The 112,049-nt window shown below is 74.5% G+C and carries 113 protein-coding genes, 3 tRNA genes and 3 pseudogenes (2 of these 119 running past the window's edge); 48 read left to right on the forward strand and 71 right to left on the reverse strand.

The annotated features are described in order from the left end of the window. Window positions 1-591, forward strand: the 3' portion of a protein-coding gene (lipA, locus tag JOE68_RS08290; protein WP_204841745.1) for a lipoyl synthase. 411 nt of this gene lie to the left of the window's left edge; the window shows 591 of its 1,002 coding nt (coding positions 412-1,002); the start codon falls outside the window, past its left edge; it ends in the stop codon at window positions 589-591. A gap of 113 nt (window positions 592-704) precedes the next feature. Here lipA and JOE68_RS08295 read toward each other — a convergent pair whose 3' ends face one another. The 4 genes from JOE68_RS08295 to JOE68_RS08310 form a co-directional block, all read right to left on the reverse strand. After that, window positions 705-884, reverse strand: coding sequence for a hypothetical protein (locus JOE68_RS08295; protein ID WP_204841746.1), 180 nt, complete (start codon window positions 882-884; stop codon window positions 705-707). Window positions 885-1,055: 171 nt separating this feature from the next. Further along, window positions 1,056-1,130, reverse strand: a tRNA-Val gene (locus JOE68_RS08300). Window positions 1,131-1,166: 36 nt separating this feature from the next. Further along, complete coding sequence (locus JOE68_RS08305) at window positions 1,167-1,631, reverse strand: peroxiredoxin (RefSeq protein ID WP_204841747.1); 465 nt, start codon at window positions 1,629-1,631, stop codon at window positions 1,167-1,169. Between the two features lie 99 nt (window positions 1,632-1,730). Further along, complete coding sequence (locus JOE68_RS08310; RefSeq protein WP_204841748.1) at window positions 1,731-2,162, reverse strand: DUF3052 domain-containing protein; 432 nt, start codon at window positions 2,160-2,162, stop codon at window positions 1,731-1,733. A gap of 295 nt (window positions 2,163-2,457) precedes the next feature. On the opposite strand from JOE68_RS08310, the gene aceE reads away from it, so the two are divergent. The 3 genes from aceE (at window position 2,458) to JOE68_RS08325 (ending at window position 8,829) form a co-directional block, all read left to right on the forward strand. Continuing rightward, a complete protein-coding gene (gene aceE, locus JOE68_RS08315) occupies window positions 2,458-5,205 on the forward strand; it encodes a pyruvate dehydrogenase (acetyl-transferring), homodimeric type (RefSeq protein ID WP_204841749.1) in 2,748 nt (915 codons plus the stop codon). Window positions 5,206-5,588: 383 nt separating this feature from the next. Beyond that, on the forward strand, window positions 5,589-7,595 hold the full coding sequence (locus JOE68_RS08320) for a substrate-binding domain-containing protein (RefSeq protein WP_204841750.1): 2,007 nt from the start codon (window positions 5,589-5,591) through the stop codon (window positions 7,593-7,595). After that, on the forward strand, window positions 7,588-8,829 hold the full coding sequence (locus JOE68_RS08325) for an ABC transporter substrate-binding protein (RefSeq protein ID WP_204841751.1): 1,242 nt from the start codon (window positions 7,588-7,590) through the stop codon (window positions 8,827-8,829). Before JOE68_RS08320 ends, JOE68_RS08325 begins: the two co-directional genes overlap by 8 nt. On the opposite strand, the gene pnuC is transcribed toward JOE68_RS08325, so the two are convergent. Both pnuC and JOE68_RS08335 read right to left on the reverse strand, forming a co-directional pair. Then, window positions 8,816-9,445: a nicotinamide riboside transporter PnuC gene (pnuC, locus tag JOE68_RS08330; protein WP_204841752.1), complete on the reverse strand. Its 630-nt coding sequence runs from the start codon at window positions 9,443-9,445 to the stop codon at window positions 8,816-8,818. The two genes, JOE68_RS08325 and pnuC, sit on opposite strands and share 14 nt — an antisense overlap. Window positions 9,446-10,013: 568 nt before the next feature. Beyond that, window positions 10,014-11,528, reverse strand: coding sequence for an alpha/beta fold hydrolase (locus JOE68_RS08335; protein WP_204841753.1), 1,515 nt, complete (start codon window positions 11,526-11,528; stop codon window positions 10,014-10,016). Window positions 11,529-11,719: 191 nt separating this feature from the next. Here JOE68_RS08335 and JOE68_RS08340 point away from each other — a divergent pair, with 191 nt between their 5' ends. The 5 genes from JOE68_RS08340 to JOE68_RS08360 all read left to right on the forward strand — a co-directional run bounded on the left by JOE68_RS08340 (window position 11,720) and on the right by JOE68_RS08360 (window position 16,525). Then, a complete protein-coding gene (locus JOE68_RS08340; RefSeq protein WP_204841754.1) occupies window positions 11,720-12,907 on the forward strand; it encodes a PucR family transcriptional regulator in 1,188 nt (395 codons plus the stop codon). Between the two features lie 172 nt (window positions 12,908-13,079). Further along, window positions 13,080-14,018, forward strand: a complete 939-nt coding sequence (locus JOE68_RS08345) for an ACP S-malonyltransferase (protein ID WP_307819574.1) — start codon at window positions 13,080-13,082, stop codon at window positions 14,016-14,018. Further along, window positions 14,015-14,992, forward strand: coding sequence for a beta-ketoacyl-ACP synthase III (locus tag JOE68_RS08350; RefSeq protein ID WP_204841756.1), 978 nt, complete (start codon window positions 14,015-14,017; stop codon window positions 14,990-14,992). Before JOE68_RS08345 ends, JOE68_RS08350 begins: the two co-directional genes overlap by 4 nt. A gap of 61 nt (window positions 14,993-15,053) precedes the next feature. Continuing rightward, a complete protein-coding gene (locus JOE68_RS08355) occupies window positions 15,054-15,293 on the forward strand; it encodes an acyl carrier protein (protein ID WP_204841757.1) in 240 nt (79 codons plus the stop codon). Then, window positions 15,290-16,525 carry a beta-ketoacyl-[acyl-carrier-protein] synthase family protein gene (locus tag JOE68_RS08360; RefSeq protein ID WP_204841758.1) on the forward strand — a complete coding sequence of 412 codons (1,236 nt, stop codon included), beginning with the start codon at window positions 15,290-15,292 and terminating at the stop codon, window positions 16,523-16,525. Before JOE68_RS08355 ends, JOE68_RS08360 begins: the two co-directional genes overlap by 4 nt. Window positions 16,526-16,621: 96 nt before the next feature. On the opposite strand, the gene JOE68_RS08365 is transcribed toward JOE68_RS08360, so the two are convergent. Continuing rightward, a complete protein-coding gene (locus JOE68_RS08365; protein ID WP_204841759.1) occupies window positions 16,622-17,191 on the reverse strand; it encodes a hypothetical protein in 570 nt (189 codons plus the stop codon). 487 nt (window positions 17,192-17,678) lie between these two features. On the opposite strand from JOE68_RS08365, the gene lanKC reads away from it, so the two are divergent. The 4 genes from lanKC (at window position 17,679) to JOE68_RS08385 (ending at window position 23,928) form a co-directional block, all read left to right on the forward strand. Beyond that, window positions 17,679-20,210 (forward strand): class III lanthionine synthetase LanKC, encoded by a 2,532-nt coding sequence (lanKC, locus tag JOE68_RS08370; protein ID WP_204841760.1) that lies wholly within the window; start codon window positions 17,679-17,681, stop codon window positions 20,208-20,210. A gap of 30 nt (window positions 20,211-20,240) precedes the next feature. Next, the gene (locus tag JOE68_RS08375) at window positions 20,241-20,402 is read left to right on the forward strand and encodes a SapB/AmfS family lanthipeptide (RefSeq protein WP_204841761.1); all 162 of its coding nucleotides are present in this window, start codon (window positions 20,241-20,243) and stop codon (window positions 20,400-20,402) included. A 152-nt stretch (window positions 20,403-20,554) separates the two neighbouring features. Then, window positions 20,555-22,225, forward strand: coding sequence for an ABC transporter ATP-binding protein (locus tag JOE68_RS08380; RefSeq protein WP_204841762.1), 1,671 nt, complete (start codon window positions 20,555-20,557; stop codon window positions 22,223-22,225). Next, entirely contained in the window at window positions 22,225-23,928 is a 1,704-nt protein-coding gene (locus JOE68_RS08385; RefSeq protein ID WP_204841763.1) for an ATP-binding cassette domain-containing protein, read from the forward strand. The genes JOE68_RS08380 and JOE68_RS08385 overlap by 1 nt, the downstream gene beginning before the upstream one ends. A 596-nt stretch (window positions 23,929-24,524) precedes the next feature. Here JOE68_RS08385 and JOE68_RS08390 read toward each other — a convergent pair. Next, window positions 24,525-25,028, reverse strand: a complete 504-nt coding sequence (locus JOE68_RS08390) for a DUF3145 domain-containing protein (RefSeq protein ID WP_204841764.1) — start codon at window positions 25,026-25,028, stop codon at window positions 24,525-24,527. A 448-nt stretch (window positions 25,029-25,476) separates the two neighbouring features. On the opposite strand from JOE68_RS08390, the gene JOE68_RS08395 reads away from it, so the two are divergent. Further along, window positions 25,477-26,721 carry a hypothetical protein gene (locus JOE68_RS08395; protein ID WP_204841765.1) on the forward strand — a complete coding sequence of 415 codons (1,245 nt, stop codon included), beginning with the start codon at window positions 25,477-25,479 and terminating at the stop codon, window positions 26,719-26,721. A gap of 52 nt (window positions 26,722-26,773) precedes the next feature. Here JOE68_RS08395 and JOE68_RS08400 read toward each other — a convergent pair whose 3' ends face one another. From JOE68_RS08400 to JOE68_RS08415, 4 genes are all read right to left on the reverse strand, one after another. After that, on the reverse strand, window positions 26,774-27,145 hold the full coding sequence (locus tag JOE68_RS08400) for a hypothetical protein (protein WP_307819575.1): 372 nt from the start codon (window positions 27,143-27,145) through the stop codon (window positions 26,774-26,776). 172 nt (window positions 27,146-27,317) lie between these two features. After that, the gene (locus tag JOE68_RS08405; protein ID WP_307819576.1) at window positions 27,318-28,694 is read right to left on the reverse strand and encodes a dihydrolipoyl dehydrogenase family protein; all 1,377 of its coding nucleotides are present in this window, start codon (window positions 28,692-28,694) and stop codon (window positions 27,318-27,320) included. A 36-nt stretch (window positions 28,695-28,730) separates the two neighbouring features. After that, window positions 28,731-29,375, reverse strand: a complete 645-nt coding sequence (locus JOE68_RS08410) for a TetR/AcrR family transcriptional regulator (RefSeq protein ID WP_307819577.1) — start codon at window positions 29,373-29,375, stop codon at window positions 28,731-28,733. Between the two features lie 227 nt (window positions 29,376-29,602). Further along, entirely contained in the window at window positions 29,603-30,289 is a 687-nt protein-coding gene (locus JOE68_RS08415; RefSeq protein WP_204841767.1) for a hypothetical protein, read from the reverse strand. A 457-nt stretch (window positions 30,290-30,746) separates the two neighbouring features. On the opposite strand from JOE68_RS08415, the gene JOE68_RS08420 reads away from it, so the two are divergent. Continuing rightward, entirely contained in the window at window positions 30,747-32,999 is a 2,253-nt protein-coding gene (locus JOE68_RS08420) for a HelD family protein (RefSeq protein WP_204841768.1), read from the forward strand. Here the strand turns inward: JOE68_RS08420 and crcB are convergent. The 3 genes from crcB to JOE68_RS08435 are packed head-to-tail and all read right to left on the reverse strand — an operon-like array spanning window position 32,989 to window position 34,158. After that, window positions 32,989-33,333, reverse strand: a complete 345-nt coding sequence (crcB, locus tag JOE68_RS08425) for a fluoride efflux transporter CrcB (RefSeq protein WP_204841769.1) — start codon at window positions 33,331-33,333, stop codon at window positions 32,989-32,991. The two genes, JOE68_RS08420 and crcB, sit on opposite strands and share 11 nt — an antisense overlap. After that, entirely contained in the window at window positions 33,330-33,731 is a 402-nt protein-coding gene (locus JOE68_RS08430) for a fluoride efflux transporter FluC (protein WP_307819578.1), read from the reverse strand. The genes crcB and JOE68_RS08430 overlap by 4 nt, the downstream gene beginning before the upstream one ends. After that, window positions 33,721-34,158, reverse strand: coding sequence for a MarR family winged helix-turn-helix transcriptional regulator (locus JOE68_RS08435; protein WP_204841770.1), 438 nt, complete (start codon window positions 34,156-34,158; stop codon window positions 33,721-33,723). Before JOE68_RS08435 ends, JOE68_RS08430 begins: the two co-directional genes overlap by 11 nt. Window positions 34,159-34,342: 184 nt before the next feature. Between JOE68_RS08435 and JOE68_RS08440 the strand changes: the two genes are divergently transcribed. Together JOE68_RS08440 and JOE68_RS08445 are read left to right on the forward strand one after the other, a co-directional pair. Then, window positions 34,343-35,152, forward strand: coding sequence for an SAM-dependent methyltransferase (locus tag JOE68_RS08440; protein WP_204841771.1), 810 nt, complete (start codon window positions 34,343-34,345; stop codon window positions 35,150-35,152). Between the two features lie 6 nt (window positions 35,153-35,158). Continuing rightward, a complete protein-coding gene (locus JOE68_RS08445; protein WP_204841772.1) occupies window positions 35,159-37,195 on the forward strand; it encodes a bifunctional diguanylate cyclase/phosphodiesterase in 2,037 nt (678 codons plus the stop codon). Window positions 37,196-37,219: 24 nt separating this feature from the next. On the opposite strand, the gene JOE68_RS08450 is transcribed toward JOE68_RS08445, so the two are convergent. The 5 genes from JOE68_RS08450 to JOE68_RS08470 form a co-directional block, all read right to left on the reverse strand. Further along, the gene (locus JOE68_RS08450; protein WP_204841773.1) at window positions 37,220-38,578 is read right to left on the reverse strand and encodes an NAD(P)(+) transhydrogenase (Re/Si-specific) subunit beta; all 1,359 of its coding nucleotides are present in this window, start codon (window positions 38,576-38,578) and stop codon (window positions 37,220-37,222) included. Beyond that, window positions 38,575-38,850 (reverse strand): NAD(P) transhydrogenase subunit alpha part 2, encoded by a 276-nt coding sequence (locus JOE68_RS08455; protein ID WP_307819579.1) that lies wholly within the window; start codon window positions 38,848-38,850, stop codon window positions 38,575-38,577. The genes JOE68_RS08450 and JOE68_RS08455 overlap by 4 nt, the downstream gene beginning before the upstream one ends. After that, window positions 38,847-39,956, reverse strand: a complete 1,110-nt coding sequence (locus JOE68_RS08460) for an NAD(P) transhydrogenase subunit alpha (protein WP_204841774.1) — start codon at window positions 39,954-39,956, stop codon at window positions 38,847-38,849. Before JOE68_RS08460 ends, JOE68_RS08455 begins: the two co-directional genes overlap by 4 nt. Before the next feature lie 92 nt (window positions 39,957-40,048). Then, complete coding sequence (locus tag JOE68_RS08465; RefSeq protein ID WP_204841775.1) at window positions 40,049-41,197, reverse strand: nitric oxide synthase oxygenase; 1,149 nt, start codon at window positions 41,195-41,197, stop codon at window positions 40,049-40,051. A gap of 186 nt (window positions 41,198-41,383) precedes the next feature. Further along, the gene (locus tag JOE68_RS08470) at window positions 41,384-42,502 is read right to left on the reverse strand and encodes an FAD-dependent monooxygenase (protein ID WP_307819581.1); all 1,119 of its coding nucleotides are present in this window, start codon (window positions 42,500-42,502) and stop codon (window positions 41,384-41,386) included. A gap of 63 nt (window positions 42,503-42,565) precedes the next feature. Here JOE68_RS08470 and JOE68_RS08475 point away from each other — a divergent pair, with 63 nt between their 5' ends. Then, window positions 42,566-43,150 carry a TetR/AcrR family transcriptional regulator gene (locus JOE68_RS08475; protein WP_204841776.1) on the forward strand — a complete coding sequence of 195 codons (585 nt, stop codon included), beginning with the start codon at window positions 42,566-42,568 and terminating at the stop codon, window positions 43,148-43,150. A 136-nt stretch (window positions 43,151-43,286) separates the two neighbouring features. Continuing rightward, window positions 43,287-44,435: a macrolide family glycosyltransferase gene (locus tag JOE68_RS08480; RefSeq protein ID WP_204841777.1), complete on the forward strand. Its 1,149-nt coding sequence runs from the start codon at window positions 43,287-43,289 to the stop codon at window positions 44,433-44,435. 39 nt (window positions 44,436-44,474) lie between these two features. Here JOE68_RS08480 and JOE68_RS08485 read toward each other — a convergent pair whose 3' ends face one another. Genes JOE68_RS08485 through JOE68_RS08495 form a run of 3 tightly spaced genes read right to left on the reverse strand, consistent with a single transcriptional unit; the run spans window position 44,475 to window position 46,434 of the window. After that, entirely contained in the window at window positions 44,475-44,714 is a 240-nt protein-coding gene (locus JOE68_RS08485) for a helix-turn-helix transcriptional regulator (protein ID WP_204841778.1), read from the reverse strand. Next, the gene (locus JOE68_RS08490; RefSeq protein ID WP_204841779.1) at window positions 44,711-45,565 is read right to left on the reverse strand and encodes an ABC transporter permease; all 855 of its coding nucleotides are present in this window, start codon (window positions 45,563-45,565) and stop codon (window positions 44,711-44,713) included. The genes JOE68_RS08485 and JOE68_RS08490 overlap by 4 nt, the downstream gene beginning before the upstream one ends. Beyond that, the gene (locus JOE68_RS08495; protein WP_204845990.1) at window positions 45,562-46,434 is read right to left on the reverse strand and encodes an ABC transporter ATP-binding protein; all 873 of its coding nucleotides are present in this window, start codon (window positions 46,432-46,434) and stop codon (window positions 45,562-45,564) included. The genes JOE68_RS08490 and JOE68_RS08495 overlap by 4 nt, the downstream gene beginning before the upstream one ends. Before the next feature lie 185 nt (window positions 46,435-46,619). On the opposite strand from JOE68_RS08495, the gene JOE68_RS08500 reads away from it, so the two are divergent. Together JOE68_RS08500 and JOE68_RS08505 are read left to right on the forward strand one after the other, a co-directional pair. Then, window positions 46,620-47,819, forward strand: coding sequence for a cytochrome P450 (locus JOE68_RS08500; protein ID WP_204841780.1), 1,200 nt, complete (start codon window positions 46,620-46,622; stop codon window positions 47,817-47,819). Continuing rightward, entirely contained in the window at window positions 47,816-48,007 is a 192-nt protein-coding gene (locus JOE68_RS08505; RefSeq protein WP_204841781.1) for a ferredoxin, read from the forward strand. Before JOE68_RS08500 ends, JOE68_RS08505 begins: the two co-directional genes overlap by 4 nt. Before the next feature lie 647 nt (window positions 48,008-48,654). Here JOE68_RS08505 and JOE68_RS08510 read toward each other — a convergent pair. The 5 genes from JOE68_RS08510 to JOE68_RS08525 are packed head-to-tail and all read right to left on the reverse strand — an operon-like array spanning window position 48,655 to window position 51,597. Beyond that, the gene (locus tag JOE68_RS08510; RefSeq protein ID WP_204841782.1) at window positions 48,655-49,002 is read right to left on the reverse strand and encodes a type II toxin-antitoxin system PemK/MazF family toxin; all 348 of its coding nucleotides are present in this window, start codon (window positions 49,000-49,002) and stop codon (window positions 48,655-48,657) included. Then, window positions 48,989-49,219 (reverse strand): ribbon-helix-helix domain-containing protein, encoded by a 231-nt coding sequence (locus JOE68_RS08515; protein ID WP_204841783.1) that lies wholly within the window; start codon window positions 49,217-49,219, stop codon window positions 48,989-48,991. The genes JOE68_RS08510 and JOE68_RS08515 overlap by 14 nt, the downstream gene beginning before the upstream one ends. Window positions 49,220-49,241: 22 nt before the next feature. Then, complete coding sequence (locus tag JOE68_RS08520) at window positions 49,242-51,092, reverse strand: bifunctional polysaccharide deacetylase/glycosyltransferase family 2 protein (RefSeq protein WP_204841784.1); 1,851 nt, start codon at window positions 51,090-51,092, stop codon at window positions 49,242-49,244. Then, the gene (locus JOE68_RS31750) at window positions 51,089-51,223 is read right to left on the reverse strand and encodes a hypothetical protein (protein ID WP_275584710.1); all 135 of its coding nucleotides are present in this window, start codon (window positions 51,221-51,223) and stop codon (window positions 51,089-51,091) included. The genes JOE68_RS08520 and JOE68_RS31750 overlap by 4 nt, the downstream gene beginning before the upstream one ends. Then, window positions 51,175-51,597, reverse strand: a complete 423-nt coding sequence (locus tag JOE68_RS08525) for a DUF6542 domain-containing protein (protein ID WP_204841785.1) — start codon at window positions 51,595-51,597, stop codon at window positions 51,175-51,177. Before JOE68_RS08525 ends, JOE68_RS31750 begins: the two co-directional genes overlap by 49 nt. Window positions 51,598-51,624: 27 nt before the next feature. On the opposite strand from JOE68_RS08525, the gene JOE68_RS08530 reads away from it, so the two are divergent. From JOE68_RS08530 to JOE68_RS08545, 4 genes are all read left to right on the forward strand, one after another. Then, window positions 51,625-52,743, forward strand: coding sequence for an LCP family protein (locus tag JOE68_RS08530; RefSeq protein WP_307819582.1), 1,119 nt, complete (start codon window positions 51,625-51,627; stop codon window positions 52,741-52,743). A 377-nt stretch (window positions 52,744-53,120) separates the two neighbouring features. After that, a complete protein-coding gene (locus JOE68_RS08535; RefSeq protein ID WP_204841787.1) occupies window positions 53,121-53,762 on the forward strand; it encodes a Crp/Fnr family transcriptional regulator in 642 nt (213 codons plus the stop codon). A gap of 51 nt (window positions 53,763-53,813) precedes the next feature. After that, window positions 53,814-54,533, forward strand: a complete 720-nt coding sequence (locus tag JOE68_RS08540) for a hypothetical protein (protein ID WP_204841788.1) — start codon at window positions 53,814-53,816, stop codon at window positions 54,531-54,533. Window positions 54,534-55,362: 829 nt separating this feature from the next. Continuing rightward, the gene (locus tag JOE68_RS08545) at window positions 55,363-56,958 is read left to right on the forward strand and encodes a TIGR04141 family sporadically distributed protein (RefSeq protein ID WP_204841789.1); all 1,596 of its coding nucleotides are present in this window, start codon (window positions 55,363-55,365) and stop codon (window positions 56,956-56,958) included. A 40-nt stretch (window positions 56,959-56,998) separates the two neighbouring features. Here the strand turns inward: JOE68_RS08545 and JOE68_RS08550 are convergent, their stop codons facing one another. The 4 genes from JOE68_RS08550 to JOE68_RS08565 form a co-directional block, all read right to left on the reverse strand. Beyond that, entirely contained in the window at window positions 56,999-57,556 is a 558-nt protein-coding gene (locus JOE68_RS08550) for an NUDIX domain-containing protein (protein WP_204841790.1), read from the reverse strand. Window positions 57,557-57,781: 225 nt separating this feature from the next. Then, window positions 57,782-57,856: transfer RNA gene (locus JOE68_RS08555), tRNA-Ile, on the reverse strand. 86 nt (window positions 57,857-57,942) lie between these two features. Beyond that, complete coding sequence (locus tag JOE68_RS08560) at window positions 57,943-58,788, reverse strand: oxygenase MpaB family protein (protein WP_204841791.1); 846 nt, start codon at window positions 58,786-58,788, stop codon at window positions 57,943-57,945. Between the two features lie 197 nt (window positions 58,789-58,985). Then, window positions 58,986-59,057, reverse strand: a tRNA-Asn gene (locus JOE68_RS08565). Window positions 59,058-59,192: 135 nt separating this feature from the next. Here JOE68_RS08565 and JOE68_RS08570 point away from each other — a divergent pair. Further along, the gene (locus JOE68_RS08570) at window positions 59,193-59,447 is read left to right on the forward strand and encodes a hypothetical protein (protein ID WP_204841792.1); all 255 of its coding nucleotides are present in this window, start codon (window positions 59,193-59,195) and stop codon (window positions 59,445-59,447) included. Here the strand turns inward: JOE68_RS08570 and JOE68_RS08575 are convergent. From JOE68_RS08575 to dnaG, 3 genes are all read right to left on the reverse strand, one after another. Then, on the reverse strand, window positions 59,444-60,190 hold the full coding sequence (locus tag JOE68_RS08575; protein WP_204845991.1) for a trans-aconitate 2-methyltransferase: 747 nt from the start codon (window positions 60,188-60,190) through the stop codon (window positions 59,444-59,446). The two genes, JOE68_RS08570 and JOE68_RS08575, sit on opposite strands and share 4 nt — an antisense overlap. Before the next feature lie 66 nt (window positions 60,191-60,256). Continuing rightward, window positions 60,257-60,769 (reverse strand): hypothetical protein, encoded by a 513-nt coding sequence (locus tag JOE68_RS08580; RefSeq protein WP_204845992.1) that lies wholly within the window; start codon window positions 60,767-60,769, stop codon window positions 60,257-60,259. After that, the gene (dnaG, locus tag JOE68_RS08585; protein WP_204841793.1) at window positions 60,769-62,661 is read right to left on the reverse strand and encodes a DNA primase; all 1,893 of its coding nucleotides are present in this window, start codon (window positions 62,659-62,661) and stop codon (window positions 60,769-60,771) included. The genes JOE68_RS08580 and dnaG overlap by 1 nt, the downstream gene beginning before the upstream one ends. 34 nt (window positions 62,662-62,695) lie before the next feature. Here dnaG and sigJ point away from each other — a divergent pair, with 34 nt between their 5' ends. Together sigJ and JOE68_RS08595 are read left to right on the forward strand one after the other, a co-directional pair. Further along, the gene (gene sigJ, locus JOE68_RS08590; RefSeq protein ID WP_346038590.1) at window positions 62,696-63,586 is read left to right on the forward strand and encodes an RNA polymerase sigma factor SigJ; all 891 of its coding nucleotides are present in this window, start codon (window positions 62,696-62,698) and stop codon (window positions 63,584-63,586) included. A 126-nt stretch (window positions 63,587-63,712) separates the two neighbouring features. Continuing rightward, window positions 63,713-64,369 carry a dioxygenase family protein gene (locus JOE68_RS08595; RefSeq protein WP_204841794.1) on the forward strand — a complete coding sequence of 219 codons (657 nt, stop codon included), beginning with the start codon at window positions 63,713-63,715 and terminating at the stop codon, window positions 64,367-64,369. Between the two features lie 473 nt (window positions 64,370-64,842). On the opposite strand, the gene JOE68_RS08600 is transcribed toward JOE68_RS08595, so the two are convergent. The 3 genes from JOE68_RS08600 to JOE68_RS08610 all read right to left on the reverse strand — a co-directional run bounded on the left by JOE68_RS08600 (window position 64,843) and on the right by JOE68_RS08610 (window position 68,065). Next, complete coding sequence (locus JOE68_RS08600) at window positions 64,843-65,889, reverse strand: serpin family protein (protein WP_204841795.1); 1,047 nt, start codon at window positions 65,887-65,889, stop codon at window positions 64,843-64,845. A gap of 246 nt (window positions 65,890-66,135) precedes the next feature. Continuing rightward, window positions 66,136-67,392, reverse strand: coding sequence for a deoxyguanosinetriphosphate triphosphohydrolase (locus JOE68_RS08605; RefSeq protein WP_204841796.1), 1,257 nt, complete (start codon window positions 67,390-67,392; stop codon window positions 66,136-66,138). A gap of 34 nt (window positions 67,393-67,426) precedes the next feature. Next, window positions 67,427-68,065, reverse strand: a complete 639-nt coding sequence (locus JOE68_RS08610; protein ID WP_204841797.1) for a YdcF family protein — start codon at window positions 68,063-68,065, stop codon at window positions 67,427-67,429. A 47-nt stretch (window positions 68,066-68,112) separates the two neighbouring features. On the opposite strand from JOE68_RS08610, the gene JOE68_RS08615 reads away from it, so the two are divergent. Together JOE68_RS08615 and JOE68_RS08620 are read left to right on the forward strand one after the other, a co-directional pair. Beyond that, the gene (locus JOE68_RS08615; RefSeq protein ID WP_204841798.1) at window positions 68,113-68,838 is read left to right on the forward strand and encodes a Type 1 glutamine amidotransferase-like domain-containing protein; all 726 of its coding nucleotides are present in this window, start codon (window positions 68,113-68,115) and stop codon (window positions 68,836-68,838) included. Between the two features lie 16 nt (window positions 68,839-68,854). Continuing rightward, complete coding sequence (locus JOE68_RS08620; protein ID WP_204841799.1) at window positions 68,855-69,736, forward strand: serine hydrolase; 882 nt, start codon at window positions 68,855-68,857, stop codon at window positions 69,734-69,736. 80 nt (window positions 69,737-69,816) lie between these two features. Here the strand turns inward: JOE68_RS08620 and JOE68_RS08625 are convergent, their stop codons facing one another. From JOE68_RS08625 to JOE68_RS08650, 6 genes are all read right to left on the reverse strand, one after another. Beyond that, the gene (locus JOE68_RS08625) at window positions 69,817-71,286 is read right to left on the reverse strand and encodes a SulP family inorganic anion transporter (RefSeq protein ID WP_204845994.1); all 1,470 of its coding nucleotides are present in this window, start codon (window positions 71,284-71,286) and stop codon (window positions 69,817-69,819) included. 15 nt (window positions 71,287-71,301) lie between these two features. Further along, window positions 71,302-71,889, reverse strand: coding sequence for a carbonic anhydrase (locus tag JOE68_RS08630; RefSeq protein WP_204841800.1), 588 nt, complete (start codon window positions 71,887-71,889; stop codon window positions 71,302-71,304). Window positions 71,890-71,945: 56 nt separating this feature from the next. Next, the gene (locus JOE68_RS08635; RefSeq protein ID WP_204841801.1) at window positions 71,946-72,305 is read right to left on the reverse strand and encodes a hypothetical protein; all 360 of its coding nucleotides are present in this window, start codon (window positions 72,303-72,305) and stop codon (window positions 71,946-71,948) included. 170 nt (window positions 72,306-72,475) lie between these two features. Further along, on the reverse strand, window positions 72,476-72,910 hold the full coding sequence (locus JOE68_RS08640; RefSeq protein ID WP_204841802.1) for an anthrone oxygenase family protein: 435 nt from the start codon (window positions 72,908-72,910) through the stop codon (window positions 72,476-72,478). A gap of 162 nt (window positions 72,911-73,072) precedes the next feature. After that, window positions 73,073-74,458, reverse strand: a complete 1,386-nt coding sequence (locus JOE68_RS08645) for a glycine--tRNA ligase (RefSeq protein WP_204841803.1) — start codon at window positions 74,456-74,458, stop codon at window positions 73,073-73,075. A gap of 446 nt (window positions 74,459-74,904) precedes the next feature. Continuing rightward, a complete protein-coding gene (locus JOE68_RS08650; protein WP_204841804.1) occupies window positions 74,905-75,282 on the reverse strand; it encodes an antibiotic biosynthesis monooxygenase family protein in 378 nt (125 codons plus the stop codon). A gap of 17 nt (window positions 75,283-75,299) precedes the next feature. Here JOE68_RS08650 and JOE68_RS08655 point away from each other — a divergent pair, with 17 nt between their 5' ends. The 3 genes from JOE68_RS08655 to JOE68_RS08665 are packed head-to-tail and all read left to right on the forward strand — an operon-like array spanning window position 75,300 to window position 76,420. Continuing rightward, window positions 75,300-75,563 carry a hypothetical protein gene (locus JOE68_RS08655; RefSeq protein WP_204841805.1) on the forward strand — a complete coding sequence of 88 codons (264 nt, stop codon included), beginning with the start codon at window positions 75,300-75,302 and terminating at the stop codon, window positions 75,561-75,563. Between the two features lie 42 nt (window positions 75,564-75,605). Continuing rightward, on the forward strand, window positions 75,606-76,001 hold the full coding sequence (locus JOE68_RS08660; protein WP_204841806.1) for an ArsR/SmtB family transcription factor: 396 nt from the start codon (window positions 75,606-75,608) through the stop codon (window positions 75,999-76,001). Next, window positions 75,998-76,420: a Fur family transcriptional regulator gene (locus JOE68_RS08665; RefSeq protein WP_204841807.1), complete on the forward strand. Its 423-nt coding sequence runs from the start codon at window positions 75,998-76,000 to the stop codon at window positions 76,418-76,420. Before JOE68_RS08660 ends, JOE68_RS08665 begins: the two co-directional genes overlap by 4 nt. Before the next feature lie 6 nt (window positions 76,421-76,426). Here JOE68_RS08665 and JOE68_RS08670 read toward each other — a convergent pair whose 3' ends face one another. The 14 genes and pseudogenes from JOE68_RS08670 to JOE68_RS31000 form a co-directional block, all read right to left on the reverse strand. Then, the gene (locus tag JOE68_RS08670) at window positions 76,427-77,263 is read right to left on the reverse strand and encodes a TIGR03943 family putative permease subunit (RefSeq protein WP_204841808.1); all 837 of its coding nucleotides are present in this window, start codon (window positions 77,261-77,263) and stop codon (window positions 76,427-76,429) included. Continuing rightward, complete coding sequence (locus JOE68_RS08675) at window positions 77,260-78,279, reverse strand: permease (protein ID WP_204841809.1); 1,020 nt, start codon at window positions 78,277-78,279, stop codon at window positions 77,260-77,262. The genes JOE68_RS08670 and JOE68_RS08675 overlap by 4 nt, the downstream gene beginning before the upstream one ends. Window positions 78,280-78,312: 33 nt before the next feature. Next, window positions 78,313-78,585 carry a hypothetical protein gene (locus JOE68_RS08680; RefSeq protein ID WP_204841810.1) on the reverse strand — a complete coding sequence of 91 codons (273 nt, stop codon included), beginning with the start codon at window positions 78,583-78,585 and terminating at the stop codon, window positions 78,313-78,315. Continuing rightward, on the reverse strand, window positions 78,585-79,013 hold the full coding sequence (locus JOE68_RS08685; RefSeq protein ID WP_204841811.1) for a hypothetical protein: 429 nt from the start codon (window positions 79,011-79,013) through the stop codon (window positions 78,585-78,587). Before JOE68_RS08685 ends, JOE68_RS08680 begins: the two co-directional genes overlap by 1 nt. Continuing rightward, entirely contained in the window at window positions 79,010-79,879 is an 870-nt protein-coding gene (locus JOE68_RS08690; protein ID WP_239562178.1) for an isoprenyl transferase, read from the reverse strand. Before JOE68_RS08690 ends, JOE68_RS08685 begins: the two co-directional genes overlap by 4 nt. Before the next feature lie 88 nt (window positions 79,880-79,967). Continuing rightward, on the reverse strand, window positions 79,968-80,720 hold the full coding sequence (gene recO, locus JOE68_RS08695) for a DNA repair protein RecO (protein WP_204841812.1): 753 nt from the start codon (window positions 80,718-80,720) through the stop codon (window positions 79,968-79,970). A 129-nt stretch (window positions 80,721-80,849) separates the two neighbouring features. After that, complete coding sequence (gene era / locus JOE68_RS08700) at window positions 80,850-81,746, reverse strand: GTPase Era (RefSeq protein ID WP_204841813.1); 897 nt, start codon at window positions 81,744-81,746, stop codon at window positions 80,850-80,852. Between the two features lie 105 nt (window positions 81,747-81,851). Continuing rightward, the gene (locus JOE68_RS08705; RefSeq protein WP_204841814.1) at window positions 81,852-82,172 is read right to left on the reverse strand and encodes a (2Fe-2S) ferredoxin domain-containing protein; all 321 of its coding nucleotides are present in this window, start codon (window positions 82,170-82,172) and stop codon (window positions 81,852-81,854) included. Between the two features lie 2 nt (window positions 82,173-82,174). Next, window positions 82,175-82,516, reverse strand: a complete 342-nt coding sequence (locus tag JOE68_RS08710; RefSeq protein ID WP_204841815.1) for a cytidine deaminase-like protein — start codon at window positions 82,514-82,516, stop codon at window positions 82,175-82,177. Continuing rightward, window positions 82,509-83,810, reverse strand: a complete 1,302-nt coding sequence (locus JOE68_RS08715) for a hemolysin family protein (protein ID WP_204841816.1) — start codon at window positions 83,808-83,810, stop codon at window positions 82,509-82,511. The genes JOE68_RS08710 and JOE68_RS08715 overlap by 8 nt, the downstream gene beginning before the upstream one ends. Window positions 83,811-83,820: 10 nt before the next feature. Further along, entirely contained in the window at window positions 83,821-84,375 is a 555-nt protein-coding gene (ybeY, locus tag JOE68_RS08720; RefSeq protein ID WP_204841817.1) for an rRNA maturation RNase YbeY, read from the reverse strand. Window positions 84,376-84,380: 5 nt separating this feature from the next. After that, a pseudogene (locus JOE68_RS30990) lies at window positions 84,381-84,746 on the reverse strand (PhoH family protein); the annotation flags it as partial. A gap of 282 nt (window positions 84,747-85,028) precedes the next feature. Beyond that, window positions 85,029-85,838 (reverse strand): annotated as a pseudogene (locus JOE68_RS30995) (LAGLIDADG family homing endonuclease); the annotation flags it as partial. Beyond that, window positions 85,827-86,537: pseudogene (locus JOE68_RS31000) on the reverse strand (PhoH family protein); the annotation flags it as partial. The pseudogenes JOE68_RS31000 and JOE68_RS30995, both read right to left, overlap by 12 nt. Window positions 86,538-86,674: 137 nt before the next feature. Here JOE68_RS31000 and JOE68_RS08730 point away from each other — a divergent pair. Both JOE68_RS08730 and JOE68_RS08735 read left to right on the forward strand, forming a co-directional pair. Then, entirely contained in the window at window positions 86,675-87,463 is a 789-nt protein-coding gene (locus JOE68_RS08730; protein ID WP_307819586.1) for a GNAT family N-acetyltransferase, read from the forward strand. 63 nt (window positions 87,464-87,526) lie between these two features. After that, entirely contained in the window at window positions 87,527-88,930 is a 1,404-nt protein-coding gene (locus tag JOE68_RS08735; RefSeq protein WP_204841819.1) for an FAD-binding oxidoreductase, read from the forward strand. Window positions 88,931-88,993: 63 nt separating this feature from the next. Here JOE68_RS08735 and JOE68_RS08740 read toward each other — a convergent pair whose 3' ends face one another. The 5 genes from JOE68_RS08740 to hrcA form a co-directional block, all read right to left on the reverse strand. Then, entirely contained in the window at window positions 88,994-89,335 is a 342-nt protein-coding gene (locus JOE68_RS08740; protein ID WP_204841820.1) for a histidine triad nucleotide-binding protein, read from the reverse strand. A 10-nt stretch (window positions 89,336-89,345) separates the two neighbouring features. Continuing rightward, window positions 89,346-90,017, reverse strand: a complete 672-nt coding sequence (locus JOE68_RS08745) for an alpha/beta hydrolase family protein (protein WP_204841821.1) — start codon at window positions 90,015-90,017, stop codon at window positions 89,346-89,348. 216 nt (window positions 90,018-90,233) lie between these two features. Beyond that, window positions 90,234-90,968: a 16S rRNA (uracil(1498)-N(3))-methyltransferase gene (locus JOE68_RS08750; RefSeq protein WP_204841822.1), complete on the reverse strand. Its 735-nt coding sequence runs from the start codon at window positions 90,966-90,968 to the stop codon at window positions 90,234-90,236. After that, complete coding sequence (dnaJ, locus tag JOE68_RS08755; protein ID WP_204841823.1) at window positions 90,965-92,113, reverse strand: molecular chaperone DnaJ; 1,149 nt, start codon at window positions 92,111-92,113, stop codon at window positions 90,965-90,967. Before dnaJ ends, JOE68_RS08750 begins: the two co-directional genes overlap by 4 nt. A gap of 77 nt (window positions 92,114-92,190) precedes the next feature. Further along, on the reverse strand, window positions 92,191-93,213 hold the full coding sequence (gene hrcA / locus JOE68_RS08760; protein WP_204841824.1) for a heat-inducible transcriptional repressor HrcA: 1,023 nt from the start codon (window positions 93,211-93,213) through the stop codon (window positions 92,191-92,193). A 121-nt stretch (window positions 93,214-93,334) separates the two neighbouring features. On the opposite strand from hrcA, the gene JOE68_RS32185 reads away from it, so the two are divergent. After that, window positions 93,335-94,072 carry a GNAT family N-acetyltransferase gene (locus JOE68_RS32185; protein ID WP_204841825.1) on the forward strand — a complete coding sequence of 246 codons (738 nt, stop codon included), beginning with the start codon at window positions 93,335-93,337 and terminating at the stop codon, window positions 94,070-94,072. Between the two features lie 46 nt (window positions 94,073-94,118). On the opposite strand, the gene hemW is transcribed toward JOE68_RS32185, so the two are convergent. After that, a complete protein-coding gene (hemW, locus tag JOE68_RS08770; RefSeq protein ID WP_204841826.1) occupies window positions 94,119-95,333 on the reverse strand; it encodes a radical SAM family heme chaperone HemW in 1,215 nt (404 codons plus the stop codon). 293 nt (window positions 95,334-95,626) lie between these two features. Between hemW and JOE68_RS08775 the strand changes: the two genes are divergently transcribed. The 9 genes from JOE68_RS08775 to JOE68_RS08810 are packed head-to-tail and all read left to right on the forward strand — an operon-like array spanning window position 95,627 to window position 103,935. Beyond that, on the forward strand, window positions 95,627-97,315 hold the full coding sequence (locus JOE68_RS08775) for a nitrite/sulfite reductase (RefSeq protein ID WP_204841827.1): 1,689 nt from the start codon (window positions 95,627-95,629) through the stop codon (window positions 97,313-97,315). Continuing rightward, window positions 97,312-97,470 carry a hypothetical protein gene (locus JOE68_RS31010; RefSeq protein WP_033427569.1) on the forward strand — a complete coding sequence of 53 codons (159 nt, stop codon included), beginning with the start codon at window positions 97,312-97,314 and terminating at the stop codon, window positions 97,468-97,470. Before JOE68_RS08775 ends, JOE68_RS31010 begins: the two co-directional genes overlap by 4 nt. After that, window positions 97,467-98,168 (forward strand): phosphoadenylyl-sulfate reductase, encoded by a 702-nt coding sequence (locus JOE68_RS08780; RefSeq protein ID WP_204841828.1) that lies wholly within the window; start codon window positions 97,467-97,469, stop codon window positions 98,166-98,168. The genes JOE68_RS31010 and JOE68_RS08780 overlap by 4 nt, the downstream gene beginning before the upstream one ends. Then, complete coding sequence (gene cysD / locus JOE68_RS08785) at window positions 98,165-99,100, forward strand: sulfate adenylyltransferase subunit CysD (protein WP_239562179.1); 936 nt, start codon at window positions 98,165-98,167, stop codon at window positions 99,098-99,100. Before JOE68_RS08780 ends, cysD begins: the two co-directional genes overlap by 4 nt. Beyond that, window positions 99,101-100,441, forward strand: a complete 1,341-nt coding sequence (locus tag JOE68_RS08790; RefSeq protein WP_204841829.1) for a sulfate adenylyltransferase subunit 1 — start codon at window positions 99,101-99,103, stop codon at window positions 100,439-100,441. 25 nt (window positions 100,442-100,466) lie between these two features. Continuing rightward, entirely contained in the window at window positions 100,467-101,546 is a 1,080-nt protein-coding gene (locus JOE68_RS08795; RefSeq protein WP_204841830.1) for an ABC transporter substrate-binding protein, read from the forward strand. Between the two features lie 22 nt (window positions 101,547-101,568). Next, on the forward strand, window positions 101,569-102,354 hold the full coding sequence (locus tag JOE68_RS08800; protein WP_204841831.1) for an ABC transporter ATP-binding protein: 786 nt from the start codon (window positions 101,569-101,571) through the stop codon (window positions 102,352-102,354). Continuing rightward, window positions 102,335-103,210 (forward strand): ABC transporter permease, encoded by an 876-nt coding sequence (locus tag JOE68_RS08805; protein WP_204841832.1) that lies wholly within the window; start codon window positions 102,335-102,337, stop codon window positions 103,208-103,210. The genes JOE68_RS08800 and JOE68_RS08805 overlap by 20 nt, the downstream gene beginning before the upstream one ends. Then, entirely contained in the window at window positions 103,207-103,935 is a 729-nt protein-coding gene (locus JOE68_RS08810; protein ID WP_204841833.1) for a sirohydrochlorin chelatase, read from the forward strand. The genes JOE68_RS08805 and JOE68_RS08810 overlap by 4 nt, the downstream gene beginning before the upstream one ends. Before the next feature lie 44 nt (window positions 103,936-103,979). On the opposite strand, the gene JOE68_RS08815 is transcribed toward JOE68_RS08810, so the two are convergent. Together JOE68_RS08815 and JOE68_RS08820 are read right to left on the reverse strand one after the other, a co-directional pair. Continuing rightward, window positions 103,980-104,429 (reverse strand): MarR family winged helix-turn-helix transcriptional regulator, encoded by a 450-nt coding sequence (locus tag JOE68_RS08815; protein ID WP_307819587.1) that lies wholly within the window; start codon window positions 104,427-104,429, stop codon window positions 103,980-103,982. Then, on the reverse strand, window positions 104,426-105,049 hold the full coding sequence (locus JOE68_RS08820; RefSeq protein WP_204841834.1) for a DJ-1/PfpI family protein: 624 nt from the start codon (window positions 105,047-105,049) through the stop codon (window positions 104,426-104,428). The genes JOE68_RS08815 and JOE68_RS08820 overlap by 4 nt, the downstream gene beginning before the upstream one ends. A gap of 61 nt (window positions 105,050-105,110) precedes the next feature. On the opposite strand from JOE68_RS08820, the gene JOE68_RS08825 reads away from it, so the two are divergent. Next, window positions 105,111-105,887 (forward strand): enoyl-CoA hydratase-related protein, encoded by a 777-nt coding sequence (locus JOE68_RS08825; RefSeq protein WP_204841835.1) that lies wholly within the window; start codon window positions 105,111-105,113, stop codon window positions 105,885-105,887. Between the two features lie 12 nt (window positions 105,888-105,899). Here JOE68_RS08825 and JOE68_RS08830 read toward each other — a convergent pair whose 3' ends face one another. Genes JOE68_RS08830 through JOE68_RS08840 form a run of 3 tightly spaced genes read right to left on the reverse strand, consistent with a single transcriptional unit; the run spans window position 105,900 to window position 106,862 of the window. Then, a complete protein-coding gene (locus tag JOE68_RS08830; protein WP_346038588.1) occupies window positions 105,900-106,169 on the reverse strand; it encodes a barstar family protein in 270 nt (89 codons plus the stop codon). Then, the gene (locus JOE68_RS08835; protein ID WP_204841836.1) at window positions 106,166-106,624 is read right to left on the reverse strand and encodes a guanyl-specific ribonuclease; all 459 of its coding nucleotides are present in this window, start codon (window positions 106,622-106,624) and stop codon (window positions 106,166-106,168) included. Before JOE68_RS08835 ends, JOE68_RS08830 begins: the two co-directional genes overlap by 4 nt. A 10-nt stretch (window positions 106,625-106,634) precedes the next feature. After that, a complete protein-coding gene (locus JOE68_RS08840) occupies window positions 106,635-106,862 on the reverse strand; it encodes a hypothetical protein (RefSeq protein ID WP_204841837.1) in 228 nt (75 codons plus the stop codon). Between the two features lie 68 nt (window positions 106,863-106,930). Between JOE68_RS08840 and JOE68_RS08845 the strand changes: the two genes are divergently transcribed. Both JOE68_RS08845 and JOE68_RS08850 read left to right on the forward strand, forming a co-directional pair. Continuing rightward, on the forward strand, window positions 106,931-107,899 hold the full coding sequence (locus JOE68_RS08845) for a zinc-binding dehydrogenase (RefSeq protein ID WP_204841838.1): 969 nt from the start codon (window positions 106,931-106,933) through the stop codon (window positions 107,897-107,899). Between the two features lie 755 nt (window positions 107,900-108,654). Then, window positions 108,655-110,109, forward strand: coding sequence for an amino acid permease (locus JOE68_RS08850; protein ID WP_204841839.1), 1,455 nt, complete (start codon window positions 108,655-108,657; stop codon window positions 110,107-110,109). A gap of 60 nt (window positions 110,110-110,169) precedes the next feature. Here JOE68_RS08850 and JOE68_RS08855 read toward each other — a convergent pair whose 3' ends face one another. Both JOE68_RS08855 and JOE68_RS08860 read right to left on the reverse strand, forming a co-directional pair. Further along, entirely contained in the window at window positions 110,170-111,225 is a 1,056-nt protein-coding gene (locus JOE68_RS08855; protein WP_204841840.1) for an NAD(P)H-dependent flavin oxidoreductase, read from the reverse strand. A 92-nt stretch (window positions 111,226-111,317) separates the two neighbouring features. Continuing rightward, window positions 111,318-112,049, reverse strand: the final stretch of a protein-coding gene (locus JOE68_RS08860; RefSeq protein WP_204841841.1) for a chitinase. It continues 804 nt past the right edge of the window; only the last 732 of its 1,536 coding nucleotides appear in the window; the start codon falls outside the window, past its right edge; it ends in the stop codon at window positions 111,318-111,320.

Genomic DNA, 112,049 nt, shown 5'->3' on the forward strand with positions numbered 1-112,049 from the left:
GAGACCGTCCGCCGGATCCACGCGCTGAACCCCGGCACGGGCGTCGAGCTGCTGATCCCGGACTTCAACGCGGTGCCCGAGCAGCTCGCCGAGGTGTTCGCGGCGCGCCCGGAGGTGCTCGCGCACAACCTGGAGACCGTGCCGCGGATCTTCAAGCGCATCCGCCCGGCGTTCCGGTACGAGCGCTCGCTGGAGGTCATCACCCGCGCGCGGGAAGCCGGCCTGGTCACCAAGTCCAACCTCATCCTCGGCATGGGCGAGACCCCCGACGAGGTCACCGAGGCGCTGCGCGACCTGCACGCGGCGGGCTGCGAGATCATCACGATCACCCAGTACCTGCGGCCGTCCCCGCGCCACCACCCGGTGGAGCGCTGGGTGAAGCCCGAGGAGTTCCTGACCCACAAGGAGACCGCCGAGCGGATCGGCTTCTCCGGCGTGATGGCGGGGCCCCTGGTCCGCTCCTCGTACCGGGCCGGTCGGCTCTACGCGCAGGCCGTGGGCAAGCGCGGCGACGTGCTGCCGGACAACCTCCGCCACCTGCTGGAGGCCGGCGGCGCCGCCCAGGAGATCACCTCGCTGCTGTCCCGCTGACCCCTGGGGGGACGTCCGGCGCCGCCCGGCGCCGGGCGTCCGTGCCGCCCCGGCCCGGCGGCCGGGGCGCCCTCCCGACAGCCGCCGCGGCGGTCGCCGGGAGGCCCCGCCCGCTACTGCGGCGGCCCGTTCCCGACGACCGCGGCCGGGTCCGGCGGCGGGCCCACCAGGCGGGCGCTCACGTCCGGCACTCCCCACAGCTCCAGCAGGCTGGCGACGGCCTGTCGGATGCCCTCGTAGCTCTCGCCCGGCAGGTCGGGAGGGAGCTCGACGCGGAGCTCCGGGTTGTGCATGGCCCCAGCGTTCCCGTCAAGACAACCGTCGCGCAATGCCCCGATCGCGGCCCGCCGGATCACTCGACCGGGGGCCGTCGACAGCGGCCCAGGAGCCCACCTGCGGCGACCTCGCGGACCTTCCCCGCCGAGCGGTCGGAATTGTGAAAACGACCACACGACCGGCCGCGGTGGTGGGCGCGACAGGGTTCGAACCTGCGACCGCTCGGGTGTAAACCGAGTGCTCTTCCGCTGAGCTACACGCCCATGGGCGTCACCCGGGCGGGCGACGCCGAAACGCTATCAGGACTTCAGCGCGGCCACGGCCTTCTTCCACGCCTCCTGGTCGCGCGCCTCGCCGGGCGCGTTGACCTCCGCGTAGCGGACCACGCCCGCGGTGTCGATCAGGAACGTGCCGCGGTTGGCGAGGCCGGCCGCCTCGTTGAACACCCCGTACCGCGCCGCCACCTCGCCGTGCGGCCAGAAGTCCGACAGCAGCGGGAAGCGGTAGCCCTGCTGCTCGGCCCACGCCTTGAGGCTGAACGGCGTGTCCACCGACACCCCGATCACCTGGACGTTCCCGTCCTCGTAGCTCGCCAGCTCGTCGCGCACCTGGCACAGCTCACCGGTGCAGATGCCGCTGAACGCGAACGGGTAGAACACCAGCAGCACGTTGCGCTCGCCGCGGAACGACGACAGCGCCACCGGCTGCTTGTTGTAGTCGTTGAGCGTGAAGTCCGGGGCCTCCGAACCGACCTCGACCGCCATGCCGCACCCTTCCCCACCGCACCCGAGCACCCGACAGGACGGGCTCCACCCGTGCGGAGCCCGCCGTCGAGCCTAGCGGCAGCCGGGCGGCTGCCGGGTTCAGCGCTTCGTCTTCGCCGACTTCGGGGACACCAGCCGGGTGGCCGTCCAGTCGGCGCTCACGGTGATGTTGGAGGTCTGCGCGAGCCCCGCGGTGGACACGGACTCGGCGATGTCGCTGGGCTCGACGTGGCCCGCCCGCCCGGTCTTGGGCGTCAGGACCCAGATCACGCCGTCCTCGGCGAGCGCCGTCGTGGCGTTGATCAGGGCGTCGACCAGGTCGCCGTCGTCCTCGCGCCACCACAGCAGGACCACCTCCACGACCTCGTCGGCGTCCTCGTCGAGCAGATCGCTGCCGATGCGCTCTTCGACCGCTGCGCGCAGGTCGTCGTCGACGTCCTCCTCCCAGCCGATCTCCTGGACCACGCTGCCCGGTTCGATCCCGAGCCTGTCGGCGACACCGATCTTGCCGGCGTCTTCCGCGGCGACCACGGCTTCCACTCCTCCAAGTACACAAGAGCGGCAGCCGGGTTCGACTGCCGCGCGACGTCACTACCAGTCGCGGTTAGCGAACACTGTCGGGCCTGCTGAGCGCAACCGTAGCGACCGGGACACGCCGCATCGGGTACCCCCGGTCGCGCTCCCCCATCCGGATGAGGCACGCTCTACATACCTCCTATTCGCGCGCGCGAGGGACACGATCCCGAACTACTCACCGGTAGCGGTGACGGGATCGCGGCCCGGAGGCGACGATTGGGACCAGCGAACCCCGGAACGAGGAGATCCCTTGAGCCCCCAGAACACTCCCGAACGGGTGCACGTCATCCGTGACGGCCTGGCCGCCCACCTCCCGGACATCGACCCGGAGGAGACCGCGGAGTGGCTGGAGTCCTTCGACGCGGCCCTGGCGGGCGGCGGGCGGCAGCGGGCCCGCTACCTGATGCTGCGGCTCCTGGAGCGGGCGAGGGAGAACCACGTCGGCGTGCCTTCGCTGACCAGCACGGACTACGTCAACACCATCCCCACCGAGCGCGAGCCGTGGTTCCCCGGCGACGAGGAGGTGGAGCGCCGCTACCGGGCGTGGATCCGGTGGAACGCGGCGATGACGGTGCACCGCGCCCAGCGGCCGGGCGTGGGCGTCGGCGGCCACATCTCGACCTACGCCTCGTCGGCGAGCCTCTACGAGGTCGGCTTCAACCACTTCTTCCGGGGCAAGGACCACCCCGGCGGCGGTGACCACGTGTTCATCCAGGGCCACGCCTCGCCCGGCGTGTACGCGCGGGCGTTCCTGGAGGGCAGGCTCTCGGCCCGGCAGCTCGACGGGTTCCGCCAGGAGCTGTCGCACGCCGGTCCGGGCGGCGGCCTGCCGTCCTACCCGCACCCGCGGCTGATGCCGGACTTCTGGGAGTTCCCGACCGTCTCGATGGGCCTGGGCCCGATGAACGCGATCTACCAGGCGCGGTTCAACCGCTACCTGCGCGACCGGGGCATCAAGGACACCACCGACCAGCACGTGTGGGCCTTCCTCGGCGACGGCGAGATGGACGAGCCGGAGTCGCGCGGCCTGCTGCAGATCGCCGCGAACGAGCAGCTGGACAACCTGACCTTCGTGGTGAACTGCAACCTCCAGCGCCTCGACGGCCCCGTCCGGGGCAACGGCAAGATCATCCAGGAGCTGGAGGCGTTCTTCCGGGGCGCCGGCTGGAACGTCATCAAGGTCATCTGGGGCCGCGAGTGGGACGCCCTGCTGGGCGCCGACCGCGACGGCGCGCTGGTGAACCTGATGAACACCACGCCCGACGGCGACTACCAGACGTACAAGGCCAACGACGGCGCGTACGTCAAGGAGCACTTCTTCGGCCGCGACCCGCGCACCAAGGAGCTGGTCGCGCCGATGACCGACGACGAGGTGTGGAACCTCAAGCGCGGCGGCCACGACTACCGCAAGGTCTACGCGGCGTACAAGGCGGCGGTGGAGCACCACGGCCAGCCGACGGTCATCCTCGCCAAGACCATCAAGGGCTACGGCCTGGGCCCGCACTTCGCGGCGCGCAACGCCACGCACCAGATGAAGAAGATGACCCACGAAGACCTCAAGATGTTCCGGGACAGCCTGCGCATCCCGATCGCGGACGCGGACCTCGACCCGTACCTGCCGCCCTACTACCACCCCGGCGAGGACGCCCCGGAGATCCGGTACCTGCTGGAGCGCCGCAGGCAGCTCGGCGGTTTCGTGCCGGAGCGCCGGACCGGGTCCAAGGCGCTGGTGCTGCCCGGTGACAAGGTCTACGACGTGGTGCGCAAGGGTTCGGGCAAGCAGGAGGTCGCCACCACGATGGCGTTCGTCCGGCTGGTGCGCGACCTGGCCAAGGACCCGGAGATCGGCGGCCGGATCGTGCCGATCATCCCGGACGAGGCGCGCACGTTCGGCATGGACTCGATGTTCCCGGCGCAGAAGATCTACAACCCCAACGGGCAGCTCTACACCTCCGTGGACGCGCAGCTGATGCTGGCCTACAAGGAGTCCGAGCAGGGCCAGATCCTGCACGAGGGCATCAACGAGGCCGGTTCCACGGCGTCGTTCACCGCCGCGGGCACCTCCTACGCCACGCACGGCGAGCCGATGATCCCGATCTACATCTTCTACTCGATGTTCGGGTTCCAGCGGACCGGCGACGGCCTGTGGGCCGCGGCCGACCAGATGGCGCGCGGCTTCGTGCTGGGCGCGACGGCGGGCCGCACGACGCTGACCGGCGAGGGCCTCCAGCACGCCGACGGGCACTCGCTGCTGCTGGCGCACACCAACCCGGCCGTGGTCGCCTACGACCCGGCGTGGTCGTTCGAGGTGGCGCACATCGTCCGGGACGGCCTGCGGCGGATGTACGGCGAGAACGCCGAGAACGTCTTCTACTACCTGACCGTCTACAACGAGCCGTACCAGCAGCCGGCGGAGCCCGCGGACCTGGACGTGGAGGGCCTGCTCAAGGGCCTCTACCGCTACCGGGCCGCGACCGGCGCGGGTCCGCGCGCGCAGGTCCTCGCGTCCGGCGTGGCGATGCCGTGGGCGCTCAAGGCGCAGCAGCTGCTGGCCGAGGACTGGGGCGTGCAGGCGGACGTGTGGTCCGCGACGTCGTACTCCGAGCTGCGCCGCGACGCGGTGGAGGCCGACCGGCACAACCTGCTGCACCCCGACCGGGAGCCGCGCGTGCCGTACGTGACGCAGGCGCTGGCCGACGCGGCCGGCCCCGTGGTGGCGGTGTCGGACTGGATGACGGCCGTGCCGGACCTGATCCGGCCGTACGTGCCGACGGACATGACCACGCTGGGCACCGACGGGTTCGGCTTCTCCGACACCCGGCCGGCGGCGCGGCGGCACTTCCTGGTCGACGCGGAGTCGGTCGTGGTGGCCACGCTGGCGGCGCTGGCCAGGCGCGGCGAGGTGGAGCGGTCGCTGGTCGTGGAGGCGGCGCGCAAGTACCGCATCGACGACGTGGCCGCGGCCGGCCCGTCCACCACGGACGCCGGACTGGCCTGACCACCCGTACCCGCCACGTGGGGCTCCACCCGAAAGGGTGGGGCCCCACGCGCGGTTCTGCGGTCTCCCCGGGCGGGGCGGCCCCTACGATCTGCGGCACGCGCCCGGCCGGCGCGGTGCTCGCCGCCCGCGCCCCCGTGCGGCGGTGCAGCGGGCGCCGGGAGCCGTCACGGGCCGTTCGGGGTGTCGGGAGGTGGGTGGGGGCGCGCGCGGCCCCAGCGGCGATCTGAGCGGTGGTCCGCGGCCCGCCGGCGCGGGCGGACCGGGCCAGGCCGCCCGACTCGCCCCGTCCGGTGTGACCGACACCATAGAATCGGCGCGAGACTCCGATGAGGGGGGCAATGGGGACGCCGCGGCCAGCGGTCCACCGGACGATGTTGGCGGTGGACGTGTCCGGCTTCGGCGCGCGCGCCCTGAGCCAGCAGCAGGCCGTCCGGCACGGGCTGTACGAGGCGCTGCGCGCCGCGTTCGCCGAGTGCGGCGTCGAGTGGACCGACGACTGGGACGGCACCTACCACGAGGACCGGGGCGACGGGCTGTTCGTCCTGGTGCCGGCGGACGTGCCGAACAGCCGGGTGGTCAGCACCCTGCTGCACGAGCTGGTGGGCCAGCTCCGCCGGCACAACGCGGTGTCCGCGCCCGGGGCCCGGATCCGGCTGCGCGCCGCGATCACGGCGGGCGAGGTGCTCAACGACGGCAACGGCGTCATGGGCGAGGGGCTGGTGCTGGCCTTCCGGCTGCTGGAGTCGGCGCCGCTGCGCGCCGAGCTGGAGCAGCGGCCCGGGGTGCTGGCGCTGGTCGTGTCCGACCGGTTCTACCGGGACGTGGTGCGGCAGGACCCGGGGTGCGACCCGGACTCCTACCGGGCGGTCGCGGTGGAGGTCAAGGAGGTGCGCGGCACGGCGTGGATCTGCCGGCCCGACCACCCCGGTGAGGCGCGGCCGGCGCCGGCGCGCTGGCGACCGCCGCGCCTGCCCCGGCCGCGGTGGTCGGCGTCGGTGCTCGCGGTGCTGCTGGCCGTGCCGCTGGCCGGCGACGTGCTGCTCGCCGCGCCCGCGCCGGTCCCGCCGTGCCCGGACCCGGTGCAGCTCAACGTGCTGGTCTCGGCGGAGAAGGCGGAGGTGGTCGGCGGGCTGGCGGCCGACTTCGAGGCGGGCTCGCGCGCGTTCGGCGGCAGCGGCTGCAAGCAGGTCGACGTGCACGTCGCGGTCGGCGCGTCCGCGGCTGCGGCGGTGGCGGTGCTGGGCCGCGGCTGGCCCGACGGCGACCTGGTGGCGATGGGGCCCGAGCCGCACGTGTGGCTGCCCGACACCGGCTGGGAGGTCCAGGAGGTCCGCAGGGCCCTGGCCGACGGCGGGCGCACCGACGTGGAGCTGGACGAAGCGGGCCCGATCGCCTACTCGCCGCTGGTGCTCGGCGTCCCCGCCGCGCGGGCCGCCCGCGAGCCGGCCTTCCGGTGGCGCGACGTGGCGGCGTTCCGGCCGCTGGCGGTGATCGACGCGGACGCCACGGGCGCGGGGCTGGCGGCGGCCGTGGCGCTGGCGCGGGCGCAGCTGGGCGTGACCGACGTCGACCGGGCCGCGCTGCGCGGTCCGGGCGCGGCGCGGCGGCTGCGGGACGCGGCGCTGCTCACCGCCCCGTCCGGGGCCGAGGTGTGCCCGGCGGCCGACCGGGCCGTGCTGGCCTCGGAGAAGGCCGTCCGCGACCTGGGGTGCCTGGCGCCGCTGTACCCGGTGGACGGCACGCTGCACCTGGACCACCCCTTCGTCGCCGTGCACCGCGTGAACCTCCCGCGCAACGCGCGGCGGGACCGGGTGGTCGGGCTGTTCCTGGCGCACGTGCGCTCGCCGGAGTCCCAGGGCGCGCTCCGGCGCGCCGGTTTCCGGGACCGGGGCGGGGTGGCCGAGTCGCACGACGGCATCCGGCCGGCCCGCCGGCCCCGGCTGCCGGTCGAGGCCGACACCGACGCCGTGCGCGCGGCGTGGCGGGCGGCGAACCGCACCACCCGCGTGGTGCTCGCCGTCGACGGCTCCGAGCGCGCCACCCGGCTGGCGGACCGGCTCGCCGAGCGGGTCGCGCCGCGCGGCGAGGTGCTGCGGCTGGACTTCGCGCCCGCCGACCTGGCCGGCGTGGTGGAGCGCGCGGTCCGCGAGCACGGCGCGGACCAGCCGGTCGTGGTCCTCAGCGGCGACGTGCGGCCCGCCGGGCCGGGGGCGGGGCCGGCCGCGCCGGTGACCGTGCTCGGCGTCGGCCCCGCGGCCGGGGCCTGCGCGGAGGGCTCCCAGCTGGGCGCGTTCCGGGCCGCCTACCGGGGTGACTGCTACGAGGAGCCGGACGCGGACCGGGCGCTGGACCTGGTCGCCGGCGGGCTGTGGGGTCCGGATGGGTAGGGCGTCGGCGTGCCTGGCGCTGCTGTGCCTGGTGGCGGCCTGCGCGGTCCCGGTGGCGGACCCGGCGCGCGACGGCCGGGGCCGGATCACGTTCGTGGACAGCCTGGACCTGTCCGCCGGGCGGCAGATCGAGCAGCGCGTGGCCGAGTGGAACCGGCGGGCGAGCCGGCTGGAGCAGGTCAACTACGTGCCGATGCCGACGCCCACCGACGCCTACCGGGCGCAGCTGATGGCCCGCGCGCAGGACCTGGCGGGCGCTCGCGGCGACGTGCGGGCGCAGTGCTACGACGTGGTGACCCTGGACGTGGTGTCGACCGCGGAGTTCGCCCAGGCGGGGCACCTGGCGCCGCTGTCGCCCGCCGAGTTCGCCACGGACCGGTTCATCCCGGCGGCGGTGCAGTCCTCGACCTTCCGCGGGAAGCTGTGGGCGGTGCCGTGGCGCGCGGACGTCGGCGTCCTCTACTACCGCTCCGACCTGCTGCGCGAGGAGGGCCACGCCGTGCCGCGGACGTGGGAGGAGCTGGAGCGGACGGCGGAGGCGGTCGCGCCGGAGCACGGCGTGCACGGCTACATCGGCCAGCTGCGCCAGTACGAGGGCCTGACGGTCAACGCGCTGGAGGCGGTGTGGGCGCACGGCGGCGACGTGGACCGGCTCGACGGGCCCGGGGCGCGCGCGGGCATCGGGATGCTGGCGCGCGGGATCGAGCGGGGCTGGATACCGGAGGAGGCGCTGGACCACGACGAGTCGGCCGGCCTGGACGCGTTCCTGCGGGGCCGGGCGCTGTTCATGCGCAACTGGCCGTACGCGCGGGCGCAGCTGGACGCCTCGCCGCTGCGGGACCGGTACGGCGTGGCCGCGCTGCCCGGGTCGGGCGCGCTGGGCGGCTGGAACGCCGCCGTGTCGCGCTGCTCGGTGCACCAGGCCACCGCGCGGGAGTTCATCCGGTTCCTCACCGGCGACGCCGGCCAGCGCGCCCTGCTGGAGCAGGCGGGCTACCCGCCGACGCTGCGCGCCCTGTACCGGGACCCGGAGCTGGCCGGCCGCCTGCCGCACCTGGACGTGCTGCGCGACGCGGTGGAGCGGGCCCGCATCCGGCCGCAGTCCGCGCACTACGACGAGGTCAGCCGGGTGGTGCAGCGGGCGGTGCACAGCGCGCTGCGCAACCCGGAGTCGCTGGAGGCCGAGCTGAGACGGCTGCCCGCGGACGTGGCGACGGCGTTCAGCGGGCGGTAGCGGCGGGGGCGGCGGCCCGCTTCGCCGCGCGGTTCCAGCCGACCCAGCCCCGGACGACCAGGGCGGTGAACACCGCGTAGACCAGCGCGCTGAAGTACAGGCCGGAGTGCAGCTGCAGCGGCACGCCGATCGCGTCCACCGCCAGCCACACCAGCCAGAACTCCACCAGGCCCAGGCCCTGCAGCGCGAACGCCAGCACCGTGCCGACGAAGATCGCCGCGTCCGGCCACGGCGCCCAGGACGCGTCCAGCGCGTCCAGGACCGGGGCGAACGCCGACGTGCCCAGCACGAAGGCGACCACCACCGCCACGCGTTCGCGGGTGGTGCCCCGGCGCACGACGACGCCGAACACCGGGTCGCGGCGGCGCGTCCAGGACCACCAGCCGTAGGCGGTGATCAGCGCGATGACGACCTGGCGGGACGCGGTGCCGCCGAGGTGCGCGGAGAGGTAGACGACGAACAGCAGGGAGACCGAGACGAGCTGCACGGGCCAGGTCCACAACGACCGGCGCTGCGCCAGGTGGACCACCACCAGGGCGGAGACCTGGCCGGTGAACTCGGCGTAGGACACCTTCTGGCCGAAGACCGCGAAGCCCTGGTCCAGCAGGACGCGCATCGGGCCCTCCCCTCGTCCCTCGCGGGAACACCGGCCGCAGCCGGCGGATTCCCGGCGTAACGAGCCCCACACGGCGCGCGGGCGCCGCGGTTCCGGCGGGTGCGCACCGCCCCTTCGCCGCGCGGGGAACCCGCCCCGGTGCGGTCCCGCTGCCGGCCGCGCTGGGCTGAACGGGTCGGGCGCATCACCCGGCAACCTGAAGCAGCCGCACGAAAGAGTGACTGGCGTGGCGCGATTCCTGGAAGCGGTCCAGAGTGGAATCACCGGTGGGGACCGGGGAGAGGGAAACGCCCGATGCGCCTTGAGCGCGTCGGGCGTTTCCGGTTCCACGGGTCGGCCACGCGCGGGCGCGCCCACTCCCATGGAGCGGCCACACGCGAACGCGCCCACTCCCGCGGAGCGGCCACGCGCGAACGCGACGGCCCGCGCGCGGACGCGGCCACCCGCCGACGTCCGCCGCGCGGTGCGGCTGCGCGCGAACGCGACGGCCCGCGCGCGAACGCGGCCACCCGCCCCGGACCGGGCGGGGTCGCCGGGTCCGGGGCGGGTGGCCGCGGGTGGTCGCAGGTCAGGCGCCCTCGGTCCACGCCGCCAGGCCGCGGCCGGCCAGGAAGGACTCGACGTTGGCCGCCGAGGTCGGCGCGTCCGGGGCCGGGCGCGGGTCGCCGGCGCAGGCGGAGCTGCTGGGCGGCAGGATGCCGTCCACCAGGTAGCGGTTCACGATCCGGTTGACGCAGGCGTTGCCGCTGCCGTAGATGCCGTGCTTGCCCTCGTCCCGCACGGTGACCAGGCTGTGCCCCAGCCGGGACGCCATGGCCGGGCCGCTCTCGTACTGGGTCTGCGTGTCGCCCTCGGCCTGCACCACGACGCCGATCGGGTAGCCCTGGCGGCGCAGGACCACCGGCTTCTCCGGCGGGGTGAAGGAGCGGAACGTGCAGGTGGTCGGGGCGGCCCGCAGCACGCCGAAGCCGTACGGGTAGCGGTCGCGGAAGACCCGCATGTCCTCGTAGTAGGACTCCACGTCGGTCGGCCAGTCGGCCTCGCAGGTGACGGTGTCGAACACGCCCGAGCGCAGGTCCTTCTTCGCCGCCTTGGCCATGACCAGGCCCGACTCGGCCGGCGCGCCGTCCTTGAGCTGCCCGACCGTGGCCGCGACCTCCGCCCACAGCGGGCGGTAGCGGGCGCCCAGGCCCACCGCCGCGTCGAAGGTCGTCCGGGTCTGCTCGCCCATCGGGCTCACCGCGAGGCGGGCCGCGACCTTCTCCACCAGGGCCAGCACCTCGGCGGCCGTGGCGCCCAGCTTGAACCGGTCGTCGCGGCCGGCCGCCCACTCGGCCCAGGCTTCCACGTTGCGCCGGTAGGCGACGGCCTGCTCCAGGAACTGCTCGCGCCAGACCCACTCGGGGTGCACGGCCGAGTCGAGCACGCTGCGGTCCAGCCGGTCGGGGAACAGGCTGCCGTAGACCGCGCCCAGGTAGGTGCCGTACGAGTACCCGAGGTAGCTGATCTTCGGCTCGCCGAGCGCGGCCCGCACCACGTCGATGTCCCGCGCGGTGTTGGCGGTGCTGATGTGCGGGCGGATGGCGCCGCCGGCGCGCTGGCAGGCGTCCTCGGCGGCGCGCGCCTCGGCGGCCCACCGGGGGAAGTCGTCGTCGGCGGGCCGGGTGTCGACCTTGGCGAAGTCCGGCGACGTGCGGCAGGTCAGGGCGGTCGAGCCGCCGACGCCGCGGGGGTCGAACCCGATCAGGTCGTAGACGGCCGCCGCCGGCGACTGGGCCAGGAACTTGGGCATCGTGATGCCCGAGCCGCCCGGCCCGCCGGGGTTGAGCACCAGCACGCCCCGCCGGCGCGCCGGGTCGGTGGCCTTGCGGCGGCTGATGTGGAGGGATATCCGGTCCGCTGCGGGGCGGGCGTAGTCCAGGGGCAGGACGACGTCGGCGCACTCCAGGCCGTTCTGGCAGGCGCTCCAGGTGAGCTTCTGGCCGGTGAACGGCGCCAGCGGGTCGGTCGTGCCGAACGTCGGCGCGGTCGCCGTCGACAGCACCGCGGCTGCGACCAAGCCGACTGACACGTATCTGCGCATGGCGACCTCCCGGGGAAGTGGCGGATCGCCCCGAAGGTAGGGCCGTCGGCCCGCGTCGACCGGCTGAGTCACTCGTTGGTGTGGGCGGGGCCCACCGGCGGCGGACCGCCGCGCCGCGGGGTGGTGGTCACCCGGCCGGTGCGGCGGGGGCGTGTTGCACCGCCCGGCCGGCGGCGTGCGATCGTGGGGGTATGAGCAGCTCAGCCAAGGTGTCGCCGGTGCTGTCGCGGGAGACGTTGCGGACCTTGCAGCTGGCGTCCGGCGACCTGGCCGCGGCCGGCGTCGCGGAGATGGAGGAGCGGCTCCCGTGGTTCCGGCGGATGCCGGCCGACCAGCGGGCCGGCGTGCTGCTGCTGATCCAGAACGGCGTCGCCGGGTTCGTCTCCTGGCTGAGCGACCCCCAGCAGGCCATCCGGCTGACCGCCGAGGCGTTCCGGTCCGCGCCCAAGGACATCTCGCGGTGGGTCAGCCTGCGGCAGACGGTGGAGCTGGTGCGGATCGCGCTGCAGCTGTTCGAGCAGCGGCTGCCGGAGCTGGCCGCCGACGACGCCGAGCGCGCGCTGCTCACCGAGGGCGTGCTGCGGTACGGGCGGGAGATCGCGTTCTCCGCCGCCACCTCCTACGCCGCCGCCGCCGAGGCGCGGGGCGCGTGGGACGCCCGGCTGGAGGCGCTGGTGGTCGACGGGATCGTCCGCGGCGACGCCGAGGAGGCGCTGCTGTCGCGGGCCGCCGCGCTGGGCTGGGACCCGGCGGCGGAGGCGACGGTGCTGGTGGGCAACCCGCCCTCGGACGACCCGCCCGCCGTGGTGTTCGAGGTGCGCAGCCGGGCGGCGCGGATGTCGCGGCCGGTGCTGCTGAGCGTGCAGGGGTCGCGGCTGGTGGTGGTGCTGGGCGGCGAGACCGGGACCGGGGACGCGCTGGTCCGGCTCGCCGACGCCTTCGGGGCCGGGCCGGTGGTCGCCGGGCCGTCGGTCTCCAGCCTCGCCGAGGCGCACCGCAGCGCGGGCGACGCGCTGTCCGGGCTGCGGGCGGTCGTCGGGTGGCCGGCCGCGCCCCGGCCGGTGCGGTCGCTGGACCTGCTGCCCGAGCGCGCGCTGGCGGGCGACCCGGAGGCCGAGTGGCAGCTCGTGGACCGGGTGGCCCGGCCGCTGGAGGAGGCGGGCGGGTCGCTGCTGGCGACCGTCGACGCGTTCCTGGAGGTGGGCGGCGTGCTGGAGGCGTGCGCGCGCAAGCTGTTCGTGCACCCGAACACGGTCCGCTACCGGCTGCGCCGGGCGACCGAGCTGACCGGGCGGAACGCGAACGACCCCCGCGACGCCCTGGTGCTGCGCGTGGCGCTGTCCGTGGGGCGGCTGGCGCGGGCGCGCGGGCTGTGGTGACACCCGGTCGGGTGTGATGGAGGACGCACCGCCCAGTCGGGACGGGGGATGGGACGCCTCCGACAACACCCGACGTGGTTGAACGGTCATCCCTGCGTCACATTTGTAGGAACCCCACAACTGCGGTCCTCGGGTTTCGTCAGTGGCGGCATCCCCCGCGACCACCGGGAACGTGTTCAGTGAGCGGGTGATCGCGCTCCTCGCCCCCGGACAGGGGTCCCAGACACCCGGCATGCTCGCCCCCTGGCTCGAAGTCGAGGGGGCCGCGCAGCGCGTCGCCACGTGGTCGGAGCGGACGGGCCTGGACCTCGCGCGGCTGGGCACCACGGCCGAGGCCGAGGAGATCAAGGACACCGCCGTCACCCAGCCGCTGGTCGTGGCGCTCGCGCTGCTGGCCTTCGAGGAGCTGCGCCGCCGGGTCGAGCTGCCGGCCGACACCGTGGTCGGCGGGCACTCCGTCGGCGAGCTGGCCGCCGCCGCGGTCGCGGGCGTGCTCGACGCCGACGACGCCGTGGCGCTGGCCGCCGTGCGCGGCGCCGAGATGGCCGCCGCGTGCGCGCTGGAGCCGACCGGGATGGCCGCCGTGCTCGGCGGCGCCGAGGAGGCGGTGCTGGCCAGGCTCGACGAACTCGGGCTGGTCGGGGCGAACCGGAACGGCGCGGGGCAGATCGTCGCCGCCGGGCCGCTGGACGCGCTGGACAAGCTGGTCGACAACCCGCCGGAGGACGCGAAGATCCGCAAGCTCCAGGTCGCGGGCGCGTTCCACACCCGGTACATGGCGCCGGCCGAGGAGGCGCTGCGGTCCCGCGCCGCCGGCATCGCCGTGGCCGACCCCGTTCTCCCGCTGCTGTCCAACGCCGACGGCGCCGTGGTGTCCTCCGGCGACGAGGTGCTCAACCGGCTCATCTCCCAGGTGACCCGCCCGGTGCGGTGGGACTCCTGCCAGGCGGCGCTGCGCGCGCGCCCCGTGTCGGCGGTGGTGGAGCTGCCGCCCGCGGGCACGCTGACCGGCCTGGCCAAGCGCGAGCTGAAGGGCACCCCCGCGGTGGCCCTCAAGACCCCCGACCGCCTCGACCAGGTCGTCGCCCTGATCGAGGGGGCTTCCGCGTGACCTCCCTCGCGGCGCGCGCGGCCTCGCCGGGCTCGCGCATCGTCGGGCTGGGCAGCTACCAACCCGAGACGGTCGTCACCAACCACGACCTCGCGCAGACCATGGACACCAACGACCAGTGGATCCGGGAGCGCGTCGGCATCGTCAGCCGCCGGTTCGCCAAGCCGGACGAGTCGCTGGTCGACATGGCGGTCGAGGCGGGCGCGAAGGCCGTCGCCGACGCCGGGCTCGCGCCCACGGACGTCGACGCCGTGCTGGTCGCGACCTGCACCATGCCGTCGATGATCCCCAACGCCGCGGCCCAGGTCGCCGAGCGGATCGGCGTGACGGCCGCCGCCGCGTTCGACCTCAACGCCGCGTGCGCGGGCTTCTGCTACGCCCTGGCCACGGCCTCCGACCTGGTCCGCGCGGGCACCGCCCGGCACGTGCTGGTGATCGGCGCGGAGAAGCTCACCGACTGGGTGGACCCGACCGACCGGTCCACCGCGATCATCTTCGCCGACGGCGCGGGCGCGGCGGTCGTCGGCCCGGCCGACGAGCCGGGCATCGGCCCGGTGGCCTGGGGCAGCGCGGGCGAGCTGGCGGACATGATCCAGGTGGCCGACCGGCACTCCCACATCACCCAGGAGGGCCAGGCGGTCTTCCGCTGGGCGACCACGCAGATCGCGCCCATCGCGCTGCGGGCGGTGGAGCTGGCCGGGATCGCGGTGTCCGAAGTGGACGTCTTCGTGCCCCACCAGGCGAACCTGCGGATCGTGGAGGCGATCGCGAAGCGGTTGCGCGCCAAGGGAGCCCGCGAGGACCTCGTGGTCGCCCGTGACATCGTGGACTCCGGCAACACGTCCTCGGCCTCCGTCCCGCTCGCGCTGGACCACCTGCGCGCGGCGGGCGAGGTGCGCGGCGGGGACGTCGCGCTGCTCGTCGGCTTCGGGGCGGGGCTGTCCTACGCCGGGCAGGTCGTCCGACTGCCGTGACCAACACCAGACTCCGGTGGGACACCCCAGCCGGCGGGAAGCACGAAGGAAGGGATTTTCAGTGAGCAACGAGGACATCCAGAAGGGGCTCGCCGAGATCGTCGAGGAGGTCGCCGGCGTCGAGGCGGCCGACGTGTCGGCCGACAAGTCCTTTGTGGACGACCTGGACATCGACTCGCTGTCCATGGTGGAGATCGCCGTGCAGGCCGAGGACAAGTTCGGCGTGAAGATCCCGGACGACGAGCTGGCCAACCTCAAGACCGTGGGCGATGCGGTCAACTACATCGCCAGCCACGCATGACCGCTGACAACGACGTCGTCGTCACCGGGCTGGGTGCCACCACCCCGCTCGGTGGCGACGTCGCCACGACCTGGGATGCGCTGCTCTCCGGCCGCAGCGGCGTCACGCCGCTGGACACCGAGTGGGCCGCGAAGTTCGAGCTGCCGGTGCGCATCGCCGCGCGGCTCGCGGTCGAGCCCACCGAGATCCTGCCGCGCGTCGAGGCGCGCCGGCTGGACCGCTGCGAGCAGGTCGCGGTGGTCGCCGCCCGCCAGGCGTGGGCGGACTCCGGGCTCGGCGACGGCGGTGTCGACCCCGAGCGGCTGGGCGTGGTCGTGGGCACGGGCATCGGCGGCGCGATGACGCTGCTGGACCAGGACGACCTGATCGAGACCGTCGGGTTGCGCAAGGTGTCCCCGCTGACCGTCCCGATGCTCATGCCCAACGGCCCGGCCGCGCACGTCGGCCTGGACCTGAAGGCGCGGGCGGGCGTGCACGCGCCGGTGTCGGCCTGCGCGTCCGGCGCGGAGGCCCTGGCGTGGGCGTGGCGGATGCTGCGCGCCGGCGAGGCCGACGTGGTCGTGGCGGGCGGCGCGGAGGCGTGCATCACCACGATCACCATGGCGGGCTTCATCCAGGCCCGGACCATGAGCACCCGCAACGACGACCCGGAGCGGGCCTCCCGGCCGTTCGACGTGGCCCGGGACGGCTTCGTCCTCGGCGAGGGCGCCGGGATCATGGTGCTGGAGCGCGCGGAGTTCGCCCGCGCGCGCGGGGCGCGGGTCTACGGCAGGCTCGCGGGCATCGGCACCAGCTCCGACGGCCACCACATCACGGCGGCGGACCCGGAGGGCATCGGCCAGTCCCGGGCCATCGCGGCGGCGCTGCGCAGCGCGGGCGTCGACCGGGTCGACGTGGGCCACGTGAACTGCCACGCCACGTCCACCCAGGTGGGCGACGTGATCGAGCCGCAGGCGGTGCGCCGGGCGATCGGCGACCACCCGGTGCTGACCGCGCCGAAGGGCAACCACGGCCACCTGCTCGGCGCCTCGGGCGCCGTGGAGGCGATCACCACCCTGCTGTCGGTGCGCGACGGCGTCGTGCCGCCGACGCTGAACCTGGAGGACCAGGACCCGAAGGTGCAGCTGGAGGTCGTCACCGGCGAACCGCGCAAGGTCGACCTGACCGCGGCGGTGAACAACTCGTTCGGGTTCGGCGGGCACAACGTCTCGCTGGTCTTCACCAACGCCTGAGCGGGAGCGCCCGGCGTGCGCGGGAACGCCCCGCGGCAGGGGCGGTCCCCCGCCGGCAGGGCCGCTTTCCCCAGGGGGGCGGCCCTCCCGGCGTTGTCAGCAGGCGGCGGACTGGGAGCTGGAGCCCTCGGTGCCGAAGTCGACGCGCAGCGAGCCGCCCTCGGCCTGCAACGGGTAGACCACCCGCCACGCGATGCAGTCCACCGGGAGGTCGGCCGGCGCCTTGGCGACGTCCTGGGTGCTGACGAACGACATCAGCACGCGCAGGCGGGTCGGTGAGACGGTCTCCACGCGGTGCACCTGGATGGTGCCGTCGCGGGAGGACTCGTAGTCGGACTCCCAGCGGGCGCGCGGGGTGCGGTTGACGCGCTCCTCGGTCACGGTCCCGGCCCACCGGTCGTAGTCGTGGGCGTTGATCGCGTCGAAGTGGCTCTGGAGCACCTCGCGGACGCGCTCGCCGTCGGGGTGCAGGGCCGCGTCGATGCTCAGCTGCACGGCGGGGCTGCCGGGCTGGGCCTCGCGCGGCACGGGCGAGGCGGAGGGCACGGCGATCCGGTCGCCGACGGCCTGCGCGGGCCGGTGGTAGGCGTCCCGGGCCAGCACGCCCGCACCCGCGGTCAGCGCCGCCACCACCAGCACGGCGGGCAGCAGGAACCGGGACGACACGGCGACGAGCGTGCCACACGGCCGGCGACGGGCGCACATCACCCGGACGGGGTAGCCGCGAACCCCATCCGTGCGGTCCCCGGCGCTCGCGACCAGCAGCCATAAATGCCCGGACCCCATTTTCGCACCCTTCCGGACCACCGGTCGGCCTATTCGGACGCACTACGCGGGATAATCCCCCGACAGGAGCAGCGGCACCGGCCGGACCGCACAACGGCGGAGTTTCCGGCGGCTTTGCCGGAAAACCGCTGCGCAGCCCGTGAACGATCCCGTGCCGTGTGGTGACAACGCCCTCGAAGGACTACCCGGAGCAGCGTCAAACCTGGCGAACGGGTGAACCTGTTGATACTGATGACACCGAAAGTGCTGGTGACCGCAGTCCACGCCATCACGAATGGAGCACCCGACTCCCCGATCTGGTGGATGGCGCCCGCTCGCCGGCCATGCGGGAATATGCCGGTCGAGAACAGCCGAGGAGGCGATCAACGTGGATCTCCGCTATGAGGCTTACTGCTTCGCGGACCGCCTCTTCTACGATGTGCAAAGCACTTCCGAAACCGCCGACGACGATTTCTCGCGGGCCCTGCCCCCGCTGCCCGCGGACTGGTCGCAGACCGACCTCACGATCTGGCGCTACCTCCAGCCGGCCGGGGCGCGGCTGCCCGAGCAGGGCTGGAAGATCCACGTGTCGGCCACCGTGCGCAACGCCGGCGAGGTGCTGCTGACCGCCTACGACTACCTGGTCGAGCGCCGCATCCCGTTCAAGTACCTGCGCACCCGGGGGATCGTGCTGGCGCGCAACTCGAAGTACGCGCCCCGGGAGGCCAGCGGCAAGCTGATCACCGTCTACCCGGCCGACGAGGCCCAGCTGGCGACCGTCCTGCGCGAGCTGGACGCGCTGCTCGCGGGCAGCCCGGGCGCCTACATCCTCAGTGACCTGCGGTACGGCGCGGGCCCCCTGTTCGTGCGCTACGGCGGGTTCGTGGAGCAGTGGCTGGAGGTCGAGGGCAAGCGGGTGCTGGCCATCGCCGGCCCGGACGGCGCCCTGGTGCCCGACCGGCGCAAGCCCACCTTCCAGGTGCCGGACTGGGTCACCCTGCCCGCCTGCCTGGAGGAGCACCTGGCCGCGCGGCGGGCGGGCGACGCCGAGTCCTTCCCGTACCGGGTGACGCAGTCGCTGCACTTCTCCAACGGCGGCGGCGTGTACCGGGCGACCCGCCGGTCCGACGGCGCGCAGGTGGTGCTCAAGGAGGCCCGGCCGCACGCGGGCCTGGACCGGGAGAACGTCGACGCGGTGGCCCGGCTGCGCCGCGAGCACGACGTCCTGACCCGGCTGGCCGGCGTGCCCGGCGTGCCGGCGGTGCACGAGCGCTTCACCGCGTGGGAGCACGAGTTCGTGGCGATGCAGCCGGTGCCGGGCCGCCCGATCGGCCAGTGGCTCGGGCAGCACTACCCGCTGACCCACCACGAGGTCGGCGACGTCGCCGGCTACGCCGAGCGGGCGCTGCGGATCGTCGCGGCGGTCGAGCGGATCGTCGACGACGTGCACCGGCGCGGCGTGGTGTTCGGCGACCTGCACCCGCTCAACGTGCTGGTGGACGACGACGACTCGGTGTCGCTGATCGACTTCGAGCTGGCGTTCCCGGTCGAGGAGGACCGCAGGCCGACGCTGGGCTCGCCCGGGTTCCAGGCGCCGCCGGACCGGTCCGGGTTCGGGATCGACGAGTACGCGCTCGCCGCGCTGCGGCTGTACGTGTTCCTGCCGCTGAACGCCGTGGTCGAGCTGGCCCCGGTGAAGCTGCGCACCCACGTGGAGTTCATCCGCCGCCGCTTCGGCCTGCCCGACGAGTACTGCGACGGCATCCTGGCGGTGCTGACCCCGCGGGTGGACCCGCCCGCCGCGGTCGCCACCCCGCTGGACGAGCCGCGGCCGGACTGGGCGGTCGTCCGCAAGTCCGTCGCCGCCGCGATCCTGGCCAGCGCCACGCCGCACCGCACCGACCGGCTGTTCCCCGGCGACGTCGAGCAGTTCGAGGTCGGCGGCGCGTGCTTCGCCTACGGCGCGGCGGGCGTGCTGCACGCGCTGGACGCCGCCGGCGCGGGCCGCTACCCGGAGCACGAGCGGTGGCTGCTGGACTCGGTGCGCCGCGACCCGCCGAAGGAGGCCGGCTTCTTCACCGGCGCGCACGGCATCGCGCACGTGCTGGAGAACTTCGGCTACCACGACGAGGCCGACGAGCTGGTCCGCGCCTACGCCGAGCTGCTGCCCGCCACCGGGGACCACGGGCTCAACTCCGGGCTGTCCGGGGTGGCCCTGAACCTGCTGCACTTCGCCCGCGCCCGCGCCGACGAGACCTACGCCGCGCAGGCGGTGCGGCTGGGCGAGCGGCTGCTGGGGATGCTGGCGGACGCGCCGCCGCCCGGCGACAAGGCCCGCGCGGGCCTGCTGCACGGCTGGTCCGGCCCGGCGCTGCTGTTCACCCGGCTGCACGAGCGGAGCGGCGACCGGCGCTGGCTGACCGCCGCCGAACGCGCGCTGGAGCGCGACCTCGCCGAGTGCACGACCGCCCTGGACGGCTCGACGCAGGTCCGCGACGGCAACTTCCGCACCCTGCCCTACGTGGGCGTGGGCAGCGCGGGCATCGCGCTGGCGCTGGCCGAGTTCGCGCGGGTCGCGCCGGGCGCGGCGTGCTCGGCCCGGCTGCCCGAGCTGCTCGACGGCCTCACCGGCGAGTTCGTCATCCAGCCCGCCCTGGCGCTGGGGCGGGCGGGCCTGCTGGCCGCGCTCGCCCACGGGGGCGGGTCGCGCGCGGCGGTCGACCGGCACCTGGGCGCGCTGGCCTGGCACGCCGTGCCCTACCAGGAGGGCCTGGCGTTCCCCGGCATCCAGCTGCGCCGGCTGTCGATGGACCTCAACACCGGCGGGGCGGGCGTGCTCGTGGCGCTCGCGTCCGCCGTGGACGGCAGGCCCGTGCTGCCGTTCCTCTCGGCTCCGGCCCACCCGGGTCGGTCGCAGTAACCCGTTCCCCCGATGATCCAAGGAGTCGACATGGAGTTCATCCTCGACCTGCAGGACCTGGAGACGCCCGAGGTCCAGGCCAACGCGATGGCCAGCGGCGGCAGCAGCGGCGGCGGCGGCAGCACGACCGCCTCCAACGCGTCCCTGCTGCTCCCCTGCAGCCACTCCACCGTGAGCCTGATCCTCTGCTGACCAGCGCCGCGCTGAGCAGGGGGTGAGCGGCGCAGGCGAAGTGCGCCGCTCACCCGACCACACGAGGGTCCGGCGGCGGTCTCCCGGCTCCACCCGGGCGGCCGACGCCGGGCCCTCGCCCATGATGCGCCCCGCGAACCGCTGGAGCACCGATGCTGCTGAGAACGGTCGTCCTGCGCGACCCGCGCTGGCTGCTGCTGGCGGTCAACGCGCTGCTGGCCACCACCGCCGGCCTGCTGCTGCCGACCGCGCTGGCCGCCGCCGTGGACTCGGCGCTGGGCGGGCGGGCGGACCCCGGCGCGGTGCTGTGGCTGGTCGGGCTCGCGGGCGTGGAGGTGGTGGGCGACGCGGTCGGCGTCGTCCTGGCGGCGGCGATCACCGCGCGCGGCACGGCGTGGCTGCGCCGCCGGCTGACCTCCCGCCTGCTGGAGTCGGGCCACCCCGGCCGGTTCGAGGCCGGTGACGCGGTCAGCCGGCTGACCGGTGACGGCGCGATCGCGGGCGGGTTCGCCGTGCTGCTGGTCAACCTGGGCGTCACGGTGCTCACGGCGTGCGGCGCGGTGGTCGCGCTGGCGCTGCTGGACTGGCGGCTCGCGGCGGTGTTCCTGCTGAGCCTGCCGCCGGCGCTGCTGCTGGTGCGCTCGCACCTGAAGCTGACCACCGAGGACGTGACCACCTACCAGGAGGTCTCCGGCGAGCTGTCCGCGCGGCTGCTGGACGCCGTCGGCGGGCTGCGCACGATCGCCGCGTCCGGGCGGGCCGACCAGGAGGCGGCGCGGGTGCTGCGCCCGCTGCCCCGGCTGGCGGCGGCGGGCGTGGGGATGTGGCGCACCCAGGCGCGGATGATCTGGCGGGCCGGGCTGCTGCTGCCCGCCGTGGAGCTGGCCGTGCTGACCGCCGCCGGGTTCGGGGTGGTCGCGGGCCGGCTCAGCGTCGGCGACGTGCTGGCCGCGCTGGGCTACGCGGGGCTGGGCATGGCCGTGGTGGGCCAGGCGACCGTGCTGACGGCGCTCCAGCGGGCCCGCGCGTCGGCCGCGCGGGTCGACGAGGTGCTGACCGCGCCGGGAGTGGCGGACCCGGCCGGGCGGGAGCCGGCGGGACGGGAGCCGGTCGAGCGGGACCTGGTCGAGCAGGACCCGGCCGGGCGGGAGCCGGTCGAGCGGGAGCCGGTCGCGGTCGGAGCGGTCGAGCTGCGCGGTGTGTCGGTGGCCGGGGCCCTGCACGAGGTGGACCTGCTGGTGCCCGCCGGGGCGTTCCTGGCCGTGGTCGGGAGGTCCGGCGCGGGCAAGTCGGCGCTGGCGGCGGTGATCGGCGGGCTGACCGAGCCCGCCGCGGGCCGGGTGCTGCGCGGCGGGTCGGTCGGCTACGCGTTCGAGCGCCCGGCGCTGCTCGGCGCGACCGTCGCGGACGCCGTCGGCTACGGCACGTCCGCCGGGCGGGACGAGGTGCTGGCCGCGTGCCGCGCCGCGCAGGTCCACGACGTGGTGGTGCGGCTGCCCGCCGGCTACGACACGCCGATGGCCGACACGCCGCTGTCCGGTGGCGAGGCGCAGCGGCTCGGGCTGGCGCGGGCGGTCGTGCGCGACCCGGCGGTCCTGGTGCTCGACGACGCGACGGCCAGCCTGGACACCGTGACGGAGTCCACCGTGGAGCGCGCGGTCGAGACCGCGCTGCCCGGCCGCACCAGGGTCGTGGTGACGCACCGGGCCGCGACCGCCGGCCGGGCGGACGCCGTGGTGTGGCTGGCGGACGGCCGGGTGCGGGCGGTCGCGCCGCACTCGGCGCTGTGGGGCTTCGCGGAGTACCGGGAGGTGTTCGGCTGATGGGCCCCTACTTCCGGGCGTTGGCCGGGCGCCGCCGGGCGGTGCTCGCGCTGCTGGGCTGGTCGGTGCTGGAGGGCGTGCCGGCGCTGCTGTCGGGCCGGCTGGTGGGCCTGGCGGTGGACCGCGGCTTCGCCGTCGGGGACGTGCAGGCCGGGATCGGCTGGCTGGTGGCGTTCGCGCTGGTCGCGGTGCTCGGCGGGTTCGGGCTGCGGCAGGTGTTCACGCGGCTCGGCGACGTGGTGGAGCCGCTGCGCGACGCCCTGGTGACGGCGGTCGTGCGCGGCGTGCTGCACGACGGCCGGTCGCACCGGCGGCAGCCGGACGCGAGCGCCGTCGCGCGGATCACCCGGCACGTGGAGGTGGTGCGCGACGCGACCGCCGGGCTGCTGGTGCAGGCGCGGGCGCTGCTGGTGACCACGACCGCCGCGCTGGTGGGGCTGGCGACGGCGGTGTCCTCGCTGGCGTGGCTGGTCGTGCTGCCGGTGGTGGCGGCGCTGGTGCTGTTCGGCGCCCTGCTGCCGTCGCTGGCGCGGGGCCAGCGGGAGCTGGTGGTGGCCGACGAGGCGGCGGCCGAGGCCGCGGGCGCCGTGCTGCTGGGGATGCGGGACGTGGTGGCGTGCGGCGCGCGGGACCACGCGGCGGCGGACGTGCTGCGGCAGGTCGACCGGCAGGCGGCGGCCGCGGTGCGGATGGCGTGGGCGACGGCGCTGCGCGGGGTCGTGATCTCCGTCGGCGGCTTCCTGCCGATGGTGCTGCTGCTGGTGCTGGCGCCGGGCATGGTGGCGGCCGGCGCGCTGACCGCGGGCGAGGTGCTGGCGGCGGTGGTCTACCTGAGCACCAGCGTGCAGCCGGCGCTGCGGCGGCTGGCCGACACGACCAGCACCGTCGTGCTGCGGCTGGCGGTGGCGCTGCGGCGGCTGGCCGAGGCCGCGCCGGAGGTCGACGAGCCGACGGGCGACCTCGTGCCGGACGCCGGCGGCGTCGAGCTGCGCGGGGTGACGTTCGGGTGGGGCGAGCACGCCGAGCCGGTGGTGCGCGACCTGGACCTGATGCTGGCGGAGGGCTCGCACCTCGCGGTGGTGGGGCCCAGCGGGATCGGGAAGTCGACGCTGGCCGGGCTGGTCACCGGGCTGGTCGCGCCGCGGTCGGGCGCGGTGCTGCTCGGGGGCGTCCCGGTGCGGGAGGTCGCGCCGGCCGAGCGGCGCCGGCGGATCGCCCTGGTGCCGCAGGAGACCTACCTGTTCACCGGGACCGTGCGGGACAACCTGGCGCTGCTCGCGCCGGCGGCGTCGGACGCGGCGCTGCTCGCGTCGGTCGAGGCGGTGGGCGCGGCGGAGGTCGTCGCGCGGCTCGGCGGGCTGGGCGGCGCGGTGGGGCACGCGGGCGGGGGCCTGTCGGCGGGCGAGGCGCAGCTGCTGGCGGCGGCGCGGGTCCACGCGTGCGAGGCGGACCTCGTGGTGCTGGACGAGGCGACCTCCCACCTGGACCCGGCGGCGGAGGCGGTGGTCGAGCGGGCGTTCGCGGCGCGGGGCGGCACGCTGGTCGTGATCGCGCACCGGCTGTCCTCGGCGCTGCGGGCGGACCACGTGCTGGTGATGGACGGCGGCGCGCCCCTGCTGGGCACGCACGAGCGGCTGATGGCCGAGTCGGCCGCCTACGGCGAGCTGATGGCCGCGTGGAAACCCGCGGTGGCCGCCGGGTGATTTTACGGTGGACGAACAACGGTGGTCCGACGACCGGTGGAACAACGGTGACGGGCGTTGTGCGGCGGTGCGCCGGTTTGCGGGCCGCGGCCCCCGGTAACAATTTTACCGGTCGACGCCGACAAAGCCGGTTCCTCGGGTTTGGACGGGCCTCGTGAAGGGTAAGGAGAAGGGTTTGGAACCGCGCGGCGCGGGGCGCCGAGCGGGGCTCGGGCCGCGCGCCGGACGGCGTCGGGCGGAGTCCGGGCCGCCGTGCCGGCCGAGGCGCGCGCCGCGCGCCGGACAGCGCCGGGGCGGTGCCCGGGACGCCCGGCCGAGCGGCGCCGGACGGGCTCCGGGGCGCGTCCGGCAGCGCCCCGCGGCGCCGGGATGGGGTCCGGGGCGCGTCGCCGGCGAGGGCCCGCCCGCGCTCGGACCGGGTGCGTGACCCGCCTCGGGCACGGGCGCGGGAGACCCGTCGGCCGCCTGGCCCGCGGCGGGTCGCCCGCGCGGGAACGCCGCAGGTGGGGCCGCCGCGGAGGGCTCCGGCCAGGGCGCGCCCGGTCGGCGCGGGCCCCGTCGGCGCGGGTCCCGGCAGCGGCCGGTCGGGGCCGCGGTCAGCCGACGCGGTGGAGCCAGGTGACCGGCGCGCCGTCGCCCGCCCTGCGGAACGGTTCGAGGGCGTCGTCCCAGGCAGCGCCCAGGATCTCGTCCACGCCGTGCGCGAAGGACTCGCCGCCCCGGCTGCGGGCGGCCAGGGCGCGCAGCTGGTCCTCGGACACGACGATGTCGCCGTTCGCGCTGGTCCGGGCGTGCCACAGGCCCAGCACGGGCGCGAAGCAGTAGCGGACGCCGTCGACGCCGGGGCTCGGGTCCTCGGTGACCTCGAACCTCAGCATCGGCCACGCGCGCAGCGCGGCCACGAGCCGGGCGCCCGTCCCGGCCTCGCCGGTCCAGGCGCACTCGGCGCGCAACTGCCCCGGCGCGGCGGGCTGCGCCGCCCACTTCAGGTCCGCCCGCTCGCCGAGGGTGCCCGAGATCGCCCACTCGACGTGCGGACAGACCGCAGACGGCGACGAGTGGACGTAGACCACGCCACTGGTGCTGCCACGGGTGCTCACAGCTGACCTCCGCTACTCGACGAGGGACGTCTTCCCCTACGGCCTGTCGAGGCCCGGACGATCCGGTGAATTCCCGCCTTGGTCATTCTGCCCGCTGGCGGACCCGTCCGCCAGAAGAACCAGCACGTTCATCACCCGGGCGGGTCAGATACAGGACTTTCGACCCCAAAGTGCGACCTCCGCCCACGCGCTCCGGGCGGCGGGGTCACATTCCGAGATCGGTCGACCACGTTCCAGTGGTCGATGCCTCCTGGAAGTGGTAGCCGCCACGACCGGGCCCGCCGGCTCCCGCCTCCGCCCGGAACGACCGGACAGCGGGTGATCGGACCTCCCGGCGCGGCGCCGCCGTTGCGGTGGGGGCGGTTGCCGGAAGCGTCATCCACCCTCCGCACCGCCGGCGCGCACCCCGCGGCGCTACCGTGTCGACCGTGGGGAAGGGAGTGATCTCGTGCGGCTGATCCGCCTCGGCGGCGAGCCGTCCCGGGTCGGCGCGGACGTGCGGGCCGCGCTGAGCACGTGGGGCGCCGGCGGCTCCGTGCTCGGTGGCGTCGCCATGCTCGGCGTCACCCCACCGGACTGCCCGCGCGCGCTGGACGCGGTGGTCGTGCTGCCGCGCGGGGTGCTGGTCGTGGTCGGCGTCGACCTGCCGGACCCGGCCATGCGGCTGGAGGCCCCGCTGGCCGGCCAGTGGCGGATCGACGGCTGGCCGCTGACCCGCCCCGACGGCGCGACCAACCCGGCCGCCGAGGCGCTGGAGGCCGGCACCGCCGTGGCGCGGCGCATCCAGGACATGCGCGGCGAGCCGCTGCCGGTGTCCACCGTGGTGGCCGTCGGCCCGTACGTGGCGCAGGTGGTGCAGCCGACCACCGACCTCAACCGCGGCGTGCGGGTGCTGCACCCCAAGCCGACGACGCTGCTCGCGGCGGCGCGCGAGCTGGCCACCAGCGACCGGCCCTGCTCCGCCGAGCACGCCGCCAAGCTCGTCGCGGTGCTCGCGCCCACCGGCGTGCCGCCGGACCCGGCCCAGCTGCGCGCCGAGGGCTTCCCGGACGCGGCGGCGGACCTGGCCTCGGCGAGCACCGTGCTGCTGCCCAGGGTGCCGCCCGCCCGCCGGCGGCCCCGGTGGCTGCCGTACGCGGCGGTGGCGGTGGTCGCGGCGCTGGTGGTGGTCGCGCTGGTCGCCGCGCTGACCGCGGGCGGGTCGCCGGAGGCGTCGTCGTCGGGCGACCCCACCCCGCAGGCGACGACCGTGGTGGTGGACGGGCGGAACTTCGCGCCCAGGGGCGCGGACCGGGCGGAGGACTGCGCGGGGCGCGCCTACGGCGACGTGCGGGTGTGGCTGACCGACCACCTGTGCCTGCTGCTGCGCCGGGCCCAGTACGAGACGACCGTCGACGGCCGCCGGGCGGGCGTGGCGGTGGCCGAGCTGAGCCTGCCGGACGCGACCAGGGCCGGCGAGCTGCGCGCGGTGGCGTCGACCGCCGGCGCGGGCGGCGTCACGGCGCTGGTGAAGGAGGGCCGGGCGTGGCCGGGCGGCCCGTCGTCGTTCGACCGCTCGGCGATCCGGGTGACGCAGAAGAACGCCCAGGTGCGCATCGCGCAGGCGGTGTGGGCCGAGGGCGGGTCGGACCCGGCGGACCCGCGGCTCGCCGAGCTGGCCGAGCAGGCCCTGCGGCTGCCGGCGACCCAGTAGGGCCCGCCCGGCAGGACCCGTCCCGGCAGACCCGGCCCCGGCAGGGGCGGCCTCAGTAGCCGGTGCGCACCAGGCCCACCGCGATCAGCCCGAACGCCACGTGCAGCACGATCGCCAGGCCGGCCACGGCGCACAGCATCTCGGTGCCCGGCCGCCCGGTCAGCGCGCCGCAGGAGAACAGCCACCCCGCGACGGCGATCGCGAAACCGGAACCCAGGACGGCCTTCGGCACGTGCGCGAGGCACAGCAGCGCGTTCTTGCGCGCCCGGAACAGGGTGGCCAGCACCACCGGCACGACCAGGAAGCCGGGCAGGTGCACCGCGATCGGCGCGAACTCCGGCGCCTCGGGCAGGTAAGCGGTGCCGATGAGGAACGCGCACCAGAGGACCGCCGCGGTCGCGAGGGCAACGGTTCCTCTGATCACGTATCGCAGTGTAATGAGCCGAAGCCGCAAATTTGGGACTTGGGCCCCAACGGACCAGGAAAAGTGCGGCAACCGGCCCACGAACCGCGCCGGTGCGTGATCACCGCTCTACCGGACGTGGCCATTCAATTGTTTCCGCAACGAAAGCAATTCGTGCGCCGACAGCTCCCGCTCAGAGCCCGTAGGCTTCCAGCAGGCGCAGCCACACCTCGCTGATCGTCGGGTAGGCCGGGACGGCGTGCCACAGGCGGTCCATCGTCACCTCGCCGACCACCGCGATGGTGGCCGCGTGCAGCATCTCCGCCGTGTCCGGCCCGACGAAGGTCACGCCCACCAGCGTGCGGGTGCGCTCGTCGACGACCATCCGCGCCTTGCCGCGGTAGCCGTCGGCGTGCAGCGAGGAGCCCGCCACCGCGATGTCCACGTCCACGACCCGGACGTCCAGGCCCTCCTCCCGCGCCTGCGCCGCCGTCCGGCCCACCGACGCCACCTCGGGGTCGGTGAACACCACCTGCGGCACGGCGGCGTGGTCGGCGGTGGCCACCGGGGCGGTCCACGGCTGCGGCGACCGCGCGTCGGTGAGGATCGCGGTGCCCACCGCGCGGGCCGCGTACTTCCCCTGGTGGGTCAGCGGCGCGCGGCCCGTGACGTCGCCGGCCGCGTACAGCCAGTCGACACCGGTCACCCGGCCCGTGTCGTCCACCGGCAGCGGCTCGCCCGCCGCGAAGCCGAACCGCTCCACGCCCAGGTCGGAGGTCGCGGGCTGCCGGCCGGTGGCGAGCAGCAGGTGCGCGCCGGAGACCGAGGAGCCGTCGGACAGCGCCAGCGTCGCCGCGCCGGCCACGACGGAGGCGCCGGTGGCCCGCACGCCGGTGCGCACGGTGACGCCGTCCGCGCGCAGCCCGTCGGCCACCAGCTCGCCCGCGAACTCCTCGAACCTGGGCAGCGGGCGCTCGCCGGAGGCGACCAGCGTCACCGCCGAGCCCAGCCGCGCCCACGCCTGCGCCATCTCGACGCCGACCACGCCGCCGCCGAGCACGACCAGCGACGAGGGGACCTCCCGCGCCGAGGTCGCCTCCCGCGAGGTCCAGGCGGGCACGTCGGCGAGCCCCGGCAGCCGCGGGGTGCGCGGCACGCTGCCGGTGCACACGACGACCGCGCGGGACGCCGTGAGCACGCGGCCGTCGACGTCGACCCGGCGCTCGCCGACCAGCCGGCCGCGGCCCCGGACCACCTCCAGGCCGGCGTCGACCGCCCACCGGACCTGGCCCGAGTCGTCCCAGTCCGACGCGAAGGCGTCGCGGCGCGCCAGCACCGCCGCGGCGTCCAGCCGCTCCCCCACCGGCACCCCGGGCACCCGCCGGGCGGCGGCGAGCGCGTGGCCGGGGCGCAGCAGCGCCTTGCTGGGCATGCAGGCCCAGTACGAGCACTCGCCGCCGAACCGCTCGACCTCCACCAACGCGGTGCGGAGGCCGCCGGCGGCGGTCCGGGCGGCGGCGTTCTCGCCCACCGGTCCGCCGCCGATCACGATCACGTCGAAGTCGTCCACCGGTCCAGCCCACACCACGGTGACCGGGGCGGCAAGTCACGCGGGGTCGAACACACCTGCCAGCAGGCGCAGGATCAGGGCGTCGGCGGTGCGGAGGACCACCGGGCGCTCGGCGGGGGAGACGCGTTCGGCGAGCTTGTACATGGCGTCGGCGGTCTGGGTCGCCATCCGGAAGGACAGGTCGACCGGTGCGTCGCCACGCACCGCGAACCGGTCCACGAACAGCTCGCGCAGGCGTTCGGCCATCAGGTCGTACTGGTCGACGCTGGCGTCCAGGCGGTGGCCGTCGAACAGGTCGCTGAACCGCACCCGGCCGAAACCGGGCAGCTCGGTCGTCATGCGCAGGTACACCGCGACGACCTGCTGCACCGCTTCCCGCCAGTTCGCGGCCAGCCGCCCCTCGGTGAACAGCGCCTCGACCCGTGTCAGGTACTCCTCCATGCCGCGCAGCGCCAACGCGTGCACGACGGAACGCTTGTCCGGGAAGTATTGGTAGAACGATCCGATTGGCACTCCGGCCAGCTCGACGATCCGGGCTGTGGTGATGTCGTCGTAGTCGTACTGGTTCAGCAGCTGCGCACACGCATCGACAATGGCCGTCACCGTGGCGGCGCCCCGCTGCTGGACAGGCTGACGGCGCATCACCTTGGCTAAGCGGTTTTCGGCGGGATTTTCATGCACTCGCTCATCTTGATGGATACGGACCGGTAAGCCCAAACACAGGATTGGCGACAGCTTCATCACGGATCGCCTCGCGAACCTGCACGACTGCGGTCGGCCATGTGAGACGCACTCACTTTCCGGGGTGGTCCGGCCGAATGGACCGCGTCCCCGACGCGGTATCGACGAGGCAATTTACGGCAAAACCATTGCCTGCCGGACAATCGTCGGCGCCGCTCCGGGCGCGACTACCCCGCCGGCTGCCGCGGACCCGTCGGCCCCGCCGCCGGGAGCCCGCCCCGCGGGGTCGGCAAAGCCGGCCCGGAACTCGCCGGCCCGCGCCGCTCTTTCGGTTCAGAACGCGAGCGTGGCGGTCTCGTCACATACGGTTTCAGCAATCCCGCGATCACCAACCCCGGAGCGATCAACGGCACCACGGCGGACAACGCGAGCGCCGTGGCGGCGGCCCGCCCGACGTCCTTCGGGATGATCGCGATCCGGTCCACCACGAACGCGCGCCGGCCGGGAATCGACACCACCCCCAGGACCGCCGCGAACACCGCGAACGTCAGCAGCGCCCGGTGCACCGCGCCGTACCCGACCGACTCCGCCGCCAGCATCACGGCGAGCCAGCCGAGCAGCGCCGACAGCTGCTGCCGCGCGCGGGTCATCGCCCACAGCAGCCCGCCGACCACCGCCAGCCAGCCGGTGCGCCCCGCGCACCACGCGCCGACGTGCGCGAGCCACCCCGTCGGGACGCCCGCCCAGGTCAGGGCCCGGTCCACCACGTCCAGCGGGCCGGGCGCGCCGAACGGCTGGCCCACCACCCACGCCAGCGACCACACCGACACCAGCACCGCGAGCGCGAGCTGCCACGGCGGCCGGTCCACCGCCACCCGGCTCAGCCGGACCAGTTCCCGACGATGTTCCCTCACCCGTCCCAGGGTGCCCAACGGCGCGCCCGCGCGCGCCGGCTTTCACCCGGGCGCCCGGCCGCTGCCGCTCATCGGGCGCACCGCCCCTCACCCGCCGTGCCGAACCCCGTGCGGCGAACCGGCCGCCGGGCGCGCCGCCCACCCGCGGCGCGCGGCGCGACCCGGCGGCGGCTCCAGCGGGCGGGCCCACCCGCCGCAGCCCCCGCCCGGCGCACCCCGGACGCGTGCGGACACCCGAACCGGCACCGCCCACCGGCCGACGCCGGGGCGTGCGCGCGCTCCCACGTCACCGGGCGAGCGGGGGGTGCGAGGACGGCGCGGCGACCACCGCGCAGCGGCGGGACCTGGCGACGGAGGGCGCACCGAACGTGTAGATTGGTCGTTCTGCGCGCGCAGGGAGAAGACAGGCGAAAAGCGGCACAGCCTGATAAAACAAGCTATCCAGAAATGAGGCACGTTGTCAAGCCCCTCCGACGACCTCCGACTCGCGGACATCGAGTCGGAGCAGGAATACGTGTCGATGCTGTACGGCAGGCTGGACGACCTCCGCGAGCAGAGCTCCAAGCGGCTGGCGGGAGCGCTGCGGGAAACCGGCGGCACCCACCAGATGCGCTCCGAGCGGGACACCTCGGTGGCCATGTACTCCGACCAGCTCGCCCAGTACAGCGCGGTGGAGAACGGTTTGTGCTTCGGCCGGCTGGACTTCCACGCCGACGACCGCTGCTACATCGGCCGGATCGGCTTGTTCGACGAGGAAAAGGAGTACGAGCCGCTGCTGATGGACTGGCGCGCGCCCGCCGCGCGGCCGTTCTACCTGGCCACCGCCGCCGCGCCGGACGGCGTGCGCCGCCGCCGCCACCTGCGCACCAAGCAGCGCAAGGTGGTCGGCCTCGACGACGAGGTGCTCGACATCGGCTCGGTCGACCCGTCGCGCCCGTCGGAGGGGCTGACCGGCGAGGCGACCCTGCTGGCGGCGGTCAACGCCAGCCGCACCGGGCAGATGGGCGACATCGTCGCCACCATCCAGGCCGAGCAGGACCGGATCATCCGCACCGAGCTGAACGGCGTGGTCGTCGTGCAGGGCGGGCCGGGCACCGGCAAGACCGCGGTCGCGCTGCACCGCGCCGCGTACCTGCTCTACACGCACCGGCGGCAGCTGGCCAAGCGCGGCGTGCTGGTGGTGGGGCCGAACCCGACGTTCCTGCGCTACATCGGGCAGGTGCTGCCGTCGCTGGGCGAGACCGGCGTGCTGCTGTCGACGGTGGGCGAGCTGTTCCCCGGCCTGACGGCGGTGGGCCGCGAGCCCGCCGCGACCGCCGCGCTGAAGGGCCGCATCGCGATGGCCGAGGTCGTGGCGCACGCGGTCAAGGACCGGCAGGAGGCGCCGGCCCTGGTGGAGGTGCCGTTCGAGCAGGACGTGCTGCGGCTGGACCGCCGGACCATCACCGCCGCGCGGGGCCGCGCGCGGCGCACCCGGCGCCCGCACAACGAGGCGCGCCGGACCTTCCAGCGCGAGGTCATCGCCGCGCTCGCCGCCCAGGCCGTCGCCCGGCTCGGCCGCCACCTGCTCGACCAGGCCGACGTCGACGACATCCGCCGCGAGCTGCGCGAGGACCCGGGCGTGCAGGCGGCGGTGGCGCGGCTGTGGCCGACGCTGACCCCGCAGCAGCTGCTGGAGGACCTGTACGCGACGCCGAAGCTGCTGGCCAAGGCGACCCCGAAGCTCACCGCCGAGGAGCGCGCCCTGCTCGCCCGCCCGCGCGGCGCGGAGTGGACGCCCGCGGACGTGCCGCTGCTGGACGAGGCGGCGGAACTGCTCGGCGAGGACGACACCGAGGCCAAGGCCCGCGCGGAGCGGCAGCGGCGGCAGGCGATCGACTACGCGCAGGGCGTGCTGGACATCCTCGACCTGGAGGACGACGCCGACCCGGACATCCTCATGGCGACCGACCTGGTGGACGCCTACCGGCTGGCCGAGCGGCACGGCGCGCAGCGCTACGAGACCGCCGCCGAGCGCGCCGCGGCCGACCGGACGTGGACCTTCGGGCACGTCATCGTGGACGAGGCGCAGGAGCTGTCGGCGATGGCGTGGCGCACGCTGATGCGCCGCTGCCCCAGCAAGTCCATGACCGTGGTGGGCGACATCGCCCAGACCGGCGACGTCGCGGGCGCGTCCTCGTGGCACGAGGTGCTCTCGCCGTACGTGATGGACCGCTGGAAGCTGACCGAGCTGACGGTGAACTACCGGACGCCCTCGGAGATCATGGCGGTGGCCGCCGACGTGCTGGCGGCCGTCGACCCGCAGCTGGCGCCGCCGACCTCGGTGCGCGACAGCGGGAACCAGCCGTGGAGCCGCCGGGTGGGCGACGCGGCGGACGCGCTGCCGACGCTGGTGTCGGCCGAGGTCGCCGCCGTCGGGGACGGCAAGCTGGCGGTCATCGTGCCGGCCGCGCGGGTGGCGGCGCTGCGCGCGGTGGTGCCCGGCGCGTCGGACGACCTGGACGCGCAGGTGGTGGTGCTGGGCGTGGCGGACGCGAAGGGCCTGGAGTTCGACTCGGTGCTGGTGGTCGACCCGGCGGGCGTCCTGGCCGAGTCGCCGCGCGGGGCCAGCGACCTGTACGTGGCGCTGACCCGCGCCACGCAGCGGCTCGGCGTCGTGCACGAGGGCGACCTGCCGCCGGTGCTGGGGCGGCTGGCGGTCACCGGGTGAGCAGGTGGCCCGCGCCCGCCGCCGCGACGCCCACGACGAGGTTCAGGGCGGCGTTCGCCAGCGCCCGCCGGTACGCGCCCGCCTCCAGCAGGCGGACGGTCTCGTAGCTGAACGCGCTGTAGGTGGTGAGCCCGCCGCAGAAGCCGGTGCCGACCAGCGCCACCAGGGCCGGGTCGGCGCCGGCGACGCAGCCCAGGGCGAACGAGCCGACGACGTTCACGGTGAGCGTGCCCCACGGGAACCCCGGGCCGAACCGCGCCCGCGCGAACCGGTCGGTGAGGTGGCGGGCGACCGCGCCGACCGCCGCGCCGGCGAACACCAGCAGCGCCGTCACCGCAGCGCCCTGCGCGTGGCGGCCATGCCGGCGGCGGTCGAGGCCAGGGCGAGCAGCACGACCGCCAGGAGGTAGCCGGCGGCCCGCGCGCCGCCCAGCCGCACGGCGTCCAGCGCGTAGGCCGAGAACGTGGTGAACCCGCCCAGGAAGCCGACGCCGAGGAACGGCCGGGCCAGCGGGTGCAGGCGCGGCACGAGCACCATCAGCGCGCCGATCAGCGCCGAGCCCAGCACGTTGACGGCGACGGAGCCGGGCAGGCCGAGGCCGGCGAACGCGGAGCGGGCCAGCCCGCCCAGCCCGCCGCCGAGCGCGACGGCCGCCAGGACGGCTGCCCGCGCCGGGTCGGGGCCGACCGGTCCCGCCCCGGCGCCCGCGCGCCCGCCCGGCTCAGTTGGCACGCAGGTGGTCCACCAGGTGGTCGAGCGCGGACAGCGCCCGGACCACGTCGGCCCGCTCGCCCGGGTCCAGCCGGTCCAGCGCGGACCCGATGCGCTTCTCGTGCGCGGACTGCCAGGCGGCCAGCCGCTCGTGCCCCCGCGGGGTCACCGACAGCCGCGCCACGCGCCGGTCCGCCGGGTCGCCGCCGCGCACGACGAGCCCGCCCTCGATGAGCTGGCCCACCAGCCCGCTGACCGTGTTGGGCGCGAGCCGCAGCTCCGCCGCCAGGTCGCCCACCCGCATCGGCGCGCGCTCGGCCAGCGTCTGCAGCAGCTCCACCTGCGCCATCGGCAGCGCGTCCCACGGCCATTCCGACCGGATGCTGGTGCGCAGCGCGCGGCGCAGCCTGGTGACGACGTCGGTGAGCGTGCGTGCCTCGTCTGACATGCGCGAATGGTACTGGTTCCGGCGATCGCGGACGGGCTGTCCGCATCGCGGGACGCCGGTGGTGCGATACGCCGTTCGGATACAAGCGGCCCCGGGCACTGCCCAGCGCGGTCGGCGCTCAGTAACCTCTGCGCGCGGGCGCCGGGAACGGTCCTTGTCACCGGGAATTCGGATGGGGTGCGGTGTGGCGGAGCGCGCGGGGTGGGTGCCGGACGGCGTCGACATCGGACGGCCCAGCGCCGCCCGGCTGTACGACTACCTGCTCGGCGGCGGCCACAACTTCGCGGCCGACCGGGAGCTCGCGGAGCGCTTCCTGCGCGCGCAGCCCAACGCGCGCGCCATCGCCCGGCTCAACCGGGCGTTCCTGCGCCGCAGCGTGCTGCACCTGGTCGACCGCGGCATCCGCCAGTTCCTCGACCTGGGTTCGGGCATCCCCACGGTGGGCAACGTGCACGAGATCGCGCGCAAGGCCGCGCCGGGGTCGCGCGTGGTGTACGTCGACTTCGAGGACGTGGCCGTCGCCCACAGCCGGATGCTGTTACGGGGCGACGATTCGGCCACGATCCTCCAGGAGGACATGACCGACCCGGACGCGGTGCTCTCCGCAGCCCGCGCCACCGGGCTGTTCGACTTCGCCGAGCCGATCGGCCTGCTGGCCGTCGGCGTGTTCCACTTCGTGCCGCCGCGGGCCGACCCGGCCGGGGTCGTCGCCGCCTACCGCGACGCCGTGGCGCCGGGCAGCGGCCTGGCGCTGTCGCAGTTCACCGCCGACCTCCAGCCCGCCGAGATGGCCGGGATCGTCGAGGTGATGAGCAGGAGCGCGAACCCGATGTTCCCGCGCTCGCACGCGGAGATCACCGGGTTGTTCGCCGGCTTCGACGTCGTGGCGCCCGGCGTGGTGCCGCTGCCGCTGTGGCGGCCGGAGGAGGGCGCCGTGGAGGACGGCGACCCCGGCCGCGCGGGCATCCTGGCGGGAGTGGGCCACAAGAGGTGAGGGCACATGTCGCAGCCCGCTAGATCGCCCCGCCGGCGGGAGATCGCGCGGGAGTGGGTGCGGGCGGTGTACCCGACGACCTACGTCCCCCTGTCGCCGGCGGAGATCGAGCAGTTCCTGCTCGAACTGGTGGACGTGATCGCCGACGCGGTGCAGGCCGAGCCGTTCACCGCCGAACCGGTGGCCGCGGTCGGCGAGCGGCTGGTGCGCGCCCACTTCAGCGGTCGCTCGACGCTGCGGCGCACGGTCGACGTGCTGGGCCGCGCGCTGCTGTTCACGCCGGAGCTGCGGGACGTGCCCCGGTTGGCGGAGAAGGTCGTCGCGATCCTGGGCAGCGTCAGCGCGGGCTTCGCCGAGGCCGTGCGCCAGGACGTGTTCGAGCAGCAGGAGGAGGTCAAGTGCGCGCTGCTGTCGGCCAAGCAGCGGGCGGAGCGGGTGCTGCGGGTCAGCGAGGCGCGCTTCCGCGGCGTGTTCACCACGTCGGGGTTCGGCATCGCCATCACCGCGCTGGACGGCGTGTGCGTGGAGGCGAACGCGGCCCTGGGCGAGATGCTCGGCGTCCCGCACGACGAGCTGGCCGGGCGGCGGCTGATCGAGCTGTTCCACCCGGCGGACGCGGAGGCGCTGTCGGCCGAGTACCGGGCCACCGGCGCGGGCCGGGTCGACCGGTTCCGCGAGCAGCGCAGGCTGGTGCGCGCCGACGGCGAGCCTGTCTGGGTGCTGCTGGCGGTGTCGCTGGTGCGGGACGCGGACGGCGACCCGGCCTACCACGTGACGATGGTCGAGGACGTCACCGAGCTGCACCTGCTGCAGAAGAACCTGGACTTCCAGCTCCTGCACGACTCGCTGACCGGGCTGTCCAACCGGCAGCACTTCATCACCCGGCTGGAGGCCATGCACGGGGCCGCGCGGCACGGGATCACCCTCTACCACCTGGACCTGGACGCGTTCTCGGTGGTGAACAACGGCCTGGGCCACGCGATGGGCGACCAGCTGCTGCGCGCGGTCGCGCAGCGCCTGAAAGCCGTCGTGGCGCAGGAGGAAGCGCTCGTGGCGCGGATCGGCGGCGACGAGTTCGCGATCGTGGTGGAGCACTCGCCCTCGACGCCGCGGGTGCCGGAGATGGTGGAGCGGATCAACGCCGCGCTGGACCGGCCGCTGGAGTGCGGCGCCGCGCTGTCGGCGAGCATCGGCGTGGTGGACCGGCCGTCGGCGGACTGGGGCGTGGACGAGCTGCTGCGCGCGGCCAACGCCACCCTGCACCGGGCCAAGGCGAACGGCAAGCGGCAGTGGCTGCCCTACGACCGCCACGAGGACGCCCGGTCGCGGCTGCGGCTGGCCCGCGCGGCGCGGATGCCGGGCGCGCTGGCCGAGGGCGAGATCGAGGTCGAGTACCTGCCGGTGGTGGACGTGGCCTCCGGCGGCGCGAGCGGCCGGGTGGCGCGGCTGCGGTGGGACGAGGTGGGGCACGACGAGTGCGTGGACCTCGCCGAGGCCAACGGCCTGTCGCCGGCGCTGGGCCAGTGGGCGCTGCGGGAGGCGGCCGAGGCGGCGGCGGGGTGGTCGGCGGGGACGCTGCACGTGGAGCTGTCCCCCATGCAGTCCCGCGACGAGGACCTGGTCGGCACGGTGAAGCGCACGCTGGACGGGACCGGCTTGCCGGGTTCGGCCCTGCGCCTGTTCCTGGACACCCGGTCGATGCTCGCGGAGGGCGTCGACAACGCGCAGGTGCTGCGGGACAACGGGATCGCCGTCGGGCTGGCCCGCTTCAACGGCGGCCAGGCCGAGCTGTCCCTGCTGGGCGAGCTGTCGGTCGACGCGCTGCTGCTCGCGCCGTCGGTGGTGCGCCGGCTGGCCGAGCAGCGCGAATCGCTGCCGCACCGGGCGATCGGCCAGATGGTGCGGGCGATCCGGGAGTCCGGCGTGGCCGTCTACGTGCCGGACGTCCCCACGCCCGAGCTGGCCGACTGGTGGCGCGGCGTCGGGGTCGACGGCGCCTTCGGGCCGTTCGCGGGCCCCGCCTCGCCCGGCTACGAGCTGTGACCCGCCCGGTCCCCGCCGACGGGCTCAGACCTGCTTGACGGCGGCCAGCAGCCTGGTCAGGGAGTCCTTGGCGTCGCCGAACAGCAGGGTCGTCTTCGGGTGGTAGAGCAGGCTGTTGTCCACGCCCGCGAAACCGGGCCGCATCGAGCGCTTCATGAACACCACGGCCTTCGCCCGGTCCACGTCGAAGATCGGCATCCCGTAGATCGGGCTCGACGGCTCGTCGCGCGCGCCGGGGTTGACCACGTCGTTCGCCCCGACCACCAGGACCACGTCCACGCTGCCCATGCCGGGGTTGACGTCGTCCAGCTCCTTCAGGTGCTCGTACGGCACGTCCGCCTCGGCCAGCAGCACGTTCATGTGCCCCGGCATCCGGCCCGCGACCGGGTGGATGCCGTAGTCCACCGCGATGCCGCGCGACTCCAGCAGCTGCGCCAGCTCCCGCGCCGCGTGCTGCGCCTGCGCCACGGCCAGCCCGTAGCCCGGCACCACCAGCACGGAGTGCGCGTAGCCGAGCAGGATCGCCACGTCCTCGACCGTGCCCGAGCGGACGGTGCGCTGCTCGCCGGCCACCGCGCCCGGCTGCTCGGCCCGGAACGCGCCGAACAGGATGTTGGCCAGGGAGCGGCCCATCGCCTGGGCCATCAGCCGGGTCAGGATGGTGCCCGACGCGCCGACCAGGGTGCCCGCGACGATCAGCAGCGTGTTGCCCAGCACGTAGCCGGAGGCGGCCACCGCCAGGCCGGTGAAGGCGTTGAGCAGCGAGATCGCGATCGGCACGTCCGCGCCGCCCACCGGCAGCACGAACAGCACGCCCAGCACGAGCCCGGCCAGGGCCAGCAGCACCAGCAGCAGGGGGGAACCGGTGGTCAGCGCGGCCACCGCGAGCAGCGCGCTCGCCGCCGCGACCGCGATGCCGAGCACCCGGCCCGCCGGCAGCAGCACCGGGCGGGTGGTCATGACCTCCTGGAGCTTCAGGAACGTCACCGCGCTGCCGGCCGTGCTGACCGCCCCGATGAGGACGGTCAGCACGGCCGCGACGGCGAACAGCGGGCCGGTGTCGTGCCCCACCAGGAACTCCGCCAGCGCCACCAGCGCCGCCGCCGCGCCGCCCACGCCGTTGAACAGCGCGACCATCTGCGGGATGGCGGTCATCCTGACCTGCCGCGCCGCCGGGACGCCCACGACCGCGCCCGCCGCCACCGCGGTCAGGATCAGCAGCCCGTTGCGGTCGACGGTGGTGAACGCGGTGACCACGGCCAGCGCCATGCCCGCCGCGCCGACCAGGTTGCCCGCGCGGGCGTGGCGCGGCGTGCTCAGGCCCTTGAGCGCCAGGACGAAGCACAGCGCGGCGGCCAGGTAGGCGAGCTGGACCCAGGTCATCGCTTGTGCCCCTTGAACATCTCCAGCATCCGGTCGGTGACCACGAAGCCGCCCACCACGTTCACGGTGGCCAGGAACACCGCCGCCAGGCCCAGGGCGAGCACCGCGCCGCCGTCGGCCCGGCCGGTGATCAGGATCGCGCCGACCAGGATCACGCCGTGGATCGCGTTGGCGCCCGACATCAGCGGGGTGTGCAGGATCGTCGAGACCTTCGAGACCACCTCGAAGCCGACGAACACGGCCAGCACGAAGATCGTCAGCAGCTCGATCACAGCAGCTCCCTGGTGGGCGCGTGCCGGACCTCGCCGGCGTGGGTGAGGCAGGCCCCGGACAGCACCTCGTCGGTCAGGTCCGGCGCCACCCGCCCCTCGGCGGTCATCAGCCCGAGCAGGTTGGCGACGTTGCGGGCGTACAGCCGGCTGGCGTGCACCGGCAGGGCGCTGGGCAGGTTGCGCGCGCCGTGCACCAGGACCTCGCCGACCCGCACGTCCTCGCCGGGCGCGGACCCGACCACGTTGCCGCCCGACTCGGCGGCCAGGTCCACCACCACGGAACCGGGCGCCATGGCCTTGAGCATGTCGGTGGTGACCAGCACGGGCGCCCTGCGCCCGGGCACGGCGGCGGTGGTGATGACGACGTCGCTGGCGGCCACCCGCTCGGCGATCAGCTCGCGCTGGCGCTCCAAGCGGGCCTCCGGCAGCTCGGCCGCGTAGACGCCGTCCTGCGCCTCCAGGTCCAGCTCCAGGAACTTCGCGCCCAGGCTGCGCACCTCCTCGGCGGCGGCCCCGCGCACGTCGTGGGCCTCCACCACCGCGCCGAGCCGACGAGCGGTGGCGATGGCCTGCAGGCCCGCCACGCCCGCGCCGAGCACGAGCACCTTGGCGGGCGGCACGGTGCCGGCGGCCGTGGTGAACATCGGCAGGAAGCGCGGCAGGCGCTCCGCCGCGACGAGGACGGCCCGGTAGCCGGCGACCAGGGCCTGGGAGGACAGCGCGTCGGCGCCCTGCGCCCGCGTCACGCGGGGCAGCAGGTCGAGGCTGAACGCGGTGACGCCGCGCTCCACCAGGACCCGGACGAGGTCGAGCTCGCCCGCCGGTTGGAGGAAGCTGACCGTGATGTCGCCCTCCCGCAGCAGCCGGGCCCGGTCCGGGTCCAGCGGCTGCACGGAGGCCACGACCTCGGTCCGGCCGGCGGGGTGGTCGGGGACGACCTCGGCGCCCGCCGCGCGGTAGGCGGCGTCCGAGGCGTGGGCGTGGGCGCCCGCCCCGGCCTGCACGGCCACCCCGAGACCGGCGCCGACCAGGGACCCCACCGTCTCCGGGAGACCGGCCACGCGGCGTTCGGCGGGCCGCGACTCCGCGGGTATGCCCACTCTCACGGGGAGTCACGGTAGTGGATCAAAGGTGATCCACACCACAGCGCGGGCCCGATGTTGACCGTACGGACGTACTGCGCGGTGGCCGGTGACGCTCAGTTGATGACCGGGCAGACCCCCGTGGTGCCGCGGGGGAAGAAGTTGGGCACCAGCTCGCCCTTGTCGTAGTAGCGGTGGAACACCCCGGTGATCCCGCCGGACATCGGCGGCACGATCCAGGTCCAGTCCGCCGGGCACGACCGGCCCGCCGCCTCCTCCCGCGCCAGGTGCGCGAGGAACCGCTCGGACTCGGTGTGGTGGTCGGTGATCGTGACGCCGGCCCGCGCGAACGAGTGCAGCACCGCCCGGTTCAGCTCGACCAGCACGCGGTCGCGCCACAGCGTCCGCACGTCGGAGGTGTCCAGGCCCATCCGCCTGCCCAGGTAGGGCAGCAGGTCGTAGCGGTCGGTGTCGGCGAAGTTGCGGGCCCCGATCTCGGTGCCCATGTACCAGCCGTTGAACGGCGCAGCCGGGTAGTCCACGCCGCCGATGCGCAGCCGCATGTCGCTGATGGCGGGCACGGCGTGCCACTTCAGGCCCAGGCCGGCCAGCCACTGGTACTCGGGGTGGCTCATCGGCACCTCCAGCACGGCGTCGCCCGGCAGCTCCACCAGCGCGGGCTCCGCGTCCTCGCCCTCGACCAGCAGCGGCAGCACGTCGAACGGCCCGCGCGCGACCGGCGGGCGCCAGCCGTGCGCGATGACCCGCTCGGTCAGCTCGGCGTTGCGGCGGTCGCCGAGCACCCCGCCGTCCCGGCCGCGGTAGCCGGCGTAGCGGACCAGCTGCTCGTTGCGGATGCGCGGGCCGGGCCTGCCCGGCTCGTCGGGGGCGAAGACGGTGATCACCGGGCGGACCCGGCCGCCGTTGGTCGCCAGCCGGAGGTGCTCGACGCACTCGTCGGCGACCGCCTTCGGGTCGCGCAGGTCCCGCAGGTCGCGGACCTTGAGGCTGCGCCAGTACAGGCGGCCGATGCAGCGCGCGCTGTTGCGCCACGCGACCCGGGCGCCGAAGACCAGCTCGGCCGGCGTGTGGCGGTAGGTGCCGGTGGCGGCGACCTCGGCGTGCACCTCGGCCAGGCGGTGCTCGGCGGGACCTTCCTCGGGGTGCTCGAAGCGGTGCAGGCGGATGAACTCGGTGGCTTCGGCGAGGTCGAGCGAGGGGGTCAGGGGGATGGCCGCAGCCGGACACGAGGGGACGGGTGCCATGGCGGGACACCGTAGTTGGACTTCGGCGGGTGGTGCACCGCCACGCCGGCCCCCGGACGGCCGCCACGTCCGGCGACCGGTGGCGCACGGTGAGTGCTTGATCCGCCGATGGGTGAGCAGTCCTGCGGAAACGAGTGATGTTGTTTCGTTACCCGGTCGACCTCGGGCAGTGATCGGTGACGCACATCACAGCGGTTGGTCCCCTCGGGCGGGCGCCAGGACCGGCGGCTCCCACGCCGTGAACCTCGCCATGGCCCGCAGGCCCACCGCGGGCGGCACGGCGCGCATCGCCGCGTCCCGCAGCGCGACCGCGACCGGGTTGCGCAGCCGCTGGCCGACCCGCCCCGCGAGCCGCGAGGCGCGGGCGACCGACCGGGTGCGCGGCCGACGCGCGCGGTCGTAGTCGGCAAGCGCTTGCGGCACGGTGTCGTGCCGGGCGCACGCGGCGGCGAGCACCACCGCGTCCTCCAGCGCCATGCCCGCGCCCTGCCCCAGGTAGGGCGTCATGGCGTGGGCCGCGTCGCCGAGCAGCGCCACCCGGCCGCGCGCGCAGGGGGGCAGCGGGGCGACCAGCTCGTGGATGTCGTGCCGCAGCACGGTCCCGGGCGGGGTCGCGGCCAGCACGGCGGGCACGGGGTCGTGCCAGTCCCCCACCAGCTCGCGCACCAGGCCCACCTCGTCGGCGGAGCCGCCGCCCTCGGGCGCGGTCGTCGCGGCGTACCAGCAGACCCGGCCGTCGCCCAGCGGCAGCACGCCGAACTCCGTCCCCGGCCCGAGGGTCTGGGTGATCGCCAGGTCGCGGGGGAACCGCGCCTCGGTGACGCTGCGCCACGCCGTGGTCCCCGTGTACACCGGCCCGGGGTAACCGGGGAACAGTTCGGCCCGCAGCCGGCTGCGGATGCCGTCGGCCGCCACCACCAGGTCGGCGTCCACGTCCGCGGCCGAGCGGACCTCGGTCGAGGTGACCAGGCAGCGCTCGGGCAGCGCCGAGCGCAGCACGCGGTGCAGGTCGGCCCGGTGCACCGCCACGACGTGCTCCAGCCCCGCGGCGTCCACGCGCGCCAGCGCCCGCCCCCTCGGGTCCAGGACGCCGCCCGCGACGCGGGGCGTCCCGATCGCCCGGACCTCGTCCGCCAGCCCCAGCGCGCCCAGCGCCCGCAGCGCGTTGGGCAGCACGCCGATGCCCGCGCCGACCTCGCCGAACCCGGCCGCCCGCTCCAGCACGACGACCTCCCACCCCACCGCGCGCAGCGCCACCGCCGCCGCGAGCCCGCCCAGACCTCCACCGACCACCGCTGCGCGCACGAGCCCCACCCCTTCTACACCTGTAGAGGACTCGTACTCTACAGGTGTAGAAGGGAGTTGCCCGTGACCGACCGCGTGACCTCCATCGCCGACGCGGCCATCCACGTGGTCGCCACCCGCGGGATGCGCGGCCTGACCCACCGCGCCGTCGACGCCGAGGCCGGCCTGCCGCAGGGCTCCACGTCGGCCTACTTCCGCACCCGCAAGGCGCTGGTCGAGGGTCTGGTGCAGCGGCTGGCCGAGCTGGACCGGGCCGAGGCCGCCCGGGCCGACCTGCCCGGACCGCCGGACCCCGACGCGCTCGCCGAGGCCATCGCCGGCGTCCTGGACCTGTGGCTGACCACCGGCCGCGAGCGCACCCTGGCCCGCTACGCGTGCCTGCTGGAGGCCACCCGCCACCCGGAGCTGCGCGGGGTCCTCGCCCACGGCGCCGGGGCCCGCGCCCAGGCCCGCGGGCTGCTGGAGCGGGCGGGCGTGCCGGACGCGGAGCGGCGGGGCCGGGCGCTGGTCGCGTTCCTGGACGGCCTGCTGTTCGACCGCCTGGTCGGCGCGGGCGCCGTGCACGCGCCCGAGCCCGGCACCCCGGAGAGCCGGGCGGACCTGGCCGACGCCGTGCGGACCGCGCTGCGGGCCGCGCTCGGGAAATGAGTCGACGCCCGCGCTACCGTTGCCCCGTGTTCGCCTTCAAGGTCTTCTACCTCTGATTCCGGCTCAGCCGCCCGCCCCCGCGCGCACCGCGCGCGACGGGGCCCCTGAGCCGACCCAGGAATCACCGGAGAAACCCTTGTCGCACATCGCTTTCCTCAACATCCCCGGCCACGGCCACGTCAACCCGACCCTGCCCGTCGTGGCGGAGCTGGTCGCGCGCGGCCACCGGGTCACCTACGCCGTGCCGGAGGGCTTCACCGCCGCGGTGGAGCACGCCGGCGCGACCGCCCTCGGCCACCCGACCACGCTGCCCGCCGACGACCGGGAGTGGCCCACCGAGGCGGCGCCCGCCATGCGGCTGTTCCTGGCCGAGGCCGTCGCCGTGCTGCCGCTGCTGGCAGCCGCCTGCGCCGACGACCGCCCGGACGCGGTCGTCCACGACATCGGCGCGTGGACCGGGCGCGTCCTGGCCGCCCGCTGGGGTGTGCCGGCGATCCAGTTCTCCCCCACCTTCGTGGCCTACGAGGGCTGGGAGGAGGACATGGGCCCGATCAACGACACACCGGAGATGAAGGCCGTGCACGCCGACATCGGGGCGTGGCTGCGCGCGCAGGGCGTCACGATGCCGGTGCTGGAGTACGTCGGCCACCCGGACCGGGCGATCGTGAGCATCACGCGGTCGTTCCAGCGCGGCGACGTGGTGGCCGACAAGTACGCGTTCGTGGGCCCGTGCCTCGGCGACCGCTCGTTCCAGGGCTCCTGGCAGCCGCCCGCCGACGGGCGGCCGGTGCTGCTGGTGTCGCTGGGCTCGGCCTACACCGACGACCCGGCGTTCTACCGCGCGTGCCTGGCGGCGTTCGGCGGTTCGGAGTGGCACGTGGTGGTCAACATCGGCGCGCACGTCGACCCGGCGGAGCTGGGCGACGTCCCGGCCGGCGTGGAGCTGCACCGCCGGGTGCCCCAGCTGGAGATCCTGTCGCACGCCAAGGTGTTCGTCACGCACTGCGGCATGGGCGGCACCATGGAGGCCCTGTACCACGGCGTCCCGATGATCGGCGTGCCGACCATCGGCGAGCAGGTCGTGAACGCCGCGCGCGTGGCCGAACTCGGCTACGGCCGGCACCTGCCGCGCGAGCAGGTCACGCCCGAGGCCCTGCGCGCCGCCGCGCGGGAGCTGGCCGACGACCCGGAGGTCGCCGCCCGCCTCGCCGCGGCCCGCGCCGAGGTCCGCTCCGCCGGCGGCGCCGCCGCGGCGGCGGACGTGGTCGAACGCGCCCTGCGGTGACGCGGGAGGGGGCGGCGCCGCACGGGCGCCGCCCCCGCTTCAGGCGGACCGCTCGTCGCTGCCCAGCCGGGGGAACGGGTCGGTCGAGAACACGACCTCCACCGGCACCTCGAAGTACTGCGCGATGCGCAGCGCCAGGTACAGGCTCGGGCTGTACTCGCCGCGTTCCAGGTAGCCCACGGTCTGGTAGTGGATGCCCAGCGCCTCGGACAGCAGGCGGCGCGACACCCCCCGCTCCGCGCGCAGCATCGCGATCCGGTTGAAGACTGTCTCGCTCACCCGACGCCTCTCGTCAGCGCCGCCTGCCGGCGCTGCTCCATGTCGGAGCCCGACTCGCGCCGGGCCATCCGACGCAGGATGGTAGGCGCGACCAGGAAGCCGACCACCGCCCACACCCCCAGCACGCCGAACGTCTCCGGCACCCGCCACGTCCCGCCGATCTCGGCCGCCGCCGCGGAGTCGGGCAGCAGCGCGGCCCGCGCGCCCAGGCCCGTCCAGTACACCGGGAACACCTGCGCGACGCCCTGCAGCCAGCCCGGCAGGGCCGAGATCGGGTAGAAGATGCCGGAGATCGCCACGACGCCCATCATCGGCAGCATCGTCAGGCCCATCGCGCCCTGCGGGCTCCTGGCCACCGACCCCATCACCGCGCCCCACGGCAGGGTCGCGAGCAACCCGACCACCAGGACGGCGACCAGCAGCAGCACACCGCCCACCCCGGTCCGGAACAGCCCGTCGACGATCAGCAGGCCGGGGACCATGACGATCACCAGGCTGAACAGGACGTCCAGCGAGGTCTGCACGACCCGGCCGACCAGGTAGCCGGTCATGCCGTTGGGGACGGCCTTGGCCCGCAGCAGCGTGCCGTCCTCGCGGTTGGTCGAGAGCTGGCCGGCCGGGCCGACCAGCCCGCCGAACGCGACCGACATGCCCACCACGCTCGGCAGGGTCAGCGCGGCCAGCGTCAGGGTCGTCCCGTCCACCGCGGAATCGCGCTGGAACAGCAGCACGGTGAAGTAGGCGACGCCGATGAAGACGTTGTACCACTGGTCCGAGCTGCCCAGGCAGTGCCGGAACTCGCGCCAGCCGCGCTCCAGGCCCAGCCGCGCCCCGTACGCGGTCGCGTTCACAGCGCGGCCACCTCCTCCTCGTCCGCCCGGCCGCTCTCGTGGCGCTGCACCAGCGCCAGGTAGGTGTCCTCCAGCGTGCTGCGCCGCACCTCCAAGTCGGAGATGCCCGACCCGTGCTGGGCGAACAGCCCCCGCACGAAGCCGGTGGCGTCGTCGGTGGCGTGCACGTGCCGCCGGCCGCGCTCCGTCCAGCGCACCTCGGCCTGCCCGGCGACCTGCCTGCCGAGCTGGTCGGGGCTGCCGTCGGCGATGATCCGGCCGCCGGCGAGCACCAGGATGCGGTCGGCCAGCTTCTCCGCCTCGGCCAGGTCGTGCGTGGTGAGCAGGATGGTCATGCCCTCCAGGTCGGACAGCCGGTGCACCAGGTCGTGGAACTCGCGCCGGGCGTGCGGGTCGAAGCCCGCCGTCGGCTCGTCCAGGAACAGCAGCTCGGGCTTGCCGACGATGCCGATGGCCACGTCCAGCCGGCGGCGCTGGCCGCCGGAGAGCTTGCCGGTCTTCTTGTGCGCGTGCTCCTCCAGCCCGACGGTCCGGATCAGCTCGTCGGTGTCGAACGGCCGCACGCGGTCGGGCGTGCTGTAGGGCGTGTAGTAGCGGCCGAGGTGGTCCAGCAGTTCCCGCACCCTCCAGCGCGCGTGGTCGCGCCAGGACTGCAGCACCACGCCGAGCTTGGCCCGCCACACCTCGTCGCCCTTGGCCGGGTCGACGCCGAGCACCCGCACGTGGCCGCCGGACGGGACCCGGAAGCCCTCCAGGATCTCGATGGTGGTCGTCTTGCCCGCGCCGTTGGGGCCGAGCAGGGCGACCACCTCACCCCGCTCCGCCGTGAAGTCCACCCCGTGCAGCACGTCCGCGGCGCCGTAGCGCATGTGCAGATCGCGCACCTCGATGACCAGGACACCCACCTCCCCCTGTCGAAGTTGTCGGGCGTTTTGTAGCACACCTGCTACGAGTCGTACTACGGAGATTCCCTTACGGTTTATTTACTTCACGGGTTCGTGAAACTTCTGTAGCTTGCAAAGCAGGTCCCTTAACGCACTGGGAGGTGTGCGAGATGACCGGAACACTGCACCCCGAACTGCCCACGACCCGTGGCTCGGCGTTCGACCCGCCCTCGGAACTGGGGAGGCTCCGCGAGACCGAGCCGATCAGCAGGCTGCGGTTCCCCGACGGGCACCTGGGGTGGCTGATCACCAGCCACTCGCTGGCCCGCGCGATGCTCGCCGACAACCGCTTCAGCAACCGCGCGGAGCTCCAGCACTCGCCGGTGCGCGTCGGCGGCCAGGTGCCCCCGGCGCCGGAACCCGCCAAGCCGGGCATGTTCATCTCCATGGACGGCAAGGAGCACGCGAAGTACCGCAAGCTGCTCACCGGCCAGTTCACCGTGCGGCGGATGAACCTGCTGGTGCCGCGCATCGAGCAGATCGTCGCGGAGCACCTGGCCGCGGTCCGGGCGGCCGGCCCGGGCGTCGACCTGGTGGCGGAGTTCGCGCTGCCCGTGCCGTCGATGGTGATCTGCGAGCTGCTGGGCGTCCCCTACGGGGAGCGGGACTCGTTCCAGAGCGACACCAGGACGGCGTTCACGCTCTCGAACGACTTCAAGGTCATCATGGAGGCGTTCCAGCGGATCGAGGCGTTCGTCGCGGACCTCGTGCGGCGCAAGCACGAGGACCCGGGCGACGACATGCTGACCGGCCTGATCCAGACCGGTGAGCTGACCGACGAGGAGGTCGCCAACATGGGCCTCCTCCTGCTGATCGCCGGTCATGAGACGACGGCCAACATGCTCGGCATCGGCACGCTGGCGCTGCTGGAGCACCCGGAGCAGCTGGCGGCGCTGAAGGAGGACCCGTCGCTGATCGACAACGCCGTCGAGGAGCTGATGCGGTACCTGTCGATCATCCAGATCGGCCCGTCCCGGGTCGCGCTGGAGGACCTGGAGCTGGGCGGGGCGCAGATCAGGGCCGGCGAGATGGTCCTGATCTCCACCCCGGCCGCCAACCGCGACCCGGACCGGTACGAGCGGCCGGACGAGCTGGACGTCCGCCGGCCGGCGGGCGGGCACGTCGCCTTCGGCCACGGGGTGCACCAGTGCCTCGGCCAGCAGCTGGCGCGCATCGAGATGCGGATCGGGTTCAGCGCGCTGTTCCGGGAGTTCCCGGACCTCCGGCTCGCGGTGCCCGCGTCCGAGGTGCCGTTGCGCTCGGACGCGGGTATCTACGGGGTGCACAGCCTGCCAGTGGAGTTCTCATGAGGATCGAGGTCGACCCGGGCCGCTGCGTGGGGTCCGGCATGTGCGCCCTGACCGACCCCGCGGTGTTCGACCAGGACGAGGCGGACGGCACCGTGGTGCTGCTCGACCCGACCGCGGCCGGGCACGAGGAGCAGGCCCGGGAAGCGGCGCACCTGTGCCCTTCCGGGGCCATCCGGGTCGTGGAGTAGGGCTCGGCCCGAAGGCCGCCGGGACCGCGCCGGTCCCGGCGACCTCCGGGCCCGATGGCATCCGGGCCCCCAGGAGCCGCGCCCCACGCGGCGGCGCTTCAGCTCTCACCTCAAGCCGCGCTCCGCGCGGCGGCGCTTCAGCGCAGCCTCGTGCCTCGTGTTCTCCCCGTACGGCCTGGGCGCAGCCCAATCATCTTTGTCGGGGGGTGTCAAGCACGCTTCACCGCTTGACACCCCCCGACAAAGATGATTGCCTCCGGCAGGCCGTACGGGGAGAACACGACGCACTTCCCTCCTCCTTGGGGGCCTCCCGGCCGCTCTTCATACTTGGGTCCCGCACCGATCCGGGTGAGATTTGGTGCTGTACCGATCTAAGCTGAAGAGCTTAAAAGAGTCCTCGCCGGACAGGCAGGCCGCCAAGGAGAAGGAAGAGCAAGAGCGGTCGTGTTCCCCCCGCATGACCTGTCAAAGACGACCATGCTTTCTTGGGGGGTGCAAGCGAAAAGCGTGCTTGCACCCCCCAAGAAAGCATGGTAGCCCTCCGGGCAGGCCATACGGGGAGAACACGAGAGCACCGGACTGCACGGGGCGTGCCGAAAACCCTAAAGCTAAAAGCCACGGGCTGGAAGTGGTGTGAGGCCGGGGGCCTAGAGGGAGAGGTGCAGGCGGAGTGCCTCGTCCAGCTGCTTCAGCACGGCGGGCGGGAGGGCGCCGATCCGGGAGCGCAGGCGGGCTGCCGCCACCGTGCGCACCTGCTCCGCCTGGGCCTTGGAGTCCGAGCCCAGCCCGCAGTCCTTGGCGGGCAGCAGGACCTGGAACGGGTACACGCGGGTGGTGTTGGAGGTGATCGGGACGACGGTCACGACGCCTCGGCCGCCCCGTCCGGCGGCTCGGTTGGCCGCGTCGTTGCTCACGACCACGGCGGGTCGGGTCTTGTTGGCCTCCGCGCCCAGCGCGGGGTCCAGGTCCACCCAGTAGATGTCACCGCGGCGCATCGACGACACCGTCTGGCGTTGTCACGTCCCACATCTCGCCTGCGCCCTCGGCTTCCCACTCGTCCCACGCACCGGCGTAGGCGTTCTCCAGACCGGCTTCCCTCAGCAGGGTGATCGCCTGGTGGATCACCGACGACCGCGACGCGCTGTGGTGTTGCCGAAGGTAGTGATCGACGAACTCTACGTCTTCCTCGGGCAGGCTCACACTGATTTTCATACCGCCGATGCTACCGGCGGTCCTACCCGGTGGCTACCTCGGCGGAACCGGTGCGGGTGACCGTGTGCCAGCGCACCGGGGTGCCGTGCAGGGCGGTGACCAGCGACCTCAGCACCACCAGGTAGGTGAGCTGGCGGTAGGCCACCTGCTGGAGCGGGAACGTCCAGAGCGGCTTGAGCGACTCGCCGTCGAGCCTGAGGGCGTACCCGGCGCTCAACGTCTGCACCAGCAGGAACGCCCCCCAGACCGCCAACGCCCACGGCGCGTCCGCGATGAACGCCCCGTACAGCACGAACACGTCCAGCGCGGGCGCCAGCAGCGGCAGCGCGGTGTGGAACAGCAGCAGGTAGACCAGGCCCAGCCGCCCCATCCGGCCGCGGGCCGCGCGGTGCTTCCACATCGACTGGAACGTCCCGTAGGACCACCGGCAGCGCTGCTTGTACAGCCCCCGGACGCCGGTCGGCACCTCGGTCCACGCCCGTGCGCCCGGCTCGTAGACGACCCGCCACCCGGCACGGGTGATGGCCATGGTCACGTCGGTGTCCTCGGCGAGGGTGTCCGCGCTGATGCCGCCCACCTCGTCCAGCGCCGAGCGCCGGAACGCGCCGATCGCGCCGGGGATCGTCGGCAGGCAGCCCAGGGCGTTGAGGATCTGCCGGTCCAGGTTGGACCCGGCGCAGTACTCCAGGTGCTGCCACCGCCCGAACAGCCCGCGCCGGTTGGCCACCTTCACGTTGCCCGACACCGCGCCGACGCCGTCCTCGCCGAGCGGGCGCACCACGGCCGACACCGTGTCGGCGCCGAACACCGTGTCGCCGTCGACCAGCACCAGCACGTCGTGGCGCGCCAACGCGATCCCGGCGTTCAGGGCGGCGGGCTTGCCGGCGTTCCCCTGCCGGTGCACGCGCACGCCCGGCAGCCCCAGCGCCGCCACCAGGTCGCCGGTGCCGTCGGTGGAGCCGTCGTCCACGACGACCACCTCCACCTCCGCGGGGTGCTCCGACGCCGTGATCGACCGCACGGTGGCGACGATGTTCGCCGCCTCGTTGAACGCGGGCACCACCACCGACACCGCGGGCGCGTGGGCGGGCGGCGGCGGCGCCTCCCGGCGCAGTCGTCGGGACGTGTGCGCCAAGCCGAGTTGCAGCACCGTCCGGAGCAGGGCGAGCACCGCCACCACACCGCTGAGCACGCCCAGCAGCACCGCGATCGCCCCGCCGCGCCACTGCGCGAACGCCAGGGCGTGGCCGGTGATCCGCGGGCCGAACCCGGCCTCCCCGTGCGCGCCGGCCCGGCCGGTCGCCTCGGTCAGCGGCACGAACCGGTGGTCGGGCCACCGGTCCGCGAGCAGGCCCACCGCGCCGGGCGCGCTGCTGGTCACGTGCAGCCGCACCGCGCGGCGGACGTCGGCGGCGGCGGCGATCGCCGACGGGTCGGGCACCACCGCGTCCGGGGTGCCCGGGTCCGGCTCGGCCAGGGCGGTGCGCAGGCCGGTCGCCGCCGCCAGGGCCGCGCGGCTGAACGCCGGGTCCACCGCGCCGTCCGGCCCCGCGCGGAACGCGCCGACGCCGACCTCGTGGCCCTCGGCGACCATCCGGCGCACCAGCTCCGGGTGGGCGTTGACCGCCGCGCCGATCACGAAGAACGTCGCCCGCAGCCGCCGGGCCGCCAGCTCGTCCAGCAGCCGGGGCGTGTAGCGGGCGTCCGGGCCGCCGTGGAACACCAGCGCGACCACGCCCGGCGCCACCGGTTCGGCCGCCGCCGCGGGCGGGCGCGGCGACGCGGGCGGGATCGCGGTCGCGTGGGCGTGGAAGGCCAGCGCGCCCAGCAGCAGCACCAGGCCGACCAGCAGCGAGATCCAGTGCGCCCTCACAGGGCGTGCTCGAACACCGTGACGACGATCACGCCGGCGAAGCCGACCAGCCCCGCCGCCAGGGCGACGCCGAGCACGCGCATCAGCCCCCGGCGCCTGCCCGTCTCGTCGACGAAGACCTGCTTTGCCACCACGTTCCCCCCACGCGCACCGCCGCGACGACCGCACCGGCCCCGACCGCGACCGCCATCGACGGGAACCCGCGGACCACGAGCGGCGCGGCCGTGACGGCCAACTCCCGCAACGACCCCGCTCCGGCGGCGGCCACCACGACCACCGCCGACGCGCACAGCACCGGGGGCGCGGGCACGACCGTCCACAGCCCCACCGGCCGCACCGCCGCCGCGGCGGCGATCGCGCCCACCACGAGGAAGACCCCGAACACCGGACCCGGCCGCCCGCCCTCCACCCAGGCGCCCGCCGCGGTGAGCACCGCCGACACCCCGAGGGCGGCCAGGCTCGGCAGGTGTGAGATCCGGTCGACCACGCAACCCCCTGCGCCCATGACCGCCCTAGGCTACGCGACCGGGGGGTGTGCTCGTTGCGTCGATTCTCACTGGTGGTGGCCAGGACGGCCTGGGTCGCGCTGGCCGCGGCGGTGCTCGTCGCGTCCGGGGTGGCCTGGACCACCTACCGCGACCTGGACGAGGGGGTGCGGCGCTCGCACGCCATCCCGGAGGACGCGCCGCGGACCGGGGGCGGGTTCACCGTGCTGCTGATCGGGCTGACCACCCGGCGGGACCTGGACGGCGGCGCGCCGGCGGACGAGGTGCTGGAGCGGCTGCACGCCGGCGACGTGGACCGGGGCGGCTACAACGCGAACACGCTCATCCTGCTGCACGTGCCGGCCGACGGCTCGCCCGCGACGGCGCTGTCCGTGCCGAGGGACAACCACGCGGTGCTGCACGGGGTGCCCGGCGCGCCGCGGGAGAAGATCAAGGAAGCCTACGGCCGGGCCAAGCTGGCCGAGGAGGAGCGGCTGGTCGCCGAGGGCGGCCACGACGCGGCGGAGCTGGAGTGGCTCGGCCGCGAGGCCGGGCGGCGGGCGCAGGTGGCGACGGTGCGCGAGTTCACCGGCGTGCCGGTGGACGCGCTGGCGGAGCTGAGCCTGACCGGCTTCTACCACCTGGCCGACGCGCTGGGCGGCGTCGAGGTGTGCCTGCGGCGGGCGACCGCGGACCGGGAGTTCTCCGGCGCCGACTTCCCCGCCGGGCCGCAGCGGCTCGACGCCGCCCAGGCGCTCGCGTTCGTGCGGCAGCGGCACGGCCTGGCGCACGGCGACCTGGACCGGACGCGCCGGCAGCAGGCGTTCCTCCGGGCGGTGCTGCACCGCGCGCGGGAGCGGGGCGTGGCCGCGCTCGGCCCGGTGGTGGACGTGGCCAAGCGGAACGTCGTGCTGTCGCGGGGCTGGGACGTGCTCGACCTCGGCGGCCGGGTGACCGACGTGCGGTTCCACACCCTGCCGATCACCGGCGGGCCCGACCGGGACGGGGCGGGGGCCATGCGGGCGGCCGTGGCGGAGGCGCTGGGCCGGGCCGCCCCGCCGGCGCAGGCCGCGCCCCGCACCGCACCCGACCCCGTGCCCGATCCCACGCCGGGGCCCGCCACCACCGCCCCGCCGACCGCCGACGGCCTGCCCTGCGTCGACTGACCGCGGTGTCGACCACGGCCTTCGCGAACGGCTCGGGAGCGAAAGCGGTGCCGACGCGGCCGTCGACCTGATCGACGGCAAGGGAGGAGTGCCGATCCCGCGGGCGGCGATCCGCGGCAGGCGCTCCGGCGAACCGCAGCGGGAGCCGACCGGGGATCGGGGAAGGCGCTCACCCGGCAATCGCGGGGTCGAGGACCGGCGAACCGCGTGGAGCGCTCGCCGGGCGTGTCGTTCGGCGAGGCGCTGGAACCGCTGGGCGCGCAGGGCTCCCGCGACCGTTCCCGGATCGGGCCCGACGTGCGAATCTCTTCCCCGGAAGCGTGAACGCGGCAGGATCCGACCCCGTGGGCGGATGACGACCGGCACGATGGAGCGCCATGCCCGACCACCCTCCCGACCGGGGCCGAGCGGAGATCCGCGCCGCCGGGCGGTCCGCGCCGTTCCGCAAGGGCGAGCGGCTCATCACCGCCGGCACCCCCAGCGACGAGGTGCTGCTCGTGGAGAGCGGCCTGCTCAAGGCCCTGCTGCCCGGCCTCGGCGTGGAGCCGCTGGTCAGCCTGCTCGGGCCGGGTGACGTGGTCGGCGAGCTGGGCGTGATCAACGGCCGGCCGCGCAGCGCGCACGTGGTCGCGCTGTCCGCCGGCCGCGCCGTGCACCTGGCCGCGAGCGCGTTCCTGCGGCTGCGCGCGCAGAGCGAGGACGTGAACGCCCTGGTCGACCAGACGGGGCTCAAGCGGCAGCGCGACGCCGACGAGCGGCAGCTCGCGCAGACCCGCGACGTGCCCGCGCGGGTGGCGTCGGTGCTGCTGAAGTGGGCGACCGAGCTGGGCCGCCCGACCGACGCCGGGCTGCGGCTGGACGGGTTGAGCCAGCGCGACCTGGCCGACGCCGTCGCGGCGTCGGAGAAGAGCGTGGAGACCGCGCTCGGCGCGCTGCGGGCGCGGGGCCTGCTGCGCACCTCGCGGCGGTGCTTCGTGCTCACCGACCCGTCGGCGCTGGCCCGCTCCCTGGACCGCTGAACCCGCGATTTCCGGGGAACGGCCGCCGGGACCGGGCGGAAAATCACCCGCATGGAGGTTCCGGAACACCGAACGCTGCTGGGCGTCGACGTGGTGGGGTCGGCGCGCAACGAGGGCTACCACCTCAACGCCGTGCGGGAGGCGCTGGACGGGATGGTCCGCGACGCGCTCGTCACCGCCGGCCTGGGCCGGGCCGACGTGGTGGAGTGGGAGCCCACGGGCGACGGCGCGCTGCTGACCCTGCCGAGCGGCGGGCTGGGCGCGGTGGTCGACGCGGTGCACCACCTGGAGGCCCTGGCCGCCGACCACAACCGGCACCGCAAGCCCGACGTCCGCCTGCGGGCGGCCGTCGAGGTCGGGCCGGTCGGGCCGCAACCGGGCCTGTACGCGCCGAAGATCGCCCTGGGCCGGCTGCTGGACGCGTCGGCGTTCAAGGAGCTGGTGGCCCGGTGCGACGGGGCGAACACGGCGCTGATCGTGTCCGACGGCGCGATGCGGGCGGTCTTCGGCGGCGACTACACCCGGCACGTGCGCCGCACCGACTTCAGCCCGCTCCCGGTGCGGGACAAGGAGTTCGCGCACACCGCGTGGGTCCGCGTCCCCGGCTTCACCCCGCACCCGCGGCCGAGCGCGCCGAGCGCGCCACCCGCGCCGACCGCGCCGCCGGAGGGCCGGGTGGTGAACGTGGTGAACGGCTCGTTCCACGGCGTCCAGGCGGGCGAGGTGCGGGGCGGCATCCACCTGGGCGCCCCGCCGCCCTCCTTCCGCTGACCCCGCTCCCGGCGCCGGGGCGGCCCGGCTCCTCCGCGCAGCGCGCCGCCCCGTCCCGCCACAGTCCCTTCCCTGCGCGGCGGCGCCTCGACGAGCGGCGCCGCGGGGTCGTTCACAGCACCGCGCCCACCTCCACCCGAGGTGGAATTTCGCATTTACCTGGAATAGCGGTCACAGCTTTCCGCCGCATTGTCACACTTTCGAGTGAACTTTATCGCGCCGTTCCCCCGCCGGACTGATCGGTAGGAAATCCCAGGGTGTCGAGCGGCCACCAGGACTGCGCACGCTCACACGATCAGTTGGACCGAATAGGGTGGGCCGCTCGGCGCGCACCGCAGCCCCTTCGGCGCATGACTGATCAAATGCTCGACTTCGCCACGCCGATTCGGCCATTCTCGTGGGGGTCGCGGCACACCCCGGAAACACGAACGCGGCCTCCTGTTGGAGCAGGAGACCGCGTGTGCCGTGTCCCACCCGCCGTCTCCCTGGTCACGCAACCCGAAGACCTGTCGGAGGAACAATTGTTGAGTGTAAGGCCGTCCGCGCACCCACCGCCAGGCTTCGCGCCGCCACGGCCGGGTGAGCCCGGCCGCCGGCGCCCGGCGCGCCACCGGTCGGGGCCGCGCCACCGGTCCGGGCGCACCGCGCGCCGCGGAGCGCCGCCTCCCCGCCCCGGCGCGTGCGGGTGAGCCCGCGTCCGCAGCGGTCCCCCGGCAGCACCCCTCAACAGCACCGCGCCGCGCGGCCCGGAGCGCTCCGGGCCGCGCCGGTCGCGGCCGTCACGAGAAGGACCACCGCCTTGCCCCGTCAACCCCTCCCCTCCGGCCCCGTGGCGCTCTACTGCCTGCTGGACGACCTGCCGCCGGAGGATCGCGTGAAGCGCGCGGACGGCGTCACCACCGCCTACGACGGCCCCGTCACGATCAACGGCGTCCAGGCGCACCTGGTCGCCGGTGTCCGCGCCGCCGACGGCCCGGCGCGGGCCGAGCGCACCACCGGCCGGGAGCCGGACCCGCGCGGCGCCACGCCGTTCGCCGTCGTCCTGGTGCCGGTCGGCGGCCGGGTGCTGGCCGCCGCCTTCGGCAGCGGGCGCCACCTGCTCGACGGCGCCCCGGCGGACGAGCGCCCCGGGCCGCTGTTCGCGATCCGCCGCCTCGACCCGGCCCGGCTGCGCGCCATCAGCCGCACGCCGCCCGCCCCGACCGCGCGCACCGGCCACGCGCCCTCCCCCGCGGGCGGCACGCCGGCCGGCTCCCGCCCCGGACCGGCCGGGGAGGCGGACGTGGCGGACCCGGCCCACCACGGGGCCACCGGCGGCAAGCGGTGCCGCGTCCGGGCGGACGACCCGCCGACGACCAGCGCCGGGCGCCCGCCCGGCGCGTTCCTCGCCGGCCTGGCGGCCGTCTGCCGCGCCGTCGAGGAGGACGACGAGAACTCGCCGCTGCGCTTCCTCTCCCGGGTGCGCCCCCTCGGCGACCACGACCCGGTCGTCCCGCGCCTGGAGGGCCGGCTCGCCGTCGCGCTCGGCGGCGGCGACGAGTTCGGCCCGCTGGGCCTGTGCCCGCCCGCCGCGGCGGCGCGGGCCGCGGACGTGGCGAACTCCTTCTACACCAACAGCGTCGGGGGCCTCGGCCCGGTCGGGCTGGGCGCCGACCTCGACGTCGCGGCGATCACCGGGCGGTTCGCCGCGGTCCCGGTGTCGGCGCGGGTCAGCGAGTTGAAGGTCAGCCGCCTGATGCCGTGCGCCGACGAGCACCGCGAGCAGCTGCTGACCCGGCCGATCCCGATGGACCGGTGGGTGGCGTTCGAGACCGAGGTCGACGGCCGCGCCTACTGCCTGCACCAGGGGCGCTGGTACGGGGTCGGGCGGGACGCCGTCGAACGGGTCCGCGCCCGGGCCGCCGAGCTGGTGGCGAACCGCAGCGACCTGGAGTTCCCGCCCTGGACGCCCGCGGGCGGGCCCGGCGACGAGCACCGGTACTGCCGGCGGGTGGCCCGCCGGGACGGCTACCTGTGCCCGGACCGGGACTTCGCCCGCACGCCGATGCACCCCCGGCTCCGGCTGGCGGACGTGATCGGCCCCGGCGACGAGGTGGTGCACGTCGGGTGGCTGGGCCGCGCCACGGCGGCCGGCCGCCTGTTCGCGCGGGCGCGGGTGTCGGCGTGGGCGCAGCGCCTGGAGCCCGAGGCGCTCGCCCAGCTCGACGCCGAGGTGCGCCGGCTGGACGGCCGGCGCCGCGTCACCGAGCGCCCGCGCGTGGTCGTGCTCGCCGCCGCCGGGCGGCGGTGGGACGCGGACCGGCTGTTCACCTTCTCCCTGGTCGACCTGCTGCGCCTGGCCGAGGACCTGCGGCACCACGGGATCAGCCTGCAGTTCGCCGACATCCCGTCCGCGCCGCAGGAGGGGGGCGGCCGGGCGGCGTGACCGGGCGCGGAGCGGTCCCCGGCCGGGCGCCGGGGACCGCCTACACCTCGTGGCCGAACTCCGCGTAGACGGTCCGGCCGGTCGCGGCGGCCTCGACGGCGAGGCGGAGCCTGCGGTGCAGCGACGGGTAGACGCGCGGCCGGGCCTCGTCGAGCGACAGGAACACCAGGCCCTCCAGCTCGTCGTCGTGGGTCCGCAGGGCCGCGGCCTGCTCGGCGGTGAGCACCCCGCCGTCGAACACGAACTGGTGGCTGTCGCGCCACACCCCCTTGCGGGGCAACCAGTCCACCACCAGCAGCGCGCCGACCCGCAGCCCCGGCCCCAGCTCCTCGCGCAGCTCGCGGCGGCACGCGGCCTTCGGCGACTCGTTGGGGTCCACCATGCCGCCGGGGATCTCCAGGACCGGCTTGTACCGCGGCGTGACGAACAGGATGCGGCCGTCCTCGTCGCGCACCAGCGCGCCGCCGGCCGAGGGCTTCGCCGGGACGCGGCCCGCGATGCCCGGGTCGAACTCGACCTCCGGCGGTCCCTCCAGCACCAGGCCGGCGGCGAGCACCTCCGCGTCGACGCAGGTGCTCGGGTTCGGATCGGTCTGCATACCCGCCTCGCTTCACATGGATGGTCGCGTGCCCGACCGGGACCACCACGCCCGCGCGCGGCGCCGGTGGCCTCGATCGACGTTGCCGGGGCCTCGGTCCGCCCGGACCGGGGCCCGTTTCTTCCCGCGCCCGCACCGCGGGCGGCCGGGGGGGTGGAGCGGGGACGGGGCTCGGCGACGACCGGGACCGCTCGGATCGCCGCCGCCTGCGACCTGCCGCGACAGTGGGGCCGGTGGGGCTCGAACCCACGACCTGACGGATTATGAGTCCGCTGCTCTGACCAGCTGAGCTACAGCCCCCTGAATGTGCGGTTCAGGAGAGTACAGATCGGCGGCCCCCGCGTCTTGGCAACCCGGCAGCACGTGACCAACCCGTTCACAACCCGCTACGGAGCCCCGAGGTCCGACGGCCGGTAGCCGGTCGGGTAGCCGGGGTACGTGCGGTTGCGCGGGTCGTTGGTCAGGCGGGGCGTCCTGCGCGGTGGCAGCAGGCGCACGACCCGGGCGCGCAGGCGCAGGGCCGCCCGGACCGCCGCGCCCAGCCGGGGCGGCGGGGCGGGGAAGCCGAAGGCCCGCAGCATCCGGTCGTCCAGGAGCGAGTGGACGGCCCGCGAGGTGAGCGCCCGCGGCAGCGGGTACCACGAGCAGAAGAGGTCGACCGTGCACCGGCCGATGCGGTGGTTGGTGTCGCTGTGGACGAAGTGCTCCTCCTCGTACGCCTGCTTGAACGCCCGGAACGCCTCGAAGTCCGCCGGCACGTCCCGGATCGCCATCCGGGCGCCCACCGCGCGGTAGAAGTGGAACGCCGCCAGCCGCTCCTGCTCGGTCAGCGGGCGCCAGCCGTAGCGCCCCAGCCACTCGATCGGCTCGTAGACGAACGTCGACAGCACGTACTTCATGTCGTCGTTGGCGATGTCGTACCGCCCGTGCAGGCGGTTCACCACGCGCAGCGCCTCCTTGCCGCGCGGCGAGTCGTACCCGTGGTCCACCAGCTCGGCCATGAGCAGCGCGGTGTCGTCGTACCGCTGCTGCGCCCGCCGCTCGAACTCGCCGGTCCTGGCCAGCAGCCCCGAGATGGAGGGCACGCAGTAGGTCTTGAACAGGGCCAGCTCCAGCGCCCGCACGTAGTCCCAGGGGAACTCGTAGCCCGAGGACAGGCGCAGGATGCGCTGGTGGTCGCGTTCGGGGTCCAGCGAGGCGATGAGGCGGCGGGTGGCGAAGCGGTCGGGCATGGTGCCGGCGTGCCGCAAACAACACACCCGGAAGTGTGACGTTCGGGTGGTGCTGGGTACCCCTGCTCCATGAGATGGCGCAACCCGGGCCCGCGGGCCCGGGACCACCACCGGCCCGAGGCGGGTCGACGAGGCCGGAACAGGACGGGAACGGGTCAGGCCCCGTCCGCTGCGGACGGGGCCTGACCCGGTGAGAGCTCCCCCTACTGGATTCGAACCAGTAACCCTTCGATTAACAGTCGAATGCTCTGCCATTGAGCTAAGGGGGAATGTTCGGTTGTCCTGCCGGGCCTCGTCGGCCTGACAGGTGACAACTCTAGCGCATCCGGAACAGTGCTCGCGAACACCCCCCGCCTGTTGCGCCGGGATGAGGTGTGACCAGGCACGATGGGAGAGGAGACCCCATGAAGGCCATTCTGCTGGGCGCGGCCGTCGGCTACGTCCTCGGCGCCCGCGCGGGCCGTCAGCGGTACGAGCAGATCGCGCGCGGGGCCCGCGCGCTGGCCGACCACCCGGCCGTCCAGGGCGCCGCCGGGATCGTGCGGGCCAAGGTCGGGGAGAAGACGGGGTTCGGCCGGCGCACCGCCGCCCGGCGCGACGAGAACCGGCACAACGGGCACCGGCCCGACCCGGTGGTCCCGCCCGCCAACGCCTACTAGCGCACCCGGGCCACGGCGAAGACGCGGCGGAACGGGAACCACGTGGTCCCGTCCGCCCGCTCCGGGTAGGCCGCGCGCAGCAGGGGCGCCAGCTCGGCCCGGAACGCGGTCCACGACGGCTCGTCCAGGGCCGCGCGGACCGGGCGCAGCGCGGTGCCGGTGATCCACTCCAGCACGGCGTCGCGCCCCGTCAGCCGCTGGAGGTAGGTCGTCTCCCAGGCGTCCACCTCGGCGGCGGCCAGGACTTCCGCGTACCCCGCCGGGTCGAGCACCGGCGACTCCGGCAGCAGGCCCGCCAGGGACGGCCACGAGGCCGCCGCGACCCGGCGGGCGAGCGCGTGCGACGGCTCGTCGAAGTTCCCCGGCACCTGCACCGCCAGCCACGCGCCCGCGGGCAGCTCCGCGACCCACCCGCGCAGCAGGTCGGCGTGGCCGGGCACCCACTGCAGCACCGCGCTCGCCACCGCGACGCCGGTGTCCGGGGCGGGCCGCCACGCCGCCACGTCCCCCACGCGCGCGTCGAGCCCGCGCCCCCGGGCCGCGGCCACCATCTCCGGCGAGGAGTCCAGCGCCTCCACCGCGGCCCCCGGCCAGCGCCGCGCCAGCAGCGCCGTCAGGTTGCCCGGACCGCAGCCCAGGTCGACCACCCGCCGGGGCGACTCGGCGCCCACCCGGGCCAGCAGGTCGTGGAAGGGCCGCGAGCGGAGGTCGGAGAAGGACAGGTACCGCGCCGGGTCCCACACGTGCGCCTCCCCGGAAAACGGCACGACTGGGAGCAGTACGACCGTACTGCCTGCCGTGCCCCGCGGCTAGTCGGCCGCGCGCCGCAACCGGTCGATCTTCGCGGCGACCTCGGCGGCCACCGCGCGCACCCGCTCCACGTCCGCGCCCGCGTCCGGCCGCACCTGCAGCACCACGCCGTCGCGGCCGGGCACCTTGCGCTGCACGAACCACGCGCCCAGGTCCTCGTTGCGCTCCCGCGACCTGATCGACCCGGTCACCCGTGCGTGCACGACCTCGGGCACCTTGCCGGGCGACGCCAGGGCGAACCGCTGCGGCGGCAGGTCGCGCAGCAGCACGGCCCCGCCGGCGTCACCGACCTCCTCCGCCTCGACCACGGTCAGCACCGCGCCGCTCCACGTGGCCTTCGACAGCAGGTGCCACCCCGCGCGCCGCGGCCCCGGCAGCCACAGCCCCAGGCTCGACGCGACCAGGAAGCCCCCGTCCACCCCGGCCGAGGCCAGCACCCGCTCGTCGGACTCCAGCGCGCCGGTGAACCCGGCGGGCGCGCCCGAGCCGAACAGCCTGCGCCACAGCCCCATCACAGCCCGCCCAACGCTTGTTCGCCCAGTTCCTTGTGGTAAGCCTCCAGCGCGATCAGGTCGCCGAACAGCGCCCGGTACTCGTCGGCCTCCTCGACCGGCGACACGCGCCGCAGCCGCGACTTGATCTCCACGATTTGCCCGGCCACCAGGATCTGCTGCAGCCGGGTCAGCACGCTCTGCACGTAGCGGTACTCGTCCTCCGCCCGCACCTGCAGCGGCTCGACCGACAGCTCGGTCAGCACCGACCGCACGGCCTGCTGGTCGCACTGCCTGCTCACCGCGTCGACGAAGGCGGGCCCGGACAGGCCCCCCGAAGCGCCGCCCGCCTCCCGGATCGCCCGGTGCAGCGACCGGTACACGGGGTGCGTGAACGCCTCGTCCGGCAGCGCGTCGTAGTACGGCCCGGCCATCTCCGGCAGCTGCAGCGCCGCCTTGAGCGCCTCCCGCTGGTGCCACAGCCGCATGTCGCGCGGGTCCGGCCGGGCCGGGCCCTCCGCCTCCACCGGCAGCGCGCCCTGGTTCGGGTCGACCGGGCGCGGGCGGCCCTTCGCGGGCGCACGGCCGTTCGCCGTCTCGCGCACCCTCCGCACGACGGCCGACTCGTCGTCCCAGCCGACCCACCAGGCGAGCTTGGTCGCGTACCCGTCCCGCTTGGCCCGGTCCTTGATCCGGGCGACGAACGGGACCATCTTCTTCAGCGCCTCGACCCGGCCGTCCACCGAGTCCAGGTCGTAGCCCTGCAGCTGGGTGCGGATGGCGAACTCGAACAGCGGGGTGCGCCGCGCCACCAGGTCGCGCACCGCCACGTCGCCCTTGGCCTGGCGCAGCTCGCACGGGTCCATGCCGTCGGGCGCGACGGCGATGTAGGTCTGCGCGGAGAACTGCTGCTCGCCCTCGAACGCCTTGAGCGCCGCCTTCTGCCCGGCCGCGTCGCCGTCGAAGGTGAAGATCACCTCGCCGTTGAGGTCGTCGTCGATCAGCAGGCGGCGCAGCACGTTCATGTGGTCGCCGCCGAACGCCGTGCCGCAGGACGCGACCGCCGTGGGCACGCCGGCCAGGTGCATGGCCATCACGTCGGTGTAGCCCTCGACCACGACGGCCTGCCGCCGCTTGGCGATCTCCCGCTTGGCCAGGTCGAGCCCGAACAGCACGTGGGACTTCTTGTAGATGGGGCTCTCGCCGGTGTTGAGGTACTTGGCCTGGATCGGGTCGTCGTCGAAGATCCGGCGCGCGCCGAAGCCGACCACGTCGCCGCCCATGTCCCGGATCGGCCACAGCAGCCGGCGGTGGAACCGGTCGATCGGCCCCTGGCGGCCCTCCTTGGCCAGCTGGGCCTTGATCAGCTCGGTCAGCTCGAAGCCGCGCCCCAGCAGGTGCTTGGTCAGCCGGTCCCAGCCCGCCGGCGCGAAGCCGCAGCCGAACACCCGGGCGGCGGACTCGTCGAAGCCGCGCTGCGCCAGGAACTCGCGGGCGGGCAGCGCCTCGGGCGAGGCCAGCTGCTCGGCGTAGAACTCGGCGGCGGCCCGGTGCGCCTCCAGCAGCCTGCTGCGGGTGCCGCGGTCGCGCTGGACCGTCGCGCCGCCGCCCTCGTAGGTCAGCTGGATCCCGGCGCGGTCGGCGAGCCGCTCGACGGCCTCCACGAAGCCCAGGTGCTCGACCTTCATCACGAAGGCGATCACGTCGCCGCCCTCGCCGCAGCCGAAGCAGTGGTACGTGCCGTGCGTGGGGCGGACGTTGAAGCTGGGCGACTTCTCGTCGTGGAACGGGCACAGGCCCTTCAGCGCGCCGCCGCCGGCCCGCCGCAGCGAGACGTGGTCGCCGACGACCTCGTCGATCCGGCTGCGGTCCCGCACCAACGCGATATCGCTGTCCCGGATTCGTCCTGCCACGGTCGGCGAGTCTAGTGCCGGCAGACTGGGCGGCGTGACCGCAGCCGACCAGACCCTGGCAGCCACCTTCACCGAGCACCGGTCGCACCTGATCGGCGTGGCCTACCGGTTGACCGGCAGCGTGGCCGACGCGGAGGACGCGGTCCAGGAGGCGTGGCTGCGGCTGACCCGGCTGCCGGACCGGGCGCGGGCGGAGATCAGGGAGCTGCGCGGCTGGCTGACCACCGTGGTGGGGCGGATCTGCCTGGACCGGCTGCGCTCGGCCGCCGCGCGGCGGGAGCGGTACGTGGGCCAGTGGCTGCCCGAGCCGCTGGTGACCTCGTTCGAGGACGACCCGCTGGAGGCGGTGGTCCGCGACGACGGGGTGCGGATGGCGGCGGTGGTGCTGCTGGACCGGCTGACCCCGGAGCAGCGGCTGGCGTTCGTGCTGCACGACGCGTTCGGGGTGCCGTTCGAGCCGATCGCCGAGGCGCTGGGCTGCACGGTCGCCGCGGCCCGCCAGCACGCCTCGCGGGGCCGCCGCGCGGCCTCGGCCGCTCCCCCTCCGCCGCGCGTCGCGCTGGACGAGCAGCGCGAGGTGCTGGAGCGGTTCCTGGCGGCGCTGGCGGCGGGCGACGTGGCGGCGGTGGCCGGCCTGCTGCACCCGGACGTCGTGGTGGTGGGCGACGGCGGCGGCAAGGCCCGCACGGCGATCAACGTGATCACCGGCCCGCAGAAGGTCGCGCGCTTCGCCCTGGGCCTGCTCAACCGGTACGGGGGGCTGCCCGAGGGGCGGCCGGTGCTGGTCAACGGCGACCTGGGGCTCAAGATCCCCGAGCAGGGCGCGCTGACCGCGCGGGTGAGCGCGTTCGCGCTGCGGGACGGCCGGATCAGCGCCATCTACGACATCTCGAACCCGGACAAGCTGACCCACGTCGCCTTCTGACCGCCACTGCGGCCACGCGGAGCAACCGGACCTCCACAGGGAGTGAACTGAACGGCAGATCCGTGTTGGTCTAGACCAAGCTAGCGTTGACGGCGCCGCCTTTCCACCCAGGAAGGAACGCCTCACATGAGCGAAGGAACCACTGAAGACGGCACCTCCCGCCGGTCGTTCATCGCGACCGGCTCGGCGGCCGTGGCGCTGAGCGCCGTCGGCGTCGGCCTGGTCGGGAACCCCGCGGCGGAGGGCGGGACCCTGCCCCTCACGCCGCAGTGCACCGACGGCGACGACACCCCTCCCGTCATCGAGGGCCCGTACTTCCGGCGCAACTCCCCCCTGCGGACCAACCTGCGCACGACGGGGGTCTCGGGCGTGCTGCTGAGCCTGACCGGGTTCGTCTACGACACCCGGTGCCGGCCGCTGGCCAACGTCCTGCTCGACTTCTGGCAGGCCGACCAGCGCGGCCAGTACGACAACAGCACGCCCGCCTACCGGGGCCGCGGCCACCAGTTCACCGACGCCAAGGGCGCCTTCACGCTGGAGACCATCGTCCCGAAGGACTACCCGGGGCGGACGCCGCACCTCCACGTGAAGGCGCAGGCCCCGCGCGGGCCCGTGCTGACCACCCAGCTGTACTTCCCGGACGACACCAGGGCGTACGGCATGAACGTGGCGGCGCTCAACCGCCGTGACGCGTACTACATCCGCGACACGGTGATCAAGCTCGGGCCGCTCACCGCCAACCGGTACCAGGGCACGTTCGACTTCGTGGTCCGGACCGCCTAGCGCCGGGCGGATGGCCGTCCGGGAGACACGGCCATCCACCCCGGCAGGGCGGTCCGGCGGCAGGGCGGCCCAGGGCAGGGGCACGCGTCACCGACGGTGAAGCCCGGTCGGTGATCCCGAGCGCCGAGGCGAACCGCCCGCGCCGGTTCCCCGGCGCGACCGGGCGGGTCGGCTCCACCAGCCCGCGGCGGCCCGGCAGGGTGACCGGTTCGGTCACCTGCCCGTCGGTCATCGCGCCGGTGCGCGCCAGTGCCAATTCCTCCGGATCCGCGCACTCGTCCGGGGATTGGTACACGCGGACCTCGCGCAGCCGGTCGAGGTCGAGCCCTCTCGTGCCCGACCGGGACCGCGGGGACCCCGGGCACGTCACGCCTCCCCGTCTTCGCCCGCGCACCGGGGACGGCGGCGCCCCGCGGGACGGGACACCGCGCCGGGGTGGCGCGGGGGCGCGGCGGCCCCGCGCCGCGGGCGGGTCAGGGCGCGGCGACCTGGGCCAGGAAGTAGATCGCGCCGGTGCCGGCGTGCCGCACCAGCAGCAGGTAGGGGCGGTCCACCCGGACCGTGCGCGGGGGCGGGTGCTCCACCACCGACGTCAGGCGCATCGTCACGGCGGTCGCGGCGGCGCCCTCGAACCCCTCCTCGTCCAGCCGCAGCACCGCCTCGTGCACCACCTCGTCCACCCGCAGCCGGGGGTCGGGGCTCAGGCCGGTCAGGTCCGCGCCGTCGGTGAACACCTCCCGCACGCCGACCGCGCGCAGCGCCTCCCCCAGCTCCGCCGGCACGCCGAGGTCCAGCTTCGGCAGGAACAGCTCGACCCGGTCGCGGTCCAGCGCCGCCAGGGCGTCGGGCACGCCCCCGGTGCCGCCCAGCCCGTCCTCCGGCAGCAGCACGACCGCCTCGACGCCGCCGCGCGCCGGGACGGCCACCGCCTCCCAGCCGGCGGCCCGGCCGTAGCGCAGGTCGGCCTCCAGCCGCATCGTCGGCACCTCGCCCGCGCCCCGGAACGGCCGCGGCGCGGTGTCGTGCTCCGGGAACCGCTCCACCCACGCGCACTTCAGGTACAGGGCGTTGACCAGCGAGGCCACCGTCTCAGTCGTCACCGCGCCGGGCCGCAGCAGCTCGGGGACCAGGTCGCGGGTCGTGTCGGCGACGTCGGCGTTGATCAGCTTGCGCGCGCCCTCCGGGTCGGCGCGGAACGGCGCGGAGCGCACCGCCGCGCCCGGCCAGTCGGCCAGGGCGTCGAGGAAGCCCTCCTCGATCGGCAGCGCGTCCCACGCCCACAGCGTGTTGGCCACGGCGGACTCGGCGTCGTCGCCGACGCCGGAGGCTTGCAGCAGCTCGGCGCTGCCCGGTCCCAGCACCGCGTCCAGCTCGCGCCGGGACCGCCCCCGCGCGCCCCGGGCCAGCATCCCCAGGGCGCTGGCCACCGAGTACGGCGACCAGCACGCGTTGCGCCCGCGGTCGGGCGCGATGGCGTCGTGCAGGGTCAGGGCGAACGTCAGGTGCGCTCGGTCAGGCACGGGCTCTCCTCCAGCACTGCCGGTCCGTCCGGGATCGGACGCTCACCGGCGCCGCCGGACGGTCCGAGCGGCTTGGGTCGTCGGGGTTCGCGCACGCCGGCGGACCCGTCGTCGGGGTCTTCGGTCCACCCGTCGTCGTAGGGGAACTCCCCGGCGCGCACCGGTTCCCGGCTCGGTCTGCGCCACGGCCACGGACGGCCCGGCGGTCGTGTCGACTCCTCGGCCACACCCCGAGTGTGCCACCGCTCACAGGGGTGGTGGCGAGCCGTTCACCGGGAACCGCGCGACGGCTTGCGCGTCGGTGAGCGAGGCGACCTGGTCGACGACCACGCGCAGCCGCGCCGCGTCGTCCCCGGCGGCCTGCCAGGCGGGCCGGAAAGCGGGGTCCAGCGCCGCCGGCGCGCCCGCGAGCAGCCGGTGCCCCAACCCGGCGATCAGCTCCCGCTGCCGCGCCTGCGCCGCCAGCCGCTGCGGGTCGCTCATGACGTACCGGACGGCGACGGCCTTGAGCAGCGCCACCTCCGCCGCGACCTGCGGCGGCACGACGAGGTCCGCGCCGTAGCGCGCCAGCGGCCCGTCCCCGTGCGCCTCCCGGGTCGCCCCGACCGCCGCCGAGGCGAACCGCCCCACCAGCTCGCTGGTGAGGCCCTTGAGCGCGACCTGCGCGCGCAGCGACCCGTCGTAGTCGGCCAGCTCGGCGATCACCGGCAACCGCAGCAGCTCCTCGGCCGTGGCTTCGAGCGCGGACGCCGGCTGGTCGGAGAAGTGCCGGGCCGCCAGCTCGGCGATCGCGGCGCGCTCCTGCGCGTCGCCCAGCCACGCGAGGCGGATCCGGTGCGCGAGCACCCCGTCCTCGACGTCGTGCACCGAGTAGGCGACGTCGTCGGCCCAGTCCATGACCTGGGCCTCCAGGCAGCGGCGGCCCTCCGGCGCGCCGGCGCGCAGCCACTCGAAGACCTCCAGGTCGTCCTGGTAGACCCCGAACTTCGCCGTCCCGGGCCGCCGCGGCCACGGGTACTTCACCGCGGCGTCCAGGCAGGCCCGCGTCAGGTTGAGCCCGCGCTCGGTCTTGGGCTCCAGGCGGGTGAGGATCCGCAGGGTCTGGGCGTTGCCCTCGAACCCGCCGCACGCGGCGGCGAACTCGTCGAGCGCGCGCTCCCCGTTGTGCCCGAAGGGCGGGTGGCCGATGTCGTGCGCCAGCCCCGCGGTGTCCACCACGTCGGGGTCGCACCCCAGCTCCTCCCCGATGCCGCGCCCGATCTGGGCGACCTCCAGGGAGTGCGTGAGCCGCGTCCGGGGCACACCGGTCACCTCGGCCCCCTCGCCGGGGCCGACGACCTGCGTCTTGCCGGCCAGCCGCCGCAGCGCGGCGGAGTGCAGCACCCTGGCCCGGTCCCGGGCGAACGGCGTCCGCCGCTCGGGCCGGGCGCCGGGCAGCACGGCGACCTTGGCCCGCTCCGCCACCAGCCGGGCCGACTCGTGCCCGGTGTAAGCACCGCTCATCCGCACAGCCTAGGGAACCCGGCGCCGGCGGCGGTCAGAGCAGGATGCCGTCGAAGGCGTCCACCGGGGCCTTCATCAGGTGGTAGTAGAGCAGGGCGCCGGTCTCGCGCCTGATGTAGAACAGCTGCGTCTGCCGGGTCTGCACGTTGGGGCCGCTGCGCGTCGGCGACGTCCACGCCTCCAGGCCCTCGTCCTCCGCCATCGTGCGCGCGCGCAGCGAGTGCCAGGGGTCCGACACGATCACCGCCGTCTTCAGCGACTTCGCGCGGGCCTGCGCGGCCAGCGCGCGGATGCTGCCCAGGGTGTCCGCGCCCTCGCCGATCTCCAGGATGCGGTTGGCCGGGACGCCCTGCGCCTCCAGCCACATCCGGCCCGCCTGGCCCTCGGTGTAGTTGTCGCCGGGCTGGCGCCCGCCGGTGGTGGCGATGTAGCTCACCACGCCCTGCCGGAACAGCCGGCGCGCGTGCTCCAGGCGCGCTTCGAGCACCTCCGAGGGCACGCCGTTGTACTGGGCCGCGCCGAGCACCACCGCCATGTCGGCGTGGGTCCGGTCGTCCTCCCGGGCCACCTGCCACACCCGGAACGCCGTGCCGCCCACCACCAGGAAACCCAGGACCAGGGCGCCGATCACGGCGCGTTGGACCAGACGGCGGAGGCGGGCCAGGAAGGTCACAGCCGGAATGATCCCACACCGGGTCCGGCAGCTGCGAGGATCGCCGGGTGCCCGCAGAGCAGCCCACGATCCTGGCCACGTCCGGCGGTTTCAAGGCCGGTTCCCGCACCAACCTGGAGTTCCACCGGCTGGTCCACCTCGCGGTGGAGCTGTCCGGCGCCACCAGGCCCCGGCTGTGCCACCTCGGCACCGCCAACGGGGACCAGCGGTGGTTCAACGCCGACCTCGACGAGGCCGGCCGGCTGGCGGGCTGGGAGGTCGGCCACCTCAACCTGTTCACGATGCCGCCCACCGACGACCTGGCGGGCTTCCTGCTGGAGCACGACGTGGTGTGGGTCGGCGGCGGCAGCGTGGCGAACCTGCTGGCCGTGTGGCAGGTGCACGACCTCGGCCCGGCGATGCGCCGCGCGTGGGAGGCGGGCGTGGTGCTGGGCGGGGTGTCGGCGGGGTCGATCTGCTGGCACGTCGGGGGCGCCACGGACTCGTTCGGGCCCGAGCTGCGCGTCGTCACCAACGGCCTCGGGCTGCTGCCCTACGGCAACGGCGTGCACTACGACAGCGAGGAGCAGCGGCGGCCGGCGATCCACGCGGCCGTCGCGAGCGGGCAGCTGCCGCTGACCTACTGCACCGACGACGGCGCGGGCCTGCTGTACCGGGGCACCGAGCTGGTGGAGGCCGTCTCGGAGCGCCGCAACGGCGGGGCCTACGTCGTGCGACGCGAGGAGTCTTCAGGAACCGCACAGGAGGAACCGCTGGACATCCGGCGGTTGTGAAAACAATTCTGGAAATGTGGGACGACGGACGTGGGTGGCGGGACTGGCGGTGGCCGTCGCGGTGGTGACCGCGTCGTGCTCCGCCGGGACCACCGCCACCGGTCCGGCCCCCCCGCCGGGCGCCTCCGGGCCGGCCTCCGGACCGCCCGCCACCGGCGCACCCTGGCCCGCCTCGCCCCGCGCCCCCGAGGCCACCGCCCCGGACCTGTCGGCGGCGGTGGCGAAGGCGGCGGGCCTGGCCGGGGACGCCGACCTGGCCGTGGCCGTGCTGGACCTGGAGACCGGGGCGCGGGCGGGCCACCGGGCCGACCTGCCGTTCCGCACGGCGTCGCTGAGCAAGCTGGTCGTGGCCGTCGACATGCTGGCCGACGGCCACGTGGACGACGAGGACCGCGACCGGCTGCGGCGCGCGTTGGGCGCCAGCGACGACGAGGCGATGAACGCCCTGTGGACCGCGCACGACGGCTACGGCGCGGTGGGCCGCGTCGCGGACCTGGTCGGCCTGACGGCGACGCGCGCGCCCGCGGACGCCTCCCAGTGGGGCGACGTCGAGATGTCGGCCGACGACGTGGTGCGCCTCTACCGGCACGTCCTGACCGGGCTCCCGGAAGCCGAGCGGAACTTCGTGGTCGAGTCCCTCTCCGCCGCGCCGGGAACCGCCGCCGACGGCTTCGACCAGGCGTTCGGCCTGCTCGCGCCGGGGCTGGACGCGTACGCCAAGCAGGGCTGGATGTGGTACCTGCCCGCCGACCTGCACCTGCACAGCGCCGGCGTGGTGGCCGACCGCTACGCCGTCGCGCTGCTGTCGGTGCAGGGCGCGGCGAGCACCGGGCACGCGCGCGACCTGCTGACCGACGTCGCGCGCGGCCTGGTGCCCGCGCTGGCGCCGCGGAGCTGAGCCCCCGGAAGGACCGCGCTGTCCTCCGGGGGCCCGTGCCGTCCGGACCGGTCAGCCGGGACCGGTGAGCCCGGGGCCGGTCAGCCCGGGACCGGTCGACCCGAGGTCGGCCTGATCAGGTCCACCGTCCGGCCGGCCGTCCGGTGCGTCTCGGCCCAGTGCTCGATCGCCTGCCGGCACGCCTCGTCCAGGTGGCGCAGACCGCTGAGGTCCACCCGCACGTGCTTGGTCACCGGCAGGGCCTCCAGGGCCTCCAGCAGCCGCGGCAGGCGCAGGAACGTGGCGTTGCCGCGCAGGGTCACGTGCTCGTGCTCCTGCCCGTCGGGGGTGACGGTGACCGACAGCCGCGACACGTCCCACGCCGTCTTCACCACGGCGGCCAGCAGGCCGACCAGCGTGCCGGTGAGCAGGTCGGTGGTCACGATGAGCACGGCCGTGAGCAGGAGCACGAAGCTCTCCGCCCGGTCGGTGCGCACCAGCGCGATCACCTGGCGCGGTTGCAGCAGCTTCCACCCGGCCTGGATCAGGATCGCCGCCAGCGCCGCCAGCGGCACGAACGACAGCACGCCCGGCAGCGCCACGACGAACAGCAGCAGCCAGATGCCGTGCAGCACGCGGGACGCCTTGGTGCGCGCGCCCGCCGCCACGTTCGCCGAGCTGCGCACGATGACCGCCGTCAGCGGCAGCGCGCCGAGCACGCCGCACAGCGTGTTGCCGACGCCCTGGGCGACCAGCTCCTGGTCGTACCGGGTGCGCGGACCGCTGTGCATCCGGTCGACGGCGGCGGCGCTGAACAGGCTCTCCGCCGACGCGACCAGCGCGAAGGTCACCACCGCGCCGATCAGGCCGACGTCGGCCAGGCTCAGGTCGACCACCGACACGACGTCGGCGAGCGGCCCCACCTCGATGCGCCGCAGCGGCAGCAGCAGCCCGACGGCGCTGGCGACCACCACGGCCACCAGCACGCCCGGCACGACCCGCAGCCGCGACCGGTTCCACACGGCCGTGATCGCGAGCGTCAGCAGGCCGATGCCGACGCCCGCCGGGCTGGTGACCGCGTCGGCCACCAGGCCGGGCAGGCCGGCGAACTTCTCGGCGGTGCCGGCGGGCGCCTCCCGGCCGGCGAACGGGTAGAGCTGGCTGATCACCAGCACGAGGCCGATGCCGGCCAGCATCCCCTGCACGACGGCGGGCGAGATGGCGCGGAACCAGCGGCCGAGGCGGAGCAGCCCCATCAGGACCTGGAGCAGCCCCGAGCCGAGGACGATGACGCCCAGCGCGGCGAGCCCGTGCGCGGCCACCGTGTCGGCGACCAGGACGGTCAGGCCGGCGGCGGGGCCGCTGACCTGGAGCGAGCTGCCGGGCAGCAGGCCGACGACGATGCCGCCGACGATGCCGGTGACGATGCCCAGTTCGGCGGGGACGCCGGAGGCCACGGCGACGCCGACGCACAGCGGCAGCGCCACCAGGAACACCACCAGCGACGCCCCGACGTCGGGCCAGTAGGAGGCCCCGCCGGGTGAGCGGGACACGGGGTCTTTGATCTGCATGGTCACGCCAAGCTCCTAGAGCGGCTGGAAGCGGTCGGCGGCGAACGCCGAGACCTCGCCGGACTCGATGTCGTAGAACCAGCCGTGCGTGCGGAGGTCGCCGGCGGCGACGCGGTCGCGCACGAACGGGTAGTCGTCCAGGGTGCGCAGCTGCGTGAGCACGTGCTCCTGCCCTTCCGCCCGCAGGCCCGGCTCACCGGGCGCGGAGGAGCGGAACGGCGCGTGCGTGCCGAGCCAGCGCAGCATGGTCGGCAGGTGGCCCAGGGTCCGCCGGTCGGTGTGCAGGGCGTTCACCGCGCCGCAGTGCGAGTGGCCGCACACGATGATTTCGGAGACGCCGAGCTGGACCACCGCGAATTCGATCGTGGCCATCTCGCTGGAGGCCGAGTCGGGGGTGAAGGCGGGGATCACGTTGCCCGCCGTGCGCAGCTCGAACAGGCTCCCCGGCTCCGCCCCCGTGATGGCGGCGGGCACGATGCGGGAATCCGCGCACGTGATGAACAGGGCGGTCGGTGACTGGCCGGCCGCGAGCCTGCGCCCCGTTTCCGGGGAGCGCCGCTGCGAGTGCGTCCGGGCATGCTGAACTAGGTGACGGAATTCCATTGGATTCCCCACAGGTCAGTAGTGGCGAGGATGCGGTTGTGGCACAGCGGTGGGGATCAGTTGCGGAACACCTGCAGCGTGGACGGTGTGAGCCGGGTGTGCAGGTGGTCGGTGGCCGCGTCGAGGCGCGCGGGCTCGGGCAGGCGCGGCGCGGCGCGGCGGAGCGCCGCGCGCTCGGCCAGGCCCATCCGGTGGTGCCGGCCGGCGGCCCGGGCGACGGCGGAGAACGCGCGCAGTTCCGGGCCCTTGCGGCTCTCGCGGCCGGGCTCCTCCTCGGACAGGCCCTCGCCGGGCAGGGGCGCCGGCGCCCGCTGGGCGGGCGCGGCGAGCGCCCCGACGTGCCCGGGGCCGGACTGCGCCGGGGTGAGGACGGCGACGAGTGCCAACAGCACCGCTGTGACGACCGCACGCGCCATGACACCCCCCGAGGATCCGCGCTTGTGGTTCCAGTTTCACAGCGCGGGGTGACATCGGGGTTAATCGTGAGGGCAGTTCATTGCTTCGTACCGCTTATTCACTCTTTTGCACGTGATCCACGCCATCACAAATCGCGAAAATTACTCAGAGTGACGACACTGCGGGGAGGTCAGAGTTGCGTGGCCGCGATCGTGAACGCCGAAGCCGCGCCCAGGCACGCGAACGCGCGCACGTGGTTCCCCGGCACCCATTCCCGCAAGTACCGCTCCCAGTGCGCAGGTGTGCCCTCCCGATCCAAGGCGTTGTTGCGCGGAATGTGGTAAGAGGCGGTCAACGCGATCCCGCCGAGCACGTACAGGGCCGCTCCGACCCAGCCCGCGACCGTCCCGCCGAACGCGGCGACCACCGAGACCACCGCCGTGCCCAGGAACAGGCCGATGAACGCCGGGTTGACCACGGCGGCGTTGATCGCCCGCATGGCGGCCACGCCCTCCTCCGGGCCCACCCGGCGCAGGCCCGGCATCACCATCGCCGAGAACGCGAAGAACACACCCGCCATCAGCCCGCAGCCCAGGGCGGCCACGACGGTCAACGTGAGGAACATGGGCACAGTCAAGCCGCCGACCCGGAGCACCGCGGCCGGGCCCCCCGCACCACCGCACGAGCGGCCCACCGGTCACCCGCTCGACGTCCGGCTCCACCGGCACGACGGCAGCGGGCCCGCGACCGACTCCGCAGCGCGGGTCGGCTCCCCGGCCCGGGGCCGTCAGGCGCCGACCAGCCGGGCGGCCAGGTAGCCCTCCAGCCGGTCCATCGCCACGCGCTCCTGGGACATGGTGTCGCGCTCCCGCACGGTCACCGCGTGGTCGGTCAGGGTGTCGAAGTCGACCGTCACGCAGAACGGCGTGCCGATCTCGTCCTGGCGGCGGTAGCGGCGGCCGATCGCGCCGGCGTCGTCGAACTCGACGTTCCAGTTCCGGCGCAGGGCGGCGGCCAGGTCCTTCGCCTTGGGCGACAGCTCCGCGTTGCGCGACAGCGGCAGCACCGCCGCCTTCACCGGGGCCAGCCTGCGGTCCAGGCGCAGCACCACCCGCTTGTCCACGCCGCCCTTGGCGTTGGGCGCCTCGTCCTCGGTGTAGGCGTCCAGCAGGAACGCCATCATCGGCCGCCCGACACCGGCCGCCGGCTCGATCACGAACGGCCGGTAGCGCGAGTTCGTCGCCTGGTCGAAGTACGACAGGTCGACGCCCGAGTGGTTGGAGTGCGTGGTGAGGTCGAAGTCGGTGCGGTTGGCGATGCCCTCCAGCTCGCCCCACTCCTGACCGCCGAACCCGAAGCGGTACTCGATGTCGACGGTCCGCTTCGCGTAGTGCGACAGCTTTTCCTTCGGGTGCTCGTGGTGCCGCAGGTTCTCCGCGGAGATGCCCAGCCCGGTGTACCAGCGGGTGCGCTCGTCGATCCAGTACTGGTGCCACTCCTCGTCGGTGCCGGGCTCGACGAAGAACTCCATCTCCATCTGCTCGAACTCGCGGGTCCGGAAGATGAAGTTGCCGGGGGTGATCTCGTTGCGGAAGCTCTTGCCGATCTGGCCGATGCCGAACGGCGGCTTGCGGCGCGCGGTGGTCTGCACGTTCAGGAAGTTGGTGAAGATGCCCTGCGCGGTCTCCGGGCGCAGGTAGTGCAGGCCCTCCTCGGTCTCCACCGGGCCGAGGTGGGTCTTGAGCAGGCCGTTGAACATCTTCGGCTCGGTGTACCGCCCCCGCGTGCCGCAGTTCGGGCACGGCACGTCGGACACGTCGCCCTCGGCCACGTCCTTGCCGGTGCGCTCGGCGTACTCCTCGGCCAGCGTGTCCTGCCGGAACCTCTTGTGGCAGGAGTTGCACTCGACCAGCGGGTCGACGAACGCCTCCACGTGCCCGGACGCGACCCACACCTCGCGCGGCAGGATCACCGACGAGTCCAGCCCGACGACGTCCTCCCGGCCGCGGACCACGGAGTTCCACCACTGCCGCTTGATGTTGTCCTTCAGCTCGACCCCCAGCGGACCGTAGTCCCAGGCCGACCTGGTGCCGCCGTAGATCTCACCGCACGGGTACACGAACCCGCGGCGCTTGCACAGGCTGACGACGGTCTCGATGCGATCGGCTGCCACGGACACTCCATCGGAGGACGAACAATCGGGCCTGCCAGCGTAGTCCTCGGCGGCCGACCACCGTCGGGCGACCGCCCCCACCGAGGCCCACTCCCCACCCCGCGCTTTCACCCTCGGCGGGCTCACACTTTTCGCCCTCGGCGGACTCGCGCTTTCACCCTCGGCGCGGCCCGCGCTTTACGCCCTCGGCGCGGCCCGCGCAATCCGGCGCCCTCGTGTTCTCCCCGCATGGCCTGCCCGGAGGGCTACCATGCTTTTCTGGGGGGTGCAAGCACGCTTTTCGCTTGCACCCCCCAGAAAAGCATGGTCGTCTTTAGACAGGCCATGCGGGGAGAACACGACCGCTCTTCCTCCTCCTTGGCGGCCTGCCCGTCCGGCGAGGACTCTTTCATCTCTTCCACCAAGCCCCGCACCGCACCGAACAGGTACACGCGCCGTCCCCGCACCTAGCGCGGCGTCGAGGGCCCCGCCGCCTCGCCCAGCCGCACGGTCCCCGCGTCCCGCGCCACCAGGCTGGTCAACCGCTCCACCCCGCCCCCGCCGGCGACCAGCAGCGGCTCGTACGTCGACGGCTCCGGCACGGCCTCCGACAGCAGCGGGACGACGTGCTCGCGGACCTCGAACGGCGACATGGCGCGGCGATAGGCCACCACCGAGTCGAACTCCGCGGTCAGCACGAACAGCGCGGACTCGTCCGCGGCGCGGCCGAGCGCCCCGCGGCGGCACCCCGGCTGGGCGGTGAGCAGCTCCAGCGCCCTGGCGGCACGCGCCGTGAACGACTCGACGTCGGGATCGGGGACGGTGAACCGGCACACGAGCAGCACGGTGCAAGGATGCCACGGTGGCGGATTCGAAGCGGACGCTGATCCCCGGCTCCGGGCCGCTGGCCCGGGTGCCCGCTCCGGTGGTGTTCCTGCTGGTGCTCGCCGTGTTCGGGGCCGGCGTGCTGGTGCGGGGCGCGGTGGGCGCGCTGCTGCTCGGCGCGCTGACCCTGGGGGTGGCCGCGCTGCTGGCCGCCACCTGGCGGCTGCTCGCGCCCGGTGCCCGTGTCCTGCGGGTTCTGGTGCTCGCGGTGCTCGCGCTGGTCACCCTTTCGGTGCTCTGACCGTAGTATCGGTGGTGAAAATCCCTACCACCTGGAGGCGCCGTGACGGTCGAAGTGCGGAGCGAGCACGTGCACTCCCCCCTGCGCGACGCGGCGCAGCCGGTCCCGCCCCGGCCCGCGCACACCCTGTCCGCCGCCGGGGAGCTGCTGCGCGCCCTCGCCGCACCCGTCCGGATCGCGATCGTGCTCCAGCTGCGCGAGGCCGAGCGGTGCGTGCACGAGCTGGTGGAGGCCCTGGGCGTCGCCCAGCCGCTGATCAGCCAGCACCTGCGCGTGCTCAAGGCGGCCGGTGTCGTGCACGGCGAGCGGCACGGCCGCGAGGTCGTCTACCGGCTGGTCGACGAGCACCTGGCGCACATCGTGGTGGACGCGGTGGCGCACGTCGACGAAGGTCCGCGTGGTATCAACTCCGGAGGACTTGGGACGGAGGACCTGTGACAACGAGCGAGCGCCCCAACACCGCTGTGCCCGGCCTGCGGTCCACCAAGCAGCGCACCGCCGTGTCGAAACTGCTCGACTCCCTGGACGAGTTCCGCTCGGCGCAGGACCTGCACGAGGAGCTGCGCAAGCGCGGCGAGGGCATCGGCCTGACCACCGTCTACCGCACGCTCCAGTCGCTGGCCGACGCCGGCGAGGTGGACGTGCTGCGCACCGACTCGGGCGAGGCCATCTACCGGCGCTGCTCGGCCCACCACCATCACCACCTGGTGTGCCGCACGTGCGGGCGCACGGTCGAGGTGGAGGGCCCGGCGGTGGAGAAGTGGGCCGACCGCGTGGCGGCCGAGAACGGCTTCTCCGAGGTCAGCCACACCGTCGAGATCTTCGGCACGTGCGCGGGGTGCGCGAAGGCCCCCTGACGGGCCTCAGCCCTCGTAGGTGTCCTCCGGTGGGATCACGGGCGTGATCCCGCTGACGGTGAACGTGGGCACGTAGGCCGTGTCCTTGGTCGCCGAGCCCGGCACCACCCGGCCGGTCGCCTCCACCCACTGGTCGTCCGGCAGCGCGCTGAAGTCCTGGCCCACCATGAGCGCCTTCACCGGCGCGGCGTCGGCCGCGCAGCAGGAGATGGCCAGCCGGGCCAGGTAGACGTTCTGCTCCTTGCGCACGACGAAGCCGGTCAGCCGGACCGTCCGGTCGTCGAGCGAGCCCGAGTCGTCCCACGCGGTGCGGGTGACGAACTCGGTGATGGTCAGCGGTACCACCTCGTCGGGCGGCAGCGGCGCGAACCCGCTGCCCGCCCGGGACTCCTGGGCGGCGTTGCGGTCCGAGCGGTTGACCGTGTCCGCGCCCAGCGCGGGCGGGCTGATCAGGAACACCGCCAGGACCGGCAGCAGCAGCATCCACGGGCTGCGGGAGCCGTGCTCGTGGTGGTGGGCGCCTTCAGGGTGGGAACTCTCGGGATGACCGCCTTCGGGGTGGCCGCCTTCGGGATGACCGCCTTCGGTGTGGCCGCCTTCGGGACTGTCGCCGCCGGGAGGACCGCCCGCGACCCCCTCCGCAACGCCCTCCCCCTGCTCCCGACCGCCGCGCAGGTCACGCGCGATGCCGACCACGGCGAGCAGGATCATCACCGCGCCGGTGCCCACCAGCCACGGCTGGAGCGACTCCTTGACGTAGCGCAGGTAGGTGCCGGTCAGCGCGAGCTTGAGCAGTGCGCCGCCCAGCAGCACCAGCAGGACGTTCTGCGTTTCACGCCTCACAGGAACACCGCCCCCGCCGCCACCGCGCACCCGATCGCCACCACGAACGTCACCGGCGCGAACCGCGCCGCGAACGACCTGCCGAACGCACCCGCCTGGAGCGCGACGAGCTTGACGTCGACCGCCGGGCCGACCACCAGGAACACCAGCCTGGGCAGCAGCGGCAGCGCGGTCATCGACATCGCGACGAACGCGTCCGCCTCGCTGCACAGCGCCAGCACGACCGCCACCAGCGCCATCACCAGCACCGCCAGCACCACCTGCGCGCCCAGCGTCTCCAGCCACGCCGCCGGCACCAGCACATTGAACGCCGCCGCGAACACCCCGCCGAGCACCAGGAACCCGCCCGCCTCCACGAGGTCGTGCCGGGCGGTCTCGGCGAACACCGACCACCGGGAGGCGCCGGCGCGGTCGGGCAGCCGGCGCAGGGCGCGCTCGGCGATCCACCCGGCCTTGCCGAACCGCGTCCACAGCCAGCCCATCACCACGGCGGTGAGCAGCGAGCCGACGAACCGCGCCGGGACCATCATCGGGGCGTCGCGGAACGCCACGGCGGTCGACACCAGCACGATCGGGTTCACCGCCGGCGCGGCCAGCAGGAACGACAGCGCCACCGCGGGCGCGACGCCCTGCTGCATGAGCCGCCGCGCGACCGGCACCGACGCGCACTCGCAGCCGGGCAGCGCCACCCCGGCCACCCCGGCCACCGGCACCGCCAGCGCGGTGTTGCGGGGCAGCAGCCGGCGCAGCGCCCCCGCGGGCACGAACGCCGCGATCGCGCCGCTGATGAGCACCCCGAACACCAGGAACGGCAGCGCCTGCACGCAGATCGCGACGAACACGGTCGAGGCGGTGCGCAGCACCGGCACGTCCAGCGCGGCCACCAGCCGGTCCTGGAACACCAGGGCGGCGACCAGCAGCACGCAGAGCACCTCCAGCGAGGTGATCCGCAGGCGGGGTGGCGTGCGGCGCGGGCGTGACCCCCGGATTTCGCCAGTGATTGTCACTTCCGACATGATGCCAGGGGCCGCGCCCGCCGCCGAACCGACCTACGTCGGGTCTTCGACCCCTTCGCGCAGCTCGTCGAGCATGGCCAGCACGTCCGGCGCGTCGCGCACCGGCAGCAGCGGCTCCACGACCGCCGTCACGCCGCGGCCCTCCCCGACCACCGACTCGGCCAGCGCCACCGCCTCGTCGCGCTCGTAGGGCCCGCACACGAACGAGGCCCACTCCTCGCCCGCCGACGCCTCGAACGTGACGGCCCACGGCAGGCCCTCGACCTCGGACTCGTCGTCCGGCTCGTACACGACCACGCCGCCCATCAGGCCCCGCCCTCCACGCCGGCCAGCAGTTCGGCGCGCAGCTGCGACGCCGTCGAGACCACCAGCATGAGCAGGGTGCTCAGCGGCTCCGTGCGCATCCCCTCCGCCGGGAACGCGTACCGCAGGGTCACGTCCATGCCCCGCTCGGTGTGCACCACGCCCAGCGTGCCGAACAGGCCCTGACCGGCGCGCTCGGCCGCCGACACGGCCAGCTTCGGGTCCTCCGGCAGGTCCCACGCCACGACGCAGGTCAGGCTCAGCACGGTCAGGCCCTCGGCGAGCCGCATGGCCTGCACCGCGCACGGCACGTCGCCGTGCCGGAAGCTCAGCGCGCCGTCGTCGTCCACGTGCACCTCGTGGAACAGCTCCAGCGCCTCGCGGGCGGCGGTGAGCAGGTGCGCCGTCACCGCGGCGTCGTCGTCGGTCACCGGGTCTCCTCGGGGTCGTCGGCGGCGGAGCCGCCCGGCGGCAGGTCGTAGGGCAGGGGGTCGTCGGGCTTGTCCACGGCGCCGCCGAAGCGGCGGTCGCGCCGGGCGTAAGCCTCGCACGCCCGCCACAGGTCCAGCCGGTCGAAGTCGGGCCACAGGATGTCCTGGAACACCAGCTCCGCGTACGCCGACTGCCACAGCAGGAAGTTCGACGTGCGCTGTTCGCCCGACGGGCGGATGAACAGGTCCACGTCCGGCATGTCCGGCTGGTACAGGTACCGGCCGACGGTCCGCTCGTCGACCTTCTCCGGGTTGATCCGCCCGGCGGCGGCGAGCCGGGCGATCTCGCGGGCCGCGTCGCCGACCTCGGCCCGGCCGCCGTAGTTGATGCACATGGCCAGGTTCAGCACGGTGTTGTCGCGGGTGCGCTCCTCGGCGACCTCCAGCTCCTTGATGACGCTGCGCCACAGCCTCGGCCGCCGGCCCGCCCAGCGCACCCGGACGCCCAGCTCGTCCAGCTCGTCGGTGCGGTGGTGGATGACGTCGCGGCTGAACCCCATCAGGAAGCGGACCTCTTCGGGGCTGCGCCGCCAGTTCTCGGTGGAGAAGGCGTACAGCGACAGCCACTTCACCCCCAGCTCGATCGCGCCCTTGGCCGCCTCCACGACGACGGCCTCGCCGCGCTTGTGCCCCTCGATGCGGGACAGGCCGCGCTGGTTGGCCCACCGCCCGTTGCCGTCCATGACGATCGCGATGTGCCCGGGCACCAGGTCGGCCGGGATGGCGGGCGGCGTGGCGCCGGAGGGGTGCGGTTCCGGGGGTCGGGCGACGCGCTGGACGCGGTCGGCCCGCCGTCGGCGGAGCATGGCGGTCCTCTCGGAGGTCTGTGCGGGTGGTCGTCCCCGGTGCGGGCGGGGCGCTCGGAGCACGTGTCGGTGCGTGCGGCAGGCGACTCTATCCGTCCGCCAGGGGCGCCTTGCGCTCGACCAGCGGCAGCGACCTGAGCTGCCGCTCCAGGTGCCACTGGAGGTGGGCGGCGACCAGCCCGCTGGCCTCGCGGCGCTGCGCGCCCGGGACGGCGTCCACGACGTCCCACTCGCCGTGCAGCAGCGCGCCGAGCAACCGCAGCGTCTCCTGGTTGGGCGCGGCGCTGCCCGGCGGGCGGCAGTTCGGGCACACCAGGCCGCCCGCGTGGACGTTGAACGCCCGGTGCGGGCCCGGGTCGCCGCAGCGGGCGCACTCGTCGACCGCCGGCGCCCAGCCCGCGAACGCCATGGCGCGCATCAGGAACGCGTCCAGGATCAGCGAGGGGTCGCGCTCCTTGGCGGCCAGCGCGCGCAGCGCGCCCGTGACCAGCAGGTACAGCCGCAGGACCGGCTCGCCCTCCTCGGCGGTGAGCCGGTCGGCGGTCTCCAGGACGGCGCAGGCGGCCGTGTAGCGCTGGTAGTCGCCCACCAGCGCCACGCCGAACGCGTCCAGCGTCTGCACCTGCGTGACCACGTCGAGCGAGCGGCCGGGGTAGAACTGCACGTCCACGTGCCCGAACGGCTCCAGCCGCGCGCCGAACCGGGAGGAGGTGCGCCGCACGCCCTTGGCGACGGCGCGCACCTTGCCGTGCTTCTGCGTCAGCAGCGTGATGATGCGGTCGGCCTCGCCGAGCTTCTGGACGCGCAGGACGACCCCGGTGTCCCGGTACAGGTTGGCCATGGTTACGTCGCAGCCCCAGTCGCTCCGGCTCCGCACCCGCGGGCCCCTGGCCCGAGCAGGTCCGCCCTGCCCCGGCCCGCCTCGATCCGGCCCGTCGCGGGACCGGCGCCCGGTCGGGAGCCCACCGGCCTAGAACCCCAGTCTACGGAGCTGCTTGGGGTCGCGCTGCCAGTCCTTGGCGATCTTGATGTGCAGGTCGAGGTACACGCGGGTGCCCAGCAGCTTCTCGATGTGCCGGCGCGCGGTGATGCCGACCTGCTTGAGCCGCTCCCCGCGGTGCCCCAGGATGATCGCCTTCTGGCTGGGCCGCTCGACGAACACGTTCGCGTGCACGTCGACCAGGTCGTCGCGGCCCTCGCGGGGCAGCATCTCCTCCACCACGACGGCGATCGAGTGCGGCAGCTCGTCGCGCACGCCCTCCAGGGCCGCCTCCCGGATCAGCTCCGCGACCAGGACCTGCTCGGGCTCGTCGGTCAGCTCGCCGTCCGGGTAGAGCGGCGGGCCCTCGGGCAGCTTGCCGACCAGCAGGCCGGCCAGCGCGTCGACCTGGTAGCCGCTCTGCGCGGACACCGGGATGAACTCGGCGAAGTCCATCACCTGCTGGAGCGCGAGCAGCTGCTCGGCCACCTGCTGCTGGCCCACGAGGTCGGTCTTGGTGACGATGCCGACCACCGGCGTGCGCTTGGCCACCTTCGCCAGCTCGGCGGCGATGAACCGGTCGCCGGGGCCGACCTTCTGGTCGGCGGGCACGCAGAAGCCGACGACGTCGACCTCCGACCAGGTCTCCCGGACCAGGTCGTTGAGCCGCTGGCCGAGCAGCGTGCGCGGCCGGTGCAGGCCCGGCGTGTCGACCAGCACGAGCTGCGCGTCGGCCCGGTGCACGATGCCGCGGATGGTGTGCCGGGTGGTCTGGGGCTTGCTGGAGGTGATCGCGACCTTGGTGCCGACCAGCGCGTTGGTCAACGTCGACTTGCCGGCGTTGGGGCGGCCGACGAAGCACGCGAACCCGGAGCGGTAACCATCCATCCGCCCATTGTCCCCGGCCCCGCCGACCACGCCCCTTCCGCCCCTGGACTCGGCGCTTGGACTACCCCGCGCCCGGGGGCCGCGGCGCGCCGCGGTCCCCGGCGCTCAGCCCGGTCGCGGCGGGGCGACCCGGTGCAGCTCCAGCACCGCCGGCAGGGGCCCGCCGGTGGCCAGCCACCGCTCCAGGTCGTCCATCACCGCCTCGTGCAGCACGAAGCCCAACCACACCGGCTTCGCGCCCGGCGGCTTCACCACCACGACGTTCGAGCTCGCGCACGCGTCCAGGCAGTCCGCCGTCCGCACGCGCACCCGGCCGCCGGAGCGCGCGGCGAGCGCCTCCAGGCGTTCGAGCTGCGCCTCGTGGTCGTGATCGGGGTGCTTGCGCGTGGTGCCGCAGCAGCAGCCGCGGCACACCGTCACCCGCACCGCTACACGGTTTCCCGCAGGTCCCCGGCGGCGTCGACGCGGAACACCGGGGCGCCGGCCGTCAGGTCCCGCACCGCGGCGACGGACTCGGCGTCCACCGCGTCGGCCGCCGTCACCACGGCGGCGGCCTCCAAGCCCTCCGCGCCGCTGGACACCGCCGCGGCCACGGCCGCCTGCAGCGCCGTCAGGCGCAGCGACGGCAGGTCCACCGTCGTGGCCGAGTAGGTGCGCCCGTCGGTGTCGCGCACCGCCGCGCCCTCCGCCGCACCCGTGCGGGCGCGGGACGACCGCGCCAGCGTGATGATCTTCGCGTCCTCGGGGCCGAGCGTGTCCTGGTCAGTCACCGGGGGTTCCTTCCGCGCTGTGGTCACCGTTCAGCGGGCGCACCAGCACCGTCGTGATGCGCATCCGCCCGCGTTCGTCCTTGCCGCCCTCGGCCCGCATCCGCAGGCCCGCGATCTCCGCCTCCGTGCCCGGCAGGGGCACCCGGCCCAGGCGCTGCGCCAGCAGGCCGCCCACCGTCTCCACCTCGTGGTCGTCCAGCTCCGTGCCGAACAGGGCGTCCAGGTCGTCCACCGGCAGCCGGGCGCTGACCCGCACCGAACCGTCGGTCAGGTGCTCGACGGGCGGCCGGTCGTCGGTGTCGGACTCGTCGGTGATCTCGCCGACGATCTCCTCCAGGATGTCCTCGATCGTCAGCAGGCCCGCCGTGCCGCCGTACTCGTCCACCACGATCGCCAGGTGGTTGCGCGAGAGCTGCATCTCGCGCAGCAGGTCCGCGATGGGCTTGGAGTCCGGGATGAACGACGCGGGCTTCATGACCTCCGCCACGACCGTCCCGTTCGGCTCCTCGGCCAGCGTCCGCCGCACCAGGTCCTTGAGGTTCACCACGCCGACGATGTCGTCCACGCTGCCGCCGATCACCGGCACCCGCGTGTAGCCGGTGCGCAGGGACAGCGCCAGCGCCTGCCGCACCGACTTGGCCTGCTCGATCCACACGATCTCGGTGCGCGGCACCATCACCTCGCGCGCGATGGTGTCGCCCAGCTCGAACACCGAGTGGATCATCTCGCGCTCGCCCTCGTCCACCACGCCGCGCTCCTGGGCCATGTCGACCAGCTCGCGCAGCTCCACCTCGGAGGAGAACGGGCCCTCGCGGAAGCCCCGGCCCGGGGTGATCGCGTTGCCGACCAGGATCAGCAGCCGCGACAGCGGCCCCAGCACCCGGCCCAGCACGCGGATCGGGCCGGCCGCCACCAGGCTCACCGCGTACGGGTGCTGGCGGCCGATCGTGCGCGGCCCGACGCCGACCAGCACGTAGGACACGACCAGCATGCTCAGGCCCGCGACCAGCACGGCCACCCAGCCCGTCGAGATCAGCCGCAGGCACACCACGGTCACCAGCACCGTCGCCGACAGCTCGCAGCCCAGGCGCAGCAGCAGCAGCAGGTTGACGTGCCGGGGCCGGTCGGCCAGCACCTGGATGAGCCGGCGCGCGCCCGCCCGGCCCTGCCGCTGCAGCGCCTCGACGCGCGCCCTCGACACCGTGCCCAGCGCCGCGTCCGCGCCCGCGAACGCGCCCGCCGCCAGCACGAGCGCGACCGCCAGCACGAGCAGGCTGGTGGAGTCCCCCGTCACCGCGGCCGCCTCAGGCGGTCGGGTCGGGCCTGTCGGAATCCTCCAGGCCCACCGCCCCGAGCAGCTTCGAGTCGGCCTCGCGCTGCGCGGCGGTGCGCTCGGCCTCGGCGGCGGCGGTGCGGAAGTCGCCCAGGATCCGGTTCTGGAGGGTGAACATCTCGCGCTCCTCGGCGGGCTCGGCGTGGTCGTAGCCCAGCAGGTGCAGCACGCCGTGCACGGTCAGCAGGTGCAACTCGTCGAGCAGGCCGTGCCCGGCCTTCTTCGCCTGGTCCTTGGCGAACGCCGGGCACAGCACGATGTCGCCCAGCAGCGCCGGGCCCAGGCCCGCCGCGTCCGGCCGGCGCGCCGAGTCCAGCTCGTCCATGGGGAACGCCATGACGTCGGTCGGTCCGGGCAGGTCCATCCAGCGCTGGTGCAGGTCGGCCATCACGTCCAGCTCCACCAGCAGGACGGACAGCTCGGCCAGCGGGCTCACGCCCATGCGGTCCAGCGCGAAGCGGGCGGCGGCGACGATGGACGGCTCGTCCACGGTCACGCCCGACTCGTTCGCGATCTCGATGCTCACGGCGCCTATCGTCCCCGGCGGTGCCCGTGCGACCGCGCGCCGGGTCCGGCGGCCTGCCGCCGGTCGTCGCCGAGGTCGCGCTCGTCCTGGTCGACCTGCCACTTCTCGTAGGCGTCCACGATGTCCGCCACCAACCGGTGGCGCACCACGTCGCTGCTGGTCAGGACGGAGAAGTGGACGTCGTCCACGCCTTCGAGGATGTCCCTGACCACCTTGAGCCCGGACCGCTGCCCGCCGGGCAGGTCGACCTGGGTGACGTCGCCGGTCACCACGATCTTGGAGCCGAAGCCCAGCCGGGTCAGGAACATCTTCATCTGCTCGGGCGTGGTGTTCTGCGCCTCGTCGAGGATGATGAAGGCGTCGTTGAGCGTGTTGTGCGTCAGCAGGTAGTCCTCGGTGACGTAGAGCGAGTCGGCCGCCGCCACCTGGATGCACACCGCCTCGGACCGCCCGGCCGGCTCGATGGCGTCGATGAACCGCATCGGCCGGCCACCGCCGCCCGACGCCCGGTACTTGCGCCGCTTGCGGGTCAGGCGGAACGGCTCGACGCCCTCCGGGAGCCTGATGTCCAGGACGTAGGTGTCGTGGCGGTGGTGCACGGGGCGTCCACCGGCCAGGCCCGGCGTCCTGCCGCGGGCCGGGCGGCAGCGGACGTAGGCGACCCCGCCGAGGGACCGGACCAGGGCCAGCACGCCCTCGCGCAGCGCGGGCGAGGTGGTCGAGTACTGGACCCGGCACGTCCGGCCGAGCTGGGCCACCGGGCCGCCGTCGGCGTCCAGCAGCCCCTGGAGCAGGGCCAGCCGGACCTCCGCGGAGTTGTCCAGGTAGGCGTCGGGGACGAACTTCGTGTGCGAGCGCGTGCCGATCAGGCGCAACGCCCGCAGGGCGGCGGTGACCGGGTTCTCGATCGTGACGACGTCACCGGCGGCCCGGACCCGGTTGAGCGCGTAATCGGGGCCGCCCCGCCACCGCGCCGCGACACCGGGCAGCGCCGCCTCCAGCGCGAGGACCAGCTCCGGGTCCTCGGTGGCGAACGAGGGGGTGGTCGTGCCGGTCAGGCAGCCGTCGCCGAGCAGCAGCCCCAGCGCGTAGGGGTCGACGGGGACCTCGCGCTCCGGCCGGCACACCGGCGCGGTGAGCAGCGGAAGTTCGTACCGCCGGGCGTGCGCCGCGCGCAGGTTGCCGATCATCTCCTTGGTCTCGAGCACCCGCCACGGCTTGCCGCGGCGGCGGTCGGCGGCCGTCCGGACCGTCCAGAGGTGATCGCCGCAGCACAGGGTGGACGCCCCGTCCTGCGCGGTGACGCGGTAGATGTCCTTCTCGCCCTGCGGGTACACACCCAGCACCGGGGTCGGCTCGCCGTTCGAGCCGACGACCAGGTCGCCGACCCGCAGCTCGCCGATCGGCCGGAAGCCGTCGGGCGTGAGCACGTTCGCGTCGACCGGTTGCGCCCGCCCGCGCATGTAAGCCAGCGGGGCGACCTCGATCGTGCCGGCCTGGGTCAGGCGGGGGATCGACTCCGGGTCGACCATGTCGTGCAGCGCGTCGTACAGGGGGCGCAGGTACGGGTCGATCTTCTCGTAGAGCGTGCCGGGCAGGTAGCCCAGCCGCTCGCCCGCCTCCACGGCGGGGCGGGTGAGGATGATCCGGTTGACCTGCTTGGCCTGGAGCGCCTGCACGGCCTTCGCCATCGCCAGGTACGTCTTGCCGGTGCCCGCGGGCCCGATGCCGAACACCACGGTGTTCTGGTCGATGGCGTCGACGTAGTGCTTCTGGTTCAGCGTCTTGGGCCGGATGGTCCGGCCGCGGCGCGAGATGATGTCCAGGCTGAGCACCTCGGCCGGCGACTCGCCGGTGCCCGCGGACAGCATCGCGACGGTGCGGCGGACCGTGTCCGGGCCGATCTCCTGGCCGCGGCCGGCCAGGGTGATCAGCTCGGAGAACACGCGCTCGGCGAACGCCACGTCGGCCGGGCGGCCGGACAGGGTGATCTCGTTGCCGCGCACGTGCACGTCCGCGTCGAGCAGGTCCTCCGCGAGGCGGAGGTTCTCGTCGCGCGAGCCGAGCAGGGCGAGCACCGCGCCGTCGGGCACGGCGAACTTGGACTGGGCGTCGGCCGCGGCGTGGCCGGCCTGCGGCGTGGTGTCTGCGGTGTCGGCCACGTGGCCTCGGGCCTGCTTCCTGCGCGTTCGCGCCGAACTGGGGTGTGCTTGTCGTGCTCCCACCGATGCTAGCCGCCCCCGCCAGCACCGCGCACCGGAGTAAGAAACCGGTGGACGCGGCGGGTGTACTCGAAGCCGTGGAGACCCTGCGCGCCCTGACCCCCGCCGACGTGCCCGCCTGCCTGGCGCTGGGCGCCGACCGGGGCTGGTCCCCGGAGGAGGCGAAGTGGCGGTTCCTGCTGCGGGTGGGCGCCGGGTTCGGGGTGTTCGCCGGGCCGGACCTGGTCGCCACGGCGGTGATCACCCGGTTCGGTGACGCGCACGCGGCGCTGAGCATGGTGCTGGTGGCGCGCGACCACGCCGGGCGCGGGCTGGGCAGGCGGGTCGTCGAGCACGCCGTCGCGTTCGCGGGCACGCCGGTGGTCTCGCTGTACGCCACTTCGTTCGGCAAGCCGCTGTACGAGAAGCTCGGCTTCCGCTCGGTGGGCCGGACGACCGGGCACCTGGGCGTGCTGACCGCGCCGCCATCCGGGGTGAGCCGGCCGGTCGGGGCGGCGGACCGGCCGCTGGTCGTGGCCGAGGACGCGGCGGTGTTCGGGGCCGACCGGTCGGCGCTGTGGGCGGAGTTCTTCGACTTCGCCCGCGAGGTCCGGGTCTGCCCCGGCGGGTTCGCCGGCTCCTGGTGGAACACCGACCGGCTGGTGGTCGGCCCGGTGGTGGCGGACTCGGTGGGCACGGCGCGGGCGCTGATCGCGGACGTGGCGGGCGGCGGTCCGGCGCGGGTGGACGTCGGCGACCCGCGGCTGGCGGCGTGGCTGACCGCGCACGGGATGCCCGCGTCGTTCGAGGTGGACCGGATGGTGCGCGGTGAGCTGAGCGGGGCGCGCGAGCGGCTCCGCGTGCCGGTGATGCAGGCGCTCGGATGACCCGAACAGCCGGATGTGCCGGCCGTCACCCCGGGTCCACCATGGGGGTGAGGGGGTGGGGCCGTGGAGTTCGACCGCAGGAGGTTCCTCGGGGTCGCCGGCCTGGCCGTGCTGGGCGGCCGGGCCGGGCCGGGCGACGGGCCGGGCCGCGAGCGGGACTGGGAGCGGTTGCGGCGGGGTCTGGCCGGGAGGCTGGTGCTGCCCGGTGACGCCGACTACGACCGCGCGCGCAGCCCGCAGAACACCGTGTACGCCCACCGCCGCCCGGCGGCGGTGGCGCTGTGCGCCGACGAGTCCGACGTGGCCCGCTGCCTGGAGTTCGCCTCCGCGGAGCGCCTGCCGGTCGCCGCGCGCAGCGGCCGGCACAGCTACGCGGGCTACTCCGCGCCGCAGGACGGCCTGGTGGTGGACGTGGCCGCGCTCGACGGGGTGCGGCCCGGCGCGGAGTCGACCGTCGGCGCGGGCGCCGCGCTGATCGACGTCTACGAGGCGCTGGGCGCGGCGGGCCGGGCGCTGCCCGCCGGGACGTGCCGTAGCGTCGGCATCAGCGGGCTGGCGCTCGGCGGCGGCATCGGGGTCGTGGCCCGCAAGTACGGCCTGACCTGCGACCGGCTGCTCGGGGCGCGGGTGGTGACGCCGGACGGGTCGGTGCGCGTGGTGGACGCCGAGCACGAGCCGGACCTGTTCTGGGCGCTGCGCGGGGGCGGCGGGGGCAACTTCGGCGTCGTCACGTCGCTGCGGTTCGCCACCGGCCCGGCGCCGGACCTGGTGCCGTTCGAGCTGCGCACGCCGCCGGGCGCGGCGGTGGACGTGCTCGGCGCGTGGCAGGAGTGGGTGGCCGACCTGCCCGACGAGCTGTGGTCGGTGTGCCGGCTGGCCTCCGGCCGGCCGCCGCAGGCCGTCGTGTCGGGCTGCCACGTCGGCCCGCCCGAGGCCCTGACCCCGCTGCTGGACCGGTTCGCGGCGAAGGTCCGGGTGCTGCGGCGCGACCTGCGGCCGATGGGCTACCTGGCCGCGATGCGGCACTACGCGGGCTGCCGGGGCGGTGGCTGCCCGCCGCCGGTCGGGACGCCGTTCGCGGCCTCGTCGCGGATGCTGCGGGCGCCGCTGGACCCGGCGCGGGCGGTGGCCCTGCTGGACGGCGCGCGGGCGACCGCGCTCCAGTTCGACTCGTTCGGCGGGGCGATCTCCCGGGTCGGCCCGGCCGACACGGCGTTCCCGCACCGGGACGCGCTCGCCAGCGCCCAGGTCTACGTCAACGCCGCCGGGGTGGACGAGGCGCGCGCCCGGCGGGAGGTGGCCGTCGTGCGCGACGGGTTGGGGCTCGACACCGGGTACGTGAACTACATCGACCCGGAGATGCCGGACTGGCGGCGCGCCTACTACGGCGACAACCACCCGCGGTTGCAGCTGGTGGCCCGCCGCTACGACCCGGACCGCGTCCTGGCGTTCCCGCAGGGGATCTGAGCGCGCGGGCCGGCCCGTCCGGCGGCGGCGCACCGGGCCGCCGCCGGACGGGCCTGCCCGCGGCTACGCCAGCGCGCCCAGCTGCCGCCCGCCCAGCAGGTGCAGGTGGGCGTGGAACACCGTCTGCCCGGCGTCCGCCCCGGTGTTGAACAGCAGGCGGTAGCCGCTGTCGGCGAGACCTTCGGCCCGCGCCACCTCCCCGGCCGCGCGGAACAGGTCGTCCAGGACGCCGGGAGCGGCGGCGGCCAGGGCCACGGCGTCCGGCGAGTGCAGCTTCGGCACCAGCACCACGTGCGTCGGCGCCTGCGGCGAGATGTCGCGGAACGCCGTGGTGGTCTCGGTCTCGTGCACGATCGAGGCCGGGACCTCGCCCGCGACGATGCGGCAGAACAGGCAGTCGGACATGGCCCGCAGGCTATCCGGCCAGCCGCAGCGCGGCGTCCCGGCAGGTCTCCCAGGCGGGGGCGCCGGGGGTGATCAGGTCCAGGTGGCCGACGCCGGGCAGGGTGATCAGCTCCGCCCCGGAGGCCGCGGCGAACGCGGTGCTCTGCTCGACCGGCACGTCCTCGTCGGCCTCGCCGTGCACCAGCACCAGCGGCGGGCCGATCGGCAGCAGCTCCGCCGGCGACGCCTCCGCGTACCGCTCGGGCACCTCCTCGGGCGTGCCGCCGAGCAGTTCGGCCGCGCGCCGGGTGATCCGCGGGTGCTGCCGGAAGTCCAGGACGCCCGCCTGGGCCACGGCCCCGACGACCCGCGGGTGCCGGGCCGCCGCCCAGACCGCCAGGTGGCCGCCCGCCGAGTGCCCCAGGGTCACCACGTCGGCGTCCAGGGCGTCGATGGCGGCCAGGACGTCGTCCCCGGTCGCCGGCCAGCCACCGCCGCCGGCCACCCGCCGGTACTCGACGTTGAAGGCCCGCACGCCGTGCGCGACCAGGTCGGCCGCCAGGGGGCGGCCCAGCTCCAGCCCGTACCGCTGGTGCCAGAAGCCGCCGTGGATGACCACGACGACGGTCGACGGGCTCGGGCCCCGGGGTGTGGACAGCTCGCCGAACTGGCTCGGGTGGCTGCCGTAGCGAATGGGCGTCACCCGTCCAGCATCGCCCACGGGAGGGGGAGCGCGCAGGGCCGCGTCGCGGTGAGACCTGGGGGTCGCCCCACCGCGACGCGGCGACGCCGGACCGAGGGGGGAGGTGTCCGGCGAGTCCTGTGGTCTGAAGGGCTGAACGCGACTAGACCAATGCAACCCCTCAGGTCTTGAGCGTAACCCCTCTTCGGGCGCTCCGCCAGAAGGCGCGGGCACCCATTACCGCCAGCGATCGGTCAGCACACCCAGCGCTCCCAGGGCGACCGCGGCGGCGGTCGACGCGCGCAGGACGGTGGGGCCCAGCCGCACCGCGTGCGCGCCTGCCTCGGTCAACGCCGCCAGCTCGGCCTCGGTGATGCCGCCCTCCGGCCCCACCACCAGCAGCACGTCGCCCTCCTCGGGCAGCGGCGCGGCGGCGATGCCGGTCGACGCCGACTCGTGCAGGACCAATGCGATCGCGGCCGATTCCACCAGACGGGCCAGCGCGGGCGTGCCCACCGGTTCGGCGACCGACGGCACGCGGGCGCGCCGGGCCTGCTTCGCGGCCTCCCGCGCGGTGCTGCGCCAGCGCTCCAGCGCCTTCGCCCCGCGCGGGCCGTCCTCCCACCTGGTGACGCAGCGCGCGGCCCGCCACGGCACCACGCCGTCGACGCCCGCCTCGGTGGCCAGCTCCACGGCCAGCTCACCCCGGTCGCCCTTCACCAGCGCCTGCGCCAGCACCACCCGCACCGCGGGCTCGGGCGCCACCCACCGCTGGAGCACGCGCAACCGCAGCGCGTCCTTGAGCGCCTCCTGCACCACGCACCGGACCTGGGCTCCGGAGCCGTCGGAGAGCACCAGCTCCTCGCCCGGCCGCAGCCGCCGCACGGTGGCCGCGTGCCGGCCCTCAGGACCGTCGAGCACGGCCTCCGGGCCGGTCGGCAGCGCCGGGACGAGGAAGACCGGCAGCGTCACCGGTGGCCGCGGCCGGCGCGCAGCCGCGAGAACAGCCCGCCGCCGCCCTTGCCGTTGTGCGCGAGCGTCGGGTCCTCCTCGCCGCGCAGCACGGCCAGCTCCCGCAGCAGCTCGGCCTGCCGGCCGTCGAGCTTGGTCGGCACCACGACCTCCAGGTGCACGTGCAGGTCGCCCCGCCCGTCGATGCGGCCCGAGGAGCGCAGCCGCGGCATCCCCCGGCCGGTGAGCACCAGCTCGGTGTTCGGCTGGGTGCCCGGCTCGATCTCCAGCTGCTCCTCGCCGTCCAGGGTCTGCAGCGGCAGCACCGCGCCCAGCGCCGCCGTCGTCATCGGGACGCGCACCGAGCAGTGCAGGTTCGAGCCGTCCCGCTCGAAGACCTCGTGCGGCACCTCCTCGACCTCCACGTACAGGTCGCCCGCCGGACCGCCGCCGGAGCCGACCTCGCCCTGGCCCGCGAGTCGCACCCGCATCCCCTCGGCCACGCCGGCCGGGATCTGCACCGAGATGGTGCGCCGCGACCGGACCCGGCCCTCGCCACCGCACTGCAGGCACGGGTCGGGGATGACCTCGCCCAGGCCCCGGCACACCGGGCACGGCCGCGCCGTGACCACCTGGCCGAGGAAGGAGCGCTGCACCGACTGCACCTCGCCGCGCCCGCCGCACGTGTCGCAGCGCACCGGGGACGAGCCCTCGGCGCAGCCGCTGCCCGTGCACCGGTCGCACAGGATCGCCGTGTCGACGGTCAGCTCCCGCGACGCGCCGGCCGCGCACTCCTCCAGCGTCATGGACAGCCGGATCAGCGCGTCCGAACCGGGCTGCACCCGGCTGCGCGGACCGCGCCCGCCGCCGCCCGTCGCGCCGAAGAACGCGTCCATGATGTCGCCGAGCCCGAAGCCCGAGAACGGGTCGTGCATCCCGCCGCCACCGCCGCCGGGCTGGAGCGGGTCGCCGCCCCGGTCGACGATCTCGCGCTTCTTCGGGTCCGACAACACCTCGTAGGCGGCGGTCACCTCTTTGAAGCGCGCCTCCTCGTTGGGGTTGACGTCCGGGTGCAGCTGGCGCGCGAGCTTGCGGTAGGCGCGCTTGATCTCCTCGGGTGTCGCGTTCTTGGAGACCCCGAGCGTGCCGTAGTAGTCCCTCGCCACCGTGTGTCCTCCTGCGGGCGCGCCGAGCGCGCGCTCGCTCGCTTGCGAAACGTCCTGTGGGCCTTCGGTGTTCCCGCCTACCTCGCCGTCAGGATCTCCCCGACGTAGCTGGCGACCGCGAGCACGGCGGCCATCGTGCCGGGGTAGTCCATCCGCGTGGGCCCCACCACGCCCATGCCCCCGAGCAGGTTGTCCCGGCTCCCGTACCCGATGGACACGATCGAGGTGCTGCGCATCTCGGCCGCCTCGTTCTCCTCGCCGATGTGCACCAGGACGGTACCGGGGTCGCGGGCCGCGGCCAGCAGCTTCAGCACCACGACCTGTTCCTCCAGCGCTTCCAGCACCTGGCGCAGCGAACCGGGGAAGTCTGCCACGTTGCGGGTGAGGTTCGCGGTGCCACCCAGCACCAGCCGCTCCTCCGGGTGCTCCACCAGCGATTCGATCAGCACCGTGCCGACCCGCAGCACCGCGTCGCGCAGCTCGGCGGGCGCGCGGTCGGGCAGCTCGGCCACCTCGGCGGAGGCGTCGGACAGCCGCTTGCCGACCATCGCGGTGTTGAGCATGGTCCGCATCCGGCCGACGTTGTCCTCCGTGATCACGTCGCCGAGGTCCACCGAGCGCTGGTCGACGCGGCCGGTGTCGGTGATCAGCACCAGCATCAGGCGGGCCGGTGTGATGGCCAGCACCTCCAGGTGCCGCACGGTGGAGCGGCTCAGCGTCGGGTACTGCACGACCGCGACCTGCCGGGTCAGCTGCGCCAGCAGGCGGACGCTGCGGCGCAGCACGTCGTCCAGGTCGTAGGCGCCCTCCAGGAAGCTGCGGATGGCCCGGCGCTCGGCCGAGGACAGCGGCTTGACCTCGCTGAGCCGGTCGACGAACAGCCGGTAGCCCTTGTCGGTGGGCACGCGGCCCGCGCTGGTGTGCGGCTGGGTGATGTAGCCGTCCTCCTCCAGCGAGGCCATGTCGTTGCGGACCGTCGCGCTGGACACCCCCAGGTTGTGCCGTTCGACCAGCGCTTTCGACCCGACGGGCTCCTGGTTGGAGACGTAGTCGGCGACGATCGCGCGCAGCACCTCGAACCTGCGCTCATCGGCGTTCACCGCGCGTCACCTCCACCACGACGACCTGACTCGACCTGACTCCACCAAGAGTTTACGGAGGTGGGGCGGCCGGCCGGGAAACTCGCCGGCCGGGGTCCGGCGCGGCCGGGTAGCGTGGCGCGTGCTTGCCGACATCCAGACCTCGCTGCGCGAGTCCATCCGGCCCGACGCCGAGCAGGTCGGGCCCTTCCTGGTCCGCTTCGACGGCCACAGCGACAACGCCTTCATGAACTACGCGGTGCCCGACCCCGGCGCCGAGCCGACCGCCGCCCAGGTGGCCGACCTCGTGGCGGCCTTCCGCGCCCGCTCCCGCACGCCCCGGCTGGAGTACCTGCGACCGCTGCCCGCGGTGGACGCGGCGCTGGCCGGGGCCGGGTTCACCGTGGACCAGCTGCTGCCGGTGATGGCGGTGGACCGCGCCGACCTGCGCGTCCCGCCGCCGCCCGCCGGGGTGGAGCTGGTCGAGGCGGTCTCCGACGACGAGCTGGCGGCGGCGGCGCGGGTGCAGCACGAAGCCTTCGGCGTGGCGGCGCTGCCGCGCGAGGCCGCGATCGAGCAGCAGCGCGCGCTGGTGGCCGACGGCGGGCTGCTGCTCGCCCTGGTGGACGGCGTGCCGGTGGGCGCGGGCGCGTACACCGGGCCGCGCGGCGGGCTGTCGCAGGTGGCGGGGATCGCGGTGCTGCCGGGGTTCCGCCGCCGGGGCATCGCGGGCGCGGTGTGCGGCCGGCTGACGCGGTGGGTGTTCGACGCCGGGTGCGCGCCGTTCCTGGAGACCGAGGCGGACGGCAAGGCCGAGCGGCTCTACGGGCCGATCGGGTACCGCACCATCGGGGAGTCGGTCTCGGTCTCGCTGCGCTGAGGGCGGCGGCGCGCCACCGCCCTCGGCCGGGGCCGTGCCGGGGCTCTCAGGTGAGCCGGCGCACCACGGCGTCGGCGAGCAGCCGGCCGCGGTCGGTCAGGACGCAGCGGCCCGCGTCCAGCGCCGCGGGGTCCAGCAGGCCGTCCGCCGCCGCCGCCTTCGCCTCGGCCCGCCCGTCCTCGTCGAGCGCGTCGGCGGGCAGGCCCTCGGCCAGGCGCAGCTCCAGCAGGACGCGCTCCACCCGGCGGTCCTCGGCGGTGAGGACCTCGCGGCCGGCCGCCGGCGAGCGACCCCCGGCCAGCAGCCCGCTGTACTTCGCCGGGTGCTTGACGTTCCACCAGCGCACGCCGCCGACGTGGCTGTGCGCGCCGGGGCCCGCGCCCCACCAGTCCGCGCCCTGCCAGTACAGGACGTTGTGGCGGCACCGCGCCGCCGGGCCCGCCGCCCAGTTCGACACCTCGTACCAGCGCAGGCCCTGCGCGGTCAGCTCGGCGTCGATCAGCTCGTACCGGTCGGCCAGCACGTCGTCGTCGGGCGCGGGCAGCTCGCCGCGCCGCACCCGGCGGGCCAGGGCCGTGCCCTCCTCGACGATGAGCGCGTAGGCCGACACGTGGTCGACCCCGGCCTCCCGCACCGCGCCCAGGGAGGCGCGCAGGTCGTCGGCGGTCTCGCCGGGCGTGCCGTAGATGAGGTCCAGGTTCACGTGGTCGAAGCCCGCCGCGCGGGCCTCCCGCGCCGCCGCGACCGGGCGGCCCGGCGTGTGCGCCCGGTCCAGGACGGCGAGCACGTTGCGCGCCGCCGACTGCATCCCCAGCGAGACCCTGGTGTAACCCGCGTCACGGATGGCCGCGAAGAACGCCCGCGAGGTCGATTCCGGGTTCGACTCCGTAGTGACCTCGGCGTGCTCCGCAAGGCCGAACGACGACCGGACGGCGGCCAGCACGTCGGCCAGGCCGGCCGCGCCCAGCAGTGACGGAGTGCCACCGCCGACGAACACCGTGTCCGCGGCGGGCGCGTCGCCGAGCACCGCCGCGGCCAGGTCCAGCTCGCGCCGCAACCCCTCCAGCCACGACGCCGGCGACGCCGAAGTTCCCAGCTCACCGGCGGTGTAGGTGTTGAAGTCGCAGTAGCCGCACCGGGTCGCGCAGAACGGCACGTGGACGTAGACGCCGAAGGGGCGCGTGCCCAGGCCGGCCAGCGCGGTCACGGGCAGTGAGCCGTCGGCGGGCGCGGGATCGCCGGTCGGCAGAGCGGGGGACATGCCTCCCATTGTCCCATCTACCAGCGCGGGGAGGCCCGTCCCAGAATGCGGATGGCGGTGGACCACGGGATGGACGCGTGGCACGCTGACTGCCATGACGTCGAACGGAATCCGCCTGGTGGTCCGCCGCCACGTCGACTTCCGCCGCGTCTCCAGCGCGATGTGCCGTCGTTCGGCATAACCCGCGCCCGACTTGTAGTTCCCGTCGGCGCCGGGTGCGCTGACGAGACCCCCACCACGGCACCGCCGGGACTCGCACGCGCACCAGCGCCCCGAAACCCCGGAGGACGAGGATGGTCCCCCCGACGACTACGCCTCAGCGCGCCAAGCAGCGTCGAGGTGAGGGGCAGTGGGCGCTGGGCTACCGCGAGCCGCTGAACCCCAACGAGCGGAGCAAGAGGGACGACAACCCGCTCAACGTCCGCGCCCGGATCGAGAACATCTACGCCCACGGCGGGTTCGACTCCATCGACCCCGCCGACCTGCGCGGCAGGTTCCGCTGGTACGGCCTGTACACCCAGCGCAAGCCGGGCATCGACGGTGGCCGGACGGCCACCCTGGAGCCCGAGGAGCTCGACGACGAGTACTTCATGCTCCGCGTCCGCGTGGACGGCGGCCGGCTCACCACGGCCCAGCTGGCGCTGATCGGCGAGCTGTCGCAGACCTACGCGCGCGACACCGCCGACATCACCGACCGGCAGAACATCCAGTACCACTGGATCCGCATCGAGGACGTCCCGACCATCTGGCGCAAGCTGGAGGACGCGGGCCTGACCACGATGGAGGCTTGCGGCGACAGCCCGCGCGTCATCCTCGGCTCGCCGGTCGCGGGCATCGCCGAGGACGAGGTCGTCGACGGCTCGCCCGCCATCGAGGAGATCCTGCGCCGCTACATCGGCGACCCGCGGTTCGCCAACCTGCCGCGCAAGTTCAAGACCGCGATCTCGGGCCTGCCCGACGTGGCGCACGAGATCCACGACGTCGCGTTCGTCGGCGTGGAGCACCCCGAGCACGGCCCCGGCTTCGACCTGTGGGTCGGCGGCGGCCTGTCCACCAACCCGATGATCGGCAAGCGGCTGGGCGCGTGGGTGCACCCGGACGAGGTGCCCGCGGTGTGGGAGGGCGTGATCAGCGTCTTCCGCGACTACGGCTACCGCCGGCTGCGGCACCGCGCCCGCATCAAGTTCCTGGTCGCCGACTGGGGCCCGGAGAAGTTCCGGCAGGTGCTGGAGGACGAGTACCTGGGGCGCAAGCTCCCCGACGGCCCCGCGCCCGCCGTGCCGGAGGTCCCGCGCGACCACATCGGCGTGCACCGGCAGAAGGACGGCCTGTACTACGTCGGCGCCGCGCCGATCGCCGGGCGCGTGTCCGGCTCCACCCTGGTGGAGGTCGCGAAGGTCGTCGAGCGGGCGGGGTCGGGCCGCGTGCGCCTGACGCCGCAGCAGAAGCTGGTCGTGCTCGACGTGCCCGAGGCGGAGGTCAAGGGGCTGCAGGCGGACCTGGCCAAGCTGGGGCTGCAGACCCGGCCGTCGCCGTGGCGGCGGGGCGTGATGGCGTGCACCGGCATCGAGTTCTGCAAGCTCGCGATCGTCGAGACCAAGGCCCGCGCGGTCGAGCTGGTCGCGGCGCTGGAGTCGCGGCTGGCCGACATCACCGCGGGCGACCCGGACCTGGCCCCGATCGCCGTGCACATCAACGGCTGCCCGAACTCCTGCGCCCGCATCCAGACCGCCGACATCGGGCTCAAGGGTCAGATCGTCACCGACTCGGACGGCAACCAGGTGGAGGGTTTTCAGGTCCACCTGGGTGGCGGGCTTGGCCTGGACGCCGGTTTCGGCCGTAAGCTGCGAGGTCACAAGGTGACCGCCGCCGAACTGTCGGACTACGTGGAGCGCGTGGTGCGCAAGTTCGTGGCGCAGCGGGAACAGGGCGAGCGGTTCGCGCAGTGGGTCGGCCGGGCCGACGAGGGCGACCTGCGGTGAGCGAACGCGCCACGCCCTTCTACTGCCCCTATTGCGGGGACGAAGACCTCCGCCCCCAGGAGGAGCCGTCGCACTCCTGGCTGTGCGCTTCCTGCCGCCGCGTGTTCACCGTCAAGTTCGTGGGCCTCAACCTTCCACAGGAGGTGCAGCGATGACCGCCCCCACCAGGGCCGAGGAACTGAAGGTCATCGCGGAGGCCGCTTCGGTCGAGCTGGCTGACGCCACCGCCGAAGAGGCCCTCGCGTGGACCGCCCGGACGTTCGGGCGCAACTGGATCGTCGCGTCGAACATGCAGGACGCCGTCCTGATCGACCTGGCGACCAAGGTGAAGCCGGACGTGGACGTGCTGTTCCTGGAGACCGGCTACCACTTCGCCGAGACCCTCGGCACCCGGGACGCGGTGGACCTGGTCTACCCGGAGGTGCGCATCGTCAACGCCGCCGCCGAGCAGTCGGTCGCCGACCAGGAGCGCGAGTTCGGCCTGCTGAACCGGACCGACCCGAACCGGTGCTGCCACCTGCGCAAGGTGGTGCCCCTGCAGCGCACGCTGAACAGGTACGACGCCTGGGTGACCGGCGTTCGCCGGGTGGACGCGCCCACGCGCGCGAACACGCCGATCGTGCAGTGGGACGACCGCAACGGGCTGGTGAAGGTCAACCCCATCGCACCGTGGTCCGACGACGAGTTCAACGCCTACATCAGCGAGCACGGGATCCTGGAGAACCCGTTGGTGCAGGCCGGATATCCCTCCATCGGCTGCGCGCCGTGCACCGCGAAGCCCCTGCCGGGGGCGGACCCGCGCAGCGGCCGGTGGGCGGGTCGCGCCAAGACAGAATGCGGGTTGCACGGATGACTGCCGAAGGTCTGCTTGCAGGGCCGAACACGCGAACAGCGGCCCTGGACACGTTGGGGCGCCTGGAGTCCGAGGCGATCCACATCTTCCGCGAGGTGGCCGGCGAGTTCGACCGGCCGGTGATCCTGTTCTCCGGCGGCAAGGACTCCACGCTGCTGCTGCACCTGGCGGTGAAGGCGTTCTGGCCCGCGCCGGTGCCCTTCCCGCTGCTGCACGTGGACACCGGCCACAACTTCGAGGAGGTCATCGACTTCCGCGACCGGGTGGTGGCGCGGCACGGCCTGCGGCTGGAGGTCGCGCGGGTCCAGGACTACATCGACGACGGCCGGCTCGCCGAACGCCCCGACGGCACGCGGAACCCGCTGCAGACCGTCCCGCTGCTGGACGCGATCACCTCGCACAAGTTCGACGCGGTGTTCGGCGGCGGGCGCCGTGACGAGGAGCGCGCCCGCGCCAAGGAGCGCATCTTCAGCCTCCGGAACTCCTTCGGGCAGTGGGAGCCCCGGCGGCAGCGTCCCGAATTGTGGAACCTCTACAACGGACGGCACCGGCCAGGGGAACATGTGCGGGTATTCCCGCTGTCCAACTGGACCGAACTGGACGTCTGGCACTACATCGCGCGAGAGGGGATCGAGTTGCCTTCGATCTACTACGCGCACGAGCGCGACGTCTACCTGCGTGACGGCATGTGGCTGGCCGAGGGCCCCTGGGGCGGCCCGCGGGAAGGGGAGGCGCTGGTGACCAAGACCGTGCGCTACCGGACCGTGGGCGACGGCTCCTGCACGGGCGCGGTGGAGTCCGACGCCGCCGACATCGAGACCGTGATCGCGGAGGTCGCCGCGTCCCGGCTCACCGAGCGCGGCGCGACGCGCGCCGACGACCGGTTGTCGGAGGCCGCCATGGAGGACCGCAAGCGGGAGGGCTACTTCTAAATGAGCGACCTGTTGAGGCTGGCGACGGCGGGCAGCGTGGACGACGGCAAGTCCACCCTGGTCGGACGGTTGCTCTACGACACCAAGTCGGTCCTCGCCGACACCCTGGACGCCGTGCACCGCGCCAGCGCCGACCGCGGCCTGGCCACACCGGACCTGTCGCTGCTGGTGGACGGCCTGCGCTCGGAGCGCGAGCAGGGCATCACCATCGACGTGGCCTACCGGTACTTCGCGACGCCCAAGCGCTCGTTCGTGCTGGCCGACACCCCGGGCCACGTGCAGTACACCCGCAACACGGTCACCGGCGCGTCCACCGCCCAGCTGGGCGTGCTCCTGGTCGACGCGCGCAAGGGCGTGGTCGAGCAGACCCGCCGCCACGCGGCGGTGCTGGCGCTGCTGGGCGTGCCGAGGCTGGTGCTGGCGGTCAACAAGATCGACCTGGTGGACTACGACGAGGTCACCTTCGCCCGCATCGCCAAGGAGTTCACCGCGCACGCGACCGCCCTCGGGTTCGTCGAGGACACCGTCGTGGAGATCCCGGTGTCCGCGCTGGCGGGCGACAACGTGGTCGAGCGCTCGACCAACACGCCCTGGTACTCCGGGCCGACGCTGCTGGAGCACCTGGAGACGGTGCCCGTCGACGCCGACCCGCACGACGCGCCGTTCCGGTTCCCGGTGCAGCACGTGATCCGGCCGCGCACCGCGGAGCACCCGGACTACCGCGGCTACGCGGGCCAGGTCGCCGCCGGCACGGTGCGCGTCGGCGACGCGGTCGCCGTGCTGCCGACGGGCCTGAGCAGCACCGTGGCGGGCATCGACACCGCCGACGGCCCGCTGGACGAGGCCGCCGCCGGCCAGTCGGTGACCCTGCTGCTGGAGCACGACCTCGACATCTCGCGCGGCGACCTCGTCGCGGGCGGGGAGCCGCCCCGGGTCACCGACGAGTTCGAGGCCACCGTGTGCTGGCTGGCGGAGAAGGCGCTCACCCCCGGCGCGCGCGTGCTGGTCAAGCACGGCACCCGCACCGTGCAGGCGATCGTCACCGAGCTGCGCAACCGGTTCGACGAGCAGCGGCTCAGCAGCACCGACAGCCCGGACTCCCTGGTGCTCAACGAGATCGGGCAGGTCGTGGTGCGCACGGCCGAGCCCGTGCCGGTGGACGACTACACCCACAACCGCCGCACCGGCGCCTTCCTGGTCATCGACGCCGCGGACGGCAGCACGCTGGCCGCGGGGCTGGTCGGCGCGCCGCTGCCGGTGCTCGACGGCGTCGACGCCGACGCCGGAGGCGGCAGCAGCGCCCAGACCGACAGCCACGCCCTCGTCTCCCCCGGTCCCTGACCCCGTAGAAAGGCCACCCGCCGTCGTGAGCAGCAAGCGCAGCACCCTGACCAGATCGTTGGCCTTACTGACCGCGCTCGTGGCGCTCGCCGCGTGCTCACGGGCCGGCGGTGACGCCGGCGACCAGCCCGCCCGGGACAAGGGGCCGGCCGCCGAGGTCCGCCTCGGCTACTTCCCCAACGTCACCCACGCCACCGCGCTCGTCGGGGTGGACAAGGGCCTGTACGCCAAGGAGCTGGGCGGCACCAAGCTCACGACGCAGACCTTCAACGCCGGTCCCGAGGCGGTCAACGCGCTGCTCGGCGAGTCGCTGGACGTGACGTTCATCGGCTCGGGGCCGGCCATCAACGCCTACGCCAAGTCCAAGGGCCAGGCGGTGCGACTGGTGGCCGGCGCGACCTCGGGCGGCGCGCAGCTGGTGGTCAAGCCGGAGATCGGCTCGCCGGCGGACCTCAAGGGCAAGGTCGTCACGACGCCGCAGCTGGGCAACACGCAGGACGTGGCGCTGAAGAAGTGGCTGTCGGACCAGCAGTTGGCCATCGGGGCGGCGCCCGACCAGGTCAACGTGACCAACACGGAGAACGCGCAGTCGCTCGACCTGTTCCGCCGGGGCGACGTGCAGGGCGCGTGGGCGCCCGAGCCGTGGTCGTCGCGGCTGGTGCTGGACGCGGGCGCCAAGGTGCTGCTGGACGAGGAGTCCCTGTGGGAGGGCGGCCGGTTCCCGACCACGGTGCTGCTGGTGCGCACGCAGTTCCTGCGCGAGCACCCGCAGACCGTCGAGGCGCTGCTGCGCGGCCACCTGGCGGCGACGGACTTCGCGGTGGGCGACAAGGCGGAGGCCAAGCGGATCGTCAACGGCGCGCTGAAGGCGCTGACCGGCAAGGCGCTCGGCGACCAGGTGCTGGACCGGGCCTTCGACAACATCGAACTCACGCTCGACCCGCAGGCCGGGGCCTTCCCGCGGTTGGCGCAGGACGCGGTCGCCGCGGGCGTCGTCAAGGAAGCCGCGGACGTCACCGGCATCGCGGACTTCACGCTGCTCAACAAGGTGCTCTCGGCCGCGGGCAAACAGCCCGTGGACACCGCCGGACTGGACAAGAAGTAACTCAGGGGAAGGCAGGCACACCATGACCGCCACGCTTGAGAACACGCCGAGGTCCACAGTGGACGCCGCCGTGACCTTGTCCGGCGTGCGGAAGTCCTTCGGGCACGGAGCCCACACGGTGACCGCGCTCGACGGCGTCGACCTGCGGGTCGCGCCCGGGGAGTTCGTGTGCCTGCTGGGCGCGTCCGGCTGCGGCAAGTCGACCTTGCTGAACCTGGTCGCCGGGCTGGACGCGCCCACCTCCGGCTCCATCGAGGTGACCACCTCCCGGCCCGCCGTGATGTTCCAGGAGGCCGCGCTGATGCCGTGGCTGACCGCGGCCCGCAACGTGGAGCTGCCGCTGCGGCTCGCGGGCCTCAAGCGCGGCGAGCGCCGGGAGAAGGCGGGCGAGCTGCTCTCGCTGGTGCGGCTGGACGGCGCGGGCAAGAAGCGCCCGCACGAGCTGTCCGGCGGCATGCGCCAGCGCGTGGCGCTGGCCCGCGCCCTGGCGTCGACCCTGGGCAGCGCCGAGGAGGGCACGCCCGGCCTGCTGCTGATGGACGAGCCGTTCGCGGCGCTGGACGCCATCACCCGCGACGTGCTCCAGGCCGAGCTGGTGCGGGTGTGGCAGGAGACGTCGACGGCGATCGTGTTCGTCACGCACGACGTGCGCGAGGCCGTGCGGCTGGCGCAGCGGGTCGTCCTGCTGTCCTCCCGCCCCGGCCGCGTGGTCCGCGAGTGGTCCACCGCCTCCGGGGACGAGACCGCCCTGATCACCGACATCACCAGCCGCCTGCGAGAGGTGATCAGTGGCCACGCCGCGGCTTGACAACGACCTGGCGGCGGTCGGCGCGGGTCTGGACGCGCTGGACGCGCCGACCCAGGAGCAGCGGCCCTCGCCGGCCAAGCGGTTCGTCCGCACCGGCCTGCCACCGCTGATCGCGTTCGCCCTGCTGCTGGGCGTGTGGCAGGCGCTGTGGGCGGCGGCGTTCTGGCCGGAGTACCAGCTGCCCTCCCCCGCCTCGGTGTGGGCGTCGGTGTCGGAGGCGATCGAGACCGGCCGGGCGTTCGACGTGCTGTGGACGTCGGTGCACCGGGCCGTGCTCGGCTTCCTCACGGCGGTGGTCATCGCCACGCCGCTGGGCCTGCTGATCGCCAAGGTGCGCGTGGTCCGCGCGGCCATCGGCTCGCTGCTGACCGGCCTGCAGTCGCTGCCGTCGGTGGCGTGGGTGCCGGCGGGCATCCTGTGGTTCGGCGCGACCCCGTCGACGATCTACTTCGTGGTGCTGATGGGCTCGGTGCCGTCCATCGCCAACGGCCTCGTGGCGGGCGTCGACCAGATCCCCCCGCTGCTGCCGCGCGTCGGCCAGGCGCTGGGCGCGGGCAGGCTGGCGGCGGCCCGGCACATCCTGCTGCCGGCGGCGCTGCCCGGTTACCTGGCGGGCCTGAAGCAGGGCTGGGCGTTCTCGTGGCGCTCGCTGATGGCAGCGGAGATCATCGCGACCTCCCCGCAGCTGGGCGAGGGCCTGGGGCAGTACCTGCACAACGGGTCCTCGCTCAACGACATCTCCATGGTCATCGCGGCGATCTTCCTGATCCTGCTGGTGGGCGTGGGCATCGAGCTGCTGGTGTTCCGGCCGCTGGAGCGGGTCGTGCTGCGGGCCCGCGGGCTGGGTCCGCTGTGACGGCGCTGGTGGCCGTGGCGCACGGCAGCCGCGACCCGCGCTCGGCGGCGACCGTGCACGCCCTGCTGGACGTGGTGCGGGCGCTGCGGCCCTCGCTGGACGTGCGCGGGTCGTTCCTGGACCTGTCCGCGCCCCGGCTCGGCGACGTGCTGCGGGCCGCGCACGGCGACGGCCACCGGTCGGCGGTGGTCGTCCCCCTGCTGCTGGGCAAAGCCTTCCACGCCCGCGTGGACGTGCCGGGCGCGGTGGCGGAGGCGCGGCTGCCCTCGCTGGAGGTGACGATCTCCGACGTCCTGGGCCCCGACCCGCGGCTGGAGTCGGCGGCCCTGCGCCGCCTGGCCTCCGCCGGCGTCGGACCGGACCGCGAGTGGGGCGTCGTGCTGGCGGGCGCGGGCTCCTCGCACGCCCCGGCCAACGCCCTGGTGACCTCCATCGCCGAGCGCTGGGCGCGGGAGTCGCGCTGGGCGGGCGCGCAGGCGGCCTTCGCCTCCACCGCGGCGCCCGACGTGCCCACGGCCGTGGCCCGCCTGCGGGCCCTCGGCGCGCGCCGCGTCGCGGTGGCCTCGTGGTTCCTGGCGCCGGGCCTGCTCCCCGACCGCGTGGCGGCGCTGGCGGGCGAGGACGCGGTCGTCGCGGCGCCGCTGGGCCCCGACCCGGAGGTGGCGGAACTGGTCCTGCACCGCTTCGACCAGGCCGCGGCGGCCGGCCTCGCCCGCTCGGCCTAGGCGGGCACGTCCCGGGGCGCCCGTTCGCGGCGGCCCGGGACGCGTCAGTCCGCGTCCAGGGCCGCGATGAGGCGGTCCATCACGGCCAGCGCGGTGCGCAGCTCGTCCAGGTCCACCTGCGCCGAGATCCGGTCGGCCCACGCGTGCTGCGCCTCGCGCAGGCGGGCCACGGCCGCGCGACCCGCCGGCGTCGGCCGGAAGAGCTTGGCCCGGCGGTGGGCGGGGTTGGGCAGGTACTCGGCCAGCCCCCGGTCCACCAGCACGTCCGCGATGCGCTGGACGCTCTGCCGGGCCAGGCCCATCTCCCGGGCGATGCCGGCGACCGGCAGGGGTTCGCGCAGGACCGCGCCGAGGACCTGCCACCACGCCGCCGTGAGCCCCACCGGCCTCGTCATCACCTCGGCGGCGCTCAGGAAGCCGCCGTAGAGGCGGAAGGTGCGCATGACCACGTGGGTCAGCACGTCCCCCGCCTCCGTGCGCGGCTCGACCCTCACGCCAGGGTCGCCCGGAGCCGGTCGACCCACACCGGGTCGCCGGTGCGGAACAGGCCGTACCAGGCTTCGAGCACCGCCGGTTCGTACAGGTCCAGCTCGGCGAAGACCTCGCGGGCGAACTCCAGGGCGCCCGCGCCCCCGGCGGTGATCAGGCCGCCGGCGCGGACCACCCGCTCGTCGCTGAAGTGCGCGGACCCGGCGTACCCGGGCGCCGTCTCCAGCTCCTGCACGGCGTTGCCGGTGTGCGGGCGGTCGTCGAGCAGGCCCTCGGCGGCCAGGCCGAGGGTCGCGCCGCAGATGGCCGCCACCGGCACGCCCGCCGCCAGCCACCGCCGCGCCGCCGCGCCGAACTCCGCGTTGCCCCCGTCGGTCCAGCTGTCCGCGCCGGGCAGCAGCAGCATCGCGCTGTCGGCCGGGTCGACGTCGGCCAGGCGCAGGTCGGGCAGCAGCCGCACGCCGCCCATGGTGGTGACCGGGTCGAGCGTCGCGGCGACGGTCCGGACCCGGTACCGGCCGGGCACCTTCTGGAACGCCGGGCTGTTGATGCGGGCCACGGCGAAGCCGTGCTCCCAGTCGGCGAGCGTGTGGTACAGGGCGAGGTGGACCGTGCGCGGATTCATGACAGCACCCTGTCATGTTGACAGCTCGCTGTCAAAGGTCCGGCCTCGTAGAGTGCGGGCCATGGCAGACGAGCTGGTCCACTACGAGGTGCGGCGTGGCATCGCGACGATCACGCTGGACTCCCCCCACAACCGCAACGCCCTGTCCGCGCGGCTGCGCGCCGAGCTGACCGGGCGCCTGGGCGCCGCCCTCGGCGACGACGGCGTGCGCGTCGTCGTGCTCAGCCACACCGGCCCGGTGTTCTGCTCGGGCATGGACCTGAAGGAGGCCGGCGGCGCGAGCGCCGACCAGCAGGGGGTCAACGAGTTCCCCGCCATCCTCGAACAGCTGTGGACCAGCCCCAAGCCGGTCGTCGCCCGGATCGCCGGCCCGGCCCGCGCGGGCGGGGTGGGGCTGGTGGCCGCGTGCGACATCGCGGTGGCCGCCGACACGGCGACGTTCGCGTTCAGCGAGGTCCGCATCGGCGTCGTGCCCGCCGTCATCTCGGTGACCGTGCTGCCCCGCCTGCTGCCGCGCGCCGCGCACGAGCTGTTCCTCACCGGCGAAGCGTTCGACGCCCGGCGGGCGCGGGAGATCGGGCTGGTCAACGCCGCCGTCGCCGCCGAGGAGCTGGACGCCGAGGTCGCCCGCTACACCGACATGCTGGCGCTGGGCGCGCCGAACGCCCTGGCCGCCACCAAGCGGATGCTCCAGGAGCCCCGGCGCGCCAACCTCGGCGAGGTGTTCGCCGACATGCTGGAGCTGTCCGCGCGGCACTTCGGCGGGCCGGAGGGCCAGGAGGGCATCGCCGCGTTCGTGGGCAAGCGCAAGCCGTCCTGGGTGCCGGACGCGGACTGAGAGCGGGGCCCGTCAGCCGGGGCGGCGCACGGTCAGCGTCCGCCGCCCCGACGACATGGCCTCCTCGGCGTCGGCGAGCACCGCCGCCACGTCCTCGTCGCCGCCCTCCCACACGAGCACGTGCTCGCCGGGCGGCAGCCACGACAGGTCGGTCAGGCAGTCGTACAGCGCGTCCAGGTTCTGCCCGTAGTAGTCCGGGAAGCCCATCGCCTCCCCGATCGCCGCCAGCGCGGCCGACTTCGACCGCGCACCGGGCCGCACCACGTGCCGGTAGGCGCTCACCGGGTCACGTCCACGACGACGAACGACGCGTAGTGGTCGCCGGTGTAGTACACCTCGTCGCTCGACCCGGTGACCAACCGCCGCGCGCCCCGGTCGGGGCTGCCCGGCGTGGGCACCGTGTACTCGCGGTAGTAGTCGCCGTCCTTCGCGGGCAGCCGCTTCTCCCGGTTGCGGAACGTCACCCCGTCGTTGCGCGGGTGCGGGAACGGCCCGCCGCTCCGGATCAGCCCCCACGTCGTCGCCGCCTCGGCGGGCAGGCCGGACAGCCCCTCCACCGGCAGGCCGGAGGCCGCGCCGGGCACCTCGCGGGCCGACGGCCCGGACGAGGGCGCGCGCGTGGACGTGGTGGTGGGCGCCGGTTCGGAGAACCCCCCGAGGTCCTTGGCGAAGTAGCCGACCACGACCAGCGCGATCAGGCCCAGGAGAGCGGCGGTGAGGCGCCGGGCGGGAGTCACGCCCGCCAGCCTACGAAGGCAGCCCGGCGCCCGCCTTCTCGGGCTCGGCGGTCGTGTCCAGCGGCGGAGCCGGGTTGAACCGGGAGGACACGTTGTCCACCACCCGGTCGATCAGCCGCGCCGCGCCCAGGCACAGCGGCAGCAGGACACCCATGAGCAGCGCGAACTGCAACGGGAAGGGCAACTGGGCGAGCCACAGCTCCACCCCGTCCCACCACTTCGCGATCGCCTCCGGCACGGCACCGAGCCTACTGTCGTGACGCGGTTCACCGCACAGCGATCCCCGCCACCGGTAGGTTCCCGGTCATGTTCGCCGTCTACGCAGCCGAGCCGAGCCCGCAGGACCCCATCGCCGCCCTGCGCGCGGGCGACCGCCCGGACCCGGAGGCGCCGGCCGGCTGGGTGCGGGTCGCGGTGCGGGCGGCCAGCCTGAACATGCACGACCTGTGGACGCTGCGGGGCGTCGGCATCAAGGCCGACCGGTTCCCGATGATCCTGGGCTGCGACGGGGCGGGCGTGCTCGACGACGGCACCGAGGTCGTGCTGCACCCGGTGATCGGCGACCCGGCGTGGAGCGGCGACGAGACCCTCGACCCGGGCCGCACCCTGCTGACCGAGAAGCACCAGGGCACCTTCGCCGACCACGTGGTGGTGCCCGCGCGCAACGCGCTGCCCAAGCCCGCCGACCTGTCGTTCGCCGAGGCCGCCTGCATGGGCACGGCGTGGCTGACGGCCTACCGGATGCTGTTCGTGAAGTCCGGCCTGCGCCCGGGGCAGACCATGCTCGTGCAGGGCGCGTCCGGCGGCGTGGCCACGGCGCTGGTCCAGCTCGGCCGCGCGGCGGGCTACCGCGTGTGGGTGACCGGCCGCACCGAGGAGAAGCGCGCGCTCGCCGAGTCCCTGGGCGCCCACGCCTCCTTCGAGCCCGGCGCGCGCCTGCCCGAACGGGTCGACGCCGTGTTCGAGACCGTCGGCAAGGCCACCTGGTCGCACTCGATGAAGTCGCTCAAGCCCGGCGGCATCGTGGTGATCTCCGGCGCGACGAGCGGTGACGCCACGGCGGCCGAGCTGCAGCGGCTGTTCTTCCTCCAGCTGCGCGTGGTCGGCTCCACCATGGGCACCCGCGAGGAACTGGGCGACCTGCTGTCGTTCTGCGCCCTGAACGACCTGCGCCCGCAGATCGGCTCCACCCTGCCCCTGGACCGCGCCGAGGAGGGCTTCCGCGCCATGCTCGACGGCGAAACCGCCGGCAAGATCGTGTTCACCAGGGACTAGATCCAGCCAAGGCAGCACCCGAAGAAGAAGAATTTCAAAGGGTCCTGAGCAACTTGACGGCAGAAGGGCGAGCACGGAGCCAGCGTGCGCCATGAGCACGCAGGTCTGGACTCAAGCCGGGAACACTAAGCAGGGTGACCCAATCGTCGGGAAAACCTTTGCCCTGCCGGGGGACGGCTGTCAGCGGGAGCCGCCGCCCGCAGAGCAACCTCCCCAGCGTGCCAGGTCGCGGTGCTCTTCCCGGCGGTTTCCCGGCGGTTTCCTGGGCAATCCGCGTTTTCCCGCGACGCAACAACGAGAACCCGCCACTCCGTCAGCTGGGGAGGTTGCTCTGCGGGCGGCGGGTCACGTGCCGCCCGTCCCCCGGCAGTCAGAGGTTTCCCGATGATGGGGTCACTTTGCCTAGTGTCCCCGGCTTGAGCCCGGACCTGCGTGCTCATGGCGCGTTGAGTCCGTGCTCGCCCTTCTGCCGTCAAGCTGATTAGAAAGAAGGCGCCAGGACTCTCCCGGGTGTTGTGGCCGCGGAGGCTTCCGGGGGCGAGTGGCCTGGTCCATTCGCCGTACCGGCTCTGGTGCTGTCGTCGGGTGGAGGGTGGTGGCGGGCGGTGTCATCGTGGTGAGTGGGTGCTCGTCCGCGAAGCAGCTAATCGTCCGATCGTCCAAGAACCGCCCTGCCAAGTGGTGCAAGCGGACAAACCCGGTGACAGAGGACGCGCGTACGGTTCGCCGCACACAACCACCGAGGGAGCAAGCGCATGACCTCCGTGCAGGGCGGCTTCGGCCGGGGCTCGGGCGTGTTCCGCCGCAAGCCCATCGAGCAGATAACCGAGGACAAGGGCACCTCGCTCACCCGGACCCTGGGCCTGTGGCAGCTGACCGCGATCGGCGTCGGCGGCATCATCGGGGCCGGCATCTTCTCGCTCGCGGGCGCCGTCGCCAACAAGACCGCCGGCCCCGCCGTGCTCATCTCGTTCCTGATCGCGGGCATCGCCAGCGCCGCGGCGGCGTTCTCCTACGCCGAGTTCGCCGGCCTGATCCCGCGGGCGGGCTCGGCCTACACCTACGGCTACGCCGTGCTGGGCGAGATCGTCGGCTGGTTCATCGGCTGGGACCTGCTGCTGGAGTACACCGCGATCGTCGCCGTCGTCGCGATCGGCATCTCCGGCTACTTCAACGAGCTGCTGAACCTGCTCGGCCTCGAATTGCCGGTGTGGATGCTCGGCGCGCCCGGCACGGAACCCGACGGCGTGGCGACGGGCAGCTACAAGGTCAACCTGTTCGCGGTCGTCCTGTGCCTGCTCATCGCGTACGTGCTGAACCTCGGCATGAAGAACGCGGCTCGCTTCGAAACCGTTCTGGTGTACCTGAAGGTCGCCATCGTCCTGCTGGTCATCGTCGTGGGCGTCTTCCACATCGACACCGCCAACTACAACCCGTTCTTCCCGTTCGGGCTGTCGGGGGCGTTCACGGGCGCGGCCACGGTGTTCTTCGCGGTGTTCGGCTACGACGCGATGAGCACGGCCGCCGAGGAGTCCAAGGACTCGCAGCGGCACATGCCGAAGGCGATCATCTACTCGCTGGCCATCTCGATGGTGCTCTACGTGCTGGCCTGCCTGGTGCTCACCGGCATGGTGAACTACAAGGACGTGGACTCCGAGAGCGCGTTCGCCACCGCGTTCTCCGACATCGGCCTGCCCGCCCTGGGCATCGTCATCTCCGTGGGCGCGGTGCTGGGCATCACGACCGTGCTGTTCACGTTCCTCATGGGCGCGGCCCGGGTCGGCTACTCGATGTCCCGCGACGGCCTGCTGCCGAAGTGGTTCGCCAAGACCCACCCGGTGAAGCACGTGCCCACCCGCACGACGTGGGTGCTGGGCATCGCGTCCGCCGTGATCGCGGGCTTCCTGCCCATCGCGGAGGCCGCCGAGCTGACCAACATCGGCATCCTGCTGGCGTTCGTGGTCGTCTGCATCGCGGTGATCGTGCTGCGCTACAAGCAGCCGCACCTGCCGCGCACGTTCAAGACGCCGGGCATGCCGGTGGTGCCGATCATCGGCGTGGTGTTCTCTCTCTGGCTGATCACGTTCCTGGCGCCGGAGACGTGGCTGCGGTTCGGGATCTGGTTCGGCATCGGCCTGATCTTCTACTTCGCCTACAGCAAGCGGAACTCCGCGCTGGAGAAGGAGTCGACCGCTCCTCCCGGCAGCTGACCGCGACGGTCGGCCGGCGCCGGACCGCACCGGCGCCGGCGGACCGCCGCACGAGCCCCCTCAGCCGCCCGAACCGGGTTCGGGCGGCGGGATCCGGGTGAGCGCCGCGGACAGCGCCTCCCGCGCTTCGGCCCGCAGCCGCCGCACCACCTCGGCGGCCGGGGCCGACCGGGCCAGCGGGTAGGTCTGCCCCGCCCACAGCGACATCAGCTCCGGGTCGCCGGTCGCGCGCACCGGTTTGGTCAGGTGGTGCACCTCCGGGTAGGCCGACGGCGCGTGCGGGCCGTTGTCGGTCATGAAGCGGTTCACCAGCCCGCGCGCGGGGCGCCCGCTGAACGCCCTGGTCAGCTCGGTGCGCCGGGTGCCGTCGGCGAGGGCCTGGCGGTGGGCGGGCGCGGTGCCCGCCTCGGGGCAGCGCAGGAACGCGGTGCCCAGCTGCGCGGCCACGGCGCCGGCCGCGACCACCGCCGCGACGTCCGCGCCGTGCACGAGGCCGCCGGCGGCGATCAGCGGCAGGTCGACGCGGGCCCGCACCAGGCGGAGGGCGGCCAGCACGCCGAACAGCTCGCCGCCGCCCGGCGACACCCCGTCGTCGGTGAACGTGCCGCGGTGCCCGCCGGCGTCGCAGCCCTGCACGCACAGCGCGTCCGCACCGACCTGGGCCGCCTGGCGGGCCTCGGCGGGCGTGGTCACCGTGACGACGACCAGCGACCCGGCCGCGTGCAGCCGCCGCACGTCGTGCGGCTCGGGCAGCCCGAAGGTGAACGACACGACCGGCACCCGCATCGCCGTCACCAGTTCGAGCTTCGCGGCGTAGGCGTCGTCGTCCCAGCGCGGCTCGCCGGGTTCCGCGCCGGACCGCGCCCGCACCCGCTCGCGGTAGTCGGTCAGGTCCGCCGCGGACTCCGGTCCGGGCACGAAGAGGTTGACGCCGAAGGGCCCGTCGGTCAGCGCGGCGGTGGCGGTCAGCTGCGCGGCGAGCGCCTCCACCGGGAGGTAGCCGGCCGCCAGGAACCCCAGGCCGCCCGCCCGGCCCACCTCGGCCACCAGTTCCGGGGTGGACGCGCCGCCCGCCATGGGCGCGGCGATCACGGGCACTTCGAGTCGATCCAGCATGGGCCGACGATAACCCGCTATTCGGCGGATCCGGCCACGAGGAGCCGAGCGCGGGTCCCCCGCCACGGGCGTGGCGGGGGACCCGCGTCGGGTCACGGCAGCGTGTCGAGGTGCGGTGCCACCGTGTTGGCGAACTGCCAGTTGTTGGACGCGTCCCAGTTGATCGACCAGGTCATTGCGCCGCGGATGTCGGGCCACGTCTGCGACGGCTTGAACGAGCCGCAGTTCGTGCCCTTGGCCAGGCAGCTCAGCGCCGCGTTGACGTTGGCGGGCGACTGGTAGCCGCCGCCCGCGCCGCGCGGCGAGGCGGGCAGGCCCAGGCCCACCTGGTCGGGCCGCAGCCCACCCTGGAGCTGGATGCAGGCCAGGGCGACCAGGAAGTCCACCGTGCCCTGCGCGTAGACCTTCTGGTCGCAGCCGAGCATCGTGCCGGAGTTGTAGAACTGCATGTTGACGACCGTGAGGATGTCCTTCACGGCCAGCGCCAGCTTGAAGTACTCCTGGCCGGTCGACTGCATGTCGATGGTCTGCGGCGCCATCGTGATGATCTTGCCGCCGCCGGCGTGGATGCTGCGCAGCGCCGAGCCCATGTGGGTGGCGTTGATGCCGTTCTCCAGGTCGATGTCCACGCCGTCGAAGCCGTAGTCCGCGATCAGGCGCCGCACGCTGTTGGCGAAGGCGGTGGACGACGCGGAGTCGCCGACCCAGATGGTGCCCTTCTCGCCGCCGACCGAGATGATCACCTTCTGGCCGCGGGCCTGGAGGGTGCGGATGTCGGCCTTGAACTGGGCGTCGGTGTAGCCGCCGAGCTTGCTCGACAGCGT

Source organism: Saccharothrix algeriensis (assembly GCF_016907655.1).
In the GTDB taxonomy this organism is placed as follows: domain Bacteria; phylum Actinomycetota; class Actinomycetes; order Mycobacteriales; family Pseudonocardiaceae; genus Actinosynnema; species Actinosynnema algeriense.

Coding starts and splice junctions, on each gene's coding strand:
- JOE68_RS08465 (WP_204841775.1), bottom strand. CDS start 41,197: ATGGCACCCGTCCCCTCGTGTCCGGCTGCGGCCATCCCCCTGACCCCC.
- pnuC (WP_204841752.1), bottom strand. CDS start 9,445: ATGCGCGTCCTGCTGGACCAGGGCTTCGCGGTCTTCGGCCAGAAGGTG.
- JOE68_RS08505 (WP_204841781.1), top strand. CDS start 47,816: ATGAGGATCGAGGTCGACCCGGGCCGCTGCGTGGGGTCCGGCATGTGC.
- JOE68_RS08675 (WP_204841809.1), bottom strand. CDS start 78,279: ATGTCGGAAGTGACAATCACTGGCGAAATCCGGGGGTCACGCCCGCGC.
- JOE68_RS08850 (WP_204841839.1), top strand. CDS start 108,655: ATGACCTCCGTGCAGGGCGGCTTCGGCCGGGGCTCGGGCGTGTTCCGC.
- era (WP_204841813.1), bottom strand. CDS start 81,746: ATGGATGGTTACCGCTCCGGGTTCGCGTGCTTCGTCGGCCGCCCCAAC.
- JOE68_RS08595 (WP_204841794.1), top strand. CDS start 63,713: ATGAGCGAAGGAACCACTGAAGACGGCACCTCCCGCCGGTCGTTCATC.
- JOE68_RS08775 (WP_204841827.1), top strand. CDS start 95,627: ATGGTCCCCCCGACGACTACGCCTCAGCGCGCCAAGCAGCGTCGAGGT.
- JOE68_RS08445 (WP_204841772.1), top strand. CDS start 35,159: ATGTCGCAGCCCGCTAGATCGCCCCGCCGGCGGGAGATCGCGCGGGAG.
- JOE68_RS08855 (WP_204841840.1), bottom strand. CDS start 111,225: ATGCTGGATCGACTCGAAGTGCCCGTGATCGCCGCGCCCATGGCGGGC.
- JOE68_RS08515 (WP_204841783.1), bottom strand. CDS start 49,219: ATGAAAATCAGTGTGAGCCTGCCCGAGGAAGACGTAGAGTTCGTCGAT.
- JOE68_RS08450 (WP_204841773.1), bottom strand. CDS start 38,578: ATGACCTGGGTCCAGCTCGCCTACCTGGCCGCCGCGCTGTGCTTCGTC.
- JOE68_RS08335 (WP_204841753.1), bottom strand. CDS start 11,528: ATGCGCAGATACGTGTCAGTCGGCTTGGTCGCAGCCGCGGTGCTGTCG.
- JOE68_RS08580 (WP_204845992.1), bottom strand. CDS start 60,769: ATGGGGCTGTGGCGCAGGCTGTTCGGCTCGGGCGCGCCCGCCGGGTTC.
- JOE68_RS08500 (WP_204841780.1), top strand. CDS start 46,620: ATGACCGGAACACTGCACCCCGAACTGCCCACGACCCGTGGCTCGGCG.
- JOE68_RS08680 (WP_204841810.1), bottom strand. CDS start 78,585: ATGGGCGGCGTGGTCGTGTACGAGCCGGACGACGAGTCCGAGGTCGAG.
- JOE68_RS08495 (WP_204845990.1), bottom strand. CDS start 46,434: ATGCGCTACGGCGCCGCGGACGTGCTGCACGGGGTGGACTTCACGGCG.
- JOE68_RS08845 (WP_204841838.1), top strand. CDS start 106,931: ATGTTCGCCGTCTACGCAGCCGAGCCGAGCCCGCAGGACCCCATCGCC.
- JOE68_RS08640 (WP_204841802.1), bottom strand. CDS start 72,910: ATGTTCCTCACGTTGACCGTCGTGGCCGCCCTGGGCTGCGGGCTGATG.
- JOE68_RS08690 (WP_239562178.1), bottom strand. CDS start 79,879: ATGCTCCGCCGACGGCGGGCCGACCGCGTCCAGCGCGTCGCCCGACCC.
- JOE68_RS08305 (WP_204841747.1), bottom strand. CDS start 1,631: ATGGCGGTCGAGGTCGGTTCGGAGGCCCCGGACTTCACGCTCAACGAC.
- recO (WP_204841812.1), bottom strand. CDS start 80,720: ATGGCCAACCTGTACCGGGACACCGGGGTCGTCCTGCGCGTCCAGAAG.
- JOE68_RS08360 (WP_204841758.1), top strand. CDS start 15,290: ATGACCGCTGACAACGACGTCGTCGTCACCGGGCTGGGTGCCACCACC.
- JOE68_RS08780 (WP_204841828.1), top strand. CDS start 97,467: ATGACCGCCCCCACCAGGGCCGAGGAACTGAAGGTCATCGCGGAGGCC.
- JOE68_RS08510 (WP_204841782.1), bottom strand. CDS start 49,002: ATGCGCCGCGGTGACATCTACTGGGTGGACCTGGACCCCGCGCTGGGC.
- JOE68_RS08325 (WP_204841751.1), top strand. CDS start 7,588: ATGGGTAGGGCGTCGGCGTGCCTGGCGCTGCTGTGCCTGGTGGCGGCC.
- hemW (WP_204841826.1), bottom strand. CDS start 95,333: ATGTCCCCCGCTCTGCCGACCGGCGATCCCGCGCCCGCCGACGGCTCA.
- JOE68_RS08570 (WP_204841792.1), top strand. CDS start 59,193: ATGAAGGCCATTCTGCTGGGCGCGGCCGTCGGCTACGTCCTCGGCGCC.
- JOE68_RS08550 (WP_204841790.1), bottom strand. CDS start 57,556: ATGCAGACCGATCCGAACCCGAGCACCTGCGTCGACGCGGAGGTGCTC.
- JOE68_RS08380 (WP_204841762.1), top strand. CDS start 20,555: ATGCTGCTGAGAACGGTCGTCCTGCGCGACCCGCGCTGGCTGCTGCTG.
- JOE68_RS08295 (WP_204841746.1), bottom strand. CDS start 884: ATGCACAACCCGGAGCTCCGCGTCGAGCTCCCTCCCGACCTGCCGGGC.
- JOE68_RS08535 (WP_204841787.1), top strand. CDS start 53,121: ATGCCCGACCACCCTCCCGACCGGGGCCGAGCGGAGATCCGCGCCGCC.
- JOE68_RS08740 (WP_204841820.1), bottom strand. CDS start 89,335: ATGTCCGACTGCCTGTTCTGCCGCATCGTCGCGGGCGAGGTCCCGGCC.
- JOE68_RS08560 (WP_204841791.1), bottom strand. CDS start 58,788: ATGCCCGACCGCTTCGCCACCCGCCGCCTCATCGCCTCGCTGGACCCC.
- JOE68_RS08605 (WP_204841796.1), bottom strand. CDS start 67,392: ATGAGCGGTGCTTACACCGGGCACGAGTCGGCCCGGCTGGTGGCGGAG.
- JOE68_RS08540 (WP_204841788.1), top strand. CDS start 53,814: ATGGAGGTTCCGGAACACCGAACGCTGCTGGGCGTCGACGTGGTGGGG.
- JOE68_RS08375 (WP_204841761.1), top strand. CDS start 20,241: ATGGAGTTCATCCTCGACCTGCAGGACCTGGAGACGCCCGAGGTCCAG.
- JOE68_RS08800 (WP_204841831.1), top strand. CDS start 101,569: ATGACCGCCACGCTTGAGAACACGCCGAGGTCCACAGTGGACGCCGCC.
- JOE68_RS08630 (WP_204841800.1), bottom strand. CDS start 71,889: ATGGAATTCCGTCACCTAGTTCAGCATGCCCGGACGCACTCGCAGCGG.
- JOE68_RS08385 (WP_204841763.1), top strand. CDS start 22,225: ATGGGCCCCTACTTCCGGGCGTTGGCCGGGCGCCGCCGGGCGGTGCTC.
- JOE68_RS08340 (WP_204841754.1), top strand. CDS start 11,720: ATGAGCAGCTCAGCCAAGGTGTCGCCGGTGCTGTCGCGGGAGACGTTG.
- JOE68_RS08635 (WP_204841801.1), bottom strand. CDS start 72,305: ATGGCGCGTGCGGTCGTCACAGCGGTGCTGTTGGCACTCGTCGCCGTC.
- JOE68_RS08825 (WP_204841835.1), top strand. CDS start 105,111: ATGGCAGACGAGCTGGTCCACTACGAGGTGCGGCGTGGCATCGCGACG.
- JOE68_RS08435 (WP_204841770.1), bottom strand. CDS start 34,158: ATGTCAGACGAGGCACGCACGCTCACCGACGTCGTCACCAGGCTGCGC.
- cysD (WP_239562179.1), top strand. CDS start 98,165: ATGACTGCCGAAGGTCTGCTTGCAGGGCCGAACACGCGAACAGCGGCC.
- JOE68_RS08525 (WP_204841785.1), bottom strand. CDS start 51,597: ATGGGCGCAGGGGGTTGCGTGGTCGACCGGATCTCACACCTGCCGAGC.
- JOE68_RS08625 (WP_204845994.1), bottom strand. CDS start 71,286: ATGCAGATCAAAGACCCCGTGTCCCGCTCACCCGGCGGGGCCTCCTAC.
- JOE68_RS08820 (WP_204841834.1), bottom strand. CDS start 105,049: ATGAATCCGCGCACGGTCCACCTCGCCCTGTACCACACGCTCGCCGAC.
- JOE68_RS08790 (WP_204841829.1), top strand. CDS start 99,101: ATGAGCGACCTGTTGAGGCTGGCGACGGCGGGCAGCGTGGACGACGGC.